This is a genomic window from Gordonia sihwensis (assembly GCF_029632925.1).
GTDB classification, from domain to species: domain Bacteria; phylum Actinomycetota; class Actinomycetes; order Mycobacteriales; family Mycobacteriaceae; genus Gordonia; species Gordonia sihwensis.
This window is the reverse complement of sequence record NZ_CP121248.1, coordinates 2282482-2397583: the sequence shown is the minus strand read 5'-3', so window position 1 is coordinate 2397583 and position 115102 is coordinate 2282482. Positions and strand designations below refer to the sequence as shown.

The 115102-nt window shown below is 68.9% G+C and carries 110 protein-coding genes and 1 riboswitch (2 of these 111 running past the window's edge); of the genes, 83 read left to right on the top strand and 27 right to left on the bottom strand.

Annotated features, from left to right (window positions below; all coding sequences use genetic code 11):
- The 4 genes from qcrB to ctaE all read right to left on the bottom strand — a co-directional run.
- Window positions 1-112, bottom strand: the start of a protein-coding gene (qcrB, locus tag P5P27_RS11485) for a cytochrome bc1 complex cytochrome b subunit (protein ID WP_278124052.1). Its footprint begins 1508 nt before the window's first position; only the first 112 of its 1620 coding nucleotides appear in the window; it begins with the start codon at window positions 110-112; its stop codon lies off the left edge, out of view.
- Window positions 109-1260 carry a cytochrome bc1 complex Rieske iron-sulfur subunit gene (qcrA, locus tag P5P27_RS11480; protein WP_006895287.1) on the bottom strand — a complete coding sequence of 384 codons (1152 nt, stop codon included), beginning with the start codon at window positions 1258-1260 and terminating at the stop codon, window positions 109-111. Before qcrA ends, qcrB begins: the two co-directional genes overlap by 4 nt.
- A complete protein-coding gene (gene qcrC, locus P5P27_RS11475) occupies window positions 1257-2159 on the bottom strand; it encodes a cytochrome bc1 complex diheme cytochrome c subunit (RefSeq protein WP_006895288.1) in 903 nt (300 codons plus the stop codon). The genes qcrA and qcrC overlap by 4 nt, the downstream gene beginning before the upstream one ends.
- An 81-nt stretch (window positions 2160-2240) precedes the next feature.
- Window positions 2241-2852: an aa3-type cytochrome oxidase subunit III gene (ctaE, locus tag P5P27_RS11470; RefSeq protein WP_039866941.1), complete on the bottom strand. Its 612-nt coding sequence runs from the start codon at window positions 2850-2852 to the stop codon at window positions 2241-2243.
- A gap of 170 nt (window positions 2853-3022) precedes the next feature.
- Between ctaE and P5P27_RS11465 the strand changes: the two genes are divergently transcribed.
- Both P5P27_RS11465 and trpD read left to right on the top strand, forming a co-directional pair.
- Window positions 3023-3487: a hypothetical protein gene (locus tag P5P27_RS11465; RefSeq protein WP_278124048.1), complete on the top strand. Its 465-nt coding sequence runs from the start codon at window positions 3023-3025 to the stop codon at window positions 3485-3487.
- Between the two features lie 55 nt (window positions 3488-3542).
- Window positions 3543-4631 carry an anthranilate phosphoribosyltransferase gene (trpD, locus tag P5P27_RS11460; protein WP_006895291.1) on the top strand — a complete coding sequence of 363 codons (1089 nt, stop codon included), beginning with the start codon at window positions 3543-3545 and terminating at the stop codon, window positions 4629-4631.
- 2 nt (window positions 4632-4633) lie between these two features.
- Here the strand turns inward: trpD and P5P27_RS11455 are convergent, their stop codons facing one another.
- From P5P27_RS11455 to P5P27_RS11445, 3 genes are read right to left on the bottom strand one after another with little or no spacing between them, the layout of a single operon-like run.
- Window positions 4634-5425: an AraC family transcriptional regulator gene (locus P5P27_RS11455; RefSeq protein ID WP_006895292.1), complete on the bottom strand. Its 792-nt coding sequence runs from the start codon at window positions 5423-5425 to the stop codon at window positions 4634-4636.
- Entirely contained in the window at window positions 5422-5700 is a 279-nt protein-coding gene (locus P5P27_RS11450; protein WP_006895293.1) for an Lrp/AsnC family transcriptional regulator, read from the bottom strand. Before P5P27_RS11450 ends, P5P27_RS11455 begins: the two co-directional genes overlap by 4 nt.
- A gap of 32 nt (window positions 5701-5732) precedes the next feature.
- Window positions 5733-7493: a DEDD exonuclease domain-containing protein gene (locus P5P27_RS11445; RefSeq protein ID WP_006895294.1), complete on the bottom strand. Its 1761-nt coding sequence runs from the start codon at window positions 7491-7493 to the stop codon at window positions 5733-5735.
- Between the two features lie 205 nt (window positions 7494-7698).
- Here P5P27_RS11445 and P5P27_RS11440 point away from each other — a divergent pair, with 205 nt between their 5' ends.
- The 5 genes from P5P27_RS11440 to P5P27_RS11420 all read left to right on the top strand — a co-directional run bounded on the left by P5P27_RS11440 (window position 7699) and on the right by P5P27_RS11420 (window position 12490).
- Window positions 7699-7935, top strand: a complete 237-nt coding sequence (locus tag P5P27_RS11440) for a hypothetical protein (protein WP_231650306.1) — start codon at window positions 7699-7701, stop codon at window positions 7933-7935.
- 110 nt (window positions 7936-8045) lie between these two features.
- A riboswitch (cyclic di-AMP (ydaO/yuaA leader) is annotated at window positions 8046-8245 on the top strand.
- An 18-nt stretch (window positions 8246-8263) separates the two neighbouring features.
- Window positions 8264-8839: a C40 family peptidase gene (locus P5P27_RS11435; RefSeq protein WP_006895296.1), complete on the top strand. Its 576-nt coding sequence runs from the start codon at window positions 8264-8266 to the stop codon at window positions 8837-8839.
- A gap of 88 nt (window positions 8840-8927) precedes the next feature.
- Window positions 8928-9974, top strand: a complete 1047-nt coding sequence (locus tag P5P27_RS11430) for a C40 family peptidase (protein ID WP_411815547.1) — start codon at window positions 8928-8930, stop codon at window positions 9972-9974.
- Between the two features lie 45 nt (window positions 9975-10019).
- Window positions 10020-11375, top strand: a complete 1356-nt coding sequence (locus P5P27_RS11425; RefSeq protein ID WP_231650305.1) for a peptidase MA family metallohydrolase — start codon at window positions 10020-10022, stop codon at window positions 11373-11375.
- Window positions 11372-12490 carry a glycosyltransferase family 4 protein gene (locus P5P27_RS11420; protein WP_278124042.1) on the top strand — a complete coding sequence of 373 codons (1119 nt, stop codon included), beginning with the start codon at window positions 11372-11374 and terminating at the stop codon, window positions 12488-12490. The genes P5P27_RS11425 and P5P27_RS11420 overlap by 4 nt, the downstream gene beginning before the upstream one ends.
- Before the next feature lie 129 nt (window positions 12491-12619).
- Here the strand turns inward: P5P27_RS11420 and P5P27_RS11415 are convergent, their stop codons facing one another.
- Window positions 12620-14422, bottom strand: coding sequence for an AMP-dependent synthetase/ligase (locus tag P5P27_RS11415; RefSeq protein ID WP_278124041.1), 1803 nt, complete (start codon window positions 14420-14422; stop codon window positions 12620-12622).
- Window positions 14423-14552: 130 nt separating this feature from the next.
- On the opposite strand from P5P27_RS11415, the gene P5P27_RS11410 reads away from it, so the two are divergent.
- The 6 genes from P5P27_RS11410 to P5P27_RS11385 all read left to right on the top strand — a co-directional run bounded on the left by P5P27_RS11410 (window position 14553) and on the right by P5P27_RS11385 (window position 19057).
- Window positions 14553-14963, top strand: coding sequence for a hypothetical protein (locus P5P27_RS11410; protein WP_006895301.1), 411 nt, complete (start codon window positions 14553-14555; stop codon window positions 14961-14963).
- A gap of 2 nt (window positions 14964-14965) precedes the next feature.
- Window positions 14966-15403, top strand: a complete 438-nt coding sequence (locus P5P27_RS11405) for an SRPBCC family protein (protein ID WP_006895302.1) — start codon at window positions 14966-14968, stop codon at window positions 15401-15403.
- A 20-nt stretch (window positions 15404-15423) separates the two neighbouring features.
- Entirely contained in the window at window positions 15424-16635 is a 1212-nt protein-coding gene (locus P5P27_RS11400) for an ArsA-related P-loop ATPase (protein WP_278127440.1), read from the top strand.
- A gap of 256 nt (window positions 16636-16891) precedes the next feature.
- Window positions 16892-17245 (top strand): hypothetical protein, encoded by a 354-nt coding sequence (locus P5P27_RS11395; RefSeq protein WP_006895304.1) that lies wholly within the window; start codon window positions 16892-16894, stop codon window positions 17243-17245.
- 1 nt (window position 17246) lies between these two features.
- Entirely contained in the window at window positions 17247-18251 is a 1005-nt protein-coding gene (locus P5P27_RS11390; protein WP_006895305.1) for an ROK family protein, read from the top strand.
- Between the two features lie 74 nt (window positions 18252-18325).
- Window positions 18326-19057, top strand: a complete 732-nt coding sequence (locus tag P5P27_RS11385; RefSeq protein WP_006895306.1) for a lysophospholipid acyltransferase family protein — start codon at window positions 18326-18328, stop codon at window positions 19055-19057.
- 38 nt (window positions 19058-19095) lie between these two features.
- Here P5P27_RS11385 and P5P27_RS11380 read toward each other — a convergent pair whose 3' ends face one another.
- Window positions 19096-20445 (bottom strand): glycosyltransferase 87 family protein, encoded by a 1350-nt coding sequence (locus tag P5P27_RS11380; RefSeq protein WP_006895307.1) that lies wholly within the window; start codon window positions 20443-20445, stop codon window positions 19096-19098.
- A 40-nt stretch (window positions 20446-20485) separates the two neighbouring features.
- Here P5P27_RS11380 and P5P27_RS11375 point away from each other — a divergent pair, with 40 nt between their 5' ends.
- Window positions 20486-20986: a polyadenylate-specific 3'-exoribonuclease AS gene (locus P5P27_RS11375; RefSeq protein ID WP_006895308.1), complete on the top strand. Its 501-nt coding sequence runs from the start codon at window positions 20486-20488 to the stop codon at window positions 20984-20986.
- A 70-nt stretch (window positions 20987-21056) separates the two neighbouring features.
- The gene (locus P5P27_RS11370) at window positions 21057-22451 is read left to right on the top strand and encodes a class II 3-deoxy-7-phosphoheptulonate synthase (protein ID WP_006895309.1); all 1395 of its coding nucleotides are present in this window, start codon (window positions 21057-21059) and stop codon (window positions 22449-22451) included.
- A 40-nt stretch (window positions 22452-22491) separates the two neighbouring features.
- Here P5P27_RS11370 and P5P27_RS11365 read toward each other — a convergent pair whose 3' ends face one another.
- Window positions 22492-23721: a protein kinase domain-containing protein gene (locus tag P5P27_RS11365; RefSeq protein ID WP_006895310.1), complete on the bottom strand. Its 1230-nt coding sequence runs from the start codon at window positions 23719-23721 to the stop codon at window positions 22492-22494.
- A gap of 70 nt (window positions 23722-23791) precedes the next feature.
- Between P5P27_RS11365 and P5P27_RS11360 the strand changes: the two genes are divergently transcribed.
- Window positions 23792-24157, top strand: a complete 366-nt coding sequence (locus P5P27_RS11360) for an Rv2175c family DNA-binding protein (RefSeq protein ID WP_006895311.1) — start codon at window positions 23792-23794, stop codon at window positions 24155-24157.
- Window positions 24158-24169: 12 nt separating this feature from the next.
- Here the strand turns inward: P5P27_RS11360 and P5P27_RS11355 are convergent, their stop codons facing one another.
- From P5P27_RS11355 to P5P27_RS11340, 4 genes are read right to left on the bottom strand one after another with little or no spacing between them, the layout of a single operon-like run.
- Window positions 24170-25081: a phytoene/squalene synthase family protein gene (locus P5P27_RS11355; RefSeq protein ID WP_278124032.1), complete on the bottom strand. Its 912-nt coding sequence runs from the start codon at window positions 25079-25081 to the stop codon at window positions 24170-24172.
- Window positions 25074-26555, bottom strand: coding sequence for an alpha-(1->6)-mannopyranosyltransferase A (locus P5P27_RS11350; protein WP_278124030.1), 1482 nt, complete (start codon window positions 26553-26555; stop codon window positions 25074-25076). The genes P5P27_RS11355 and P5P27_RS11350 overlap by 8 nt, the downstream gene beginning before the upstream one ends.
- A complete protein-coding gene (crtI, locus tag P5P27_RS11345; protein WP_278124028.1) occupies window positions 26552-28078 on the bottom strand; it encodes a phytoene desaturase family protein in 1527 nt (508 codons plus the stop codon). Before crtI ends, P5P27_RS11350 begins: the two co-directional genes overlap by 4 nt.
- A 5-nt stretch (window positions 28079-28083) precedes the next feature.
- Window positions 28084-29178: a polyprenyl synthetase family protein gene (locus P5P27_RS11340; RefSeq protein WP_278124027.1), complete on the bottom strand. Its 1095-nt coding sequence runs from the start codon at window positions 29176-29178 to the stop codon at window positions 28084-28086.
- A 114-nt stretch (window positions 29179-29292) separates the two neighbouring features.
- Here P5P27_RS11340 and P5P27_RS11335 point away from each other — a divergent pair, with 114 nt between their 5' ends.
- Window positions 29293-30276, top strand: a complete 984-nt coding sequence (locus P5P27_RS11335; RefSeq protein WP_062366767.1) for a methylenetetrahydrofolate reductase — start codon at window positions 29293-29295, stop codon at window positions 30274-30276.
- A 42-nt stretch (window positions 30277-30318) separates the two neighbouring features.
- Here the strand turns inward: P5P27_RS11335 and P5P27_RS11330 are convergent, their stop codons facing one another.
- Both P5P27_RS11330 and P5P27_RS11325 read right to left on the bottom strand, forming a co-directional pair.
- Window positions 30319-31137, bottom strand: coding sequence for an LppM family (lipo)protein (locus P5P27_RS11330; protein WP_174302278.1), 819 nt, complete (start codon window positions 31135-31137; stop codon window positions 30319-30321).
- Between the two features lie 78 nt (window positions 31138-31215).
- Window positions 31216-31884 carry a GNAT family N-acetyltransferase gene (locus P5P27_RS11325; protein ID WP_006895318.1) on the bottom strand — a complete coding sequence of 223 codons (669 nt, stop codon included), beginning with the start codon at window positions 31882-31884 and terminating at the stop codon, window positions 31216-31218.
- A 337-nt stretch (window positions 31885-32221) separates the two neighbouring features.
- On the opposite strand from P5P27_RS11325, the gene P5P27_RS11320 reads away from it, so the two are divergent.
- The 21 genes from P5P27_RS11320 (at window position 32222) to ileS (ending at window position 57773) form a co-directional block, all read left to right on the top strand.
- Window positions 32222-32755, top strand: coding sequence for an SAV_6107 family HEPN domain-containing protein (locus P5P27_RS11320; protein WP_006895319.1), 534 nt, complete (start codon window positions 32222-32224; stop codon window positions 32753-32755).
- A gap of 132 nt (window positions 32756-32887) precedes the next feature.
- A complete protein-coding gene (locus P5P27_RS11315; protein ID WP_006895320.1) occupies window positions 32888-33298 on the top strand; it encodes a DUF3040 domain-containing protein in 411 nt (136 codons plus the stop codon).
- Window positions 33299-33753: 455 nt separating this feature from the next.
- On the top strand, window positions 33754-34191 hold the full coding sequence (gene mraZ / locus P5P27_RS11310; RefSeq protein ID WP_006895321.1) for a division/cell wall cluster transcriptional repressor MraZ: 438 nt from the start codon (window positions 33754-33756) through the stop codon (window positions 34189-34191).
- Window positions 34192-34482: 291 nt separating this feature from the next.
- Window positions 34483-35469 carry a 16S rRNA (cytosine(1402)-N(4))-methyltransferase RsmH gene (gene rsmH, locus P5P27_RS11305; protein WP_085950738.1) on the top strand — a complete coding sequence of 329 codons (987 nt, stop codon included), beginning with the start codon at window positions 34483-34485 and terminating at the stop codon, window positions 35467-35469.
- Between the two features lie 5 nt (window positions 35470-35474).
- A complete protein-coding gene (ftsL, locus tag P5P27_RS11300) occupies window positions 35475-36287 on the top strand; it encodes a cell division protein FtsL (RefSeq protein ID WP_260868821.1) in 813 nt (270 codons plus the stop codon).
- A gap of 22 nt (window positions 36288-36309) precedes the next feature.
- Window positions 36310-38226 (top strand): peptidoglycan D,D-transpeptidase FtsI family protein, encoded by a 1917-nt coding sequence (locus P5P27_RS11295; RefSeq protein WP_222111688.1) that lies wholly within the window; start codon window positions 36310-36312, stop codon window positions 38224-38226.
- A 128-nt stretch (window positions 38227-38354) separates the two neighbouring features.
- A complete protein-coding gene (locus tag P5P27_RS11290; protein ID WP_222111689.1) occupies window positions 38355-40430 on the top strand; it encodes a UDP-N-acetylmuramoyl-L-alanyl-D-glutamate--2,6-diaminopimelate ligase in 2076 nt (691 codons plus the stop codon).
- A 64-nt stretch (window positions 40431-40494) separates the two neighbouring features.
- Window positions 40495-41586 carry a phospho-N-acetylmuramoyl-pentapeptide-transferase gene (gene mraY / locus P5P27_RS11285; RefSeq protein WP_006895326.1) on the top strand — a complete coding sequence of 364 codons (1092 nt, stop codon included), beginning with the start codon at window positions 40495-40497 and terminating at the stop codon, window positions 41584-41586.
- Between the two features lies 1 nt (window position 41587).
- On the top strand, window positions 41588-43084 hold the full coding sequence (gene murD, locus P5P27_RS11280) for a UDP-N-acetylmuramoyl-L-alanine--D-glutamate ligase (RefSeq protein ID WP_278124016.1): 1497 nt from the start codon (window positions 41588-41590) through the stop codon (window positions 43082-43084).
- On the top strand, window positions 43081-44877 hold the full coding sequence (gene ftsW / locus P5P27_RS11275) for a putative lipid II flippase FtsW (protein WP_222111691.1): 1797 nt from the start codon (window positions 43081-43083) through the stop codon (window positions 44875-44877). The genes murD and ftsW overlap by 4 nt, the downstream gene beginning before the upstream one ends.
- Window positions 44856-46046: an undecaprenyldiphospho-muramoylpentapeptide beta-N-acetylglucosaminyltransferase gene (murG, locus tag P5P27_RS11270; RefSeq protein ID WP_411815545.1), complete on the top strand. Its 1191-nt coding sequence runs from the start codon at window positions 44856-44858 to the stop codon at window positions 46044-46046. The genes ftsW and murG overlap by 22 nt, the downstream gene beginning before the upstream one ends.
- On the top strand, window positions 46043-47521 hold the full coding sequence (murC, locus tag P5P27_RS11265) for a UDP-N-acetylmuramate--L-alanine ligase (RefSeq protein WP_222111692.1): 1479 nt from the start codon (window positions 46043-46045) through the stop codon (window positions 47519-47521). Before murG ends, murC begins: the two co-directional genes overlap by 4 nt.
- Window positions 47518-48267: a cell division protein FtsQ/DivIB gene (locus P5P27_RS11260; RefSeq protein ID WP_278124011.1), complete on the top strand. Its 750-nt coding sequence runs from the start codon at window positions 47518-47520 to the stop codon at window positions 48265-48267. The genes murC and P5P27_RS11260 overlap by 4 nt, the downstream gene beginning before the upstream one ends.
- A 175-nt stretch (window positions 48268-48442) precedes the next feature.
- Window positions 48443-49606 carry a cell division protein FtsZ gene (gene ftsZ, locus P5P27_RS11255; RefSeq protein WP_006895332.1) on the top strand — a complete coding sequence of 388 codons (1164 nt, stop codon included), beginning with the start codon at window positions 48443-48445 and terminating at the stop codon, window positions 49604-49606.
- Window positions 49606-50343: a peptidoglycan editing factor PgeF gene (gene pgeF / locus P5P27_RS11250; protein ID WP_006895333.1), complete on the top strand. Its 738-nt coding sequence runs from the start codon at window positions 49606-49608 to the stop codon at window positions 50341-50343. Before ftsZ ends, pgeF begins: the two co-directional genes overlap by 1 nt.
- Complete coding sequence (locus P5P27_RS11245; RefSeq protein ID WP_278124007.1) at window positions 50340-51080, top strand: YggS family pyridoxal phosphate-dependent enzyme; 741 nt, start codon at window positions 50340-50342, stop codon at window positions 51078-51080. The genes pgeF and P5P27_RS11245 overlap by 4 nt, the downstream gene beginning before the upstream one ends.
- An 84-nt stretch (window positions 51081-51164) precedes the next feature.
- A complete protein-coding gene (locus P5P27_RS11240; protein ID WP_278124005.1) occupies window positions 51165-51947 on the top strand; it encodes a cell division protein SepF in 783 nt (260 codons plus the stop codon).
- Between the two features lie 87 nt (window positions 51948-52034).
- Entirely contained in the window at window positions 52035-52334 is a 300-nt protein-coding gene (locus P5P27_RS11235) for a YggT family protein (RefSeq protein WP_006895336.1), read from the top strand.
- Between the two features lie 327 nt (window positions 52335-52661).
- The gene (gene wag31 / locus P5P27_RS11230; RefSeq protein ID WP_006895337.1) at window positions 52662-53444 is read left to right on the top strand and encodes a DivIVA-like cell division protein Wag31; all 783 of its coding nucleotides are present in this window, start codon (window positions 52662-52664) and stop codon (window positions 53442-53444) included.
- Window positions 53445-53500: 56 nt separating this feature from the next.
- On the top strand, window positions 53501-54283 hold the full coding sequence (locus tag P5P27_RS11225; RefSeq protein ID WP_278124003.1) for a hypothetical protein: 783 nt from the start codon (window positions 53501-53503) through the stop codon (window positions 54281-54283).
- 301 nt (window positions 54284-54584) lie between these two features.
- Complete coding sequence (ileS, locus tag P5P27_RS11220) at window positions 54585-57773, top strand: isoleucine--tRNA ligase (RefSeq protein WP_278124001.1); 3189 nt, start codon at window positions 54585-54587, stop codon at window positions 57771-57773.
- 12 nt (window positions 57774-57785) lie between these two features.
- On the opposite strand, the gene P5P27_RS11215 is transcribed toward ileS, so the two are convergent.
- On the bottom strand, window positions 57786-58550 hold the full coding sequence (locus P5P27_RS11215) for an SGNH/GDSL hydrolase family protein (RefSeq protein ID WP_039866949.1): 765 nt from the start codon (window positions 58548-58550) through the stop codon (window positions 57786-57788).
- A gap of 44 nt (window positions 58551-58594) precedes the next feature.
- On the opposite strand from P5P27_RS11215, the gene P5P27_RS11210 reads away from it, so the two are divergent.
- Window positions 58595-58780 carry a hypothetical protein gene (locus tag P5P27_RS11210; protein WP_006895341.1) on the top strand — a complete coding sequence of 62 codons (186 nt, stop codon included), beginning with the start codon at window positions 58595-58597 and terminating at the stop codon, window positions 58778-58780.
- A gap of 58 nt (window positions 58781-58838) precedes the next feature.
- Window positions 58839-60188, top strand: coding sequence for a DNA polymerase IV (locus P5P27_RS11205; RefSeq protein WP_045537446.1), 1350 nt, complete (start codon window positions 58839-58841; stop codon window positions 60186-60188).
- A gap of 23 nt (window positions 60189-60211) precedes the next feature.
- Here the strand turns inward: P5P27_RS11205 and P5P27_RS11200 are convergent, their stop codons facing one another.
- The gene (locus P5P27_RS11200) at window positions 60212-61147 is read right to left on the bottom strand and encodes an asparaginase (RefSeq protein WP_006895343.1); all 936 of its coding nucleotides are present in this window, start codon (window positions 61145-61147) and stop codon (window positions 60212-60214) included.
- A gap of 196 nt (window positions 61148-61343) precedes the next feature.
- Here P5P27_RS11200 and P5P27_RS11195 point away from each other — a divergent pair, with 196 nt between their 5' ends.
- The gene (locus P5P27_RS11195) at window positions 61344-61925 is read left to right on the top strand and encodes a WKL family lipoprotein (RefSeq protein WP_006895344.1); all 582 of its coding nucleotides are present in this window, start codon (window positions 61344-61346) and stop codon (window positions 61923-61925) included.
- Window positions 61926-61978: 53 nt separating this feature from the next.
- On the opposite strand, the gene P5P27_RS11190 is transcribed toward P5P27_RS11195, so the two are convergent.
- Window positions 61979-62965, bottom strand: a complete 987-nt coding sequence (locus P5P27_RS11190; protein WP_278123998.1) for a hypothetical protein — start codon at window positions 62963-62965, stop codon at window positions 61979-61981.
- 83 nt (window positions 62966-63048) lie between these two features.
- Here P5P27_RS11190 and lspA point away from each other — a divergent pair, with 83 nt between their 5' ends.
- From lspA to P5P27_RS11120, 14 genes are all read left to right on the top strand, one after another.
- A complete protein-coding gene (lspA, locus tag P5P27_RS11185; RefSeq protein ID WP_278123996.1) occupies window positions 63049-63651 on the top strand; it encodes a signal peptidase II in 603 nt (200 codons plus the stop codon).
- Entirely contained in the window at window positions 63644-64570 is a 927-nt protein-coding gene (locus P5P27_RS11180) for an RluA family pseudouridine synthase (RefSeq protein ID WP_278123994.1), read from the top strand. Before lspA ends, P5P27_RS11180 begins: the two co-directional genes overlap by 8 nt.
- A gap of 138 nt (window positions 64571-64708) precedes the next feature.
- Window positions 64709-68245 carry a DNA polymerase III subunit alpha gene (gene dnaE / locus P5P27_RS11175; protein WP_006895348.1) on the top strand — a complete coding sequence of 1179 codons (3537 nt, stop codon included), beginning with the start codon at window positions 64709-64711 and terminating at the stop codon, window positions 68243-68245.
- 69 nt (window positions 68246-68314) lie between these two features.
- Window positions 68315-68596: a hypothetical protein gene (locus tag P5P27_RS11170; protein ID WP_039866952.1), complete on the top strand. Its 282-nt coding sequence runs from the start codon at window positions 68315-68317 to the stop codon at window positions 68594-68596.
- A complete protein-coding gene (gene ilvA / locus P5P27_RS11165; RefSeq protein ID WP_278123990.1) occupies window positions 68553-69935 on the top strand; it encodes a threonine ammonia-lyase IlvA in 1383 nt (460 codons plus the stop codon). Before P5P27_RS11170 ends, ilvA begins: the two co-directional genes overlap by 44 nt.
- A gap of 290 nt (window positions 69936-70225) precedes the next feature.
- Window positions 70226-71071 carry an MlaE family ABC transporter permease gene (locus tag P5P27_RS11160; protein WP_006895350.1) on the top strand — a complete coding sequence of 282 codons (846 nt, stop codon included), beginning with the start codon at window positions 70226-70228 and terminating at the stop codon, window positions 71069-71071.
- A 1-nt stretch (window position 71072) separates the two neighbouring features.
- A complete protein-coding gene (locus tag P5P27_RS11155; protein WP_006895351.1) occupies window positions 71073-71939 on the top strand; it encodes an ABC transporter permease in 867 nt (288 codons plus the stop codon).
- A 3-nt stretch (window positions 71940-71942) separates the two neighbouring features.
- Window positions 71943-73238, top strand: a complete 1296-nt coding sequence (locus P5P27_RS11150; RefSeq protein WP_006895352.1) for an MlaD family protein — start codon at window positions 71943-71945, stop codon at window positions 73236-73238.
- The gene (locus P5P27_RS11145; protein ID WP_045537429.1) at window positions 73235-74269 is read left to right on the top strand and encodes an MlaD family protein; all 1035 of its coding nucleotides are present in this window, start codon (window positions 73235-73237) and stop codon (window positions 74267-74269) included. Before P5P27_RS11150 ends, P5P27_RS11145 begins: the two co-directional genes overlap by 4 nt.
- Complete coding sequence (locus P5P27_RS11140; RefSeq protein ID WP_045537448.1) at window positions 74266-75258, top strand: MCE family protein; 993 nt, start codon at window positions 74266-74268, stop codon at window positions 75256-75258. The genes P5P27_RS11145 and P5P27_RS11140 overlap by 4 nt, the downstream gene beginning before the upstream one ends.
- Window positions 75252-76358, top strand: coding sequence for an MCE family protein (locus tag P5P27_RS11135; RefSeq protein ID WP_045537431.1), 1107 nt, complete (start codon window positions 75252-75254; stop codon window positions 76356-76358). Before P5P27_RS11140 ends, P5P27_RS11135 begins: the two co-directional genes overlap by 7 nt.
- Window positions 76355-77455, top strand: coding sequence for an MlaD family protein (locus P5P27_RS11130; RefSeq protein ID WP_045537433.1), 1101 nt, complete (start codon window positions 76355-76357; stop codon window positions 77453-77455). Before P5P27_RS11135 ends, P5P27_RS11130 begins: the two co-directional genes overlap by 4 nt.
- Window positions 77443-78612, top strand: a complete 1170-nt coding sequence (locus P5P27_RS11125) for an MlaD family protein (protein WP_045537435.1) — start codon at window positions 77443-77445, stop codon at window positions 78610-78612. Before P5P27_RS11130 ends, P5P27_RS11125 begins: the two co-directional genes overlap by 13 nt.
- Window positions 78613-78622: 10 nt before the next feature.
- Entirely contained in the window at window positions 78623-79360 is a 738-nt protein-coding gene (locus tag P5P27_RS11120; RefSeq protein WP_045537437.1) for a hypothetical protein, read from the top strand.
- Between the two features lie 27 nt (window positions 79361-79387).
- On the opposite strand, the gene treY is transcribed toward P5P27_RS11120, so the two are convergent.
- The 3 genes from treY to P5P27_RS11105 form a co-directional block, all read right to left on the bottom strand.
- On the bottom strand, window positions 79388-81706 hold the full coding sequence (treY, locus tag P5P27_RS11115) for a malto-oligosyltrehalose synthase (protein WP_045537438.1): 2319 nt from the start codon (window positions 81704-81706) through the stop codon (window positions 79388-79390).
- 42 nt (window positions 81707-81748) lie between these two features.
- The gene (locus P5P27_RS11110; RefSeq protein ID WP_045537440.1) at window positions 81749-83905 is read right to left on the bottom strand and encodes an acyltransferase family protein; all 2157 of its coding nucleotides are present in this window, start codon (window positions 83903-83905) and stop codon (window positions 81749-81751) included.
- Between the two features lie 115 nt (window positions 83906-84020).
- Window positions 84021-84587 carry a TetR family transcriptional regulator gene (locus tag P5P27_RS11105; protein ID WP_006895361.1) on the bottom strand — a complete coding sequence of 189 codons (567 nt, stop codon included), beginning with the start codon at window positions 84585-84587 and terminating at the stop codon, window positions 84021-84023.
- A gap of 127 nt (window positions 84588-84714) precedes the next feature.
- Between P5P27_RS11105 and P5P27_RS11100 the strand changes: the two genes are divergently transcribed.
- From P5P27_RS11100 to P5P27_RS11075, 6 genes are all read left to right on the top strand, one after another.
- On the top strand, window positions 84715-86037 hold the full coding sequence (locus P5P27_RS11100) for an adenosylmethionine--8-amino-7-oxononanoate transaminase (protein WP_278123981.1): 1323 nt from the start codon (window positions 84715-84717) through the stop codon (window positions 86035-86037).
- Entirely contained in the window at window positions 86034-87167 is a 1134-nt protein-coding gene (locus P5P27_RS11095; protein WP_278123979.1) for an 8-amino-7-oxononanoate synthase, read from the top strand. Before P5P27_RS11100 ends, P5P27_RS11095 begins: the two co-directional genes overlap by 4 nt.
- Window positions 87164-87862, top strand: a complete 699-nt coding sequence (gene bioD / locus P5P27_RS11090; RefSeq protein WP_222111699.1) for a dethiobiotin synthase — start codon at window positions 87164-87166, stop codon at window positions 87860-87862. The genes P5P27_RS11095 and bioD overlap by 4 nt, the downstream gene beginning before the upstream one ends.
- 107 nt (window positions 87863-87969) lie before the next feature.
- Window positions 87970-89007: a biotin synthase BioB gene (bioB, locus tag P5P27_RS11085; protein ID WP_045540277.1), complete on the top strand. Its 1038-nt coding sequence runs from the start codon at window positions 87970-87972 to the stop codon at window positions 89005-89007.
- A 68-nt stretch (window positions 89008-89075) separates the two neighbouring features.
- Window positions 89076-89315 carry a biotin synthase auxiliary protein BsaP gene (gene bsaP / locus P5P27_RS11080; protein WP_045540275.1) on the top strand — a complete coding sequence of 80 codons (240 nt, stop codon included), beginning with the start codon at window positions 89076-89078 and terminating at the stop codon, window positions 89313-89315.
- Window positions 89312-89938 (top strand): DUF2567 domain-containing protein, encoded by a 627-nt coding sequence (locus P5P27_RS11075; protein ID WP_045540273.1) that lies wholly within the window; start codon window positions 89312-89314, stop codon window positions 89936-89938. The genes bsaP and P5P27_RS11075 overlap by 4 nt, the downstream gene beginning before the upstream one ends.
- 26 nt (window positions 89939-89964) lie before the next feature.
- On the opposite strand, the gene P5P27_RS11070 is transcribed toward P5P27_RS11075, so the two are convergent.
- Window positions 89965-90645: an NUDIX hydrolase gene (locus tag P5P27_RS11070; RefSeq protein ID WP_045540271.1), complete on the bottom strand. Its 681-nt coding sequence runs from the start codon at window positions 90643-90645 to the stop codon at window positions 89965-89967.
- A 207-nt stretch (window positions 90646-90852) separates the two neighbouring features.
- On the opposite strand from P5P27_RS11070, the gene nadA reads away from it, so the two are divergent.
- Together nadA and nadC are read left to right on the top strand one after the other, a co-directional pair.
- Window positions 90853-91863 carry a quinolinate synthase NadA gene (nadA, locus tag P5P27_RS11065; RefSeq protein ID WP_278127439.1) on the top strand — a complete coding sequence of 337 codons (1011 nt, stop codon included), beginning with the start codon at window positions 90853-90855 and terminating at the stop codon, window positions 91861-91863.
- Between the two features lie 5 nt (window positions 91864-91868).
- The gene (gene nadC / locus P5P27_RS11060; RefSeq protein ID WP_006895371.1) at window positions 91869-92759 is read left to right on the top strand and encodes a carboxylating nicotinate-nucleotide diphosphorylase; all 891 of its coding nucleotides are present in this window, start codon (window positions 91869-91871) and stop codon (window positions 92757-92759) included.
- A 43-nt stretch (window positions 92760-92802) separates the two neighbouring features.
- On the opposite strand, the gene P5P27_RS11055 is transcribed toward nadC, so the two are convergent.
- Both P5P27_RS11055 and P5P27_RS11050 read right to left on the bottom strand, forming a co-directional pair.
- Complete coding sequence (locus tag P5P27_RS11055) at window positions 92803-94281, bottom strand: HNH endonuclease signature motif containing protein (RefSeq protein WP_278123974.1); 1479 nt, start codon at window positions 94279-94281, stop codon at window positions 92803-92805.
- Between the two features lie 136 nt (window positions 94282-94417).
- Window positions 94418-94843, bottom strand: coding sequence for a DUF1801 domain-containing protein (locus P5P27_RS11050; protein ID WP_278123972.1), 426 nt, complete (start codon window positions 94841-94843; stop codon window positions 94418-94420).
- A 13-nt stretch (window positions 94844-94856) separates the two neighbouring features.
- On the opposite strand from P5P27_RS11050, the gene P5P27_RS11045 reads away from it, so the two are divergent.
- The 20 genes from P5P27_RS11045 to P5P27_RS10950 all read left to right on the top strand — a co-directional run bounded on the left by P5P27_RS11045 (window position 94857) and on the right by P5P27_RS10950 (window position 112814).
- On the top strand, window positions 94857-95387 hold the full coding sequence (locus P5P27_RS11045) for a GNAT family N-acetyltransferase (protein ID WP_278123971.1): 531 nt from the start codon (window positions 94857-94859) through the stop codon (window positions 95385-95387).
- A 115-nt stretch (window positions 95388-95502) separates the two neighbouring features.
- The gene (hisD, locus tag P5P27_RS11040; protein ID WP_278123969.1) at window positions 95503-96825 is read left to right on the top strand and encodes a histidinol dehydrogenase; all 1323 of its coding nucleotides are present in this window, start codon (window positions 95503-95505) and stop codon (window positions 96823-96825) included.
- Window positions 96822-97943, top strand: a complete 1122-nt coding sequence (locus tag P5P27_RS11035) for a histidinol-phosphate transaminase (RefSeq protein WP_006895375.1) — start codon at window positions 96822-96824, stop codon at window positions 97941-97943. Before hisD ends, P5P27_RS11035 begins: the two co-directional genes overlap by 4 nt.
- 5 nt (window positions 97944-97948) lie before the next feature.
- On the top strand, window positions 97949-98593 hold the full coding sequence (gene hisB / locus P5P27_RS11030) for an imidazoleglycerol-phosphate dehydratase HisB (RefSeq protein WP_045538827.1): 645 nt from the start codon (window positions 97949-97951) through the stop codon (window positions 98591-98593).
- The gene (gene hisH, locus P5P27_RS11025; RefSeq protein WP_006895377.1) at window positions 98590-99231 is read left to right on the top strand and encodes an imidazole glycerol phosphate synthase subunit HisH; all 642 of its coding nucleotides are present in this window, start codon (window positions 98590-98592) and stop codon (window positions 99229-99231) included. Before hisB ends, hisH begins: the two co-directional genes overlap by 4 nt.
- Window positions 99232-99507 carry a hypothetical protein gene (locus tag P5P27_RS11020; RefSeq protein WP_006895378.1) on the top strand — a complete coding sequence of 92 codons (276 nt, stop codon included), beginning with the start codon at window positions 99232-99234 and terminating at the stop codon, window positions 99505-99507. It abuts the gene before it with no gap.
- 145 nt (window positions 99508-99652) lie between these two features.
- Entirely contained in the window at window positions 99653-100402 is a 750-nt protein-coding gene (priA, locus tag P5P27_RS11015) for a bifunctional 1-(5-phosphoribosyl)-5-((5-phosphoribosylamino)methylideneamino)imidazole-4-carboxamide isomerase/phosphoribosylanthranilate isomerase PriA (RefSeq protein ID WP_222111388.1), read from the top strand.
- Between the two features lie 7 nt (window positions 100403-100409).
- A complete protein-coding gene (locus tag P5P27_RS11010; RefSeq protein ID WP_278123967.1) occupies window positions 100410-101282 on the top strand; it encodes an inositol monophosphatase family protein in 873 nt (290 codons plus the stop codon).
- Window positions 101279-102052, top strand: a complete 774-nt coding sequence (hisF, locus tag P5P27_RS11005) for an imidazole glycerol phosphate synthase subunit HisF (protein WP_045538819.1) — start codon at window positions 101279-101281, stop codon at window positions 102050-102052. Before P5P27_RS11010 ends, hisF begins: the two co-directional genes overlap by 4 nt.
- A gap of 40 nt (window positions 102053-102092) precedes the next feature.
- Complete coding sequence (gene hisI / locus P5P27_RS11000; RefSeq protein ID WP_006895382.1) at window positions 102093-102473, top strand: phosphoribosyl-AMP cyclohydrolase; 381 nt, start codon at window positions 102093-102095, stop codon at window positions 102471-102473.
- 4 nt (window positions 102474-102477) lie between these two features.
- Window positions 102478-102657: a tautomerase family protein gene (locus P5P27_RS10995; RefSeq protein WP_006895384.1), complete on the top strand. Its 180-nt coding sequence runs from the start codon at window positions 102478-102480 to the stop codon at window positions 102655-102657.
- Window positions 102658-102665: 8 nt separating this feature from the next.
- Window positions 102666-104228, top strand: coding sequence for an anthranilate synthase component I (locus tag P5P27_RS10990; protein WP_278123961.1), 1563 nt, complete (start codon window positions 102666-102668; stop codon window positions 104226-104228).
- Window positions 104225-104956 carry a TIGR02234 family membrane protein gene (locus P5P27_RS10985; protein WP_006895387.1) on the top strand — a complete coding sequence of 244 codons (732 nt, stop codon included), beginning with the start codon at window positions 104225-104227 and terminating at the stop codon, window positions 104954-104956. The genes P5P27_RS10990 and P5P27_RS10985 overlap by 4 nt, the downstream gene beginning before the upstream one ends.
- A 116-nt stretch (window positions 104957-105072) precedes the next feature.
- Window positions 105073-105891, top strand: coding sequence for an indole-3-glycerol phosphate synthase TrpC (gene trpC / locus P5P27_RS10980; RefSeq protein WP_006895389.1), 819 nt, complete (start codon window positions 105073-105075; stop codon window positions 105889-105891).
- Window positions 105892-106029: 138 nt separating this feature from the next.
- Window positions 106030-107337 carry a tryptophan synthase subunit beta gene (gene trpB, locus P5P27_RS10975; RefSeq protein WP_260868701.1) on the top strand — a complete coding sequence of 436 codons (1308 nt, stop codon included), beginning with the start codon at window positions 106030-106032 and terminating at the stop codon, window positions 107335-107337.
- On the top strand, window positions 107334-108137 hold the full coding sequence (gene trpA, locus P5P27_RS10970) for a tryptophan synthase subunit alpha (RefSeq protein WP_278123957.1): 804 nt from the start codon (window positions 107334-107336) through the stop codon (window positions 108135-108137). The genes trpB and trpA overlap by 4 nt, the downstream gene beginning before the upstream one ends.
- Before the next feature lie 78 nt (window positions 108138-108215).
- Window positions 108216-109820 (top strand): prolipoprotein diacylglyceryl transferase, encoded by a 1605-nt coding sequence (lgt, locus tag P5P27_RS10965; protein WP_278123955.1) that lies wholly within the window; start codon window positions 108216-108218, stop codon window positions 109818-109820.
- Between the two features lie 68 nt (window positions 109821-109888).
- Window positions 109889-111322, top strand: a complete 1434-nt coding sequence (gene pyk, locus P5P27_RS10960; RefSeq protein WP_045538806.1) for a pyruvate kinase — start codon at window positions 109889-109891, stop codon at window positions 111320-111322.
- A 79-nt stretch (window positions 111323-111401) separates the two neighbouring features.
- A complete protein-coding gene (locus tag P5P27_RS10955; protein ID WP_045538805.1) occupies window positions 111402-112301 on the top strand; it encodes an acyl-CoA thioesterase in 900 nt (299 codons plus the stop codon).
- A 9-nt stretch (window positions 112302-112310) separates the two neighbouring features.
- Window positions 112311-112814, top strand: coding sequence for a hypothetical protein (locus P5P27_RS10950; RefSeq protein ID WP_045538804.1), 504 nt, complete (start codon window positions 112311-112313; stop codon window positions 112812-112814).
- Here the strand turns inward: P5P27_RS10950 and P5P27_RS10945 are convergent.
- Together P5P27_RS10945 and P5P27_RS10940 are read right to left on the bottom strand one after the other, a co-directional pair.
- Window positions 112736-113518 carry a copper homeostasis protein CutC gene (locus P5P27_RS10945; RefSeq protein WP_278123951.1) on the bottom strand — a complete coding sequence of 261 codons (783 nt, stop codon included), beginning with the start codon at window positions 113516-113518 and terminating at the stop codon, window positions 112736-112738. The genes P5P27_RS10950 and P5P27_RS10945 overlap by 79 nt on opposite strands.
- A 31-nt stretch (window positions 113519-113549) precedes the next feature.
- Window positions 113550-115102, bottom strand: the 3' portion of a protein-coding gene (locus P5P27_RS10940) for a CocE/NonD family hydrolase (protein WP_045536777.1). 496 nt of this gene lie beyond the right edge of the window; the window shows 1553 of its 2049 coding nt (coding positions 497-2049); the start codon falls outside the window, past its right edge — the gene reads right to left on this strand; the stop codon is at window positions 113550-113552.

The following is a 115102-nucleotide window of genomic DNA, read 5'->3' as shown; positions in this document are numbered from 1 at the left end:
ACGACCAGTGGGTGGGGAAGACCTTGTTGATCTGTCGACGCATACCGGCCGCGAGGTGGTACCGCGAGTCGACCTCTTCTGCCTGCGTGGCGAGGCGGTCAGCGATCGTCATGACTTACGCTCCCAGAATGCCGGTCCGACGGGCTCGATGAAGTCGCCGTTGGCGACCATGTAGCCCTGGTTGTTAACACTGATGGGCAGCTGCGCCAGCGCACGTGCGGCCGGTCCGAAGACCGCCTTGCCGTACTCGAGGGCGTTGAACTGCGACTGGTGGCACGGGCAGAGGATCCGGTTGGTCTGCTGCTCGTACAGCGAGGTCGGGCAACCCAGGTGACTGCAGACCTTCGTGTAGGCGTAGTAGTCGCCGTAGTTGAAGCTCTCCTGGCCCTTGCGCTTGATGACGCGCTCGGCGTCGGCCGGACGCAGGCGGATCAGCATGACGGGGTTGCGGACCGCGCGAAGACCCTCGAGCAGCTTGTGGCGGGACTCCTCGGTCTCGCCGTAGCCGTCGGAGACGCGCCACGGGAAGACGGTCTCCATGGCGCCGGCGTCGAGGTCCTCCGGTCGGACCAGGGCCACCTGGTACGGGTTGCCGGTGTCGCGGCGCAGGAAGACGGTCTCGCCCTTGGTCTCGTTGTAGATCGGCGACCAACCGGTGTGCCACAGGGGAGCGTCGTCGCCCTTGGCCCACGGGTTCTTGATGAAGCCGCCGATCGCGGCGACGCCGCCGGCCACCGACAGTGCGCCGAGGCCGAAGACCGCCGAACCGATGATCATCTTGCGGCGGGGGAGGGTGGAGGTCTCCAGCGTGTCGTCGAGTTCAGCGACGATGGTCTGCTTGTCTACCTCCGCCGAACCGCCGTCGTGACGATCCTGCACCGAGATCTCGGCCGGGATGAACCGCTTGGTCAGCTGAACGACGCCGAATCCGAACGACAGGATCGAGAGACCGAAGGTGACGCCGAGCAGAGGCGTGTACAGGGTGTAAGCCCAGTAGCCCGACTCGTCCGGCATGCGGAACTGCCATTCATTCCAGATGAACAGCGCGAAGCCGGCGATGGCGAAGAGGCCTGCCAGCACGAACCAGATCGCGACAGCGAACTCGGCGCGCTTCTCGGCCTTCGTGCCCGGCTCGGGGAAACGCTCGGCGCGGTGGATGATCTCCACTCCGTCGAGGTTGGTACCGAGACGGACCTTCTCGTCGCGAGACATTGCGGCGAGTTCGTCGTCGGACGGGACGTCCTTACTCGTGTCGCTCAATTTCGTGATCCAATCCACATTGCGCCGGCGACGACCGCCGTCACGCCGACAACCCACATGACGATGCCCTCAGAGACCGGACCGAAACCGCCCAGTCCGTAACCGCCGCTGGGGTTGGCGGTGTCCACGTAACGGACGTAGCCGATGATGTTCTTCTTCTCGTCCACCGACAGCTGACGGTTCGAGAACTTGGGCATGTTCTGCGGTCCGGTGAGCATCGCGGTGTAGAGCTGCTGCGGGTTGACGTCCGTCAGCGGGGGAGCGAACTTACCGCCCGAGAGAGCGCCGCCACGACCGGTGAAGTTGTGGCAGGAGGCGCAGTTGAGACGGAACAGCTCCGAACCGCGGCCGATGTCGGTGCCGCGCAGCGAGTCCATCGCGAGGACGGGGAAGCCGTCCTTGTACTTGATGTTGCCGTCGGCGTCCTTCTCGTACATGACCGACGGACCGCCGCCCATCGCCTGGATGTAGGCGCCGAGCTGGTCGATCTGAGCCTCAGTGAACTTGGCGGGCTTGCGCTGCGCCTGAGCCTCGTTGCGCGAGGCCGGCATGCGGCCGCTGGAGACCTGGAAGTACACCGCGGCGTCACCGACGCCGATGAGCGACGGACCGCGGTCCCGGACGCCCTCGAGGTTGGCGCCGTGGCAGGTGATGCAGGAGGTGTCGTACAGCTGCTTGCCTGCGGCGACGGAGCTCGCGCTCTTGTCGTCGGCGGTCGCGACCTGCGGCTTGGGCGAGATCAATGCGGCGATGATGCCGGTGGCGATCAGGCCCAGCAGAAGGAAGATGGTGCCGCTGGCTCGGCGACGGAGCTTGCGACGCCGCTTAGCGCGCGCGGCGTCGTTGTTGTCATCGGACGGGTCGCGGTCTTCCGGCGAACTCGGTGGAGATGATCTCATCTGTGACTCTCTACTAAGCGGTTTGGACTGAATGTATGTGAACCGGTCCGGCGGGCCGGCCGGTTCTTCGGCCGCCGGGGGCTACCGGATGAAGTAAATGACGACGAACAGCGCGATCCACACCACGTCGACGAAGTGCCAGTAGTACGAGACGACGATCGCAGCTGTCGCCTGCGCCGGAGTGAACTTCGACAGGCGTGTGCGGATGAGGAGGAAGACGAACGCGAGGAGACCGCCGATGACGTGCATGCCGTGGAAACCGGTCGCCATGTAGAAGACCGACCCGTATGCGCTCGACGAGAGCGTGGTGCCCTCGTTGATGAGCGAGTAGTACTCGTAGGCCTGGCCGCACACGAAGAAGGTGCCCATCAGCAGGGTCAGCGTGTACCAGCGACGAAGGCCGTACACGTCGCCGCGCTCGGCGGCGAAGACACCTGCCTGGCAGGTGAACGAACTGAGAATCAGAACCGTGGTCACCGGCACGGCGAGCCAGAGGTTCAGATGTGTCGGCGGCTGCGGCCAGCCGTCCGATGCATTGGCCCGAGCGACGAAATACATCGCGAAGAGGCCAGCGAAGAACATCAATTCGCTCGACAGCCACACGATGGTGCCGACGCTGACCATGTTCGGACGGTTCAGCGAGTGCACGCGTGAGGTGATGGCGGTTTCTGAGTTACCCACAGCGCTAGTCACAAGAGAAGTATGACGGTTCGTAGTAACCGTTGACCACCCGGGTCGGAAAATTGCTCGAAGTCGCCTGCTTTCCGCAGGTAGAGCCGATGACGACGAGTCTACCGGCGTGTCCTGAGACCAGGATGAGGGTTTACGGTGGACGCCATGACGATATGGCGTGAGGTGGCGTGATGGTCTCGTGGAAGCTGCCCTGGCGCAGTGACGCCGCGCGCGCACCCGAGCCCGTGGTGGGCGATCCGGATCTGCGGGTCGTCGTCTCCGGCACCGACGAGACGGTCGCGAGTTCGGTGGCATTGGCGCAGGCGGGGTTCGCCTCGACCGAGGCCGTGGTTCTGCGGCATGTGGTGCGACTGCCCGCCTCGGCGGTCAGCGGTGTCCTCGAGCGTGTCGGTGCGGACGGTTACGCGGTCGACGAGAGTCCGGTGGATGAGCGTGTGGCGGCTGCGGGGCCCGACACAGCGGACGACGCGCTGACGACCCTCGCGCTTGCTCGGGTGATGCCGGTGGATGCGGTGGCGCTCTCTCGGGAGCGGGCCCGCATCGCGAGCATGGTCTCGCGCGCGGAGGGGGCCGTCGTCGGTTGGGCGGTGCTGCGGCCGGCGGGTGCCGGGGAAGCCGGTGCGCCCGGTCGCTGAACTGCGGCGGATACTCCGCTGACGCGTCCGGGAGGCTGCCGTTAGGGTGGTTCGCGTGACTGCTGACGACGTGACTGCCGCCGAGAACGCTTACACCTGGCCGTATGTACTCGGCAAAGTGACCGATCGGGTCGATCTGACGGTGGACGAGGCGGCGTGGGCGATGCGCGAGATCATGTCCGACGCGGCGACCGGCGCACAGATCGCTGCGTTCGGTGTCGGCGTCAAAATGAAGGGCGCCTCGTCGTCGGAGTTGCGAGGGCTGTCGGAGGCGATGCTCGCGCTCGCGAACCGCATCGAGGTGTCGGGGGCGGCGGTCGACATCGTCGGGACCGGGGGCGACCGCTCCCACACCGTCAACATCTCCACGATGACATCGGTGGTCGTGGCCGCTCTGGGTGTTCCGGTGGTGAAGCACGGGAACCGTGCGGCCTCGTCGAAGAGCGGCGGAGCCGACGTGCTCGAGGCGCTCGGCGTGGCGATCACGCTGCCGCCAGCCGCGGTCCAGCAGTGCGTCGAGGAACTCGGTATCGGCTTCTGCTTCGCGCCGGTCTTTCATCCGGCCTTCCGCTTCACAGGACCGCCGCGCAGTCAGATCGGCATTCCGACGGTCTTCAACGTGCTCGGGCCGCTGACGAATCCGGCGTCGCCGGAAGCCGGACTCATCGGCTGCGCCTTCTCCGACCTCGCGCCGGTGCTGGCGCAGGCCTTCGCAGAGCGCGGCAACCGGGTGCTTCTGGTTCGAGGCGACGACGGTCTCGACGAGTTGACGACCACCACCACCTCCACCGTGTGGCAGATCATCGGCGGCCGTTCCCGCGAACTGACCCTCGATCCCCGAGATCTCGGAATCGATCTCGTCGAGCTGTCAGCCCTGCAGGGCGGAGACGCTTCGGTCAACGCGCAGATCGCCCGTGAGATGTTCGCCGGTGCCCGCGGTGCGGTGCGTGACGCGGTGGTCCTCAACGCCGCGGCCGCTGTGGTCGCCTTCGAACAGGACGAGATGTTCACTCAGGAGGAGTTCATCGCGGCGATGCGCGATGCTCTCGCGAGGGTCGAGGCCGTGATCGACTCGGGCGGGGCGGCGGACCTGCTGTCGCGCTGGGCGCAGGTCAGCAACCGCCTCGCCGCCGAGCACGGCTGATCTCACCCTCCCGCGCGGTAGCGGCTCGGGGTGAACCCGAGCACCGAGGCGAAGTCGCGTGTCATATGGGCGTGATCGGTGTAGCCGAGCTCGGCGGCGATCTCGGCGAGGGATTCGTCCGGCCGTGTCCGGACGCGGTGCGCCGCCTCCTGCAGTCGACGGCGGCGGATCAACGCCGCCGGTGACAGGCCGACGTACTTGGCGGTGAGGCGCTGCAGGGTCCGTTCGCTGATCCCGAAGAGTTCGGCCGATTGATCGACCCGGATCAGAGCGGGGTCGGACTCGAGCGCGGTCACCGCGCGGTTCGCGAGCAGCGCCTCGTCGGTGAGCGACGCGCGAGCCCGCAGCCACCGTCCCACCGTCTCGGCAGCGGCCGCGGGGTCGGGCGGGGAGCCCATTCCAGTGGTCATCTCAGTGCTCACCGCGGCGTGCAGGTCCGGTGCGGACACCACGGTGACGGTGTCGAGATGTTCGGCGGGACGGATGGGGAGTGCTCCTGCGGCCGCGGGCCGCAGGAGTGCTCCAACGGCCCATCCTGTTCCTGCCAGGTCCCGATGACTGATCCGGGTGGTCGCACCGGCCACCACGACGTGATCGTGCTGAACCACCAGATTCAGGGCGCCGAAGCCGATGACCTCCTGGCGGCTGACACGGCCGGTCGGCAGCTGCCAGCGGCAGATCCAGAACCACCGGACCAGGTCGGCCGTCGCGCCGATGGCGGGAAGTCGATGGAACTCGGGAAGCGACTCGGGGCGCAGGACGCCTCGGTCGGACGGGACATCGGGGCGCGTCACGCCTCGCCGATCGAGAACCCGCCCTCCACCTCGGCGCTGGCGTAACTGCGGAACGCGATGTGCGTGGCACTCGTGCGGACACCGGGAAGACGGTTGATGGCGCCGGTCACCACCGAGGCGATCTCCTCGTGATTGCGCACCCGGACCTTGGCGATCAGGTCCACGTCGCCGGCGCACGAGTACACCTCGGTGACGCCCGGGATCTCGGCGACGGCCTGGGCCGTCTCGGGGATCTGATGGATGTCGGCTCCGATGAGAACGATGGCGGTGATCATGGGCTCGACTCTAGTGGCTTGCCGCCAGGCCGTTAGCGACTCGTCGCCTCGCGCGCCGATCGCGCAATGCGTGCGAAGTCGCGCCAGCGCTCGGCCGCGCCGATCGGCAATGAGAGCTGGTCGCTCACGTCGACCAACCGCGTACCGGACTCGTACAGCCATCGCTCGATCAGCGCCGTCTCCTCGGCAGGCGCACCGGCGAGCGGTCCGCTGTCGTCGGCCGGGGGCAACACGGTCGTGGACGCGGCTCTGAGTCGTTCGACGACCGCCATCGGGGCCACGCCGCGAGCCGCGTGCGCGGAGCCGGCCAGGCGCCCGTATCTGACGACGCTCAGCTCCCAGCCGCCGGCACCGTCGGGCCGTGCGCCCACGACCTCCGGCCGCTGCGCCACCGCCGCGAGCCGCTGCGTCCGGGCGAGGGTCTCGATGGTCGCCGACAGCCGGTCGCGCGCCCGGGCCGCCGACTCGAACCGGCGCTGCTGGGCCAGGTACTCGACGCGTTCGCACAGAACCGCGAGAAGCGAGTCGGACCGTCCCGAGATCAGGTCGCGTACGGCCTCGACTCGGCAGAGGTAGTCCGGCAGCGTCTGCGGGCGGTCACTGGCGGCGCGGCACGTTCCCGGCAGCGTCGCGACGAGCGGATCCGGCAGTCGTCCCGCCTCCGTCGGCCCCTCACACCAGTGGTGACTCGCCTTCTTCAGGTCGGCGCCGCACGTCCGCAGCCCCGCCGCCCCGGAGAGGACGTCCGCCACCTCCAGCGCGACCGCCCGGCTCGTCACCGGCCCGAGCGATTCGGTCCCCGGCGTGCGCGACACCTTGAGGCGCGGGAAGCGCTCGGCGGTCAGGGTGATCCACCAGCCCCGCTGCGGATTGCGGGAGCGGCGATTGTAGGACGGCTTGTGGACTCCGAGGAGTCGCAGTTCGGCGACCCCGGCCTCCAGCGCATGAGCGCACTCGACGTGATCGACGCGGGTCGCGAGTGAGACCATCTCGGCGATCCGGGTGCGGGTGTCGCTTCCGTTGAAGTACCCGGAGACGCGACGGTGGAGGTCGACGGCGGTACCTATATATAGGACCTCCTCCGACGGACCGCGGAAGAGGTAGACGCCGGGCCGATGGGGGAGCCCGGACGCCATCGTGCGTTTGGCGCGCATCGCCGGCGTCGCCCGGGGCAGATACGTGGTCAGATCGCCCACCGTTCGCACCCCCTGGTCGCCGACGCGCTCCAGAAGTCGATGGAAGACGTCGACCGTGGCACGGGCGTCGTCCAGCGCACGGTGGGTCGGCCGGACCGAGACGTCGAACAGATCGGCCAGCGCGAAGAGTTTGACGCTCGGCGCCTCCTGCCTGCTCAGAATCCGTCGGGCCATCACCACAGTGCACAGGGACGCGGAGAACGGCCACGGCAGGCCCGCTCGGGCAGCGCTCCTCCGCAGGAACCCCATGTCGAAGCGGGCGTTGTGCGCCACCAGGACGCACCCGCGGGCGAACTCGACGAAGGACGGCAGCACCGCCTCGACGGCTGGCGCGTCGTAGAGCATGGCGGTGGTGATTCCGGTGAGGGCGACGATCTGCGGCGGGATCGCGCGCCCGGGGTCGACCAGCGTCGCGAACTCGCCGAGCACTTCGCCTCCGCGGATCTTGACCGCACCGATCTCGGTGATGCGGTCGTTCTCCGGACTGCCGCCCGTGGTCTCGAGGTCGACCACCACGAAGGTGGTCTCCCGCAATGGAGCGGAGGTGAACTCGTCGGCCTCGGGAAGGTCGGCGAACGACAGCTGTTCGACGGTCATGGCCGAACCGTACGGCGGGGCTCTGACAGCCCCGGCCCGACGCGCTTCGACGGACGGAGATGTCGTAGGGGCGTCGTAGTCTCCACCCGAGGTCGACGGCGACGAGACGTCTTCGGGTCGCGGACAACGTGATTGCCCGGTTTCGCCGTCTCCACCGAGATGATGAGAGGCAGATCACATGAAAATTGACTGTGCGCGGTGTCCGATGCGAGCGCGAGCCTGCGGCGACTGCATGATGCAGGTCTTCTTCGGTCCGCCCACCAGCGGTTATGGGGTCATGGAGAACCCTGACCCCGCCGGTGCCGAACTCGCCGACGCGATCGATGTGTTCGCTGACACAGAATTGATCTCCCCTGAGGTCGCGGGTGCGGCCAAACGGGGTGTCGTCGCAGGTGATGACACTTTCCGGGAGTCGTGGCCGGGTGGCCTCCGCGCCGTGTGAGCCGGTAGTGGACGGCACGCCTACGGCGGGCCAGTGGACATCGCTGTCAGGGTTTCGTAATCTTTCCGAGACCTTCCAGTCAGGGATGTCCCGGAGCAGTCCGGGTGCCCGGTGGGTCATCGCCTAATCGCCCTCACCAACGGGGGCGAACCGGGGAACCACTTCCTCCGTGCGACCGATGTGAATCGTGCGTGCGGATTGGGGTGAATCGCACAAGGATTGAAGCTTCGGGCTTCTTTCTGCCTGCGTAGGGTCCATCTCTTCCGGCCCGAACCCGACAGCTAACCCGGTCGGCGATAAGGGAGAACAACAAGGAGTACGTGTTTTCGTGGGCAAACATAGTTTGGAGCAGACCAGTGCCGGCCGTAAGGCCGCCAAGTCCGCAGTGCTCGCCGGCTCGATCGCCATCGGCGGATCGCTGGCGTTCGCCGCAGCTCCCGCACATGCCACTCCGGTGACCGTTCCGAACGTCGGCACCTTCGACGTTCCGGGACTGCCGCAGAACCTGGTGCCGAAGGCCCCGCAGGCCCCGAGCCTGGACATCGGCACCCCGCAGCAGGTGCGCGCCAAGAAGGCGCTGCGCTACGCGGAGTCCAAGATCGGCGCGCCGTACGTCTACGGTGCGGCCGGCCCCAACGCCTTCGACTGCTCGGGTCTGACCTCGTGGGCCTACAAGCAGGCCGGGAAGATCATCCCGCGTGACAGCTACGGTCAGCTCGGCGGCGGCACTCCCGTCGCATCGCTGGCACAGGCCCAGCCCGGCGACATCCTGATCTTCAACGGCGGCGGCCACGCAGGCATCTACGCCGGCAATGGAATCTTCGTCCACTCGTCCACCGAGGGCGTTCCGGTGAAGCGCGACAAGGTGAACGCGTGGAACCTGACGGGTATTCGCCGCTACTGAGCAGCGACTGCCGTTTGAACTTCGGTGAAGGGCGGGACGGCGTGAAGTGCGCCGGCCCGCCCTCACGGGTATGAAGGATCGAGTGCGAGTGGTGTTGAAGAGTCGAACGTCCCGGACGCTCAGACGGGCGGCCGCCTTCGGGCTGGCAGCCGTGTCCGCGTCGACGATCATGGTCGGGGCCCCCGTGTCAGCCGACCCGGCGCGCACCCCCGACCAACTGCTCTCGAAGTACCGCTCGCTCTCGGTGAACGCCGAGAAGACCTCCGAGGCGATGAACGCCGCGCAGGTCGAGTACGACAAGCAGCGCCGCATCGTCGCCGTCGAACGACGCAAGGCCGACAAGGCGGCCCATCAGCTCACCGCGATGCAGGGCCAGATGGACGCGGCCCAGAAGAAGGTGGACGCCCTCGCGCGCGTCAGCTACCGCGGCGCTCGCATCAACCGCCTCTATGCGATGCTGGTGAGCGATTCGCCCCAGAATCTCCTCGACAACATGTCGGGTCTGGAAGTGATGTCCCGCCAGTCGGCGGCCGACCTGCGGTCGGTGGTGAAGACCGCACGCGAGGCCAAGGCCGCCAAATCGGAGGCCGAGAAGACCGCCGCAGCCGCGACCCAGGCCATTGCCGCCTCGGAGAAGCAGCGCGGTGAACTGCAGGCCAAGCAGGCGAATCTGCAGATCGAAGCCGTTCAGATCCGCGCCATCTACCAGTCGATGACCGGCAAGCAGCTCGCCGCGCTGCGCGGGCCGAAGTACAACTTCGACCCCCGGGCCGTGCCGAAGGGGACCTCTCCGGAACTCGTGGCCGTCCAGGCCGCGATCTCGCGTACCGGTGATCCGTACGTCTGGGGCGCCACCGGGCCGAACCAGTTCGATTGCTCCGGCCTGATGCTGTGGGCCTATAAGCAGGCCGGACGTTCGATTCCGCGGACCAGCGAGGCCCAGCTCGCAGGCGGCACCCCGGTCGATCGCAACGACCTCGAGCCGGGAGATCTGATCATCTACTACCCGGATGCCACGCACGTCGGGATGTATGTGGGCGACGGTTACGTGGTGCACGCATCGACCTTCGGTGTGCCGGTCGCGGTGGTGCCGATCGACAAGGCCGGCCCGTACAACTCCGCGCGACGGTACTGAGTGCGCCCCCAGCGTGCCGCGATCGCGGCCACTGTCTTGGCGGCCGTGACTGCCGCGTCGCTCACCGCCTGTGGCTCCGATGCCGATCACCCATCGGCCACTTCGTCTCCGACGATCGCGACGACGCCGCTGAACCCGTTCGAACAGCAGCGCTACGACGGCGTCACCGCCCTGCTCGACCAACTGTCGTCGGCGCTGCGCAACGGCGACCGCAGAGGTCTGTCCGAACTCATCGATCCGGCCGCCACCGTCGAGTTCCGGCATCGGCTCGACGCCGTGGCTGCCGATTTCGCATCGGCGCCGGTGGGAAAGCCGCTCAAACTCAAGGAATTCCGCTATCGAGTGGCGCCCCAGACCGGCCCGGAGCACCTTCTCGAACCGGATTTCGAGGCGAAGCTCGAAGCGGCCGGCGCCTCCGACAGTTGGGTGACGCCCGTCGATCTCGACTACGCGCTGGGAGGCGCGTCGTCGCCTGGACTCGACGAACCGACGGTGACCCTCCACCAGAGCCTGACCTTCGCGCGATACGGCGACGACTGGAAAGTCGTCGGCGACGGTGGCCTGGCGCCCGACCCGTCGCAGGCCTCACGCGAGAATCCGAAGGCACCCGAGGTGGGACCGTGGGCGTTTCCGGGGCTGTCGGCGAACGACGTGCGCACCTCCGGGGGGACCTCGACGGTTCTGTGCTACCGGGGCGCGGAGAAGACCGCGGCTCAGGTCGCCGAAATCCTGCCCGCTGCGGTGGATGAGGTATCGAAGTTCTGGGGCGACGACTGGGTCCGGCGGATCGCGGTGATCTCCACCGCCGACGGCGCTCAGTTCTCCGGACTCACGAGGACCGTTCCGGTCGACACCTCAGCTGCCGCGGCCGCCACCGTGTACACCATGATCGATCGTCAGAATCAGCAGGTGGTGGGACAGCGGATCGTGCTCACGCCCGCCGCCCGTGCCCTGTCGAAGCCGGCGCTCGCCGTCGTGATCCGCCATGAGCTCACGCACGTCGCCTCGCGGCTCAACACCGCCGAGAACGCGCCGCTGTGGCTCACCGAGGGCGTTCCGGAGTACGTGGGCCGCAAGGGCACTTACCGGGACTTCGTCGACGCCGCACCGGAATTGGCCGCTGCCGTGGCCGCCGGCGACGTTCCGAAGGCGCTGCCCTCGGACGGGTCGTTCTCCGTCGACTCGGACGCGGCCCGGATCGCCTATCAGGAGGCGTGGTCGTTCGCGGCCTTCGTCGGCCAGAGGTTCGGCGAGGAGAAGCTCAAGAAGATGTACATCGGTGTCGGCAAGGGCGGAGACACCTCGACCACCGACGACGCGATGAAGGACGCGCTGGGTGCCGACAAGTCGACGGTGGTCGCCGACTGGCAGGCGTGGCTGCGCACCCAGGTGCGCCGGTGAGACGAACGCTGCTTGTCACCAACGACTTCCCGCCTCGGCCGGGCGGCATCCAGTCGTACCTGGAGAACCTGATCGCCTTCCTCCCGCCGGAGGACGTCATCGTCTACGCGCCGACGTGGCGGGGCTGCGAGGAGTACGACTGCGCGGCTCCGTACCGGATCGTCCGCCATCCCACGAGCCTGATGCTGCCGACTCCCGGAGTGCTGCGAAGGGCTGCGAATCTCGTGCGCGACAACGATGTTCACACAGTCTGGTTCGGCGCGGCGGCTCCGCTCGCGGTCCTCGGGCCCAAGCTCCGGAAGGCCGGGGCTCGGCGGATCGTCGCGAGCACACACGGTCACGAGGTCGGGTGGTCGATGCTGCCCGGCGCCCGCCAGGTACTCCGGTACATCGGCGACCACACCGACGCGATCACCTACGTCAGCCGCTACACCCGCGGCCGGTTCGCGGCGGCCTTCGGCCCGCGGGCATCGCTCGAGTACGTCTCCTGCGGAGTGGACGTCGGCCGGTTCGCGCCGGACTCCACGGCGCGGCGCGTGCTGCGGGAGCGCTACGGACTGGGCGACGCACCCACAGTGCTCTGCCTGTCGCGGCTCGTGCCGCGCAAGGGCCAGGACATGCTGATCAGGGCGTGGCCCGCGATCCGTGACGCAATTCCCGACGCGCGGCTGATGATCGTCGGCGGCGGTCCCTACGCCGATGCGCTGCACCGGCTCGCCGAGGAGAACGGCGTGATGGATTCGGTGACCTTCACCGGCGGCGTCCCCGCCGCGGAACTGCCGATGCACCACGCGATGGCCGACGTATTCGCCATGCCGACCCGCACCCGGGGCGGCGGCCTCGACGTGGAAGGCCTCGGCATCGTCTTTCTCGAGGCCTCGGCCAGCGGTGTGCCGGTGGTGGCGGGCGACTCGGGCGGGGCGCCCGAGACGGTGCGCGAGAGCCTGACGGGCACCGTCGTCGACGGCCGTGACCGGGCCGCCGTCGCCGGGGCGATCGTCGAGATCCTCTCCTCACCGCGGCTCGCTGCGGCGATGGGGGAGGCCGGACGCGAATGGGCAGTGGAGAACTGGCAGTGGAAGATGCAGGCCGCGCGCCTCATGCGGCTGCTGTGACGAGCGCCGTCCGGTCCGGCCGACCACGCCGCCCCACGCGCTTGAACTGACGATCCCCGCGAACCCGTCGGAACGGGTTCGCGGGGATCGTCATACCGCGTCTCGGTGCCCGCAGGCACGCACCGGCGGCTACTTGCGGTAGATCGCCGCGATCTCCTCGGCCCACTTGTCGGCCACCACGTTGCGCTTCACCTTCAGCGTGGGGGTCAGTTCGCCCGAGTCCTCGCTGAAGTCGGTCGGGAGGATGCGGAACTTCTTGATGGTCTCGGCGTGGGAGACGGTCTCGTTGGCGGCGTCGACGGCCTCCTGGACCTCGGCCAGCAGGTCGGGATCCTGCGCCAGATCGGCGACGCTGAGGTCGGCGGACTTGCCGTGGCGCTCCTTCCACGCCGGGAAGGCCTCGAGATCGATCGTGATGAGTGCGCCGATGAACGGTTTCTGATCGCCGACCACCACGGCCTGCGACACCAGTGCGCTCGCGCGGATGATGTCCTCCATCGGCGCGGGCGAGACGTTCTTGCCGCCGGCGGTGACGATGATCTCCTTCTTGCGGCCGGTGATGCTCAGGTAGCCGTCCTGGTCGAGGGCTCCGATGTCGCCGGTGTGGAACCAGCCGTCGGTGATCGCGGTAGCGGTGGCCTCGTCGTTGCGCCAATAGCCGGTGAAGACCACCTCGCCGGAGAGTAGGATCTCGCCGTCGTCGGCGATCCGGACGGCGTTGCCCGGGACGGGCCGGCCGACGGTGCCGACCTTCACCTGGCCGGGGGTGTTCACCGTGATCGCGGCGGTGGTCTCGGTGAGGCCGTAGCCCTCGTATACGGGGATGCCGACGCCGCTGAAGAAGTGTCCGAGGCGCGAACCGAGGGGTGCGCCGCCGGAGATCGCGAGTTCGCAGACCCCGCCGAGCGCGGCGCGCAGCTTGGCGTACACCAGCTTGTCGAACACCGCGTGCTTCGCGCGCAGCAGCAGGCCCACGTCACCGTTCTGGGCGGCCGTCGAATACTGCACGGCGACGTCGGCCGCGAGATCGAAGATCTTGCCCTTCCCGCCGTCGTGCGCACTCTGGCGTGCCGAGTTGAACACCTTCTCGAAGACGCGGGGGACCGACAGGATCAGCGACGGCTTGAAGACGGAGAAAGTCGGCAGCAGATTGGGGATGTCGCTGGTGTACCCGACCTCCATGCCCGCCTCGAGCGCGACCAGGTTGATCGCGCGGGCGAGTACGTGTGCCATCGGCAGGAACAGCAGCAGGCGCTTGCCGTCGCCGAGCAGAGCATTCAGCGGGGTCTCCATCACGCCGGCGATCTCGCCGAGCAGGTTGGAGTGGGTCAGCATGCAGCCCTTGGGGCGGCCCGTGGTCCCCGAGGTGTAGATGAGGGTGGCCGGACTGGAGGCCTTGAGCGTCCGACGACGCGCGTGGACCTCCTCGTCTGCCACGTCCTTGCCGCGCTCGGTGAGGAGTTCGACGACTCCCGGGCCGTCGGCGACGTCGATCTGGAACACCTGGACCGAGTCGTCCACCGATTCCACCGTGTCGATGACGGCGCGGTGCCCGGCGGTCTCGGCGATGATCGCCGTAGCGCCGGAATCGCGCATGATCCAATCGATCTGGGGACCGGAGGAGGAGTCGTAGACCGGGACGGTGATCGCGCCGGCCGACCAGATGGCGAAGTCCAGGAGAGTCCATTCCAGGCGCGTGGCCGAGACCAACGCGACGCGGTCGCCCGGTTCGATGCCCGAGGCGATCAATCCTTTGGCGATCGCCGTGACCTGTGCTCCGGCCTCGGCCGCGGTGACCGGGAGCCACTGCGAGCCGGACTGACGACGGAACACGGTCTTGCCGCTCTGCTTCTCGACGATGTCGAAGAGCACGTCGGACGCGTTCCGCTCCTCGGGGATCTGAAACTTCGCGGGCACGCGGCACTCGGCCATGTAATACACCTTCCGGAACGGAAATTTCTCAGAACGACCTGAATCTCTGAGTGATCTTAGACCCACTCGGAGTGCCGGTTACGCACGAGTCGGGTTTCACCCACGGGGCCGGGTGTGTGAAGCTAGGACGGTGACGAGCATTCAGGTTGCCGACGAGGTCTTCGTCGCTGCGGCGCCGTCGCTCGCCGGTGCGGTGGTGGGCGATCGGGCGCGCTGGCGGCAGTGGTGGCCGGACCTCCGGCTGACCGTGGTCGAGGACCGCGGAGACCAGGGCGTGCGGTGGACGGTGGCCGGACCGGTCGAGGGCACCATGGAGATCTGGTGCGAGCCGTGCATGGACGGTTTCATCCTGCACTACTACCTGCACGCCGAGCCGTCGCGCCCACTGCCGGACGGGGCGCGCGAGCGGATGGACGCGGTCGCAGAGCTGAACCGCCGCAGGCGCATCGCGGGCAAGGAGATGTCCTTCCATGTCAAGGCGCTGCTCGAGGGAGACCGCGAGGCCGGGGCGCCCGCGGCGTCTGCCGCCGCGGGGGCGTAGCGATGGCCGACCACACCGAGCAGTCGATCGTCATCAACGCCGACGTGGCGGACGTGATGGCAGTGATCGCCGACTTCGACAACTATCCGCAGTGGGTCACCGCGGCCCGCGAGGTGACCGTTCTGGAACGGGACGCGTGGGGACGGGGCGTTCGGGTGCGATTCGTCCTCGACGCGGGAGTCCTCGCCGACACCTACGAACTCCGATACACGTGGGACGAGGACGGCGACGGTGTCTGTTGGACGCTCGTCTCGAGTGAGCTGCAGCGCGCTCAGGAGGGCAGTTACCGTCTGGCGCAGCAGGTTCCGGGTTCGACCAAGGTGACCTACGCTCTCATGGTGGACCTTCACATCCCGATGATCAGCCAGTTGAAGCGACGCGCGGAGAAGGCGATCACCGAGGCCGCGCTCGGCGACCTGAAGAAGAGGGTCGAAGGCTGATCGATCTAGCGCCCATCGATCTGGTGCTCGGGCCGGGTGGCTCGGGCGTCTCCGTCGTCGCCGCGGCCGCGGCACTGCGGCACACCACGCACCCGCCCGCGGGCGTGCGGCTGGGCGCCGAGCGGGGCACACTGCTCGTCTCTCTCGACTCGCGGTCGTATCTGCCGGAACGTCTCGGCGTTCTTCGGCTCCCCGGGGAACCCGTCGCGGTGACCGCCGACGTCGACCTTCTGCAACTCGACCCGTTGTCCGTGCTGGAGCAGGCGTGGAGCGAGTTCACCGGTGCGCTCACGGCGGTGAGCTCGGGCAAGGCGCTGCTGCCGATAGTCGGTTCGGTGGCGTCGATCGCGCCGGGCGAGCTGTCGGCTCTGCCCGGCGTACAGGAGTTCCTGCTGCTCAGGCGGATTCGCGAAGCCGCGACCGCTGGACGGTGGCGACGCATAGTCGTAGACCTGTCCGGCTGCGGTGATCCGTTCGCCCTGTTGCGGTCGCCGACGGTGCTGTCCGCGGCACTCGAACGGCTGTGGCCGCGGCACGCGCGGCTCGCCGAGGCGGCGGAGAAGCCCGCGGTGGCGCAGTTGTCCGCGGCGGTGGAGGGCATCGACCGCGACTGCCAGGATCTGGCGGATCTGTTCACCGATCCGCACGGGGTGGCGGTCCACGTGGTTGTCGACGCGGGGGACCGCGGAGCGCGTGCGCTCGCAGACCAGATCGCGATCAGCGACCTGATGGCGCTGCCGTTGCGATCGGTGCTGGTCAATGAGGGCGCGGGCGGCGCGGCACAGGTCTGCGCGATCGATACCGCGCGGGCGGTGCTCGGCGGCGACGACACGGTGCAGGTGATGGCCGTGGCCGCCGCGCCGGAGGCGGTCGACCGGCTGTCCCGGATCCGCCGGGTGGTGGTCGATCTGCCGACACCGGGCGGGCGGCCGCGCGGGTCGGGCGCGCTGACCGTCGCGCACGTCTCCGGAGAGGGCCTGGACAGCGTCTTCGAACTGGCGTGGGACCAAGGGCTACCCGACCCCGACCGGCTGGCGCTGGGCAGGTCCGGCGACGATCTGCTGGTGACGGTGTCGGGTTTCCGCTTCCCGGTCCGGCTGCCCTCGGTGCTGCGGCGGTGCCTGGTGACGGGGGCCGACTGGCATGCGGGACGGCTGGTTCTGCGCTTCCGCCCGGACCCGGCCGTCTGGCCGCAGCGGCGCACCCGAACCACTCCGGACGGGGACGGTTGACCGGACGAACGATCCCGGCGACGGGCACGACGAGAAGCCGGTGAACGTACACTCGTCGTTGTGAGCGAGGGCATCGACCGGGTGGGATGTGCGGTCTGTCACCACTCCGGTGCCCGGCGCTGGGGATCGGCCGCCGCGCCCGGTAGCGTCAGGTGTTCGCGATGCGCACCCACGTGCCGTCCGACCCCCGCTTGCTGCCCGACCCCCGTTTGCCCGACCACCGATGTCGGCCCGACCACCGAGGACTCCACCCACGATGACCGACGACCACGACGCCACCGGTTCAGGAGCCGCCGACGCCGGCGACTCCGTGCAGGCGTTGCTGCTCGGTTTCGCGAATCAGATCGACCAGCTCGCCGGTCTGATCGCCGGCACATCCGGGCCGCGAGTCCCGGGTTCCGGGGTTGCGGGATCGGGCATTCCGGAGCTGCTCGGAGACGTCGGCACGATGGTCCGGGAACTCGGCGACCTGCTCGCCCGCATCCTCGCCGCACTGATCGCGGTGCTCGAGGCCGTCGCCGACATGCTGCGCTCGGATCGGTCCGAGCGCGCAGGCACGTCGTCGCGGTTCGAGACGATCTCGGTCAACGTCACGCCGATGGGCAGGTGACGTGACCGCGCGCGCAGGCGACGGGGCGTCGCCCGGTTCGGAACTGACCATCGGCATCGACATCGGCGGCACCAGCGTGAGAGCTTCGGTGGTGGACGCGCGCGGTCGCCAACTCGACACGCTTCGCACGGCGACCCCGCCGACCGCCGAGTCACTCGAGCACTGCCTGCACCGGCTCGTCACCGAACTGCGGGACCGGTGGGCGGTGGCAGCGGTGGGACTGGCGATCGCGGGTTTCCTGACACCCGATCGCCGGACGGTGCGCTTCTCCCCGCATCTGGCCTGGCGCGAGGCTCCGGTACCGGAGACGATGACGCGCAGGCTGGGGTTGCCGGTATTCGCCGAGCACGACGCCAATTCGGCCGCACTCGCCGAGCTGCACTTCGGTGCGGCGGCAGGTGGACACAACACGCTCGTCCTGTCCATCGGCACCGGGATCGGCGCGGGGATGATCATGGACGGGCGGCTCTATCGCGGCAGCTTCGGCGTGGCGCCGGAGTTCGGGCACCTCACCGTGGTTCCGGACGGCCGCCCGTGCAGTTGCGGCAAACGCGGTTGCTGGGAGCGCTACTGCAGCGGGACGGCACTGGTCGACACCGTGCTGGAACTGCTCGCCTCGCACGACTATCCGCGCAGCGTGCTGGCCGCCGAGTCGGAGGCGGACCCGGGCTCGCTCACGGGCAGGCGAGTGGCGGCGGCCGCGGCGGACGGCGACCCCGCGGCACTGGCCGCGTACGAGGACATGGCGCGCTGGCTCGGCTACGGTCTCGGCATGATCGCCGACGTCTTCGATCCGGATCTCATCGTCCTCGCCGGCGGCGTCGGTGCTGCGTCGAGTCTGTTCCTCGACGACGCGCGCGAGCACTATGCGGCGGCGGTCACCGGTAGCGGGCACCGCCGGCTGGCCCGGATCCGCGGTACCCAGCTCGGCGAGGCGGCGGGAACGATCGGTGCGGCCGAGGTGGCACGGCAGGGACTGGCGATGCAGGTGGCGGGCAGTCAGTAGAGTTTCTTCCGATGCGTTCGGGCGCCGGTGCGCCGGTGCAGGTCGGGAATCGAGCAGGAGGGGCAGCAACGTCCATGTGGTACTACCTTTTCAAATACATCTTCATGGGTCCGGCGCTCCGCTTGATGGGACGTCCGCGGATCGAGGGGCTGGAGAACATCCCCAAGGACGGTGCCGCGTTGATCGCGTCCAACCACATGGCGGTGGTCGACAGCTTCTACCTGCCGCTCATGGTGCCGCGGAGGATCTTCTTCCTCGCCAAGAGTGAGTACTTCACGGAGAAGGGCCTCAAGGGGCGCTTCAAGAAGTGGTTCTTCAGCACTTCGGGACAGATCCCGATCGACCGGTCCGGCGCCAGCGCGGCCGCGGACGCGCTTCTGGCGGGCAAGAAGGTGCTTGAGGACGGACGGCTGCTGTGCCTGTATCCGGAGGGCACCCGCTCGCCGGACGGCCGACTGTACAAGGGAAAGACCGGGCTCGCACGGATCGCTCTGGAGACGGGCACACCGGTGATCCCGATCGCGATGGTCGGGACCGATCGGATCAACCCGCCCGGCACGGTGCTGCCGCGGCCCACCCGCATCGTCGTCCGAGTGGGCGAACCGCTCGACTTCTCGCGGTACGAGGGCATGGCAGGCAACCGCTTCATCGAGCGCGCGGTCACCGACGAGATCATGTACGCGCTGATGCGTCTCGGCGGCCAGCAGTACGTCGACGTGTACGCCGCCAGCCTCAAGAACGCCGGCGGAGGCGCCAAGGCGGCGGCACCGACGGCGCCGGCCGCGAAACCGGGCGACGCGGCCTGATCCGATTCCGGACCCCATGACGGTGTCCGCGCCGGCCGTCAAGCGGCCGTGGCGGACACCGTCGTCGTCTCGGGGGCGCGGTACGGCAGCCGCCACAGTGCCACCAGGAGCGTCACGCCCCAGAGCGTGAAGGCGTTGCCGATCAGGTGCTGCCATGCAGCCCAGCCGTGCTCGATGGGCGGCAGGAGCTGGAAAGGCCCCACCGCGAAGATCACGACCCCGGTTCCGGCGAGGCCGAAGTACGTGGCACGGTAGCGGCGCTCATCGACCCGCCAGCCGATCGTCAGGCACAGGAGCAGCGCCGGGACGCACCAGACCCAGTGGTGGGCCCAGGTGGTCGGCGAGACGAGCAGTCCCCACACGGCCACGGCGCACGTGATCGCGAGGGCGTCGACGCGGCCGGTCATCGGTCCGCGCGCGAACGCCTCGGCGGGGCGTGCCGCCAGCACCGCCGCCAGCGCGAGGACCGTGGCCGCGACGCTGGACAGGATCCAGGCGACCTCCGCGGCGCTGCCCGCGTCACCGAACACGCGGAGCCACGCGGCGTTCAGATTCTGATTGATCCGCCCCTCGGGTTGGCCGATCCGGGCGGTGTGGAACAGGGTGTCGGTCCAATACGTGCGGGAGTCGGCCGGCATCCAGATCCAGCCGATCGCCGCCGCGCCGACGAACGCGGCCAGTCCGGTGGCGACGGCGCGGAACCGGCGAGCCACAAGGAACACGCCGAGGAAGACCAGCGGGGTGAGTTTGACCGCCGACGCGATGCCGATCAGGACACCCTGTGCGCGGCGGCCCCCGGCGCGGTGCAGGACGAAGACGTCGATCATGATCATCGCCATCAGCACCACGTTGATCTGACCGAATCCGAGGGTCATCCAGAACGGGTTGAACCAGATGGTCGCGACCGATGCAGCGATCGCGAGCCACCACCGGTTGCCGGGCGAGCCGATGTCGAGCACGGCGAGCGAGAGCTTGGTGACGTAGACCAGCAGCGCGGCGGTGACCAGTGAGATCCCGATGCTCGCGACGGCGAGCGGGATCGCACCCAACGGGGTGAACAGCAGCGCCGCGAACGGCGGGTACGTGAACGGCAGCCAGATGCCGTCGGCGGTGAAGGGCATCGAGCCGTCGGCGTACAGACTCAGGCCCTGATGCCAGATCTGGCCGCCGATGCGGTACACGTCCATGTCGAACCGGGTTCGGGTGCCGAAACTGGATGTGAAGGGCACGCCCAGGATCTGCAGGGCGGCCGAGAGTGCGAATGCGGCGACGATCGCCGCCCTCGCGGCTGGTCCGGGCGACCACCGGGTGAGCCGCTCGGCGAGCCGTTGACCCCGGAGCGCTCCGCCCTCGTCGCGGGGCTGCGTCTGACCGCTTGCAGTGGGCATGAAAGCCAGTATTCCTGTCCGGCATGGATAATCAGAAGTCGTGCGCTACTTCTACGACACCGAGTTCATCGAAGACGGAACCACCATCGAGCTGGTGTCGATCGGGGTGGTCGGCGAGGACGGCCGCGAGTTCTACGCCGTCTCGACCGAATTCGATCCGGCGCGGGCGGGTGACTGGGTACGCACCAACGTCCTCGACAAGCTGCCGTCCCCGGCCGACAAGGCGTGGCGGAGTCGCCGAGCGATCCGCGAGAGCCTCTACGAGTTCCTCACCGCCCCTGGCGACGGCGTCGAACTGTGGGCGTGGGTCGGCGCGTACGACCACGTGGTGGTGTGTCAGCTGTGGGGGTCGATGACCGAGCTGCCGCGGGAGATGCCGCGCTTCACCCGGGAACTCCGACAGCACTGGGAGGCCGCGGGCCGTCCGGAACTGCCTCCGGCTCCGCGCAACGCACACGATGCGCTCGCCGACGCGCGGCACAACCTCGTCAAGTGGCGCGCCATCGAAGCGGCCGTCGGCGGCGGCGCCGGCGTGAACTGACGGCCGAGAACCGATGGCACTGTCGGAGGTGACCGACGCGACGTCCGGTTCGTCACGATAGGCTGGAGCGGTGGTGAACTGGACCGTAGACGTGCCCATCGACGAGCTTCCCGAACTGCCGCCCCTGCCGGGACGTCTCGCCGAGCAATTCGACGACATGCTGGCGCGCCCGGCTCTGCAGCAGCCGAGCTGGCCCGAAGAGGAGGCGCACAAGATGCGCACCGTCCTCGAGAGCGTCCCGCCGATCTGCATGCCGTCCGAGGTGGAGGTGCTCGCCGACCAACTCGCCGAGGTGGCCCACGGTCGCGCGTTCATGCTCCAGGGCGGAGACTGCGCCGAGACCTTCGCGGCCAACACCGAGCCGCACATCAAGGGCAACATCCGCACCCTGCTTCAGATGGCCGTGGTGCTCACCTACGGCGCGAGCATGCCGGTGGTGAAGGTCGCCCGCATCGCGGGGCAGTACGCCAAGCCGCGTTCGTCCGACACCGACGCGCTCGGGCTGCTCTCGTACCGAGGCGACATGGTCAACGCGCTGGAGGCCGACGAGGCCGCGCGCGTGCACGATCCCTCGCGTCTGGTGCGCGCGTACGCGAACGCCGCCGCGGCGATGAACCTGGTGCGGTCGCTGACCGGGTCGGAGGCCCGCCTGGCGCACGTTCACAACTGGAACCGCGAGTTCGTCCGCACATCGCCGGCCGGTGCGCGGTACGAGGCGCTCGCCGCGGAGATCGATCGCGGGCTGCGATTCATGGACGCCTGCGGCGTCACCGACTCGAGCCTCGAGTCGGCGTCGATCTTCGCCTCGCACGAAGCTCTGGTGATGGACTACGAGCGCGCCATGCTGCGGCTCGCCGACAACCCGCGCGGCGGCGACGAGCAGACTCTGTACGACCTGTCGGCGCACTTCCTGTGGATCGGCGAACGCACCCGGCAGCTCGACGGCGCTCACATCGCGCTGGCCAAGCTGATCAGCAATCCGATCGGCGTCAAGATCGGCCCCACCACGACGCCCGAGCTGGCGGTCGAGTACGTGGAGGCACTCGACCCCGACAACCGTCCCGGCCGGCTGACGCTGGTGTCGCGGATGGGTAACGGCAAGGTCCGCGAGGTCCTGCCCGCGATCGTGCAGGCCGTCGAGGCGACCGGACACAAGGTGATCTGGCAGTGCGATCCGATGCACGGCAACACCCACACCGCGTCCACCGGTTTCAAGACCCGCCACTTCGACCGCGTGGTCGACGAGGTGCAGGGCTTCTTCGAGGTGCATCGCGCGCTGGGCAGTCACCCCGGGGGCATTCACATCGAGCTGACCGGTGAGGATGTGACCGAGTGCCTCGGTGGCGCACAGGACATCTCCGACCTCGATCTCGAAGGCCGCTACGAGACGGCGTGCGACCCGCGCCTCAACACCCAGCAGTCGCTGGAACTGGCCTTCCTCGTGGCGGAGATGCTGCGCGGCTGAGGGGAGCCTGCGCGGCTGAGGAGACCCGACGGCGCCCGGTTCAGGCGAGCGAGGCGCCCACGGCCCACCCCGCCGCTGCGAGCACGACGGCGACGATCGTGATGATCGTCAACCACACGGCCGCCAGTGCGCGTCCGCGCGATGTGGCCGCGGGATCGGCTTCGTCGATCACGTCGACCTGGTCGGAGTCCGGCTCCCAGTCGGCCCGGTCGGCCCACTCCGGCTCGTCGTCCGTCCAGCGTCGCTCGTCGGGTCCGTCCCAGGCGTCGTCGTCCCACCGATCAGACCGGGGGAGCGGCTCGGGATCGTATGCGGTGACCGGTCGCGGATCGGGCGCCTGCGCCGACACGGCCCGCACCGGGCGGGCGATGGCGGAGGTGACCCGCGCCGAGGCCCGGCTCGGAGCCGGGACGGTGAAGGCTGGCAGGTCGAGTTCATCGGCGGCGTCGAGCAACGCGTGCTGCATGGCGAATCCGTCGCGGAAGCGATCGGCGCGGTCACGCTCGGTGGCTCGCAGGACGATCTCGTCGATCTGCGGCGGGACGCCTTCGATCAGGTCGCCGGGGGCGGGGACGTCGTAGGTGAGCCGCTGATAGGCCAGCGCGAGCGGAGTGCTGCCGCTGAAGGGCTGCCGTCCGGTCAGTAGTTCGAACAGCATCACTCCGGCCGAGTACACGTCGCTGCGCGCGTCGACGTCGGTGGAGTTGACCTGCTCGGGGGACAGGTACGCGGCGGTCCCCAGAATCACGCTCGCCGACGTGACGCCGGCTTCGGCGACCGCGCGGACCAGACCGAAGTCGGCAACCTTGATGTCGCCGTTGTCGGAGACGAGGACGTTCTCGGGCTTCACGTCCCGGTGCACCAGGCCCGCGCGGTGCGCGGTGCCCAGGCCGCCGAGCATCGGGATCGCGACGGATGCCACCGCGTGCGGCGGCATCGGCCCGCGTTCGCGGAGCAGTTCGCGGACGCTGCCCCCGCGCACGAGCTCCATGACGAGGAAGGCGACCTCACCGTCGATGCTCTGGTCGTAGACCGCGACGAGGCCGGGGTGGCTCAGACCGGCGACGGCGCGGGCCTCGAACTCGAACCGGCGCAGGAACTGGGGGTCGCCCACGTAACGCGCATCCATCACCTTCACTGCGACGCGCCGACCCAGACGCAGGTCAGTTCCCACATACACAGAGGACATCCCGCCGCGAGCGATCGGCGCGTCGATCCGGTATCTGCGCTCCAGCACTCGGCCGATGAGCGGGTCGCCAGGGGTGGTCACGGTGTTCGAATCTACCCGCCGCGCCGACGACCTCGTATGCGCCGCGCAGGACACCGGTAGGCTTTGCCCCGTGGGTTCTCTTCCGCTTTCGATCGACATCCTTCCCGACGACGTTCCAGTTCTCGACCTGGACCAGGCCGCCAAGCGGCTGGGGGTCTCGTCCAACCGGCTCCGCACACTCATCCGCGACCACAACCTGCTCGCGGCCTCGCGCGGAGGGGTACCCGTGATTCCGGAGGCCTTCTTCGGGTCCGACGGCCTCGCGAAGCACTTCGAGGGGCTGGTCCGGATCCTGCTCGACGGCGGTTACACGCGCGACGAGGCGATGCGCTGGCTGTTCACCGAGCAGGACGACCTGGGGCTGCGCCCGGCCGATGCGCTGCACACTCATTCGGCGCGCGAGGTGATCCGGCGCGCACAAGCTCAGGCCTTCTGACGGCACAGCCGGTCAGCCGAGAGCCGGGCGGCCGGCCACGGCGGTGACGGCATGGCCGAGCCTGCGGTGGACCGGTACGACGGCCCGCGCGGCGAACACGTCGTGACCGCGGTCTTCGATGGCGGTGAGAATCGCGCTGTACGACCGCGCGGCCGCGCAGATCGCGGGGCGCGACCGTCGGGGCAGTGAGGCGATGGCGGGCAGCGTCCGCCGGTACTGGTCGCGATTGACGGCGATCAGATGCGCCGTCGCCCGCCGCATCCGGGGGCCGGCCGTTCCCGCGGCGGCGTCGTGACGCAGCTCCTGCTCGTCGACCCCGAAGGCGCCGAGGTGGTCGAGGGGCAGGTAGATCCGATTCCGGTTCAGATCTTCGCCGACGTCACGGAGGAAGTTCGTGAGCTGGAACGCTTCGCCCAGCAGGGCTGCACCCCGGGCGGTGTCCGGATCGGGAGCCGCGCCCAGGATCGGCAGCAGTTGCAGGCCGATCACCGCGGCCGAGCCGTAGGTGTACTCGGCCAGGGCGTCGAGCGTCGCGTAGCGGTTCCGGAACAGGGGGTCGCCGGGCAGGTCCATTCGCATCGATCGGCCGAACGCCTCGAAGGTGTCGGCAGGGATCGCGAACCGGTCGACCGACTCGGCGAGCGCAGCGAGCATGTCGGCCTCGTCCCGGCTCAGACCAGCCGGCACCGGCGCCCCCGCGAGTGCGGCGGCCAGGCCGTTCTCGAGGGCGTCGAGCCGCGCCGATCGCGGCTGCGACCCACACGCACCGTCGACGACGTCGTCGACGGTGCGTGCATAGCCGTACAACGCGAACACCGCGCGCCGGCCGTCCACCGGCAGCAGACGCGAGGCCAGGAAGTAGGTGCGGCCGGCCGCGCGCGTGAGCGACTCGGCGAGGCGGTACCCGCGGTCGGCGTCAGCCATGGATCAGCAGGGAACCGAGCCCCCGCAGTCTGAGCGGGTCGCGGCGGCGCAGCGAGACGGCCGCGAGAACGGCGAAGGCCAGCGCCATCAAAGTTTCGAGCGGCTTGTAGAACAGGATCGAGTCGTCCGGCTGGAAGACGATGAGATAGAAGGTGCTGACTCCGACGACCACCTGCCGCACCCACATCGGGAGGGTGAATGCGACGGCCAGGCAGGCGACCCACGTGTAGTACCAGGGCAGGGTCGACGGTTCGAGCAGTAGCAGAGCGAGCATCGCCCATGCCATGCCGGCCATCGCGGACCGCTCGTCGCGACGCGACCGCCACCAGAGGTACACGAGGATCAGCGCGAGTGCGACGCTGCCGATGGCCCGCGTCACCACCAGGACCGCCTGGAGGTTGAGCGTCGCGAAGGGAGCCGCGGCGTAGGTGACGATGTGCCCGATGAAGATCGGGACGGTGAACGGGTTGATGATCCGAGAGGCGTACGACAGGCCGTTCATCCATCCGAGGCCGAGGCCGAGGATCACCGTGAAGGCACCGAACACCGCGGCGGGGATCGCGCCCGTCGCGACGAAGATCGCGACACGGTCGCGCCAGGCGATGAGCGGAGTCGGTGCCGCGGGATCGGCCGCGCGCCGCTTGCGCAGGTGGTCGAGCCAGATCCACATGACGAACGGAATCGCGATTCCCGCGGTGACCTTCACCGAGATCGCCAGGCCCAGGACCGCGAGACCCGCGACGTGCCTGCCCTCCAGCGCCAGGGCCACGCCTGCGGCCAGGAAGCCCATCATCAGCAGTTCGAGGTGTGGGCCCCCGACCAGATGGATCAGCAGCATCGGGTTCACCAGGACCAGCCAGAGCCCGAGTCGCCGGCTCGCACCGAAGTGCGCGGCGATCCGGGGCACCGCCCACATCGTCAGGAGCAGTCCGGGCAGCAGGGCGACGCGGATGGCGAACACGCCGGCGAAGACGTTGTCGCCGGTGATCCCGACGATGCCGCGCAGCAGGAGCATGAACCCGGGACTGTAGGGCGAGGTCGTGGGAGCCCAGATCTGCGCCATCGAATCGACGATCGGTCCGGGACGGTGTGCGGGTCCGTCGGTGTAGGGATCGAATCCGTGCATCAGCACCGACGCCTGACCGAGGTAGGCGTACACGTCGCGGCTGAAGGTGGGTACCGCGAACATCAGCGGCGCGGTCCAGGCGCCGACGGTGGCCATCGTGGCGCGCAGGCTCATCCGCTCGGGGCTCCGGCCGATTCGCACCCAGGCGATCACCATCAGCGCGATCCCCGTCCAGAACGCGAAGCCGGACAGCGTCTTCCCGTGGCCGTACGTCATCGGCGCCAGGCCGAGATCGGCGAGCGTCGCGTCGTTGCGAGGAACGTCGGAGAGACCGTAGCTTCCCGCGACCACCAGCAGCACACCGAGGAACCCGAGACAGGCGTCGGGATAGCGCTTCAGGAGATTCACGACCGCCCCCCGTGTCCGTTCCGGCCACGCAGGTAGTCGTCGATCCGCGCCGCGGCGAGCCCGCCGGACACGAGCACGGGCGGGATGCCGACTCCGGGCACGGTCGCGCTGCCGCCCAGAGCCAGGTTCGGCACACCCCGCCAGCGGTTGGGCGTGCGCAGCGGGCCGGTCTGCGCGACGGTGTGAGCCGCGGAGAACGGCGTCCCCGCGGGCAGACCCGATCGCAGCCAGGTCAGCGGGTGGTCGATCCGGAGCACGGTCATCGAGGACAGACCCGGGTAGCCGCGGGACTCCAGGACGCCGAGGAACTCGGCGGTGTACGGCTCGGCGAGCACATCCCACGGCAGATCGGCCGAGACCAGATTCGGTGTCGGCGCGAGAACCGACACCGACTCGGATCCGTCAGCCACGAATGTCTCCGGATCGGTGGCCGCAGACCGGGTGATCAGGAACGATCCGTCGCCCATCAGTCGGCCCGGGCGAGCGGTGAGGTCGGCGAAGGTGTCGGTCCACGCGGCGCCGAAGTCGAGAGTGTGATGGCCGGACCGCCAGCCCGCCGTGGTCCCGGCCGGCAGCACGCCGTGCACCACCACGGCGCTCGGCGAGTAGCGCAGGGTCCGCAGGCGGCGCTCGTCGTGCAACAGTTCGGCGACCGCGTCGCGTTCGAGTGTCGCGACCACCGCGTCGGCGGCGAGCCGCTGGTCGCCGACGAGCACACCCGAGGCGGAGCCGTCGGTCCGGCGCAGAATCCGGTCGACGCGTGCTCCGTACTCGATCCGCACGCCGGCGTCGGCCAGTGCGCGCTCGAGGACCCGGCCGATGCGGCCCATGCCGCCCGCGGGAGCACAGAGGCCGCGGCCGATGTCCATATCCGCGATGATGGCGTAGATCGCCCGCGCGCGGTGGGGCGGAACGCCGGCGTAGAGCGCCTGGAAGGTGAACGCCCACTGAACCCTGGGGTCGGAGACGAAGCGACCCACGGCGGCGGTGAGGCTGCCGAGCGCGCCGAGCCGGACCAGGTTCGCGGCGGCGGCGCGCGTGCGCGGTCCGGTCAGGTCGGCCAGGCCGTCGTAGTTGCGGTCGATGAAGACGTCGAACTCGGCATCGTAGACGCGGCGCAGCCAGGTCAGCAGATCGCGAGTCCCGTCGGCGGCCTCGGTCCCGAACACCTGCTCGACGGCGGCGGGGATGGCCGCGGGCTCGCGCGGTATCGCCAGCGACGAGCCGTCGGCGTAGTTCATGACGTAACTCGGGTCCACCGGGCGCAGGGCCAGCCGCTCCAGGGCCTGCTCGCGGTCGACGCCGACGGCGGTGAGTGCGTCGACGATCAACTCGGGCATGGTGAGAACCGTTGCACCCGTGTCGAATCGGTGACCCGAGATGGTCTCGGTGCGCACCAGGCCGCCGGGGGAGTCGGTGGCCTCCAGGACGGTCACCTCGTGTCCGCGGGCGCGCAGGTGGGCCGCGGCGGTCAATCCCGACAGCCCCGCTCCGATGACGACGACGTGCGAATCAGCGGTCATGGCCGTCACCGCCGTCGATGGGTGATTCGGCGGGCCATCCAGGTCAGGTCGGCGCGCGCGGACTCTCCGGCATCCAGTCCGTCGATGCCGGCCAGGGCCGCGTCGAGGCGTTCGTCGATCTGTCTCTCGATCTCGGTGAGTGCGCCGGATTCGGTCAGGACGTCGCGCGCCGCGGTCAGCTCCGCCTCCGACAGCGAACGGCCGAGGCTCTCGCGCAGCAGATCTCGGCCGGCCGTCGACGCGCGCTGCAGACCCTCGGCCAGGAGTGCGGTGCGCTTGCCTTCGACGAGGTCGTCACCGGACGGCTTCCCTGTCTCCGCGGGGTCCCCGAAGACACCGAGGACGTCGTCGCGCAGTTGGAAGGCGACGCCGAGATCGAGCCCGATGCGATGCAGTGAGCGTGACAACTCGTCCTCGGCCCCGGACAGCGCCGCACCGAGCTGGAGCGGCCGGGCCACCGTGTACGCGGCCGTCTTGTACTCCATCACCCGGTACGCGGCAGTCACGGACTCGTCGCCGGACGACTCGTTGGTGATGTCGAGGAGCTGACCGCCGAGCACCTCGGTCCGCATCTGAGACCACAGAACGGCCACCGGCCGCGGCAGCGGATGCGGATCGGCGGGACCGCCGTCGGCGGGAGTGATGCCGTGCACGAGGTCGTCGGCCCAGGCCAGTGCCAGATCGCCCAGCAGGATGGCCGCCGAGACGCCGTAGTGCGCGGGATCGCCGGCGAACCCCCGGTCGCCGTGCAGGGCCTCGAACCGGCGGTGGACGGTCGGGCGGCCGCGCCGCGTGTCGGAGCGGTCGAGGATGTCGTCGTGGATGAGGGCGCAGGCCTGGATCAACTCGATCGCGGCGCCGACCCGCAACGCTGTCGACTCCCCGGGGCCGGTGTCGGCGGCCGCTTCGGGGCCGCATCGCCAGCCGGCGTAGACGAACAGCGGCCGCACCCGTTTGCCGCCCGACAGCACGAAGTCGGCGAGCACGTCGCCGGCCTCCGCGACCGCGGGGTAGATGTCGTCGAGCGCAGGCCGGCCGGAGTCGAAGAACGCCGTCAGGATCTCGTCGACCGCGGCGGGCACGTGCGCAATGTTGACCACGACTGGCAAGGTTACCGGTCCTCGTCGATAGCCCGGCCACGCGCCGCAGCGGCGGTGATCGCGGGCACAGCCGCGGTATCGGCGGCCGCGGGCCGCTCGCCGGGTGTCCGTATGATGACTGGGGTGACCGATCCGATCAGTACCGACTCCGACGTCCGCGCCCGCCCGGGGCAGTCGGTCGTGGAGCGTCTGGCCGACCCGCACTCCGGGCCGGTGCCGTTCTCCGTCGAGTTCTTCCCACCGCGCGACGCCGCCGAGGAGGCGCGACTGTGGCGTGCGGTCCGGATCTTCGAACGAATGAACCCGGCCTTCGTGTCGATGACCTACGGTGCGGGCGGATCGACCCGCGACCGGACCGTGCGCATCGCGGGCGAACTCGCGACCGAGACCACGCTGCTGACCGTCGCGCATCTGACCGCGGTCAACCACAGCGTCGACGAACTCCGCGGACTGGTGGGCGCGTACGCCGACAAGGGCATCGTCAACCTGCTCGCCCTGCGCGGTGATCCGCCCGGTGATCCGCTCGGTGAGTGGGTCAAGCACCCGGAAGGCGTGGCGTACGCCGAAGAACTGGTGCGCCTGATCGGAGAACTCGGCGACTTCCACGTGGGCGTCGCGTCGTTCCCCGAAGGTCACCACCGCGCGCCCAACCTCGCCGCCGACACCGGAAATCTGGTGCGGAAGCTGCGGGCGGGCGCGGAGTACTCGGTGACGCAGATGTTCTTCGACGTCGACGACTTCCTCCGCCTGCGCGACCGTATCGTCGCCGCCGATCCCGAGCAGGGCGCCAAGCCGCTGATCCCGGGGATGATGCCGATCACCTCGCTGGCCTCGGCGCGCAGGATGACCGAACTGTCCGGCAGCAAGATCCCCCCGGCGGTCGAGGAACGGCTCGCGAAGGCGGCGGGCGACGGACCGGAGGAGAATCGGGCCGACGTGCGTGCGGTCGGCATCGACCTGTGCACGGAGGCCTCGTTGCGGCTCATCTCCGAAGGGGTGCCGTGCCTGCACTTCTGCAGCCTCAACTTCGCGAAGGCGACCAGCGAGGTGCTCGAGCGCATCGGCATCGACACGCGCGGGGCACTGGCCGGCGTCTGAGACGTGCGGTCCGCCGGAGAGGGCGACCGCGCGCGGACGGCGTCAGTCGGCGCCGCGCCCGGATGTCTCGCGCTCGGGCTTCGGGGACTCCTCGTCGGACTGCGGCGCCTCGGGCTTGCGCTTCGGGCGTCCCGGACGGGGTGAGCGGTCCCGATTCTGGTAGGCCGCGTACACGACCATCGCGACGATGATCGCGCACAGCAGGAACATGAACCAGGTCCAACTGGGCACGGCGGCGGTCGCCGGATCCGCGTACTCCGAATCGGCCTGCAGGTCGACGTTCTGTCCCGGGGTGGGCGTCCAGACCACCGTGTCGTCGCCCGCCTGATGACCGTTGGTCGCGACCACCTCACCGCCGAACGTGATCGACAGGGAGAAGTACACGCTGCCGGGATCGGCGTCCGTCAGCGAGGCCGAGCCGCGGAAACGGACGATGTCGCCGCTGCGGGACGATTTGAGATGGACCGTCGCGGACGGGTCGGGGAGGGCGGCGGCGATGATGTCGCCGAGCTGGCTGAACTGACCCGCAGAGAGTCTGTCGAAGGTGAGCTCGGAACCGACCTTGCCGTCGGGCGACGGCGCGGCCTGTCCGCCGGGGCGCGAACTCTGCGTCGACGGGGCGGGTACGGCACTGCTCTCATCCGACTTCTCCGGGAAGTCGGTGGTCCAGACCTGGCCGCTGAGCGAGGCCGGGATGTCGAAGGACGGCTTCTGCGGATGCTGATCCGGTGACGTGGCGATGATGACCGTGCCGGAGAACTGGTCGCCGACCGTGGTCGACTTGGTGAGACAACCGGTGAGCACGGGGATCAGTGCCAACAGTCCGGCTAGGGCGAGCGCGGTGCGGCGGAACGAGGTCACCGACTCATCGTGCCAGAAGAGATGCGCCAACCTGCGCAGTGTCGTCATCGGTGCGTCGGACGGACCGCGGGCGGCCGGTCATCGCGGCGGGGGACCGGCGTCCGGAAGAGGGAGCGGGCGTCCGAGGAAGGCGAACGGCCGGGCGTCTCCGGCGAAGGTGAAGTGCCGCAGGACATCCTCGAAGCCGAGGCGGCGGTAGAGGCCCCAGGCGCGATTGGCCTCACCCTGGACTTCGGGCGTCGAGAGGAGGACCTTGCTCTCCGGTCTGCCCGAGAGCAGCGATGTCAGGAGCCGTTGGCCGACGCCGCGGCCCTGACCGGCCGGATGCACATGCAGTTCGGTGAGTTCGAAGTAGTCGCGCATGAACTCGCGCGCGTCGGCGGGCCGGGTTCCGGCCTGTAGCAGTCCCGAATACAGCTGGCGGTTCCACCACTGGTCCGGTGCACCGCGGTAGCCGTACGCCACCCCGACGAGGATCTCGCGATCCGAGAGCGCCAGCGGTGCGCGCACGCGCAGCCGGGAGTACGTGGGCCGGAGCGAGTCGAGCGCGGACAGCGTCGCGAACGCGCCGAAAGCCGACCACCCGGGGCGCGCGATGTGATCGCGCCACAGCGGCAACCGGTGGGCTTCGCTTCCGCGGGGGTAGTGCATGGCGGTGATGTAGGTGTGCACAGCGGGATCGAGCCACAGGTGTGCCAGATCGGCCGGGAGGGGCGCGACGCGGATCGGGGAGGCGTCCAGTGACATGCCCGTTCCCTTCGTCGTCGGCTCGATTCGTCTGCGGCTGCCAGACTCTGGGAGCGTAGCGGCACTTGCCCATCGGCGTTCACACCGGCTACGGTTGACGCCTGTCGAACTGATGTTCGTATCGGTTGGGCGGTCCAGTGGCCCGGCGATGGGGAAGACATCGCCGGGCCACCGATCATCGGTGACGGGGTCCGCTGTCGAAGTCTTCGCGGGAGTGCCGGCGCCGTGCGACGGCCGGCCGTCGGGCCCGTCGTCGCAACACCTTCTTTGTCGTACCCCTCTGTCATGGTGTCGTCACGAGCCCGACAGAGCCGGGCGCCGACACGGAGGAGTTGGGATGGAGCGGTCAGCAGAACGGTCCGGGCGGCAGTTCGCCGGGTTGCATCTCGCACCCGCCCCGTCGGTGTCCGGTGCACAAGCCGATCACGGAGTCGACCCGCACGTGGTGCACCGCAGCCGCGATCTCCTGGATCGGGCAGAGGACCTGTTCGAGCAGGCGGCGTCGGTGGACGACGACGGGGCCGAGCGATTCCGGCTGTTCTATCTCGCGGCGATCCGAGCCGCCGGCGCGGTGCTGGAGATCTACGAGCCCTCGGGCCGCGTCCGCCGACGCCGCGGTGCGGCGGACGCGTGGAGTCGGATCAAGGAGCGTGCTCCCCAGTGCCGGGAACTCGCCGACTATTTCGGCGAACTCTCGACCATGCGCTCGCACGTCGAGGCGGGGCTGGTGCGCGCCGTCGATTCCACGTTCTGCGCGCGCGTGGAGCGCCGTGCGGTCGCGTTCCTGGACGTGGCCGACGCGACGCTGCTGGCGTACGAGCAGGGGAAGCTCACCTCGAAGCGTCCGGCGGCGCGCGGAACCGTCGCTTGAGTGCGCGGGATGATCGGCGTGATTGTGAACGCATCGTCGGCCAATGGTGGTCGAAGGGCGCTCGGGCTCGTACTATTGACATAGAGAGGCGAGAAGACGAAATCCTCGCCACGATCCAGTAAGGGAGGAGCGGTGCCGCTTTCAGAGCACGAGCAGCGCATGCTCGATGAGATAGAGAGCGCTCTCTACGCCGAAGACCCGAAGTTCGCGTCGAGCGTCACCCGCCACAAGGTGCGCTTGCCGAACGCGCGTCGTCGGATCGTGGTCGCTCTCGGGTTCCTCGCTGGACTCGCATTGCTGGTCGGCGGAATGATGGTCGACGTCGAGGTCGGCGGACTGAAGATCCTCAGCTTCGTCGGATTCCTGCTGATGTTCGGGGCCGCGGTCTTCGGCCTGATGGCTGGCCGCGGGCGGATCTCGGGTCCCGACGGCGCCTCCTCGTCGAAGAAGTCCGGAAAGGCCGCGAGCGGTCACGGCTCGTTGAGCCGACGGATGGAGGATCGCTTCAACCGTCGCTTCGAGCGGGACGACCGCGATCTGTAGAACCGGCCGTCGGCACCGGCGGCTGACGGCCTGACGCGCCCTGCGTCGACAACGATCTCCCTGGCGGGGTCGCAACTTCCGAAAGGAAGATGCGGCCCCGTTTTTCGTATCTCGGGAACGTCTGTCTCCGGGGTGTCCCCACAGCGTCCCACCCCGTCTCCCCACAGCGTCCCACCTCGTCTCCCCACAACGCCCCACCTACCGCTCTTGGTTGGTCTCACCAGTCACTTCGTTACCTTTTGACCCCTTTCGTAACGACACTAGTGAGCTGCGACACGTCAATGATTGCTGAGAATCCAGTGAAGCTTAGGCACTCTGACCTGCGCATATAGTTGATGGTGGGGAAACGGTGGGGCCTGCGGGGTGGAATGTGGTGGAAAGTGGGGTAGTGTGGGCATTACTGGGCGAGGGGGATACCGGAACCGCCGAACCCGGAAGGGTGAGGAGGTGTCGACGTGGCTCGTTTCGTCGGCACCTACACGCCCAAGCTCGATGACAAGGGGCGACTGACGTTGCCCGCGAAGTTCCGCGACGCGCTGGCAGGAGGAGTCATGGTCACACGCAGCCAGGACCGCAGCCTGTCGGTGTACCGGGCAGAGGAGTTCGACGCGATCGCCGAGAAGGCGGTCACCGCGTCGCGCAACGACCCGGAGGCCCGCGCTTTTCTGCGGTACTTCTTCGCCGGCGCCGACGAGCAGCGGCTCGACGGGCAGGGCCGCGTCAACCTCTCGGCCGAGCATCGCGACTACGCGGGGCTCACCAAGGAGTGCGTCGTCATCGGCTCGTACGACCACCTGGAGATCTGGGACGCGCAGAGCTGGCGCGACTACCAGGCCCAGCACGAGGAGGCGTTCTCCAACGCGGGATCGTCCGCCCTCGACTCGATCCTGTAACGGGATCGCGTCGACACACGTGAATTGAACATTCGGAGATCACGACTGCTGCGGTGAGTCGAGGCCTCGGCCCGATCGACCCTGACGTACTTCCCCAACGCCAGGTGCGCTCGGGCGGGGACCCCGTCTCATCGCAGGCCCACACCGCCGCAGTTCCACGGCATCGATGCCGGTGGTCTCCGGAGCGTCGCAGGGGGCGACGCCCAGAAGTTATCGGCACGGTTCTCACGGCAGCAGGGAGGGAGCGGGGTGAACGCACCGCGGCAAGGCGAACACGGACACGTTCCGGTGATGGCTGATCGCATGTTCGCGCTGCTGGAACCGGCTCTCACCCGTCGGTCGCCCGACGGCGGTGGCGCGGTCCTGGTGGACGGCACGCTGGGCGCCGGCGGCCACACAGAGTACTTCCTCGAACGCCTGGCGGGCCTGCACGTCGTCGGCATCGACCGCGACACATCGGCGATCGGCATCGCCTCCGAGCGTCTGCATCGCTTCGGAGACCGCGTGGAGTTCCACCACAATCGTTACGACGAGATCGAGTCGGTGGTCGCCGCCACCGGACGCGACGAGGTCGACGGGGTGCTTCTCGACCTCGGGGTCTCGTCGATGCAGCTGGACCGGGCCGAACGCGGGTTCGCGTACGCCGTCGACGCACCGCTGGACATGCGGATGAATCCCGACGACGAGCTGACAGCGGCTGACGTCCTCAACACCTACGACCACGGCTCTCTCGCCCGAGTGCTCAGCGAGTACGGCGAGGAGCGGTTCGCGGGGAAGATCGCCTCGGCAGTGATCCGGGAACGCGCCAAGGAGCCGTTCACCACCAGCGGACGTCTCGTGGAGCTCCTGTACGCCACCATCCCGGCGGCGACCCGGCGGACCGGTGGCCATCCGGCCAAGCGGACCTTTCAAGCGCTCCGGATCGAGGTGAACCACGAACTCGACTCATTGCGCGGGGTGATCCCGGCGGCGCTCGAAGTACTCGCGGTCGGCGGCCGGCTCGCCGTGATGAGCTACCAGTCGCTCGAGGACCGAATTGTCAAGCGCGACTTCGCCCGTGCGGTGGAGAACACCACCCCGGCCGGCCTGCCGGTCGATCTGCCGGGGACCGCCCCGCGGTTCTCGCTCGTCACTCGCGGAGCCGAACAGGCAGACGCGGCCGAACGTGCGGCCAACCCGCGTTCGGCCCCTGTCCGGATCCGGGCCATCGAACGTATCGCACCGAACCACCCCGCGGGTCGCGGCGGCGGGACCGCAGACGGAAGGGGAGCACAGTGACGCTTGTGGACACTCGCACCGCCACCGGACCACGCGAGGGTTCCGACCGTCAGCGTCGACGGCGCACCGGCGCCGCGGCGAGCGAGCGTCCGTCGCGATCCAAGGCGGCCCAGCGGGCTCTCGATCGGCGCACTCGCCGTGAGCGCACCGGAGCCCGGCTGCCGATGACCGGGCGCCGCATCGCCGGAGTCCCGCTCGTGGTGCCGATCCTGGTCCTGGTGATGGGCGCCCTCGCGCTGACTCTGTTCCTGACAACCAAATCGGCGCAGGACTCGTACTCGATCGACGCGCTCCGCAAGGAGAACCAGGAGCTGCAGGCCCGTGCCGCCGAGTTGAAGGCGGCAGCCGACGCAGGCGACCAGGCGCCCGCGATCGCGCGGGCGGCCGCTCGCCAGGGGATGGTCCCGGCGTCGAACGCCGCCGAGATCATCGTCGGAGCAGACGGCAAGCCACGGCTCCGCGGCACTCCCACACCGGCGACCGGCAGCCCGCTTCCGGACCTGAACCCGGCGCCGGACCCCGTCGAGAAGATCGACAAGAACAAGGTCGACGATTCCGAGGGACTCGGTGGCGAACAATCGCAGAGTGCACCGCCGCGTACGGCGACCACTCCCGCTCCGGCGCCGTCGACGCCTGCGCCGAACCCGCGGCCGGCGCCGAACCCCCGCCCGTCCTCGGTCCCGACATCGCAGTCTCGGACGAATCCGGCACCCCAGACCTCGGTGCGCCCGGATGTCCGGAATCGGGTGAGTCGGCCCACCGATGTGGCGTCTCCGACGACCGCCACGCCGCCCGCCAATACCGCGCCCGCGCGTTGATGCGCGCGACAATCGGAAGATCATGACCCGCACCCGTACACCGCGCGCAGCCGAGGCGAGGGCGGGAGGCCGCCCGTCCGGCGCGTCGTCGAACGGCACCGGAACGCCTCCGCCCAAGCCTCCCCGTCCCTCCGAACGTTCCGGTTCGGGGCCGTCGGGGTTCGTCGTCCGCCAGCGGATCCTGACCGTGCTCGTCGCGGTGGTCGCTCTCGTGATCGCGGGCCGGATGCTGTACGTGCACGTGATCGCGGCCGACTCCATCTCGGCGCAGGCCTCGCAGCAACGATCGATCACCCAGGAACTGCCTGCGGTGCGGGGGAGCATCGTCGACCGCAACGGACGCCTGCTGGCACACACCGACGACGCACGGGCACTGACCTTTCAGCCGAAGGCCGTACGCAAGCAGATCGCCGAGGAACACAAGAAGGATTCGACCGTCCCGGACGTTGACGTGCGCCTCAAGCAGATCGCCGACGGCGTCTCGTCGGCCCTCGGCGGCAGCATCGCGTCCGACGATCTGCTGGCACAGATGAAGTCGGACAAGGACTTCGTCTACCTCGCCCGCCTGGTGTCGCTGGACGTCACGAAGAAGATCCAGGACGAGTTCCCCGAGGTCGGCGCCGAGCGGCAGAGCAACCGCCTGTATCCGGGCGGTTCACTCGCCGCCAACCTGGTCGGCGATGTGAACTTCGACGGCAACGGCCTGATCGGCCTCGAATCGTCGCTCGACTCCGTGCTCGCAGGCACCAACGGCACCGAGACCTTCGACCGCGGCCGCGACGGCGCGGTGATCCCCGGCAGCAAGCGCAACGTCCATCCGGCCGTCGACGGAGAGACCGTGCACCTCACGATCGACTCCGACCTCCAGTGGTTCGTGCAGAGCCAGGTGAACCTGGCGAAGGACAAGTCGGGCGCGCACAACGTCTCCGCCGTGGTGCTCGACTCGCACACCGGCGAAGTGCTGGCGATGGCCAACGACAGCACCTTCGACGCCTCGCGGCCGCTCTCGGAGCAGCAGAAGGCCGATCTCGGCAACCGGTCGGTGACCTCGCCCTTCGAGCCCGGGTCGGTGAACAAGATCGTGACCGCTTCCGCGGCCATCGAATACGGGGTCACCACCCCGGACGAGGTGCACCAGGTGCCGGGGTCGATTCGGATGTCGGGTATCACCGTCAACGACGCGTGGGTGCACGGCACCGCGCCCTACACCACCACCGGCATCTTCGGGAAGTCGTCCAACGTCGGCACACTGATGCTGGCGCAGAAGGTCGGTGAGCGGCGGTTCGCCGACATGCTCGACCGCTTCGGGCTCGGTCAGCGCACCGGAGTCGGCCTCCCCGGCGAGAGCCCCGGCGCGGTGCCCGCGCTGAGTCAGTGGTCGGGCGGCTCGTTCGCCAACCTGCCGATCGGTCAGGGTCTGTCGACCACGCTGCTGCAGATGACGTCGATGTATCAGGCGATCGCCAACGACGGGGTTCGGATCCAGCCGCGGATCATCGCTCCCGAGGACGAGGACGAGGCCGGCGTGAGCAAGCCGGAGTCGGTGCGGGTGGTCAGTCCGCAGACGGCCAAGACCGTTCGCGACATGTTCCGTGCCGTCATGCAGAAGGACCCGGAGGGTGTGCAGAACGGCACCGGCTACACCGGCGCCATCCCGGGCTACCAGACCTCGGGCAAGACCGGTACCGCACAGCAGGTCGACCCGTCCTGCAACTGCTACTCGCGGTCGAGCTACAACATCACCTTCGCGGGTATCGCGCCCGCCGACGCGCCGCGGTTCGTCATCGGCATCATGATGGACAATCCGGTGCGCAGCTCGGACGGCAGCGGCGGTCAGTCCGCGGCGCCGTTGTTCGGAACCATCGGTTCGTGGCTTCTGCGTCACGACCAGGTGCCGTTCTCCGCGCAGCCGGCTCCGCGCCTGCGCTTGGAGGCGTGAGGGCGCGCCGCATCGCACGGTAGATTCATTGCGTCATCACCGCGTGCGCTCCGGCGGACGAGGGGGAGACGTCGGCGAGACGAGTACGTCTCAACGGGACGAGAAGGTCAAGGCGGAGGTCTGAGGTAGTGGTGGAGCCGGGAGCCGGTGCGACGAACAGCAGTGGGCCGATCCGCCCGGAGCACCTCCGGCCGGTGGCCCTGAGCGCACTGGCGGACGAGTTCGGTCTGGTTCTCGACGGCGCCGACGCCGAGGTCACGGGCGCGACTTTGCGTGCGCAGGACGCGGGTGCCGGATACCTGTTCGCCGCGCTGCCCGGCGACCGCACCCACGGTGCTCGATACGCCGGCCAGGCGTCGACCGCCGGTGCCGTCGCGGTGCTCACCGATGCGGCGGGACTGGACCTGATTCGCGCCGCGCCCGGCCTGGAGTCGGTGCCGGTGCTGGTGCACGACCGCCCGCGGTCGGTGCTGGGGGAGGTCTCGGCGCGCATCTACGGCGACCCGTCGTCGAAGTTCACCCTCATCGGTATCACCGGGACGTCGGGCAAGACCACGACCGCCTACCTGACCGAGGCCGCGCTGCGGGCCGCGGGACGGGTGGTCGGACTGCTGGGGACCGTCGAGATCCGCGTGGACGGAACCGTGGTCCCGAGTTCGCTGACCACCCCGGAGGCCCCCGACCTCCAGCGGATGTTCGCCGTGATGCTCGAGCGCGGAGTCGACACCGTCGTCATGGAGGTCTCCAGCCACGCCCTCGAACTCGGCCGCGTGGACGGCTGCCGGTTCGCCGTCGGGGGCTTCACGAATCTCTCGCAGGACCACCTCGACTACCACCACACGATGGACGCCTACTTCGCGGCCAAGGCCCGGCTGTTCCGGGCGGATTCGTCGACCCGGGCGCAACGCGCCGTGGTCTGCGTCGACGATGCGTGGGGCGTGAAGATGGCCGCGGTCGCCGGTACGTCCGTGACCACCGTGTCGACCACCGGTGCGGCCGATTGGTCGGTGGTCGGATCGGTACGGACCGAGCCGGGGTCGCAGACGGTTCTGGCGGCCACGCCGGAGGGCTCGGAGGTGGAGCTGACGGTTCCCCTGCCGGGTGCGTACAACGTCGCGAACGCTCTCCTCGCGGTAGCGCTGAGTGCGGAGGCCGGAGTGAACGTGGGGACGGCGGTCACCGGTCTGGCCCGCGTGGCGGTGCCGGGCCGGCTCGAGAAGGTCGAGCGCGGACAGGATTTCCTGGCCGTGGTCGACTACGCGCACAAGCCGGCCGCGGTCGAGGCGGTTCTCGCGACCCTTGCGGCCCAGACGCCGGGACGGATCGCCGTCGTCCTCGGGGCGGGTGGCGATCGCGACACCGAGAAGCGGCCCCTGATGGGCGCGGCCGCGGCACGCGGCGCCGACCTGGTGATCGTCACCGACGACAATCCGCGGTCCGAGCGGCCCGAGGACATCCGGACGGCGGTGCTCGCGGGAGCGCGGGCGGTGGCGGACGCGCGCGGGGAGATCCGGGAGATCGGCGACCGGCGCGAGGCGATCGCCGCGGCGGTCGACTGGGCGCAGGCGGGCGACGTGGTGCTGGTCGCGGGTAAGGGCCATGAGAAGGGGCAGGAGATCGACGGCGTGAAATATCCGTTCGACGATCGCTCCGTGCTGGGCGAACTGCTCGACGCCCGCGTGGTCGATGACGCCGTCGACGCGCAGCCGGCGCTGCGGGTGCTGCTGGTGGACCCGCAGGCGGGCATCGACGAGGCACGCCGGGCGGTCCGTGAACTCGTGGCGCTGGCCGCCGACACCGGAGTCGGCAGTGCCCACCGAGGAGGGGAGTCGGCCCGCCGGACCTGGGTGATCGCCGGTGAGTTCGCCGATGCGGACGGACGCGACGAGAACGCGCGGTGCGTCGACCACGACGGCCTGGGCCGGCAGATCGTCCGGCTGGCCGTCGACCAGGTGATCGCCGTCGGCGAAGATCTCCGTACCGTACGGGCGCTGCATCAGGGCGCCGTGATGGAGGGGTCGTGGGGTGACGAGGCCGAGCTGGTGGCCTCGCCCGCCGCAGCCGTCGACCATCTGCGTACACGGCCCGCCGAGTCTCCGAAGCCCGGAGACCTGGTGCTGCTGGCCGGGGGAGAACTCGGCGAGACGCTGCTCGCGTACTGGCGTGAGGACGCCGGACTCCCGGTCGAGGTGCTCACCCGCTGACCTGCCGGAGCGGCGGCTCGCGCTAGATTCTTAGTTCACAGATTCCGACAAGTAAGGACATGCAGTGACCCAGATACTGATCGCGGGCGCGATCTCGCTGGCAGTGTCGATTCTGCTGACGCCCGTCCTGATCAAGGTCTTCTCCCGGCAGGGCTTCGGCCAGGAGATCCGGGTCGAGGGGCCGCAGAGCCACCAGTCCAAGCGGGGGACGCCGTCGATGGGCGGTGTCGCGATCGTCGCGGCGCTGTGGCTGGGCTACCTGGGGGCGCATCTGTTCGGGCTGCTCGACGACGGCGGCGGCCCCACCGCCTCGGGTCTGCTGGTGCTCGGCCTGGCGACCGCGCTGGCCGCCGTCGGATTCCTGGACGACTTCATCAAGATCTACAAATCGCGCAACCTCGGCCTGAACAAGACCGCCAAGTCGGTCGGTCAGATGATCGCGGCGGTCATCTTCGGCGTCCTGCTGCTGCAGTTCCCGAACGCCGAGGGCCAGACACCGGCCAGCGAGTACCTCTCGTACACGCGCGACATCAACGTGATCTCGCTGACCGCGGTGGGCTTCGTGCTGTTCTGCTGGCTGGTGGTCGCGGCATGGTCGAACGCCGTGAACTTCACCGACGGTCTCGACGGTCTGGCCGCGGGTTCGGCGGCGATGGTGATGGGTGCATACGTTCTGATCACGTTCTGGCAGTACCGCAACCCCTGCGCGCCGCTCCCGGCCAACGCCGAGAACGCCAGCGCCTGCTACGACGTGCGCGATCCGCTCGACCTCGCGATCGTCGCGGTGGCGGCGGGCGGCGCCTGCCTCGGCTTCCTCTGGTGGAACGCCGCGCCGGCGAAGATCTTCATGGGCGACACCGGTTCGCTCGCGCTCGGCGGTCTGGTGGCGGGTCTGTCGCTGACGACGCGCACCGAACTGCTCATGGTCGTCATCGGCGCGCTGTTCGTCGCCGAGATGGTCTCGGTGGTGGTGCAGATCGCCTTCTTCCGCACCACCGGCAAGCGGGTCTTCCGCATGGCGCCCTTCCATCACCATTTCGAGCTCGGCGGCTGGGCCGAGACCACGGTGATCATCCGGTTCTGGCTGCTCACGGCCATCTCCTGTGCGCTGGGACTGACCCTGTTCTACGGCGAGTTCATCTCGCATGCGGGCTGACATGGGGCTTTCGCTGGAACACACCCGCGTTCTGGTGGCCGGCGGTCGTGCCACCGGAGTGGCCGTCGTCGACCTGCTGCTGGAACTCGGTGCGAAGCCCGAGGTGATGGATCAGACGTTCGCGGACCCGCAGGCGGGCGCCGATTTCGTACGCCGGGGCGTGCCGGTGCACACGCCGGAGGAGTTCGTCGCCGACGACGGCACCGCGGGGTTGCCCGAGGGCATCGAGCTGATCGTCGTCTCACCCGGCTTCCGCCCGGACACGCCGCTGCTGGTGGCGGCCGCGGCAGCGGGTACGCCGGTGTGGGGTGATGTGGAACTCGCGTGGCGCGCCGATCGCGCCGGGTTGTTCGGACCCGCGCGCACCTGGCTGGTGATCACCGGAACCAACGGCAAGACCACCACGACGGGAATGATCGAGTCGATCGTCACGGCCGCCGGACAGAGCGGTCTGGCCTGCGGGAACATCGGTCTCACGGTGGCCGATGCGCTCCGCGCCGAGCCGCGCGCCGACGTCTTGTGCGTCGAGATCTCGTCGTTCCAACTGCACTGGGCGCCGTCGGTCCGGCCGGACGCCGGCGTGGTGCTGAACGTGGCGGACGATCACCTCGACTGGCACGGCTCACGCGAGGCGTACGCCGAGGCCAAGGCCGGAGCGCTGACCGGCCGGGTGGCCGTGGTCGGTGAGGACGATGCGGGCGCGGCGGCGCTGCCGGTCGGGCCCGACTCCCGGCGGGTCGGATTCACCCTCGGCGCACCGCGACCGGGAATGCTGGGCATCGTCGACGGCACGCTGGTCGACTGCGCCTTCGGGGACGGCACCCTCGCGATGATCCCCGCCGCCGATGTGCGGCCGGCAGGACCGTCGGGACTGTCGGACGCCCTCGCCGCGGCTGCGCTCGCTCGCGCCGTGGGAATCGATCCCGAGGCGGTGGCGCGCGGACTGCGGGCCTACCGGCCGGCCGCGCATCGCGGTCAGGTGGTCGCGCGCATCGACGGCGTCGCCTTCGTGGACGACTCGAAGGCCACGAATCCGCACGCTGCCCACGCTGCGGTGGTCGCACACGAGCGTGTCGTCCTGATCGCGGGCGGATTGCTCAAGGGCGCACCCGTCGACGACCTGATCGCCGGAACAGTGTCGCGGCTGGCCGGAGTCGTCGCGATCGGCCGGGATCGGCAGATCATTCTCGACGCGATTGCGCGACACGCCCCAGAAGTCCCAGCCGTCACAGTATTCACAGGGGACGATGGCTCTGTGATGACTCAGCGGACTGGTGAACGGGCACGTGCCGTCTCCGCGACCGGATCGTCGGACGCGGTGATGAGCCAGGCGGTCGGTGCCGCCTGGGAATTGGCGCAGGCGGACTCGCCAGGGGTGGACGCGGTGCTCCTCGCACCGGCGGCCGCCTCCCTGGACATGTTCGCCGGGTATCCGCAGCGCGGCGACTCGTTCGCCGCCGCCGCGACCGCCCTCGCCGATTCCCGCGCGAACCGATGAGTTCCGGCGACGAGAACACCGGCGTCGCGGAGGACGTCGAGGATTCGGCGCCGCGCTCCGCCGCCGATGGCGAGGACACCGCCGAGGCGCCCGGCGACACCTCCGACCGTCCCGACGCCCCCGAAAGCGCCGACGGAGAGTCGGAGGCGAGAGTCGCCGGCCGGTCGGCTCGGCGCCGGAATCGCCGGACCGCGTCCACTCGGAGCGCCCGGCGTGGCGGCACCGCGGACGCGGACCCGCTTCGCAGGCTTCGCCTGATGCGCGGATCGGATGTCAAAGCGGGTGCGGCGTTCCTCGCCGGGGGAGTCCGGAATCTGCTCGCGCGGCCGCTGACCTCGTTCCACCTGATCGTCTCGATCACCGTCATCCTCATCGCGCTCGGCCTGATGATGGTGCTCTCGGCGTCCGCTGTGGAGGGCTACGCGAAGGACGGCTCGGCCTACGGGATGTTCACCACGCAGGTGATGTTCGTGGCCCTGGGTCTGGTGCTGTTCTACATCGCGCTGCGGATGCCCGTGCGGACGCTGCAGAAGGCCTCCCTGCCCATTCTGCTGATCTCGATCGTCCTGCTGATCCTGGTGATGATCCCGGGCTTCGGCGTCGCCGGCGGCGGTGCGCGCCGCTGGCTCTCGTTCGGCGGGCTCACGCTGCAGCCGTCGGAACTGGCGAAGGCGGCGCTGTGCATGTGGGGAGCCGCGGTCCTCTCGACTCGCGATCCGCGCACGTCCACGGCCCGCGATCTGATCTTCCCGCTGATCCCGGTCGCCTTCGGCGTCGCCTTCCTGGTCATCATCGAGCCGAATCAGTCCACGACGATGATCCTGGGGATGATCGTCGCGACGCTGTTGTGGTTCGGCGGGCTGCCGGGGCGGTTCTTCGCCGCCTTCGGCGTGGTCTTCGCGGTGGCCGGCGTCGCGCTGGCCTTCGCCGAGTCGTACCGTGCCGCGCGCATCTTCAGCTTCCTCGGCCGTGACTCCGATCCGCTCGGCGCCGATTATCAGCCGAACCAGGCGAAGTTCGCGCTGGCCGACGGTGGACTGTTCGGCAAGGGGCTCGGCCAGAGCACCGCCAAATGGAACTATCTGCCCAATGCGCACAACGACTTCATCTTCGCGATCATCGGCGAGGAACTCGGACTGGTCGGCGGGATCATCGTCCTGGGGCTGTACCTGCTGCTCGGGTACGTCGGGATGCGGATCGCCCGCCGTTCGGTGGACCCGTTCCTGCGTCTGATGTCGGCGACGATCACCGTGCTCTTCCTGGTGCAGGCCTTCATCAACATCGGATACGTCGTCGGCATCCTGCCGGTCACCGGCATCCAGTTGCCGATCCTGTCGTACGGCGGTACCTCGGCACTGACGATGCTGGCGATGCTCGGTTTGCTGGCGAACGCCGCACGGCACGAACCGCAGGCGGTCGCGGCGCTGGCCGGGCCGGCGCCGAAGGGGTTGTCGCGGTTGCTCCGTCTCCCGCGGCCCGAAACGTACCGGGCTGCGGGCTCGTCGCCGCGGCGCCGGCCGACCGCCGCGCCCATCCGGCGACCGGCACCCGTCCGCGGTTCGTCCGGGACCGGCCGTCGCGAGGCGCCCCGCACATGGGCGGGCCGCCCGCGGACGCCCGAGGCATCCGGGCCGCGAATGCGACGCCGGTCGGGCGAATCGAGCTCGGGGGAGATCCACTATCCTCCTAGGGGTGCGCGACCGTCCCGGTCGTGGCAGGAGTCCAGGTCGCCGGCTCCGCGCGATCGTGCGCGGCGGACCGGCAGAGGCGGATGGGAGAACGGTCGCCGGTGAGCAAGCGGAAGCGGTCGCACGAGGGGGGATCGGCACTTTCGGTGGTGGTCGCAGGCGGTGGAACCGCAGGCCACATCGAGCCCGCGCTCGCGGTGGCCGACGCCGTGCGGGAACTGGAGCCGGACGCGCGGATCACGGCCCTCGGGACGAGTCGCGGTCTGGAGACCACGATCGTGCCCGCGCGCGGTTACGACCTGCGTCTGATCCCGCCGGTTCCCCTGCCTCGGAAGGTGGGCGTGGAACTGGCCAAGACTCCGTGGCGAGTGGCACATTCGGTGGCCGCCACGCGGAAGGTCTTCGCCGAGGTCGACGCCGATGTGGTGGTGGGCTTCGGCGGTTACGTCGCACTGCCCGCTTATCTCGCGGCGCGCAGTCGACTCCGCGGTGCCCGGCGGATCCCCGTGGTGCTCCACGAGGCGAACGCCAGCGCAGGTGTCGCGAACAAGGTGGGCGCCCGGCTCGCCGACCGCGTCCTCGCGGCAGTCCCCGACTGCGGGCTGGCCGGCGCCACGGTCGTCGGAATCCCGGTGCGCAGAGCGATCACCCGTCTCGACCGTGCTTCGGCCCGTGCCGAGGCGCGCCGATTCTTCGGTCTGGACCCGGAGGCGCCGACCCTGCTCGTCTTCGGCGGCTCGCAGGGGGCGCAGCGGCTCAACGAGGCGGTCGCGCCGGCCGCTACGGCGCTGGGCGCGGCCGGTATCGGTGTTCTCCACGCCTACGGCCCCAAGAACACGATCGACCCGGTCTCGCCGCCGGGCGCCCCGCCCTACGTCGGGGTCAGCTACCTCGACCGGATGGACCTCGCGTACGCGGCCGCCGACCTGGTGATGTGCCGGTCCGGAGCGATGACCGTCGCCGAGATCTCCGCCACCGGACTCCCGGCGGTGTACGTCCCGCTGCCGCACGGCAACGGCGAACAGCGACTCAACGCACTGCCCGCGGAACGGGCCGGGGGCGCCGTCATCGTCGACGACGCGGACGTGACGCCCGAGTGGGTCGAGCGAGAGATCCCCGCACTGCTGGGCGACACCGAACGCCTGCGCGCGATGAGTGCCGCCACCGCGGGGCTCGGCCACCGTGACGCCGCCGTCGAAGTGGCGACGGCGGCACTGGAACTGGCTGCCGCGCGGCGCGGCGACCGCGCGACGACGCAGGACGGACCCCGATGAGCGACCCGGCGATCGAGAACACGCTTCCGGCGCAGCTGCAGCGGGTGCACATGGTCGGCATCGGCGGCGCGGGCATGTCGGGCCTGGCCCGGATCCTGCTCGCTCGCGGCGGTCAGGTGTCCGGTTCGGACGCCAAGGATTCGCGCGGGGTGCTGGCGCTGCGGACCCGCGGCGCGCAGGTCCGGATCGGCCACGCACCCGACGCCCTCGATCTGCTCGACGGCGGTCCGACCGTCGTCGTCACCACCCGGGCCGCGGTGCCCGACGACAATCCGGAACTCGTCGAGGCACGCCGCCGCGGTATCCCGGTGCTCTACCGGCCCGAGGTGCTCGCCCTGCTGATGCGCGGACACCGGACCGTGTTGATCTCGGGCACCCATGGCAAGACCTCCACCACGTCGATGTCGGTGGTGGCACTGCAGCACTGCGGTGTCGATCCGTCGTTCGCCGTCGGCGGTGAGTTGAACGAGTCGGGCACCAACGCGCATCACGGCAGCGGCGAGGTCTTCGTCGCCGAGGCCGACGAGAGCGACGGCTCCCTGCTTCAATACGTGCCGGACATCGTCGTGGTCACCAACATCGAGGCCGACCATCTGGACTTCTTCGGTACCGAGGCGGCCTACGTGCAGGTCTTCGACGAATTCGTCGCACTGATCCGCCCCGGCGGAACGCTGGTTGTCTGTCTCGACGATCCGGGAGCCGCGGCGCTGGCGCAGCGATGCGTTGCGAGCTGCGCCGAGCGCGGGGTCGCGGTCTTGGGATACGGCAGTGCCGCGCGGATCACGGTGGAGGGTGTGCCGGTGGTCGCCGAACTCGTCGAGCTCGCGGCGCACGGGACCGGGGGGCTGGCCACGGTCCGACTCTCCGAGCCGCTGGTCGACACTCCGCGCGTACGGGAACTGGCCGTCACTCTGCCCGGCAGGCATATGGCGCTCAATGCGCTGGGAGCCCTGATCGCATGCGCACGGACGGGGCAGGACGTCGACACCGTGGCGGAGGGTATCGAGAGCTTCGGCGGGGTGCACCGGCGGTTCGAATCGCGGGGCCGTGCCGCCGACGTCGACGTGTACGACGACTACGCGCACCATCCGACCGAGGTCCGCGCCGTGCTCACCGCCGCCCGAGACGTCGTCGGCGCGCGGTCGGGGCGTGTGCTGGCCGTGTTCCAGCCGCATCTGTATTCGCGGACGGCGGAGTTCGCCGCCGAGTTCGCCGCGGCGCTGAGCTTGGCCGACGAGGTGATCGTGGCCGACGTCTACGGTGCCCGTGAACAGCCGCAGCCCGGGGTCACCGGCAGGCTGATCTCCGATGCGGTGACCGCTCCCGCGGTCTTCGTCCCGGATCTGTCGGAGATCGCGAACGCCGTGGCTCACCGTGCCCGGCGCGGCGATCTGGTGCTCACCATCGGCGCCGGCGACATCACCATGCAGGCTCCGGCCATTCTGGAAGCGCTGGAGAGGGCCGCGGCCGAATGAGCCGGCGGCGTACGGCGGAACCGGACCGGGCGCGGCGCACGCGTCCGGGCGCCGCCTCGTCGCCGCGGCGGTGGCCGCTCATCGGCTCGGTGATCGCCCTCGTCGTCGTGGTCGGCGGGCTGGTGGCGATCGCCTATTTCACGCCGTTGATGTCGGTGCGGTCGGTGGACGTGACCGGAGCGACCGCGATCGATGCGGGGGAGGTGCTGCGCACCGCGCAGGTGCCTGAGGGCTCACCGCTGCTGCAGGTCGACACGGCGGAGATCGCGAACCGGGTGTCCGCGCTGCCGGAGATCGAGTCGGTGAACGTCAGCCGGAAGTACCCCTCGACCCTGACGATCGCGGTCACCGAACGGACGCCGGTGGTGACCGTCGAGCAGTCCGGACGGATCGGCGTGATGGATCGCCTGGGCATGGTCTATCTCACCTTCGGGTCGGCCAAGGATCTGCCCAAGTCCCTGCAGGGGCTGCCCGCACTGCAGATGACCGACCCGTCCGCGGCCAATCCGACGACGCGGGCGGCGCTGACCGTGGTGCAGGATCTCCCGGACTGGCTGGCCTCTCGGGTCGTGGTCGTCGCGGCCGACTCGCCGTCGGACATCACGCTCCGTCTCAAGAGCGGCAAGAAGGCCGTGTGGGGAGACGCGGGGCGGACGGCCGACAAAGCCGAAGCCCTGCGGAGTCTGCTGATCGTCGACGGACAGCAGTACAACGTCTCGAGTCCCGAGTACGCGTCGGTCAGCTGAGTCGGCGTGTCCGCGGACGGGGCTCGGGAGGAAATCCGGCACTGATTTCGCGACACGCCGCGAGCCTCCTGGCACCACGGCGCCGCGATCAATACCGTCGTCTTCAACACCAGTACTTGACATAACTATAACCCTATGGTTGAGCTTTAGGGTTTGTTCGAAGTAGGAAGGCATCATGACGCCACCGCACAATTATCTGGCCGTCATCAAAGTCGTCGGCATCGGCGGCGGTGGCGTCAACGCTGTCAACCGCATGATCGAGCAGGGGCTCAAGGGTGTCGAGTTCATCGCCATCAACACCGACGCGCAGGCCCTGCTCATCTCTGATGCCGACGTGAAGCTGGACATCGGCCGCGAGTCGACCCGAGGCCTCGGCGCCGGCGCCAATCCGGATGTCGGCCGCATGGCCGCGGAGGACGCCAAGGACGAGATCGAGGAACTCCTCAAGGGCGCCGACATGGTCTTCGTGACCGCGGGCGAGGGCGGCGGCACCGGCACCGGCGGTGCGCCGGTGGTCGCATCGATCGCCCGCAAGCTCGGCGCGCTGACCGTCGGTGTCGTGACCCGCCCGTTCTCGTTCGAGGGCAAGCGACGTGGCAACCAGGCCGAGGCGGGCATCGCGGCGCTGCGCGAGTCGTGCGACACCCTCATTGTGATCCCCAACGACCGCCTGCTGCACCTGGGCGACGCGCAGGTGAGTCTGATGGACGCCTTCCGCAGTGCCGATGAGGTCCTCCTCAACGGCGTGCAGGGCATCACCGATCTCATCACCACGCCGGGCCTGATCAACGTCGACTTCGCGGATGTGAAGGGCGTGATGAGCGACGCGGGAAGTGCGCTGATGGGCATCGGGGCCTCGCGCGGCGAGGACCGGGCGCGCAAGGCGGCCGAGTCGGCGATCAACTCGCCGCTGCTCGAAGCGTCGATGGAGGGTGCACGCGGTGTGCTGATCTCGATCGCCGGCGGCAGCGACCTCGGTCTGTTCGAGATCAACGATGCGGCCTCGCAGGTGCAGGAAGCGGCACACGAGGACGCCAACATCATCTTCGGCACGGTCATCGACGACAACCTCGGCGACGAGGTTCGAGTGACGGTGATCGCCGCGGGCTTCGACGCCGGCGCACCGTCCAAGCGGCAGCAGGGCGCCCACGCCGCCACGGCGAGCAATGCCGGCGTCGCGCAGGCGCAGGCGGGGGAGACCGCCAAGCCCGATGCGAAGGACCCGCTGTTCGGCACCTCCCGGGAGCGCTCGGGCAACCCGTTCGGCGAGCCGACGCCCCGCCGCAACTCGGTGCGGCTCGACGACGATGACGTCGACGTTCCCGATTTCATGAAGTGATGGCGGCTGACGATTCCTTCGTCGTCCGGCGCGCGGTCACCACGCGCGCCGGCGGCGTCTCCGCGGCACCGTACGACTCGTTCAATCTCGGCGATCACGTGGGCGACGACCCCGCCGCGGTGGCGGCCAACCGGGAGCGGTTAGCCCGGGATCTCGGCGTGGAGCCCGCCCGGGTGGTGTGGATGGAGCAGCTGCACACGAGGAACGTGACCGTGGTCGACGGGCCGGTCGCCGAACCGGTGCCCGCTACCGACGGCCTGGTCACCGACCAGCGCGACCTGGTGCTCGCGGTGCTGACCGCGGACTGCGTTCCGGTGCTGCTGAGCGATGACGAGGCGGGGGTGATCGCCGCCGTGCACGCCGGTCGCGTCGGTGCCCGGATCGGTATCGTGCCGGAGGCATTGCGCGCGATGATCCGGCTGGGAGCGCGGCCGGAACGGATCGGGGCTTTCCTCGGCCCGGCCGCGAGCGGCGAACGGTATGAGGTGCCCGCGGCGATGCAGGCCGATGTGGAACGGCATCTGCCGGGCAGTTCGTGCCGAACCTCCACTGGGACGCCCGGGCTCGACCTGCGTGCGGGTATCCGGCGTCAACTGCTCGAGGCCGGTGTGTCGGCGGTGGCCGTCGACCCGCGCTGCACGATCAGCGACACGTCGCTGTTCAGCCATCGGCGCGGCGCGCCGACCGGCCGCCTGGCTTCAGTGATCTGGATGGACAGCGCCGGAGCGCGGCGGTGACCGACGAGCGGGATCCCCGCTCATCCGAGCTCGCCGACGGACTGGCAGCCACCGCGCGTCGCATCGCGGCCGCCGCGACCGCGGCCGGACGCGATCCGGCCGAGATCGGCCTGCTCGTCGTCACGAAGTACTTCCCGGCCGACGACGTGGTGCGGCTTCTGCGCCTGGGTGTGCGCGAGTTCGGCGAGTCCCGTGAGCCGGAGGCCGGGCGCAAGACAGCGGCGGTCCGTGCGCGGGTGGACGTCGATTTCGCCGTCGACATGATCGGACGGGTGCAGCGCAAGAAGGCAGGCGGTATCGCCCGCTGGGCACGCCGCGTGCATTCGGTGGACTCCCTCCCACTGATCGAGGCCTTCGACGGCGCATCGGCGCGCGCTCTGGAGGCGGGCGACCGGGACCGGACGCTGGGCCTGTTGCTGCAGGTGAGCCTCGACGGCGATCCGGAGCGCGGCGGTCTGGCCCCGGCGGAACTGGCTCCGGCCGCCGAACGGGTGCTCGCCTCGCCGGACACGCTCAGCCTGGACGGACTGATGGCCATAGCCCCGCTCGGAGCGGACCCCGACGAGGCCATGGAGCGGCTGGCCCGGATCCGCGCGGACTTCCTGCGACGGTTCCCGCACGCAGTCGAGCTGTCGGCGGGGATGTCCGGAGATCTCGAAGCGGCGATCGCGCACGGATCGACGTGTGTGCGTGTCGGAACCGCAATTATGGGGACGCGGCCGATAGTCTCGCTTTAGTCACACTGGTCACAACAGAACCACTAGCGATCAGGTGTAGCGCCCATCCACCCGCAATGACTTCACCGTTCAGGAAGGCTCGTAATGACGACGATGCAGAAGTTCAAGGCATATTTCGGCATGGTGCCCCCGAGCGAGTTCGAGGACGACTACCTGGCCGACCCCGAGGACCAGCCGGCCATGTCGGCACGTGAGCGTGCGTACATGGAGAAGTACCGCAGCAACGGGACCCGCGAGGACGCCTTCTACGGCGACGAGCAGTTCCGCGAGCGGGACTACCGGGGCGAATCCCGTTACCGCGAGGCCGACTACCGGGAGCCGGAGTACCGCGAACCGTTCGGAGAGGCCGAGCCGCGCTACCGCGAACCGGCCTACCGCGAGGCGGAGTTCGCCCGTTCGGCCGACGACCGCGCTTTCGCGGTACGCGCCGAGTCGGATCGCCCGTATGTGGGCGCCCGCCGCTCGCCCGACGTGGAGTCGGTCCGCAGGCTCGAGCCGCTGAATCGCTCGTCCAACGTCACGGTGCGCGGCGCCAACGCCGTCGCGCTCGACCCCCAGGTCGACAACGACCCGCTGTCGGAGAGTGCCATGAAGAAGATCTCGACGCTGCGGCCGGCCGACTACTCGGAGGCCCGCACGATCGGCGAACGGTTCCGCGACGGCAGCCCGGTCATCATGGATCTGGCGGATATGAGCAACGACGAGGCCAAGCGTCTGGTCGACTTCGCCGCCGGCCTCGTCTTCGCGCTTCGCGGTTCGTTCGACAAGGTCGCCACCAAGGTCTTCCTGCTCTCGCCCAACGGTGTGGACGTCAGCCCGGAGGAGCGTCGCCGCATCGCCGAGAGCGGCTTCTACAGTCAGTCCTGAGCCGCAGCTCGTCGTCGTCCGCCGCGCCGCCCCGGTCGTTTCCGGGGCGGCGCGGCGTTTTGCACGGTTATCAGGCACCCTTGAGGGGTGAGCACCTTCCTCTGGATCCTGTACTTCGTACTGTTCTGTTACGTTCTGCTGCTCCTCGGCCGCTTCGTCGTCGAGCTGGTGCAGTCCTTCGCGCGCCGGTGGCGTCCGTCCGGGCCCGGCGTGGTCGTCATCGAATTCGTCTTCACACTGACCGATCCGCCGGTGAAGTTGCTGCGGAGACTGATCCCGCCGCTGTCTCTGGGGCCGGTGCGGCTCGACCTCTCGCTGATGATCGTGCTGATCGTGTTGTCGATCCTGATGCGGGTGGTTCTGGGCTTCGCGATCCACACCACGTGACTTCCACGAATGTGATTAATCGAATAGTCGCTGGTGGTCGGTGTGCAACGCCAATTCTGCTGCCTCAGCGTGTCATTTACGAAGTCCACGGTGACCCGATGATTCGGCCTAGATTCGATTGCGAACGGGTCGCGGGCAGACAACACGCCTTGGTCCTGGTGTGACGAGATGACACGCTAGTTGCGTAGTGGTACTGGTATTAATAGAAACGCGATCAAGATTGGGGCAGTTCGTGTTCGCCTGTGCGGACCTACGTTCCGGCTGACCGTGCCAGAAGACGGCGTGTACGAAATCAACACGCGAAATGACCTAAGGGGAGAGGCAGAAATGCGGCTCACACCAGCTGATGTGCACAACGTCGCGTTCAGCAAACCGCCGATCGGCAAGCGCGGTTACAACGAGGACGAGGTCGATCAATTCCTCGACTTCGTGGAGGCTGAACTCGCACGGCTGATCGACGAGAACAACGACCTGAAGCAGCGCGTCGGCGAACTCGAGACCGAACTCGACGAGGCGCGTTCCGGTGCCCCGGATCGCACTCAGGCGTTCGCGGCCGTCGCGGAGCCTGCTCCCGCGCCCGCACCGGAGCCCGCCGCGGCGCCGGCTCCCGCCGCTGACGAAGAGGCCAGCATGCGTGCGGCACGTGTGCTGGCGCTGGCCCAGGACACCGCAGACCGAGTCACGGGCAGCGCCCGGAGCGAGGCCGAGAGCCTGATGGCCGACGCTCGCCAGCGCTCGGACGCGATGGTGGCCGAGGCGAAGTCGAACGCCGACGCCACGCTCGCCGACGCTCGCCAGCGCAGCGAGGCACTCCTCGCCGATGCACAGACCCGGGCCGAGACCCAGGTGCGCCAGGCGCAGGAACGCGCGGACTTCCTGCAGCGCGACGCGGAGCAGAAGCACACCGAGATCATGACGACCATCAACCAGCAGCGCACGGTGCTGGAAGGCCGCATCGAGCAGCTCAAGACGTTCGAGCGCGAGTACCGCACTCGACTCAAGACGTACTTGGAGTCGCAGCTCGAGGAACTCCAGCAGCGCGGCAGTGCCGCCCCGGTGGAGAACGGACAGGCGAGTTATGCCGCTGAGGGCGGATACTCGCAGAGCTGATCTGGGGCTGACACCGACGTGTACACGCACATCTTCCCCGAACCGACGAGGGTGACATGCTGAGCCTTGCGCTGGCCGCCACCCTCGTCGGTTTCGGCCTTCTGGTGGTCGCACTGGTGACCAGTAATCTCCCGCTCGCGATCGCCTGCGTGGCGGTCTGCGTCGTCGGCCTGATCCTTCTGGTCATCGACACACTGCGGGCCAACCGGCGCGGTGGCGCCGGCGCCGAGGACGAGCCCTTGTTCACGATCCGCGGGCGTGAATCCGCGGCGCGCGAGGAGCCCCTCGACGCCGAGGACGAGGGTCCGGCTCGTGAGCACGTGCCCGTCGACTCGGGCGATGTCGGCGGCGGCGAGTCGGCGGGTCTCGGTTCGATCGTCTCGGCCACACCCGAACCCGTCTCGGAAGTGCCCACCGATCCGGGCAACGGCGAACTGTCCGCTCTGTCGGGCGGATTCTCCGCTCCGCAGCCGGGTGCGGAGCGCGCTCCCGAGGGCGACGGAGACGTCAACGACTACCTCCGCTCGACGGGGTCGTTCCCCGTGCAGTCGGCGAGCGGGCCGCGCACGGGACCGCAGCCGGTTCCGCAGGGGCCTGCGCAGACTCCGCAGCAGCCGGCGCCGTCGGCAGCAGCGGAGAGCGGCGCACCGGAGACGAGTGCACCGCAGGCGGACGCGCTGCCGGAGACATATGTCGGGCGGCGGCGTCTGGCCGGCGATCCGACGGACGACATCGTGGTGCGGTCGTCGGACCCCGAGTTGCCGGCCATGCAGTTCGTCTGGGACGACACCGAGGACGATGGCGGGCGGTCACCGAAGAGCGACCCTTCCGACGACTGAGCCACCGCCCGAGCAGACCTCCCGGCCCGGTGCGGTCGGGCCCCGTGCAGTAGACTGATTGTTCGCAGCGACGACCCGGCAATCACCGGTGAGCTCCCGGAAGAACGGACCCGCTGGGTCTCAGTAGAACCGGGCGGGTGCGGCCCGACACAGCCGTCACGATGAGAGGCACGCCCCTCGGGCGTGCAAGCGGGGTGGTACCGCGCGCAGACCGTGAACTCAGGCGAGTCCACACAGTCGCGTCCCCGTGCCCACAGGGCCGACGAGAGCGTCGGCGAAGACCAGGCACGAGGAGCAGCGCGTGAGCGACACGACCCCCGAATCACAGCAGAGCACCACGGCGCGCGCCTACCCGATCGTCGATCTGACCGACGGAACCGGGCGGGGAGCGCCGTCGTTTCCCCAGGTCGAGGAGACCGTCCTGCAGTACTGGGCGGAGGACGACACCTTCAAGGCGTCGATCGCCAATCGCGAGGACGCACCGGAGTTCGTGTTCTACGACGGTCCGCCCTTCGCCAACGGACTTCCGCACTACGGCCACCTGCTCACCGGTTACGTCAAAGACGTGATCCCGCGGTACCAGACGATGCGCGGTAAGAAGGTCGACCGCCGATTCGGCTGGGACACCCACGGTCTGCCCGCCGAACTCGAGGCCGAGCGGCAACTCGGGATCACCGATAAATCGGAGATCGAGACGATGGGCGTCGACAAGTTCAACGAATACTGCCGCGACTCGGTTCTCCGCTACACGGGCGAGTGGCGCGACTACGTCACCCGGCAGGCCCGCTGGGTCGACTTCGAGAACGACTACAAGACGCTCGATCTGGACTTCATGGAGTCGGTCATGTGGGCCTTCAAGCGCCTGCACGACAAGGGCCTGGTGTACCAGGGATACCGCGTGCTCCCGTACTCCTGGTACGAGCAGACGCCGCTGAGCAACCAGGAGTCCAAGCTCGACGACGCCTACCGCATGCGCCAGGATCCGGCGGTCACCGTGACGATGCCGCTCTCCGCGCCGGGATCACCGCTCGACGGCGTCAACGCGCTGATCTGGACGACGACGCCGTGGACCCTTCCGTCGAACCTGGCGATCGCGGTACATCCCGAGACCGAGTACTCGCATGTGCGGACCGCCGACGGCGACGAGTACCTGCTGGCCTCGGCTCTTGTCGGTGCGTACGCGAAGGAACTCGGCGAACCGGAGACGGTCGGGGTGTACCTCGGCAAGGAACTGGCGGGGCTGAGTTACCGACCGCCGTTCGACTTCTTCCTCGGCCACCCCGCCTCGCACGTGGTGCTGCTGGCCGACTACGTCACCACCGACAGCGGCACCGGCGTCGTCCATCTCGCGCCGGCCTTCGGTGAGGAGGACATGGACGTCGCGACCGCCAACGGCATCGAGGTGGTGCAGCCGCTCGATCCGGGCGGCCGTTTCACCGATCTGGTGCCGCCGTACCAGGGCCAGATGGTCTTCGACGCCAACCCGAACATCATCAGAGATCTCAAGGCGGCGGGCCGCATCCTTCGGCACGAGACCATCGAGCACTCCTACCCGCACTCGTGGCGGTCGGGCCAGCCGCTGATCTACATGGCCGTGCCGTCGTGGTTCGTCGCCGTCACCGAGATCAAGGACCGGATGCTGGAGTTGAACCAGCAGATCACCTGGTCGCCGGCCCACATCCGGGACGGGCAGTTCGGCAAGTGGCTCGCCGGAGCCAAGGACTGGAACATCAGCCGCAACCGCTTCTGGGGAGCGCCGATCCCGGTATGGGTCTCCGACGATCCGGCGTACCCGCGGGTTGACGTCTACGGCAGTCTCGACGAGCTCGAGCGCGACTTCGGGGTGCGGCCGGAGAACCTGCACCGGCCCCACATCGACGAACTGACCCGGCCGAATCCCGACGATCCGACCGGGCGTTCGACGATGCGACGCGTGCCGGAGGTCCTGGACTGCTGGTTCGAGTCCGGGTCGATGCCGTACGCGCAGGTGCATTACCCGTTCGAGAACACCGAGTGGTTCGACGGCGGCGGCGATCAGCTGGCGCACAATCCGGGCGACTTCATCGTCGAGTACAACGGACAGACCCGCGGCTGGTTCTACAACCTGCACGTGCTGGCCACCGCCCTCTTCGACCGCCCCGCGTTCAAAACGGTGGCCGCACACGGCATCGTGCTCGGCGATGACGGTCAGAAGATGAGCAAGTCCAAGCGCAACTACCCCGACGTCAACGAGGTATTCGACCGCGACGGCTCCGATGCGATGCGCTGGTTCCTGATGGCCTCGCCGATCCTGCGCGGCGGCAACCTGGTGGTCACCGAGCGCGGCATCCGCGAGGGAGTGCGCCAGGCTCTGCTGCCGATGTGGAACGCATACAGCTTCCTGCAGCTGTACGCGGAGCGCCCGGCCACGTGGCGCACCGATTCGCAGCACGTCCTCGACCGCTACATCCTCGCCAAACTGGCCCAGACGCGCGACGAGATGACCGCGGCGCTCGACGTCTACGACATCGCCGGCGCCTGCGAGAGTTTCCGCGAGTTCTGCCAGTCGCTGACCAACTGGTACGTGCGGCGGTCGCGGGCCCGGTTCTGGGCGGGCCAGGACACCGACCCCGACGCCTTCGACACGCTGTACACGGTGCTGGAGGTGGCGGGCCGGCTCGCCGCACCGCTGCTTCCGCTGGCCACCGAGGCGATGTGGCGGGGATTGACCGGTGAACGGTCGGTGCACCTGACCGACTGGCCGGCCGAGGACGAGCTGCCCTCCGATACGGAACTGGTGGCGGCCATGGATCAGGTGCAGACCGTGTGCTCGGTCGCGTCGAGTGTCCGCAAGGCCAACAAGCTGCGCGTCCGTCTCCCGCTTCCGGCGCTGACCGTCGCCGCGCCCGCGGCCGAACGGATGGCGCCGTACACCGATCTGATCGCCGACGAGATGAACGTCAAGCAGGTCGTGCTCTCGACCGACGTCGACGCCGTCGGCCGCGTGGAGGTGGCCGTGAACGCACGAGCGGCCGGGCCGCGGATCGGCAAGGACGTCCAGCGCGCGATCAAGGCGGTGAAGTCGGGCGACTGGGAGTTCGGCACCGATCCGGAGACCGGCGAACAGACCGTCGTCGCCGACGGGATCGTCCTGAAGGGCGAGGAGTTCTCACGGAAGCTGGTCGCCGTCGCACCCGATTCGACCGCCGAGATGCCGGGCGGGGCGGGTCTGGTGGTCCTCGACACGGCGGTGACGCCCGCACTCGAAGCCGAGGGCTGGGCGAAGGACCGGGTCCGCGAACTGCAGGACGCGCGCCGCAACCTCGGGCTGGAGATCTCCGACCGCATCTCGGTGCGCCTGGCGGTGCCCGAGGAGCGGGTGGGGACCGCGAGGCGTCATTCGGACATGATCGCCGGCGAGGTGTTGGCGACCGCGTTCGACGTGACCTCGGACCGACCGGGGGCGATCGAACTCGGAGACGGCGTCACCGCCGACATCGAGAAGGCGTAGACGCCGCTCGGCTCACGCGCCGAGCGCGGTCATCTCCGGGAACCTGGGCGAGAGGTCGTCGCCGCTGGAGGTGCCGCGCAGGCGTCTGCCGATCCACGGCACGGCGAACTCCCTGATCCAACGCCGGTTCTCGGCGCGCCGGCGGGCGGGCGACAGGTCGGGGAGCGGGGCCTGCTCCAGCGGCCGGAGGCCGTGCTCGACGCCGAGCGCGTCGAGCACGGCGATCGCCATGCGCTGATGGCCCGCGGCCGACATGTGCAGCCGATCGAAGTCCCAGAGGCGGACGTCGCGGTAGTCGTCGATCCGCCAGAAGTCGACGATGGTGGCGCCGTGGCGGTCGGCGATCTCGCGGACGCCCTCGTTGTAGATCGCGAAGCGCCCGCGAAGGGCGCTGAAGAGGGGCCAGCCGCCCGGATCGTGCGCGGTGAACAGCACGAGTCGCGCACCGGACTCGGTCAGTCGCGCCACGGCGGCGTCGTACGTCGAGAGCAGGGCGTCGATGTCGACCTTGGGCCGGAGGATGTCGTTGCCGCCGGCGTAGAGGGTGATCAGATCCGGGTCGAGTGCGAGCGCCGGCTCCACCTGTTCGGCCACGATCGGCTCGAGCTTGCGACCGCGGATGGCGAGGTTGGCGTACTCGGCGCCGGGCTCGAGCCGCGCCAACTCGGCCGCCACCCGGTCCGCCCAGCCGCGGACTCCGTTCGGCCGCTGCGGGTCGTGGTCCCCGACTCCTTCGGTGAAGGAGTCGCCCAATGCTGCATATCGAAGGAAAGGCACGTCTGCCGAGAGTACGCCCGCGGGGCCGGCGATAGAATCGGGCCATGAGCGGCGACGATCTCGAGCGACTCCAGCGCTGGGAGGACAACGGCGCGCAGTGGGAGGTCGTGTCGCTGCGGCCGGACTCGGCGACCATCGCGCTGCTGCGCTGCGACGCGGGTGAAGAGGTCGACCGCTTCGTCACCACCGATCCCCGAGTGCTGGCCCTGTGCCGCCGTCCCCGTGACTGACTCCGCACCCGGCACCGCCGGCGGGGAGCGCAGCGCGCGCTGGGTGCTGCACATCGACATGGATGCCTTCTTCGCGTCGGTGGAGCAGCTCACGCGGCCGACCCTGGCCGGGCGTCCGGTGCTCGTCGGCGGCACCGGTGGCCGCGGCGTGGTGGCCGGAGCCAGCTACGAGTCGCGGACGTTCGGTGCCCGTTCGGCGATGCCGATGCATCAGGCGCGGCGGCTGGTCGGCGGCTCCGCGGTGGTGGTTCCGCCGCGCGGATCGGTGTACTCGGTGGTGAGCCGCCGCGTCTTCGGACTCGTGAGAACCTTCGTCCCGGTCATCGAGACGCTCTCGTTCGACGAGGCGTTCGGCGAACCGCAGGAGCTCGCGGGCGCCACCGCCGCCGACGCGCTCGACTTCGCCCACCGGCTGCGCGCCGCGATCCGGGAGGAGACGGGGCTGCCCGCTTCGGTGGGCTTCGGCTCGGGCAAACAGATCGCCAAGATCGCCTCCGGAATGGCCAAACCCGATGGGGCCAAGGTGATTCCGCCGTCCACGGAATTGGACTTCCTGCAAGCGCTGCCGGTGCGCAAGCTGTGGGGGATCGGCCCGGTGACCGGAGACCGACTGGCTCGGCTGGGAGTGGAGACCATCGGCGACCTGGCGGCGCTCTCGGATGTCGAGGTCGCCTCGGTCCTCGGCGCCACCGCGGGACCGTCGCTGCACCGGCTCGCGCGCGGGATCGACGATCGCCCGGTGACCGAGCGGGCGGAGGCGAAGCAGATCAGCGCCGAATCGACCTTCGCGGTCGACATCGTGCGCGCGGCCGAACTCCGGGCGGCCGTCTCGGGCGCGGCGTCGCATGCGCATCGACGGCTGCTGGCGGACGGCCGCGGCGCGCGGACCGTGGTGGTGAAGTTGCGCCGCTCCGACATGTCGATCCTGACCCGCTCGACCACTCTGCCCGCGCCGACGACCGACCTCGATGCGCTGACCGCGGCGGCGCACCGGGTGATGCTCGATCCCTTGGAGGTGGGGCCGATCCGCCTGGTCGGCGTCGGATACTCCGGGTTGTCGGACACTCACCAGGAGACGCTGTTTCCCGATCTCGGTGACCTCGGTGACTCCGCGTCGCCCTCCGGCACGGGGGCTGCGGCCACTGGTGCGCCCGGCGTCCCGGACGAGGACACCGCCGCCGAACCCGTCGTCGACTGGCCCACCGGTACCGACGTCTCGCATCCCGATCACGGCCACGGATGGGTGCAGGGCGGGGGTCACGGCTTCGTGACCGTCCGGTTCGAGACGCGCGCGACCGGTCCGGGCCGCGCGCAGACCTTCCGACTGCCCGAGCCGAGACTGACGCGGGCGGACCCGCTCGACAGCCTCGCCTGGGACGAGGTCGCCGAATCGGGGGATCCGGACTAGACAGTACAGCTGGGGCTGTGCGGTCAGGGGGACGACGCCGCGAAGAAGGCGGCGATCGCGTCGGCGTCGGCGCCGCGGGAGAGCAGGGCGATGAGGGCCATCCGCGCCTGCGGCGCCCGCAGCCACGGGGAGAAGATCGCGCCGGCCCGGACGAGATCGACGCCGCCGCCACCACCACCGTAGGTCGGCTCCACCGGGCCGTACGGGACCCGGGTCGACACGACCACCGCCACGTCGCGCTGCACCGCGAGATTCACCTCGGCGGTGATGTCGGGATGGGTGTTGCCAGAGCCGGTCGCCGACAGCACGATGCCCGCCGCCCGCTGGGCGACCGCCGACGCGATGGTGCCGGGTGAGACGCCGGGGTAGAGCGCGAGCAGGTCGACACGGGCCGGCCTGCCCTCGGGAAGAGTGTCCGAGACCAGCGGTCGCGGCAGGTCGGGATGGACGGTGTCGAATGCGGTGACCTCGGTGGTCGAGGTCTTGAACACGCCGCGCGCGCCGAGAACCCGGCCGCCGATCGCCACCAGCACACCGCGTCCGCGCGAGTCCGCGTCGGCCGCCAGCGCCACCGCGGCGGCGATGTTGGCCGGACCGTCGGAGAGCGGGTGATCGGCCGGGAACTGCGCGCCGGTGAACACCACCGGGCGGGGGTCGGCGGCGAAGACGTCCGCCAAGTAGGCGGTCTCCTCGAGAGTGTCGGTTCCATGCGTCACCACCACTCCGGCGACCGCGGGATCGGCGAAGGCCTCGGCGATCGCTGCGACGATTGCGAACTGGTCGCGGACGGTCATCGCCGACGAGTCCTTGGCCATCAGCTCGACGGGTGCGACCCGGACGTCGTCGGCGGTCGCCGGGACGAGGTCGGCCGCGTGCAGGACCGGCACGGCCCCGTCGTCGGTGGTCTGCGAGGCGGCGGTGCCGCCAGTGGTGATCATCACGACCTGACGTGTGCTCATGGTCTCGATTCTTGCATCCCGCGTCGATCGTGTCTGCAGCTCGCGGTGGGGCTGGCGAGACAGATGAGACCAAGCTGAGAAGTCACCCGATACCGGCCTGAGCGAGTGTGCGGATCGCGGGCTCTTTGGCATAGTGGTCTGAGTTCGGGTCTGGGAGGGCCCGCTGGAATCCGACCCCAATGTGAGGACTACTTCGGTGAACATTCGCAGAATCGTGACCGGTGCCGTGCTTGCCGGCGCCATCGCCGCGACCGCGGCGTGCGGCGGCAACGACAACTCCGACGCTCCGCCCGTGCCCAGTGCCACCACGTCCAGCGCCGCGGCCACGAGCAGTGCGGCCACCGGCACCGAGGCCGAGATGACGAACCCGAACAAGGTTCCCGGCGTCGCCGCACTCAACGACATGCTTCAGAAGGCGCTCGATCCGAATATCAAGCCGGCGGCCAAGACCGACCTGGTCGAGGGCTCCGAGGTGGACCCGAACCTCTTCACGCAGCTGGTGAAGGCCAAGAAGGAGAACCCGGACGTCACCTACGAGATCAAGAAGCCGATCCTGAAGGCCGGGCCCAACCGAGCCAAGGTGAAGGTCGAGGTGAAGCTGCCGAACAACCCGCCGACCAAGATCGACGCGTCGATCGTCTTCGACAACGGCCGCTGGAAGCTCTCCAAGGAGACCGTCTGCCCGCTGCTGAGCCAGACCGACGTGCAGTCGCCGCTGTGCGTGTCGCCGTCGAGCAAGGCCAAGAGCGCGACCTCGAGCAAGAAGGCCGCGGGCTGATTCCGGTCAGCCGCTGACCGGAGCACACCCATTCGCCCTCGCCAGGCGCGGAGTCATTCCGACTTCCGCCAGGCGAGGGTGAATTCGTTCTGCTGCAGGATGGGCCGGTTGGGGTCGTCGCCGGTCAGTTCGCGGCCGCCCTTCATCGTGAGGTCGCCCGAGACCGGCAGCAGCGAGCGGAGATCGACCGTCAACGAGCCCGAGCCGCTCATCGAGAACTTCGCGATGTGCAGCTTCGCGTCGGACCCCGGGATAGAGAAGACCGAGTCGACCGGTGTCTCGTCGACCCGCACGTCGAGTTTGAGGATGTCGCCTTCGCGAGCGGTCAGTGTCACGGTCATGGTCTGGGTGACCGTCGCGGCCGCGGACACCGTCCGCACCGACTGCCATCGGGCACCCGGGGCCACCGGGGTGGTCGGCACCGGCACCGCGTAGTCGAGCGCCCCGACGAGCGACTGCTCCAGCGCGCTGCGTGCGGGTGACTCGGACGATTCGTCTGGCTTGAGGCGCAGCCGGGTGGGCACCAGGCCCGGGGCGTACGAGATGCCGCCCGTGGATCCGTCGAGCGCGCCGAGCAGGCCGTCGAGAGCGGTGTCCTTGCTGGTGGGCGTTCCGATGGAGAACTCGAGACTGCTCGGATCGTCGCACACGGCGCGCGCGGTGATCGGAGTGACGAGTTGCTGCTCGGTCTTCTGCACCTGATTGGTGTTCTCCGTGCGCGAGGTCGGTGCCACGCTCGCCTCGAGCGACGAGGTCTCCAGCGTGACCCGCTGGGCGGCATCGGTCCTCGGCGAGACGGTGAGCGGCTGCGCCGGACCCTCGCCGGGGGAGAGGACGGTCACCTCGGCGTCGGGCACGGTGATCGACCGCGCGCCGTCGGACTTGCTGGCCGGCGTCGTGGCACACGGACCGTCGCCGGAGGCGTCGTTCGACGACGAACACGCCGCGGCGCCGGACGCCAGAACGACCGCCGCGGCGGCCATGCCGACGGCGCGGCGGGCAGTGGTGGAACGCGGGGAAACCGGAGACGAGACAGTCACCCGAGCCAGAGTAGTGCGGGCCGCGGGCCGTCCCGACGAGGCGGGGTGCGACGCCGCCGCGGCCGATGTGGAGAATTGAGGTCATGAACCAACCTGCGGCGCAGCGCGCCGGAGACCCGGCGCGCCGCCGCGGAGTCGGGCTGATCCCCGTTCTCATCGCGGTGGCGGTCGCCGCGTACCTGATCGACGTCCTCAGCAAGGTGCTGGTGGTTGCGAAGATGGAACCCGGTGAGACGGTGTCGGTGATCGGCGACTTCCTCACCTTTCACCTGGTCCGCAACAGCGGCGCGGCGTTCTCCATGGCCACCGGCTACACGTGGGTGCTGACCTTCGTCGCGCTGGCCGTCGTCGTGGTGATCGCGCGCTACGCCAAGCGGCTCGGTTCGCTGGGCTGGGTGATCGGCCTGGGCCTGGTGCTGGGCGGGGCGCTGGGCAATCTCACCGACCGGATGTTCCGCGATCCGGCGCCGCTGCGCGGCCATGTGGTCGACTTCATTCAGGTGGGCAGTTGGTGGCCCACCTTCAACATGGCCGATTCGGCGGTCGTCTGCGGTGCGGTTCTGTTGGTCGTGCTGACCCTGCTCGGTTACGACTACGACGGATCCCGCACCGGATGGGCGGCTCGGCACGGCAGTGAGAAGCACCCGGCGGAGTCGGGCGAGGACGAGGAGGAGCACGATGCGTGACTCGCGGGCGATGCCGGTCCCCGACGGTCTCCACGGGATGCGCGTGGACGCGGGCGTGGCGCGCGTGCTCGGTCTCTCGCGCACGGTGGTCGCGACGCTCGCCGACGCCGGCGACATCACCGTCGACGGCGTCCCGGTGGGCAAGTCCCACAAGCTGGCGGCCGGATCGTGGCTCGACGTGCTGCTTCCCGAGCCGGAGCAGCCGCTCACGGTGGAGCCGACACCGGTCGAAGACCTCGAGGTGCTCTACCACGACTCCGACATCATCGTCGTCGACAAGCCCGCGGGCGTCGCGGCGCATCCGTCGCTCGGCTGGTCGGGGCCGACCGTCATCGGAGCGCTGGCGGCGGCCGGCTTCCGCATCTCCACCTCGGGTGCGCACGAGCGCCAGGGCATCGTGCACCGCCTCGACGCGGGCACCTCGGGGGTGATGGTGGTGGCCGCGTCCGAACGCGCGTACACGCTGATGAAGCGGGCGTTCAAGGAACGCACCGTCGAGAAGCGGTACCACGCGCTGGTGCAGGGGCACCTCGATCCGCCGTCCGGGACGATCGACGCGCCGATCGGTCGACATCCCGGGTCCGATTGGCGTTTCGCCGTCACCGCGGGCGGTCGTGAATCCGTGACGCATTACGACACCCTGGAGATGTTCGCCTCGGCGTCGTTGCTCGACGTTCATCTGGAGACCGGACGCACGCACCAGATCCGTGTGCACTTCTCGGCGATGCACCATCCGTGCTGCGGCGACCCCACCTACGGCGCCGATCCCCGGCTCGCGGGCCGGCTGGGGCTCGAACGGCAGTGGCTGCACGCCCGGATGCTGGCCTTCGCGCACCCCGCCGACGGTCGTCGCGTGGAGTTCACCTCGGAGTACCCGGCCGATCTGCAGCACGCCCTGGACGTTCTCCGGGAGCCGTGAGACGAGGAGGTGATCGGCCCTCGCGCGGGGCCGCTCGTCTCATCCGTCACAGGTCCGCGTGCCACGGCGGAAGTGTCCGAGGTCTTCTCTACAGTGGAGTGGTCTCAAGTTGGTTCGATCGCCTCAAGGAGTCGCCGCGTGTCCGGGTCGTTCGTTCATCTTCACAATCACACCGAGTACTCGATGCTCGACGGTGCCGCGAAGATGTCCCCGTTGTTCGCCGAGGCCGAGCGCCTGGGCATGACGGCGATCGGGATGACCGACCACGGCAACATGTTCGGTGCGAGCGAGTTCTACAACACCGCGCGCAAGCACGGCATCAAGCCGATCATCGGCATCGAGGCGTACATCGCACCCGAGTCCCGTTTCAACACCAAGCGGATCCAGTGGGGCACGCGCGACCAGAAGTCCGACGACGTCTCCGGTTCGGGTGCGTACACGCATATGACGATGGTCGCCGAGAACGCCACCGGGCTGCGGAACCTCTTCAAACTGTCGTCGCTGGCGTCGATCGAGGGACAGCTCGGCAAGTGGGCGCGTATGGACGCCGAGATCATCGCCGAGCACGCCGAAGGGATCATCGCGACCACCGGCTGCCCGTCCGGTGAGGTGCAGACGCGGCTGCGGCTGGGCCACGAGGCCGAGGCGCTCGAGGCGGCGGGCAAGTGGCAGGAGATCTTCGGCAAGGAGAACTTCTACCTCGAGCTGATGGAGCACGGCCTCGAGATCGAGCAGCGGGTGCGGTCGGGGCTCCTCGACATCGGCCGCAAGCTCGGCATCAAGCCGCTGGTCACCAACGACTGTCACTACGTCACCCGCGATCACGCCAAGGCGCACGAGGCGCTGCTGTGCCTCCAGACGGGCAAGACGCTGTCGGACCCGACACGGTTCAAGTTCGACGGCGACGGCTACTACCTCAAGTCGGCGGAGGAGATGCGAGCGCTGTGGGACGACGTCGTCCCCGGCGGCTGCGATTCGACGCTCGAGATCGGCGAACGCGTGCAGTCGTACGAGGAGGTCTACGCGCACCACGACCGGATGCCGATCTTCCCGGTGCCGGACGGCTACACGCAGGAGACGTGGCTGGCGCGCGAGGTGATGGCCGGTCTGGACCGCCGGTTCGACGGCAATCCGCCCGCGGACTACATCTCGCGCGCCGAGTACGAACTGTCGGTCATCAACCAGATGGGTTTCCCGGCCTACTTCCTCGTCGTCGGCGACCTCATCCGGCACGCCCTGGAGGTCGGGATCCGCGTCGGGCCGGGACGAGGCAGCGCCGCGGGATCGCTGGTGGCCTACGCCCTCGGCATCACGAACATCGATCCCATTCCGCACGGTCTGCTGTTCGAGCGGTTCCTCAACCCCGAGCGCGTGTCGATGCCCGACATCGACATCGACTTCGACGACCGTCGCCGCGGTGAGATGATCACCTACGCCTCCCAGAAGTGGGGCCACGACAAAGTGGCTCAGGTCATCACCTTCGGCACGATCAAGACCAAGGCCGCGATCAAGGACTCGGCCCGCGTCCAATTCGGTCAGCCGGGCTTCGCGATCGCAGACCGGATCACCAAGGCGCTCCCGCCGCCGATCATGGCCAAGGACATCCCGGTCTGGGGCATCACCGATCCCGAGCACGAGCGGTACTCGGAGGCCACCGAGGTCCGCACGCTGATCGAGACCGATCCGGACGTCAAGCGGATCTACGACACCGCCCTCGGCCTGGAGGGGCTGGTCCGCAACGCGGGCGTGCACGCCTGCGCGGTGATCATGTCGAGCGAACCGCTCACCGACGCGATCCCGGTCTGGAAGCGCGCGCAGGACGGCGCCATCATCACCGGTTGGGACTATCCCTCGTGCGAGGCCATCGGTCTGCTCAAGATGGACTTCCTCGGGTTGCGCAACCTGACGGTCATCGGTGACGCGATCGAGAACATCAAGACCAACCGCGGCATCGACCTCGATCTCGACAAGCTGCCGCTCGAGGATCCGAAGACCTACGAGCTGCTGGCGCGGGGCGACACGCTCGGCGTCTTCCAGCTCGACGGCGCGGCCATGCGCGAACTGCTGAAGATGATGCAGCCCACCGGCTTCGAGGACATCGTCGCCGTGTTGGCGCTGTACCGCCCGGGACCGATGGGTGTGAACGCGCACACCGACTACGCCAAGCGGAAGAACGGTCTGCAGGACGTCAAGCCGATCCATCCCGAGTTGGAGGAGCCGCTCAAGGAGATCCTGGCGGAGACCTACGGCCTGATCGTCTACCAGGAGCAGATCATGCAGATCGCTCAGAAGGTGGCGGGCTACTCGCTCGGACAGGCCGACCTGCTCCGCCGCGCGATGGGAAAGAAGAAGAAGGAGATCCTCGACGAGGCCTACGACGGTTTCGCGGAGGGGATGAAGAACAACGGCTTCTCACAGGGTGCGATCACCGCGCTGTGGGACACGGTTCTGCCGTTCGCCGGCTACGCCTTCAACAAATCGCACGCCGCCGGCTACGGGCTGGTCTCGTTCTGGACCGCCTATCTCAAGGCCAACTACCCGGCCGAGTACATGGCGGGGCTGCTGACGTCGGTCGGCGACGACAAGGACAAGGCGGCGATCTACCTCGCGGACTGTCGCAAGATGGGCATCACGGTGCTGCCACCCGACGTCAACGAGTCGCGTGCCGACTTCGCCGCGGTGGGGGAGGACATCCGATTCGGTCTGGCCGCGATCCGCAACGTCGGGTCCGGAGTGGTCTCCTCGATCATCTCGGCGCGCGAGGAGAAGGGCACCTACACCAGCTTCTCGGACTACCTGGGCAAGATCGACGTGCAGGCGTGCAGCAAGAAGGTCACCGAGTCGCTGATCAAAGCCGGCGGTTTCGATTCGCTCGGTCACGACCGCAAGGGCCTGTTCCTCGTTCACTCCGAGGCGATCGACGCCGTGCTGTCGACCAAGAAGGCCGAAGCGGTCGGCCAGTTCGACCTCTTCGGCGGTGTCGGAGACGACGACGGCGGTGCCTCGGACGTGTTCGCGGTCAAGGTGCCGGAGGACGAGTGGGAGACCAAGCACAAGCTCGCTCTCGAACGAGACATGCTGGGCCTGTACGTGTCCGGTCACCCACTGGCAGGACTGGAGCACGCGATCGCGGCGCAGACCGACACCTCGATCACCGCGCTCCTCGAAGGGTCGGTGGCCGACGGCGCGCAGATCACCATCGGCGGCATCATCTCCTCGGTGACCCGACGGGTGAACAAGAAGGGCGAGCCGTGGGCGGCGGTCCAGCTCGAGGACATGGTGGGCGGCGTCGAGGTGTACTTCTTCCCGCGCGCGTACGTCGCGTACGGGATGGACCTGGTGCCCGACAACATCGTCCTGGTCAAGGCCCGTGTCAACAAGCGTGACGATTCGACGATGATCAGCGCCAACGACCTCGCGGTTCCGGACCTGTCAGCGGTCGGCACCACCAAGCCGCTGAATCTCACGCTGTCGGCCCGCGTCTGCACGCCCGACCGGGTCAGCGCGCTCAAACAGATCCTCGTGCGTCATCCGGGGACCTCCGACGTTCATGTGACGCTGGTCAGCGACCGGAAGCAGACGCAGTTGCGGTTGATGGACTCACTGCGCGTGGCGCCGTCGTCGGCCCTGATGGGGGATTTGAAGGCACTCCTGGGCCCGAGCTGTCTGACCTGAGCAGGGCAGGCACGAGACCGAGATTCGGTTCACCGAATCTCAACTCGTCGACTGAGCTACACTGTGGATATGACCACGCTGATCCGACAGGCACCTCAGCCCGCAACTGTGCATCGCGCCGTGCAGGTTCCGGTGTTCGGGGTGCCGTGGCCGCTGTACAAGCTGGCCGCTGTGGTCGCCGGCGTGGTCGTCGCCGCGCTCGTGTTCACCTTCACCGGCTCCGGGACGGCGTCGATGTGGGCCAGTGCAGTCGCGGTGATTACGGTGTGGTGGGGCGGCTATGTGCTGCTTCGTGAACGGTGGGACGATGGAGAGCGTGACTTCATCGCCGAACACCACTCCCGCCGCTGATTCGACCCTCACCCCGGCGAGTATTGAGGCTGCGGCACGTCGTCTGGACGGCGTCGTACGCCGGACACCGCTGGAGGACTGCCCCCGCCTGAGTGACGCCACCGGTGCGCGGGTGCACCTCAAGCGCGAGGATCTGCAGACCGTCCGCTCCTACAAGATCCGCGGCGCCTACAACGTCATGGCGCAGCTGAGCGCAGATGAACTGGCCGCAGGCGTCGTCGCGGCGAGCGCGGGCAATCACGCACAGGGCGTCGCGTTCGCGTGCGCCACCATGCAGGTCAAGGGCCGGATCTACGTACCGACGACCACTCCCAAGCAGAAGTGCGACCGGATTCTGTGGCATGGCCGAGGGTTCGTCGAGCTCATTCCGGTCGGTGAGACCTACGACGCCGCGGCGGCCGCGGCCCAGAGCGACGTGATCCGCACGGGCGCCACGTGGATCCATGCCTTCGACGACCCGCGCACGGCGGCCGGGCAGGGCACGATCGGCAAGGAGATCCTCGAGCAGCTCGGAGCCGATCCCGACGTCGTCGTGTTGCCGGTCGGCGGTGCGGGCTGCATGGCCGGAATCGTCACCTACCTGCGTGCGGCGTGCCCCGACGTCGCGATCGTCGGCGTGGAGCCGCACGGTGCCGTGTCGCTCGCGGCCGCGCTGGTCAACGGTGCACCGTACACGCTGCCGACCGTCGACTCCTTCGTCGACGGTGCGGCGGTGCAGCGCATCGGCGGCCTGGGGCACGGCGTGATGGCGGCCGCCGGGGCCCGGGTGGTGAACCACCCCGTGCTCGCCGACGTCACCTCGCACCCGCGGGTGCCGGTGATCGAAGCCTCGGAGATCGACCTCGCGCCGGGCAGCGTCACCATCACGAATGTGAGCGAGGGGGCGATCTGCTCGACGATGCTCGAGCTGTACCAGAACGAGGGGATCATCGCCGAGCCCGCGGGCGCGCTCGCGGCGACCGCGGTGCGCGAACTCGATCTTCCCGCCGGTGCCACCGTGGTCGCACTCGTCTCGGGCGGCAACAACGACGTCTCCCGCTACGGCGAGATCATCGAGCGGTCGTTGGTGCACCGCGGTCTCAAGCACTACTTCCTGGTGAACTTCCCGCAGGAGCCGGGCGCGCTGCGCCGCTTCCTCGACGACGTCCTCGGTCCCGACGACGACATCACTCTGTTCGAGTACGTCAAGCGGAACAACCGCGAGACCGGGGCGGCGTTGGTCGGCGTGGAACTCGGCGACCCGTCGGATCTGTCCGGGTTGCAGGACCGGATGAAGCGCTCCCGGCTGGACGTCGAACAGCTCGAGCCGGACACTCCGGCGTACCGCTACCTGACGTAGGCGGACCCAGCGCGACGGCGGTCGCTCCCGGCAACGGCGGGAGCGGCCGCCGTCGTCGTCTCGACCACCCGAGCACCCGGTTACCGGCGTCGTGGGAGGGTCACCTGCCTATTTCCTACATAGGTGAAGTTATGTGTGGCGCCTGGCACACTTTCCCGAAATCGCTGTGTATATTACGACCGAACACCCCCTCGGGGGTCGGGCCGGCGGGGGGGACGCGGCGACTGTCGACTCCCCACCGCACCCGCAGAGGCGAAGAGGGCGAAGGCAGGGGATTGAGCACAGACACGGTGGACGCGCACCCACGTGCTGCTGCGCGTCGTTGGTCCGACAGCGGCGCCCGCAAATGGTTCGACGAGCACATCAAGAAGTCCTTCGAGACCTTCGGCCGTCAGCTCGCGATGTTCGTCGAAGTGTTCAAGGTCCTCATCGAAGACATCGTCAAGAAGCGCTTCCCTTTCGGCGAGTTCATCCGGCAGTGCGCGTTCATGGCCTCCACGTCGGTCTTCCCGACGCTGCTCGTGGCGATCCCGATCGGCGTCATCGTCTCGATCCAGGTCTCGAACATCGCCGGCCAGATCGGCGCCACGTCGTTCTCCGGCGCCGCGACCGGCCTCGGCGTCATCCGGCAGGGCGCGCCGCTGGTGACTTCGCTGCTGCTGGCGGGTGCGGTCGGCTCGGCCATCGCTGCCGACCTCGGCTCGCGCACGATCCGCGAGGAGATCGACGCCATGCGGGTGATGGGAGTCAACCCGATCCAGCGTCTGATCTCGCCCCGGCTGCTCGCCACGATGGTGGTCTCGTTCCTGCTCTGCGGCTTCGTCTGCTTCGTCGGCTTCATCACCGGCTACCTGTTCAACGTCTACTTCCAGGGCGGGACGCCCGGCAGCTACACGGGGACGTTCGCTTCCTTCGCCGGCGTGCCCGATCTGTTGTTCGCCCTGGTGAAAGCCGTGATCTTCGGCGCCATCGTGGCGATCGTCGCCTGCGACCGCGGCCTCACCACCAGCGGCGGCCCGGCCGGTGTCGCGAACTCGGTGAATGCGGCGGTCGTCAACTCGGTGATCCTGCTGTTCACCGTCAACGTGGTGCTCACCCAGGTGTTCGCACTCGTCGTGCCGGCGAAGGTGGTGTGAGATGGCCGCGTCACGCTACGTACCGCCGCTGCTCAAACCGCTCGGCTGGCTGCGGAAGCTGTGGGAGGCGCCGCGCGACGGCATCGTCGCGATGGGGCACCTGATCACCTTCCTCGTGAAGTCGATCGGACTGGCGCCCATCACCTTCACGCACTACCGGAAAGAGGTCTGGCGACTGCTCTCCGACGTGGCGTGGGGCAACGGCGCGATCGTCGTCGGCGGCGGAACCGTCGGCGTCATGGTGATCCTCGGCGTGATGGGCGGCGCGACCGTCGGCATCGAGGGCTACACGGCGCTCAACCTGCTCGGCATGTCGCCGATCACCGGCGGACTCTCGGCGTTCGCGACCACCCGTGAGATCGCTCCGCTGCTGGCCGCGACGGCGTTCACCGCACAGTCGGGCTGCCGGTTCACGGCGCAGCTCGGGTCGATGCGGATCAGCGAGGAGATCGACGCGCTCGAATCGATCGCGATCCGGCCGCTGCCTTATCTGGTGACGACCCGGATGGCCGCGGCGGTCCTGTCGATCATCCCGCTGTACGCGATCTCGCTGGCCGCCAACTACATCGCCTGCCAGTTCATGTTCCAGATCCAGTCGGGACAGGGATCGGGCACCTACCTGCACTACTTCGACGAATTCATCCTGTCGCGCGATGTGGTCTTCTCGTTCCTCAAAGTCATAGTCTTCGTCCTGCTCACGACCTTCATCCAGTGCTACTACGGATACTTCGCGTCGGGCGGTCCGGAAGGCGTGGGCGTCGCGGCCGGGCATGCGATCCGGCTGTCGATCATCACGATCGTCTTCGCGAACCTGATCCTCACGCTGGTGTTCTGGGGCACCTCGGCCGGCATCAAGATATCGGGGTGACGGATGCGAATCGATACTGGTGGGCGCGATCCGTCGCTCAAGACGTACTTCCTGCGGGGGCTGGCGTTCCTCGCCGTGGCGGTGGTCGTGTTCGCACTGCTGCTGGCCCGGTACGAGGGCAAGTTCGACGACCGCACCGAGGTCACCGCGGAGCTGACCGACGTCGGCGACGGACTGGTTCCCGGCGCCGACGTCCGCTACAACGGCTTCATCGTGGGGTCGGTCGATTCGATCACCCTGGTCGGCAGCGGTGACAACCCGACGAAGGACGTCGCGTTGATCCTGAACCCGGACCAGGCGTCCGGCATCCCGGCGAACACCACCGCGCGCACCGTTCCGTCGAACCTCTTCGGCGTGAACTCGGTGGAGCTGATCGCGCCGGCGAATCCCGCCTCGGAGTCGATCAGCGGCGGCGACGTGGTGAAGGCCGACACCTCCGAGCCGACCATCCGGCTGCAGGACGCGCAGAACGAGCTCCGCTCGCTGCTGCGGAGTGTCCCGCCCGAAGATCTCGGCATGGTGCTCGGCACCATCGCCGACGCGCTGCAGGGCGGCGGCGCCACCTTCTCCACCTTCGTCGGTGTCCTCGACACCTACTGGAAGACCATCAACGCGCAGTTCCCGCCGGGCGCACCGTCCGGTTTCGAGAACTTCGACCGGGCGATCCGCGGTCTGGCGCAGTCGACCCCGCAACTGCTCGACGCGCTCGGCAAGTCGGTGGTTCCGGCGATGACGATCGCGCAGAACGCCGACCAGCTGACCGCACTGCTGTCGGCCGGCCAGGGGATGCTCGACCAAGTGCACACCCTCTTCGCCAAGAACGGCGACGGCGGCAAGCGGATCGTGCGTGATCTGAACACGATGCTCGGAGCGATCACACTGGAACCGAACTCACTGCCCGAGGCGCTGCAGCAGCTCTACGTCCTGGCGGGCAGGGTGCTCGGAGTCTTCACCGGCGTGAACGGCCACGTTCAGCTGAACCTCGGCGTCAGCTTCAGTGCGTTCGCGCAGTACACGCGCCAGAACTGCCCGGTGTACGACGGCGGCCCCTACGGGACGGCCCGTGGTCCGGGATGCGTCGGCCCCGGGACCGGCACGGGCCCGACCATGTCGGGACCGTTGACGGTGTACCCGCCGGGAATGAAGCGGGCCGCCGCCCAGAAGCCGGTCAGTGCTGTGACGACCGGAAAGGACGAGAAGACGCTCAAGGGCGCGCTCGGACGGAAGCCGACCTCGGCCGACAGCCTCATGCTCGGCCCGCTGGTCTCGGCCGTGACACCGCAGGAGGGAGGCCGGTGAGCGCCGCTAAATCGACCATCCGCAAGCCGCTGATCGGATTCACCCTGTTCGCGATCGTCGCGCTGGCGATGACGTATCTGATCTGGTCCACGCTCGAGCGCTCGGTGAGCGGGCCGACCAGCGGGTACACGACCACGTTCAACGACGCGTCCGGGCTCGCGGAGGGCGACGACGTCAGAATGGCGGGCGTGCGCGTCGGGCGCGTGGAGAGCATCGACCTCGACGACGGCAGGGCCCTCGTCAGGTTCGAGGTCCAGGACGATCAGAAGGTGTACGCGAACACCCGGGCCGCGATCCGTTACCAGAACCTGATCGGTCAGCGGTACCTGGCGCTGTCGCTGGACGGTCCGACACCCCAGGCTCAGCTGAGCGAGGGCTCGGCGCTGCGTCTGCCGGGCGAGGACTCGTTCGACGTCACCAAACTCCTCGCCGGATTCCAGCCGGTCTTCGACACGCTGACACCCGAACAGGTCAACACGCTGTCGGAGAGCCTGATCCAGGCCTTCCAGGGCGACGAGGTGTCACTCTCTCGCACGATCGCCGAGATCGGGCAGGTGGCGAGCGACATGGCCGACCGCGACCAGGTGCTCGGCGCGATCATCACGAACATGGGGGTGGTGATGCGCGAACTGGCCTCACAGGGCGACCAGGTGCAGACCCTGCTCGACAGCACCGGAAAGCTGATCGAGGGTCTCAACGGCAACTCTCAGCAGTTCGGCAAGGCGATCGATCAGCTCGGCCAGACCACCACCGGTTTCGCCCAGGTGTTCGCGCAGAACCGCGCGACCCTCAAGTCGGCCGGCACCGCCGCCGACGACGCCACCGGCAAACTGATCGCCAACGGCGCCAAGATGGACCGGCTCGCGGTCGAGCTGCCGATCTTCCTCGGACACTTCCCGAATGTGATGATGCAGGGCAACTACTTGAACATCTACGCGTGTGACCTCGACATCTCCATCGGCGACGTCCTGTTCCCGCCCGGCCTGATCAACAAGATCGGTGGCACCAACCACTCGGTGGTGTGCCGATGAAGAAGCGTCTCGCCCGGTCGTTCCACGGCAACCGTCGGCTGTGGTACGGGATCCTCGGTGTCGTCGTCATCGCGATCGTCCTGGTCGACGTGGTCGGGCTGAGTTCGGCCGGACTCGGTAAGCGGACTTACACCGCAGACTTCGAACAGGCGGGCGGAATCCGTCCCGGTGACAAAGTCCGCGTGGCGGGCATCGACGTCGGCGAAGTGTCGAAGACCGAACTGGCCGGAGACCACGTCGAGGTCGCCATGAAGGTCGACAGGGACGTCGAGGTCAAGGACGACGGCTCCGCCGAGATCAAGATGTCGACGCTGTTGGGGCAGCGGTACGTCGACATCGTGCTCGGGCAGAGCGACAAGGCGACGCCGAACGACCGGATCCAGCACACGTACGTGCCCTACGACCTTCAGCAGACCCTGGCCAAGGGCACTCCGGTGCTTGCGGGCATCGAACCGAATGACCTCACCAACAGCATCCGCACGCTGAGCACGCAGCTGGCGGGTGCGCCAGCGATCATGGGACCCACACTCGATGCGCTGACCCGGATGTCGAACGTGCTCAACAATCGGCACGATCAGATCAACCAGCTGCTCAAAGACACCGACGCGGTCACCAAGCAGGTCGTCGACAGTCAGTTCGCGCTGTCGATCATCGTCGGCCAGGGCGCCCAGCTGGCGAACAAGATAGTGGCTCGCGAACAACTCGTGACCCGGATGCTCGACGGCGTGGCCGCCCTCACCGATCAGGCGTCGGCGGTGGCCGCGGAGAACGGCGACCAGTTCGCCCCGGTGATGGCGAACCTCAATACGATCGCGAACGGACTCGAGAAGAACCGCGACAACCTGCGCAAGCTGCTTGACGTCCTGCCGGTCACCGCCCGGTTGACCACGAATCTCACCGGTGACGGGCCCTATGCGAACGGCTACCTGCCGTGGGGCCTGTTCCCCGACAACTGGCTCTGCGCGGCGCGGGTGGTGGACGGATGCTGAGGATGTCCCGGATCAAGAGCGCGATGGCCGCGGTGGCGCTGGTCGCGGTGACGGCGACGACCGTCAGCGGCTGCTCGCTGATGCCCGCCACCTGGACCGCGGCGCTGGGCCAGGCCAAGACCGTCACAGCCTATTTCGACGACGTGTCGGGAATCTTCACCGGCAACGACGTCGCGGTTCTCGGAATGCCGGTCGGTCGCATCACCTCCGTGGAGCCCCAGGGCACTCGGGTGAAGGTCACGATGACCGTCGACAACAGCGTCGACGTGCCCGCCGATGTGACGGCGGCGATCGTCAACACCTCGATCGTGACCACGCGGCACATCGAGCTGTCGCCCACCTACACCAAGGGACCCAAGCTCGGCGACGGCGACGTGATCCGCCACACCGAGGCGCCGGTGGAGATCGGCACGCTGTTCGATTCGATCGACAAGATCGTCAAGGCCATGTCGGGAGACCGGCCCGGCGAGGGGCCGATCGCCGACTTCGTCGACGTGACTTCGGGAATCGCCTCCGGCAACGGCGAGAAGCTGCGGCAGGCGCTCGACGCGCTCTCGAAGGCGGGCAAGCTCGGCGCGGACAACGGTGACGCATTGATGTCGATCATCAAGTCGCTGAGCACGCTCACCACCGCGCTCACCGACAACTATCCGAAGATGCAGCAGTTCTCGTCGTCGATGACGCAGGTCTCGGACATGCTGGGCGACCAGTCGGTCGGTCTCGTCGCGTCGCTGCACGACCTGAACAAGACCCTGCAGAACACCTCCGAGTTCCTCGCCGCCAACTCGGGTGCGATCAGCGGTGCGACCGGGCGGATGGCGTCGCTGGCGGCCAATCTGTCCGACTTCTCCCGCGAGGTGGTGGAGACGATCGATGTGGCGCCCCTGCTGTTCCAGAACCTCTCGAACTCGATCTCGGCCGAACAGGGTGCGTGGCGGACCTCGGTCTTCCTTGACAAGTCGCTGCTCGACAACCAGATGCTCAACAAGTTCTGCAATGCGATCAACCTGAACCAGAAGGGCTGCGACACCGGTCAGCTGAAGGACTTCGGCCCCGACCTGGGCATCTATTCCGGACTGTTGGAGCTGAGCAAGAAATGACCAGGATTCGCAAGGCCGGTCTCGCGGCGGTCTCACTCGTCACCACGGTCAGCCTCACCGCATGCGGCGCCGTCCCCGGCGTCACGGTGGAGCAGATCCCGCTGCCCGCCCCGGGCGGGATCAGCGACTCGATCACCGTCCACACCTCGTTCGAGAACGCACTCAACCTGCCGAACAAGGCCAAGGTCCGTCTCGGCGGCCTGGATGTGGGCGAGGTGGAGTCCATCGTCGCGAAGAACTACCGCGCCGAGGTCACGATGAAGGTGGCGAAGGACACCGAACTGCCGATCGGCACCGGAGCCGAACTGCGTCAGGCGACACCGCTCGGCGACGTCTTCGTCGCGCTGCAGCCGCCGGCGGACACCTCGAAGGGAATGGTGCGCGACGGCGGCACCCTGACCGGCCCCACTTCGGCGGCGGCGACGGTGGAGGACCTGCTCGTGAGCCTGACGGGGCTGGTCGACTCGGGTTCGGTGAGCTCCCTGCAGCGGATCTTCACCGAGCTCAGCACCGCCATCGGCGGCAATGCTCCCGAACTGCACGGCGCCATCGAGGGATTCACGACCGCGATCGACAAGTTCAACAAGAACTCGGCGGCGGTCGACCAATCGATGGCCGTCACAGCGCGGTGGTCGAAGGAACTGGCGAACGGCCGCAACCAGATCGCCGCCGCGATCAACAAGCTCCCCGCGGCGATCAACACGGTCAACGACCAACTCGGCATGATCCTGACGACCCTCGACAAGACGAACAAGGTGACCGCCGCGACCAACGATTTCCTGAACACCGAGCAGGCCGACTTCGGCGAGATGCTCGGCCACCTCAACACCACGCTGGTGGCGCTGGAGAATGCGGCGCCGATCTTCGGGCCGCTCGCCGACCGCATGGCCGAGCTGAACCCGAAGTGGGTCAAGTCGACGTCCGGAAGTGCGGCGGCGGTCTCGGCCAAGGTGTACTGGCTGACGCCGGGCGCCGGATTCGATTCGGCGTCGCGGTTGCCCGAAGGCGCGGACGTCACCAACGGCATGCACAGTCTGGAACAGACACTCGCCCGCATCATCGCTCGTCTCACCGGAACGAAGGGATGCTGCTCATGATGCGATGGCTGCGCAAACGCAAGATCATGATCGGCAACCTGGGGCTGGTCGTGGTGATGCTGGTGGGTCTGGCGTTCCTCGCCTTCAACAGTCTCAGTTGGCGTCCGTGGCAGAGCACGTATCAGGTCATGGTGCATTTCCCGGTCTCCGGCGGCCTGCAGGACACCAGCAAGGTGATGCTGCGCGGCGCCCAGATCGGCGAGGTCCGTTCCATTCAGGTCACACCCAAGAGCGTCGACGTGACTCTCGATCTGCGCGACGACTACAAGATCAACAAGGGAGCGACGTTCTCCGCACTCGGCCTGTCGGCAGCGGGCGAGCAGTACGTGAACATCACCCCGACCACCGACGACGGCCCGTACCTGCAGGACGGGGATGTGATCCAGGTGGGCCAGACGCACGTGACGGCGGCCTTCCCGGGGATGCTGCAGTCGACGCTCGACGTCATCAGCCAGATCGATGCGCCGAAACTCACCGCGACGCTCAAGGAACTCGAGATCGCACTCAACGACCGCGGGCCCAACCAGCTCAAGTCGGTCTTCAACTCCGGAGGCGTGATCTTCGCCGATCTGGCGAAGGTGCTGCCGGAGACCACCACCCTGATCAAGAACTCCGGAACGATCCTCAAGACCACGGCGCAGGTCCAGCCGGATCTCGGACGCCTCGCCGGCGGGCTCGACTCGCTCTTCGACGCGACGGTCGCGGCCGACAAGGAACTGCGGACGCTCCTGGGGAACGGACCGGGACAGTTCACGAGCCTCGCCGGATCGCTGGCGACGATCACCGATCCGCTCAGCGACGTTCTGACCCAGTTCCTCGACGTCGCGCGACAGGGTGCACTGCGCGCGCCGGCGCTGGCGACCCTGTTCCCCGCGATCCGGGACGGGTCCATTCAGGCACAGAAGATGTTCCACGACGGCGCCTGGTGGGCGCTGGCATCGGTGTATCCGCGGCCGTCGTGCAACTACCAGATCGCTCCGGTGCGTCCGACCAAGATCCTCGAACTCACCGTGCCGAAGAATCTGTACTGTGTGACCGAGGATCCGACCATGCAGGTCCGCGGGGCGGCGAACGCACCGCGACCGAAGGGCGACGACACGGCGGGTCCGCCTCCGGACTACGATCCGAACGCCCGCACGGTACCGCTCGACAAGTGATGAAGGATTTATGAGTTCAGACGACTCGAAAGACATCTCGGACGCCCGGCCCGACGACGCAGATGCCGACGACACCGCCGCTGCCATGGACGCCTCGGAGTCCGGCAATGCGGCCAAGCGCGCCGAGCGGAAGGCGGGCAGGGAGAAGGCCGACAGCGTCTCGGTGACGATCTCGATGCGCCGGGTGAAGCAGGCGATCGTCGGACTGCTCGTCGTCGCCGTGATCGCCGTGATCGCGGTCGGCGGATGGCAGTTGTACGAGAAGGACCAGAAACTCGCGGCGTTCGACGACAGCAAGGCCGCCGCGTCGAACTTCGTCGGCACGTACTTCCAGGCGATGAGCGGTCCCAATGCGGACGCCAAGTCGCTGCGCGACGCGGTGGGCCCGCTCAGCACCGGTGAGTTCAAGAAGCGACTGGACTCGGACGCGGTCGTCAGCACCGAGTTCATGAAGGAGAACAAGGTCGAGAACATCAAGACCACGGTGACCTCCTCGATGGTCGAGTCCTTCAGTGCCGATCAGGCGACGGTGGTCCTCGGTGTGGACGTGACGGGCACCAGCGCCATCAGCACCACCGGAGGCAAGAATGCGATCCTGCTCCAGCTGAACATGAAGAAGGTCGACGGCGACTGGCTGGTGAGCGCGATCGAGGCAGGTCCCGGAGTCACCGTCGGCTCTCAGCAGGCGCAGCAGCAGATCCCGACACCCGCCCCGACGCAGACGCCCGCGCCGGTCCCCGGCGGATAGCCACCCGGATAGCCGTCCCGCGGCGGCTCAATCCGCCGGTTCGAGGACGGCCAGCGGACCGTCGCCCAGGAGGACGTCCGCACCGACGGTTCCGGTGAACACCGCGCCGGTGACGGCATCGCGCCAGGTTCCGGCGGGCAGTTCCACCTGGGCGGCAGCTCTGGTCTCGGCGCCGGTGAACATCAGGGCCAGCCGAACCGCGTCGACGACCACCTGCGGTTCGCCGTCGCGGCCGCGCGCGAAGCTGACGATGTGCGAGGCGCAGACCCCGCGCGCGGGGACGTCGATGAAGTCGCCGCCCGGGGCGAAGGCACCCGGATGCCTGCGCCGGACCGCCAGAGCGGTCCGCACGGCCTGGAGCTTCGGATGGTCGAGGCGCTGACCGTAATCGACAGGCCGCCGGTTGTCGGGGTCGGTCAGCGAATGGTCCCACCACTCGGTGCCCTGGTACACGTCGCCGACACCGGGCAGCAGGAGCGACAGGGCCTTGCGCGAGATCGACTCGGCGCGGCCGGCGTCGGCGATGAGTGCGACGAACGCGGCGATCAGCTCCGCCGCGAATCCGTGCTGCAGACTCGTCAGCCACTGCTGAACGGCCGACTCGGCAGCGTCGTCCACGTCGGTCCACGACGACACGATGCCGTTCTCCCGCATGGACTTGCGCGCGAACTCCGCGAGTCGACGGGCCAGGTCGGCGTCCGGCCGGCCCTCGTCGGGCCACACGCCGACCACGTTCTGTAGGAGGAAGTAGCACATCACCGGGTCCGGCGGCGGTGCGATCCGCTGCAGCTCGTCGACCAGGATCCGCCACCGTTGGGGCGTCTGTGCGATCACCGCGATCCGGGCGCGGACGTCCTCGCTGCGTTTGGTGTCGTGCGTCGACAGTGCCGTCAGCGCCCGCGGCCAGCGGGCCGCGCGCTCGGTCATCCGCGCATGGAAGTCGTTGCGGTTCACGGCCGGGACCCGCGGATTGCATCCGAGTTCCTGCGTGGAGACCAGCCGTGCGGTGCGGTGGAACCCGATGTCCTCGGTGGCCTTGCCGTAGACGGCGACCGCGGCTTCGCCGAGTCGGGCGACCGCTTCCGGAGCGTAGTCCGGGTCGTGGAAGGCGTCACGGAGGACGTCGAACCCCGGTGACAGGATCGGATTGGCGTTCCGCAGCCGTTCGATGTCGGCCAACACCGTGCTTCGCAGCGAGGGGTAGTCGGGACGGGCGACCGACGCGGAGCAGATCATCAGGGCGGCGGCCTGCTGCACGAGGTGGGCGCGAACGTGCGGCGCACGCCGGCAGAGCAGATCGCCGACGCGCTGGAGTCGGTCGGGGAACAGGTCCACGAGCACGGTCTGGCGAAGTGCGCGCGCCAGAGCGCCGAGTTCGTCGCCGCCGCCCGGGACGCCGGAGACGGATTTGAAGGTCTCGTCGAGTTCCACCATCCCCGTCGGTGCGGTGAAGCGGGCTTCGATCAGCCGGAGCTGGTCGTATCCGGTGGTGCCGTCGACGGGGAGGGCGGGGTCGAGCCGCTCGCCGATCGCGAGCCCCTTCTCGATGTAGAGGAGCCGATGGTCGCCGAGATCGGCGCGCAGCCGCCGGAGGTAACCGGCGGGATCGCGCAACCCGTCCACGTGGTCGACGCGGACGCCGTCCACCAAGTCGTCGGCGATCAGTTCCCGGAGCCACGAGTGCGTCGCCTCGTAGACTTCCGGAACCTCCTGCCGCAGTGCGGCGAGCCCGTTGACGGCCAGGAACCGGCGGTAGCCGATGCGGCGGCTGTCGTGCCGGACGAGGCGGTACCGCTGGCGGGCGTGCACCGCGTGCGGGTCGTCGCCGGGTGATGCGGTCCCCGGGGCGGTGGGGACGGCGAGCGTGCCGAGGAGCAGCCGTCCGCGCTCGTCGAGTCGCAGATCGGCGAGGTCCTCGTCGCGGCCGAGGTAGGGCAGGTTGACGATCCCGCCTGCGGCCTCGGTGTCGAGATCGAAGTACTCGGCGTACCGGGAGTCGAGGCCGTTCACCAGCACGTCCGACCACCAGGGATTGTGATCGGGGTCCGCGATTCCGACGTGGTTGGGGACGATGTCGAGGATGACGCCGAGTCCGAGGGCCCGGGCGTGCTCGCGAAGCAGCCGGTAGCCGTCGGGCCCGCCGAGAACACCGGAGATCCGCCCTGGCGGGCACCAGTCGTAGCCGTGCCGCGATCCGGGCATCGCCTCCAGGACGGGGGAGAGGTAGAGGTGACTGACACCGAGTTCGCACAGATGAGGCAGGATCCCGGCCACCTCGGCGAACGTGAAGTCAGGCGTGAGCTGGATGCGATAGGTGGCCACCGGGTCGGCGGGGGTGCCGGCCATACCTGTCCTCCGATCGCCTGCACTGGCCCCGGAGGTGAGGCGTCAGTGGATCTCCGGGCCGGTCCACGGCAGTGCCGCGGAGAGCTGACGCGACAGTTCCCGGGTGAGGCTCCGGACGTAGGTCGCGCTCAAGTGGTGATAGTCCTTGTACACGATGATGTTACCGACCACGGCGGGGCAGAAGTCGGCGGTGCAGAGCCCGTCGGAGAGGTCGAGACGATGGAACAGCGGGTTGCGCGCGGCGTAGTCGGTCGCCGGATCGATCGGATGCAGTGCGCTGGTCCGCACCGTGCCGCACGAGCGCGCGGTGCCGCCTGCGGCGAGGCACTCGGGGGTGTTGATCGGCCCGCGGTCGTTGTGCGGCCACGGATCGTCGCGGATTCCGACGACGGGGATCCCGGCGCCGGTCAGTTCGTCGAAGATCCCGATGTACCCCTGCGGGACGTGATCGGCGGCGCCCGACGGGTCCGGCCGCGTCGAGTTCGTGAACACCGCGTCGGGGCGAGTCCGTTCGAGGTCGGCCATCACGTTGAGAATCCAGGTGCGGCACTCGGGATACGGCGTGCCCTCCAGCTTCGTCGGGTTCTCGTCGGACGTCAGCGGGCAGCCCATTTTGAGATAGGTGAGGACCTTGAATCCGTTGGCCTTGCCGATCGCGTCGAGGGCACCGATCCACATCTCGGCGTGCGAGCCGCCGGCGAGGGCGAGGGTCCTGGTGCCGTGCGGGTCGCCGTAGACGCCGATCGCGGGCTCGGTCGCGGCGAAGTCGCTCATGAATCCGTCCGGGCCGGTCTGCGGAAGGTCGTCGGCCACCGCGAGCGGCGTCGGCTGCGGGTCGAGTGCTGGAACGGGCGCGTTCTCGAGCAGGGCGCGGGCACCCGGATACAGGGCGGGGTCGAGGTTCGCGGTGTCGACGGTGACCGTCGCCATGTGACGGTCCCACGCCCGAATGGCTCCGGCAGTCCCGGCGGACATCGCGACCAGCATGACGGTCAGGATCGCGGCGTAGGTGATCCGCGGGTGCGCCGGCCACCGGATGTGCGCCATCGACGAGCGGCCGCCGCCGCGCAGCGGATCCTCCACGTACCGTTTCATCAGCCACGCTAGTCCCAGGGAGACGGCGAGGATGCCCGCGCCTTCGAGGACGTTCGCGTGCTGCGTTCCGCGCCAGGTGAGATAGAAGATCAGCAGCGGCCAGTGGATCAGATACAGCGAGTACGACAGTCCGCCGAGCCACACGGCGGGCCGGCTCGCGAGCATCCGGTTCGCGGCCGGCGCCGGGCGGTCGGAGGCCTGACCGGCCCAGATGACGAGGAGCGTGGCCCCCACCGGAACCCAGGCGAGCGCTCCCGGGTATTCGGCGACACCGTCGATCCACCAACCGCAGGTGGCGATCAACACCAGCGCTGCGACGGTGACCGCGCTGCGGATGCGGTCGGCGATGGGCCACCGCGGCATCCAGATCGCCAGGAGCCCGCCCACCAGCGGCTCCCACAGGCGCGAGCGCGTGTCGTAGTAGTTGAAGGGCTGATCGACGTGCAGCCGGTGCTGCGCCCAGACGAACGAGGCGACGGCGACGGCGGCGACGACGACCGCGAAGACACCGCGGATGACGCCTGCGCGGGTCAGCATCTCGTAGCGGCGGCCCGCCACCTTGATCAGTCCGGCGATGGCGAGCAGGACGATCAGGGCGCCGACGAAGAACTGGCCCTGCATGGACATGGACCAGAGGTGCTGCAGCGGGCTGTTCGCTGAGCTCGCGGCGAGGTAGTCCTGAGAGTTCTTCGCGAGGTAGTAGTTCTGGTAGTAGAGCGCGCTCGCGAAGGTCTCACGGCCGATGTTGAGCCAGCGGGTCTGTGCGATCACCAGGACTGTCAGGATCACGACCCCGATGAGCACCGTGTACAGCGCGGGCAGGAGTCGTTTGAGCAGACGCTGGAACCGCGGCCAGGGGTTGATCGTCTCCGCGAGCCCGAAGCTGACCGACTGGCTGTGAATGGTGTGCCGCAGGAGCGAGCCGATGAAGAAGTAGCCCGAGAGAGTGAGGAACACGTCGACGCCGCCGGAGACCCGGCCGAACCAGACGTGGAAGCATGCGACCAGGGCGATGGCGATGCCGCGGAGACCGTCGAGGTCTGAACGATAGGCGGGCACCGTCGGGGCCGTTGCCGTGGCAGGGCGATCGGTGGACGCGGGCACTGTCGTTGGTTTCTCTCTCCGGGCACGGGCCTCCCGGGCGGGTGGCCGCCTCAGTAATCTACGTGCCCGCCTGCGCCGGACGAAATCTCGGCCTGCGGCGGGTGCGGTGCGCGGGTCAGTGCGTCTGTGCGGCGCTGCGGGCCCGGGCGCCGTCGAGGATCACCTCGAGCGCGTCGTCGAACTCCGCGTCGAAGACCCGGCCGGACGGTCCGGTGACGCCGAGCCGCTCCATCTGTGTCCGGGTCTGCTCCTCGATCGTCAGACCGATGGTCAGCTGGCAGATGGCCGTCGCCAGACCCGACTGGGCCTGGCGGTCGAGGCCGCCGCGGGCGGCGATGTCGGCGATCACCGTCTCGATGCCGCGGTCGGCCAGTCCCGACGCCCAAGCCGAGGAGACCACCTCGGCGCTGTCCGGGACGGCGAGCAGCGCCTGGCGCATGTCCGTCGCCAACCGGTGCAGATCGGCGAGCCAGTCGATGTCCTCGGACGCCCCGGGAACGGTCGAGAGGATGTCTTCGGCGAGCGCGGCGAGCATCGACTGCTTGTTCGGGAAGTGCCAGTACAGCGCGTTCGGCCGGACGCCGAGATCTGATGCCAGCCGCCGCATCGTGAGATCGGCGAGGCTGTGCTCGGCGAGGATGGCCCGCGCCGCAGCGAGAATGTCCGATCTCGTGTTGCTCACACCGCCACCCTATCCTGACCTGCCCTGTACGTCGTACAGGCGTCTCCTGTACATCGTTCAGGACGTCCTGTACGGTGTCCAGGAATCGAGGAATCCGTGTGGGATGTGCAACGAACAGGAGGCCGGTATGGACCAGACCACCATCGCGCAGATCGATGCGAAGCACGTCTGGCACCCGTACGGCGGCTTCCCGTCCAGTACGCGGCCGCTGGTGGTGCGGGACTGCGCGGGCGTGCACATCCGGCTCGCCGACGGCACCGAACTGATCGACGGGATGAGCTCGTGGTGGTCGGCCGTTCACGGCTACCGTCACCCGCGACTCGACGCGGCGCTCGCCGAACAGGCCGGTCGTATGTCGCACGTGATGTTCGGCGGGCTCACACATGAGCCCGCGGCGAGACTGGCGCAGACGCTGGTGGGCCTGACTCCCGATCCGCTCCAGAAGGTCTTCTTCGCCGACTCCGGTTCGGTGTCGGTGGAGGTCGCGGTGAAGATGGCGGTGCAGTACTGGCGCAGTCGCGGGCGCAGCGAGAAGCACCGCCTGCTGACTTGGCGGGGCGGCTACCACGGCGACACCTTCGCGCCCATGAGCGTCTGCGATCCCGAGGGCGGCATGCACTCGATGTGGCGCGGAGTGATCGCCGAGCAGGTCTTCGTCCCCGCGCCCCCGGACGCGCGTGCGGGTGCGTCCGCCGACGAGGCCTACCTGACCATGTTCGACGCGCAACTCGAACTGCATCGCGATCGACTGGCCGCAGTGATCGTCGAACCGGTGGTCCAAGGTGCCGGCGGGATGCGGTTCCACTCGCCCTCGCTGATCGCGGGGCTGCGGCGACTGTGCGATCGCCACGACATCCTGCTGATCTGCGACGAGATCGCCACCGGCTTCGGCCGGACCGGAACACTCTTCGCGGTCGACGCCGCGGGCGTCAGCCCCGACATCATGTGCGTGGGGAAGGCGCTGACCGGCGGCTACCTGACGCTGGCTGCCACCCTCACCACCGATGAGATCGCCGCGACCATCAGCCGCGGCGAGGCGGGAGGTCTGGCGCACGGACCCACCTTCATGGCCAATCCGCTGGCTTGCGCGGTCGCCTGTGCGTCCCTGGAGGTGCTCGCCGAATCGGACTGGCGGACGCGGGTTCCGGAGATAGGCCGCCGGCTCAGCGCGGGACTGGCGTCGTTGACCGAGGCGGCAGGCGTCGCCGACGTACGCACACTGGGGGCGATCGCGGTGATCGAACTCGATCGCGAGGTCGACGTCGCTGCGGCCACCGACGCGGCGATCGCGTGCGGAGTGTGGGTGCGGCCGTTCCGAAACCTGATCTATGCCATGCCGCCGTACATCATCACCGATGCACAGATCGACGCGCTGACAGCAGGCATGACCGCGGCGGCGAAGGCGTCGGTGGAGGCGGTCGCACACGAGGACGAGGAGTTGGCATCATGAGCGCACCGTGGCTGGCGGACATCGCCGCGCGGACTCTGAACGCGGGACTGCACCGGGAACCCGTGGTGCGCCAGGCCGGAGCGACCGAGATCAACCTCGCGTCCAACGATTACCTCGGGCTGTCGAGCCATCCGGACGTGATCGCCGGGGCGCACGCCGCACTCGACCGGTGGGGTGCGGGCTCCACCGCCTCCCGTCTGGTCGCGGGGACAACGCAGGCGCACATCGACTTCGAGAACGACCTCGCTGAGTTCCTGGGTTTCGAAGCCGCCCTGGCCTTCTCGTCCGGGTATCTGGCCAATGTCGGCGCGATCACCGCGCTCGTGGGCAGGGGCGATCTCATCGTGAGCGACACCGGAGCGCACGCCTCGCTGATCGACGGATGCCGGCTGTCGCGGGCGCGCGTGGAAGTGGTTCCGCGCGGCGACGCCGACGCTGTGGAGCGGGTGCTGGCCGCACGGTCGGAGGAACGCGCGCTGGTCGTGACCGATTCGATCTACAGCATCGACGGCCGGATCGCTCCGCTCCGCGAGTACTACGATGCGGCGACTCGGCACGGCGCGATCATGCTCGCCGACGAGGCGCACGCCCTCGGCGTGCGCGGCCCCGGCGGGCGGGGAGTGGCGGCCGAACAGGGACTGTCCGGCGCTCCCGGTCTGGTGATCACGACGGTCGGGTCGAAGTCGCTCGGTGCACAGGGCGGCATCGTCCTCGGCACGCATCTGCTCCGCGAGCATCTCATCGACCATGCCCGGACCTTCATCTTCGACACCGGTCTCAACCCGGCCGCCGTCGGGGCGGCACATGCGGCGCTGCGCATTCTGCGCGGCGATCCGCAGATGCCCGATCGGCTCCGCGCCGGAGTGCGCCGCCTCGCCGCCGCCTGCGGTGGCGAGATCCCCGACGCCGCAGTGGTGTCGCTGATCGTGGGCGACCCGGTGGCCGCGGTCGACGCCGCCTCGCTGTGCCGGGAGCAGGGCGTCTTCGTCGGATGCTTTCGACCGCCGTCGGTGCCCGAGGGCACTTCGCGGTTGCGCCTGACCGTCCGCGCCGACCTCGATGACGCCGACCTCGACTACGTGGCCTCGGTCGTGACCGGCGCGCTGCGCCGGGTGGTGGAGGCCGCATGACCGCGCGGATCATGGTCGTCACCGGCACGTCGACGGATGTCGGCAAGACGGTCGCGGTCGCCGCGCTGGCGGCCGCCGCCCAGGCCGCCGGACTCCGCGTCGGCGTGTGCAAGGCCGCGCAGACGGGGGTCGCGCCCGGCGAACCGGGCGACCTCGACGAGGTGCGCCGCCTCGCCGGAGAGATCCCGGTGCGCGAGCCGGCACGGTATCCCGAGCCGCTGGCCCCCGAGACCGCCGCTGCGCGGGCCGGGATGGAGCCGGTGACACTCGATGCGATCGCCTCGGCGACCGAGGAACTCGCCGCCGTCACCGATCTGGTGCTGGTGGAAGGTGCGGGCGGCGTGCTGGTGCGGCTCGGGCCGGACTTGACCGTGCTCGACGTCGCCCGGCGACTCGGCGCGGAGATGCTGGTGGTCGCGGACCCGGGGCTCGGAACGCTCAACCACACCGAACTCACCGCGCGGGCGATCGCCGCAGCCGGGGTGACACTGCGCGGTCTGGTGATCGGTTCCTGGCCGGACGAACCGGATCTCGCGATGCGGTGCAACCTCGCCGATCTTCCACGGCTGACGGGAGCGCCGATCGTCGCGACCGTCCCCGCAGGGGTCGGGCGGTCGCCGGCCGACGACTTCCGCGTCGCCGCACCGACGTGGGTCGACGCCTCGCTGTTCCGCGTGGACGCGACCTGTTCATGACGCCGAGAACGTGCCGCACAGCGCCGGCCGAGGGAGATACGCCCTCACCCGGTGCGTCACCGGCACGTTCCTAGAACTTCACACCCATTCACGAAGGAGATCTCCCCATGACCACGACCGCCGACACCTCAGCCCCGGCAGCCGCGGACACCGCCGACATCCTCGCCGTCGCGCGCGAGCAGGTCCTGGAGCGCGGCGAGGGACTGAGTCAGGACCAGGTCCTGCGCGTCCTGCAGCTCGACGACGACCGCCTCACCGAACTGTTGCAGCTCGCACACGATGTGCGGCTGCGGTGGTGCGGTCCCGAGGTGGAAGTGGAGGGCATCATCTCGCTCAAGACCGGCGGCTGCCCGGAGGACTGCCACTTCTGCAGTCAGTCGGGACTGTTCGCCTCTCCGGTCCGCAGCGCCTGGATCGACATCCCGTCGCTCGTGGAGGCGGCCAAGCAGACGGCCAAGACCGGAGCGACGGAGTTCTGCATCGTCGCCGCCGTGCGTGGACCGGACAAGCGACTGATGACTCAGGTCGCCGCGGGCATCGAGGCCATCCGCAACGAGGTCGACATCCAGATCGCCTGCAGCCTGGGCATGCTCACGCAGGAGCAGGTCGACGAGCTCGCAGCGATGGGTGTCCACCGTTACAACCACAATCTGGAGACCGCGCGCAGCCACTTCCCGAAGGTCGTCACCACGCACACGTGGGAAGAGCGCTGGGGCACCCTGAGGATGGTGCGTGAGGCGGGCATGGAGGTCTGCTGCGGCGGCATCCTCGGCATGGGGGAGACACTCGAGCAGCGCGCGGAGTTCGCCGCCGATCTCGCGGCGCTCGAGCCCGACGAGGTGCCGCTGAACTTCCTGAACCCGCGCCCGGGCACGCCCTTCGGCGACCTGGAGGTACTGCCGGCCTCGGAGGCGCTGAAGTCGGTGGCCGCGTTCCGGCTCGCGCTGCCCCGCACCATCCTGCGGTTCGCGGGCGGCCGCGAGATCACCCTCGGCGATCTCGGAGCCAAGCAGGGCATCCTCGGCGGCATCAACGCCGTCATCGTGGGTAACTACCTGACCACTCTCGGCCGGCCCGCGGAGGACGATCTCGATCTGCTCGACGACCTGAGCATGCCCATCAAAGCCCTCAATGACACGCTGTGACTCGCGCCGGTAGCCTCGAAGGTCGTGGCCCGTCCGCCGCGGCCATCAGATTCCAGGAGGCGTCGACCATGACGAGCGTGATCCCCGGTCCGCTGCAGCAGCCGCTGCGCTTCGGCGTGTACACCGGTATCGAGCTCGAACTGCAGGCCGCGGACGAGGTCCCCACAGCGGCGCGACTCGGCCTGGAGCCGCCGCGCTTCTGCGGCCAGTGCGGCCGCCGGATGGTGGTGCAGGTGCGGCCGGACGGTTGGGATGCACGGTGCTCCAGGCACGGAACGGTCGACTCCTCGGAGATGGGACAGCGATGAACGCGCGCCGGGTGGTCGCGGTCGTACTCGCGCTGTTCGCCGCGGCGGTGGCGGTCGGAGGACTGTGGGTGCTGTTGGCACCCGCCCCCGACGTCGTCGTCGAGCACGGCGGGCAGATGCGTTTCGCGACCGAGGCCGACCCGGCGAAGCTCTTCGACGGGGTGGCGATCTTCTCCTTCCTCTGCCTCGGACTGGGTGTGCTGATCGGACTCGCCACCTGGTTCGGGCTGCGCACGTCGAGGGGTATCGGCGGATTCGCGTTCGTGGTGCTGATGTCCATCGCCACGTCGGCGCTCGCGCTGAACCTGGCCGACCGTTTCGGCCGGATGTCGCACGGCGAGATCGAGCGGTCCGTACCGGGTTCCTACTCCGGGACGGTGAACCTCTGGCTCGACGGCGATGTCGGTCCGGCCTGGGTGCTGCTGCTGTGTGCGCCGACGGCCGGCGCGCTGGTCTATCTCGTATGCGTCCTCTCGAGCGCGCACGCCGATCTCGGCGTGGGCGACCTGCCTGCAGACGAGTTCGGTGAGATGCGTGAGCCCTTGCCGATCGGTGCGGTCGGATTATCCGACGGCGGCGAGGTCGTGCCGCCCTCGCAACCGGGAGACCCGAGCGGACGCTGAGGCGAGACGTGGGGAAGTGCGGTCCGTCACATGGGTGGGCGCAGCGCGGCGAATTCGTCGGTCACCCTGATCCGAGCGTCCGCGAACTCATACAGCGCGGGCGGACGGCCACCCGTCCGGCCGGTGTGGCCGACGGTTCCCGTCGCCACGACCACTCCGCGGCGTGAGAGGACCCGCAGCAGATTCGTCGAGTCGACCGGGTAGCCCAGCGCCGCTCCATAGATCTCGGAGAGTTCGGACATCGGGAACTGGCTCGGCGCCAGAGCGAACGCGATGTTGGTGTACGAGAGCTTGCCCGCCAGACGATGCCGTGCGAGGTCGATGACGTCGCGGTGGTCGTAGGCCAGTTCCGGCAACTCGTCGACGGCGAACCATGCGGCATCGGCGACGGTCTCGGCGGGGATATCGCTCGGCACCAGCGCCAGGAAAGTCGATGCGACGGTTCGCTGTTCGGGCACGCGGTCCGGGTCGGAGAACACCGACAGCTGTTCGAGGTGGGCCACCCGAGTGAGCCCGGCGCGGGCACCGAGCCATCTCAGCGCGGCCGCCCCCAGCGTCTCGCGCTCAACGATCGGTCCGCCGGGCAACGCCCATCCGGCCTGCTCGCACCGATGCAGCAGCACATGCAGCGCCGGGACGTCGACGTCGGTTTCGCGCACCTGGAAGACAGCGGTGAGCACCTCGACGCGCACGGTGGTTTCGGCCATGCGATCCAGATTAGGAGACGGTCGCCGCCGAACGCTGTCACGACCGGGCGGGAATGCGTCGTCGATCACAGGTGTTACGATGACGAGGTGTTTTCGATCTATGGTCGAAAACCTCTGGCGCACAGCCCGCGCTCGAGACCACGCGATGGGAGAGCAGTCGTCATGACTACTGGAACCGTGATCACCCGGACCGAGACCGAACTCGGCATGCCCGACCCCCGCCACGGTATTCCGCCCGCCTACGGCGGCGTGGAGCCGACGGCCGAGTGGGCCGAGGAGATCAAGCGGCTGGCGAAGGCGCGCAACGCCTCGATCCTGGCTCACAATTACCAGCTGCCCGAGATTCAGGACATCGCCGACCATGTCGGCGATTCGCTCGCACTGTCGAGGATCGCCGCGGAGACCGATGCGGACGAGATCATCTTCTGCGGTGTGCACTTCATGGCCGAGACCGCCAAGATCCTGAGTCCCGAGAAGCGGGTACTGATCCCGGACGAGCGAGCGGGCTGCTCGCTCGCCGATTCGATCACCGCGGACGACCTGCGTGCTTGGAAGGCTGAGTTCCCGGACGCGGTCGTCGTCTCGTACGTCAACACCACCGCTGAGGTGAAGGGACTGACGGACATCTGCTGCACCTCGTCGAACGCGGTGGACGTGGTCGCGTCGATCGATCCGGACAAGGACGTGCTGTTCCTGCCGGACCAGTTCCTCGGTGCCCACGTGAAGCGTGAGACGGGGCGCGACAACATTCACATCTGGGCGGGCGAGTGCCACGTGCACGCCGGCATCAACGGCGATGAACTCACCGAACAGACCGAGAGTCACCCCGGCGCCGACCTGTTCATTCATCCCGAGTGCGGGTGCGCCACGTCGGCGCTCTATCTGTCGGGCGAGGGCATCGTGCCGCAGGAGCGCGTCAAGATCCTCTCCACCGGCGGCATGATCGACGCCGCGCGAGCCACTCACGCCAAGCAGGTGCTGGTGGCGACCGAGGTCGGCATGCTGCACCAGCTGCGTCGTGCGGCGCCGGAGATCGACTTCCAGCCGGTCAACGATCGTGCAGCCTGCCCGTACATGAAGATGATCACCCCGGCGGCGCTGCTGCGATGCCTCACCGAGGGCAAGGACGAAGTCCACGTCGCTCCGGATGTGGCCGCCCGTGCACGGCGCTCGGTGGAGAGGATGATCGCGATCGGCAATCCCGGTAGCGGAGAATAGGCGGAGTGAACTCCTTCATCGGTCAGCAACAGGCAACCGGCGATCTGGATCTCGTCGTCGACGAGGAACTCATCGCTCTGATCCGCACGGCACTCCTGGAGGATCTTCGATACGGTCCCGACATCACCACGCTGGCGACCGTGCCACCGGAGACGGTCGCGGACGCGAAGATCGTCTCCCGCCAGCCCGGCGTGCTCGCCGGCCTGCCGGTGGTCCGGGCCGTGTTCGACGAGGTGATCGGGAGCGATAACTACGTAGTCACCGAGCAACTCGACGATGGCTCGCGCGTCGAACCCGGGTCGGTCGCTCTCGCGCTGCGTGCCCCGGCGACCTCGTTGCTGACCGCGGAGCGTACCGCCCTCAACCTGCTGTGCCATCTGTCCGGCATCGCCACGGCGACGGCTGCGTGGGTCGACGCCGTGGACGGCACGCGTGCACAGATCCGGGATTCGCGGAAGACGCTGCCCGGTATGCGCGCGCTGCAGAAGTATGCGGTCCGGGCGGGCGGCGGAGTGAACCATCGGATGGGTCTCGGTGATGCCGCGCTCATCAAAGACAATCACGTGGTCGCCGCGGGCGGTGTCGCGCAGGCGCTCGAAGCGGTCCGCGCTGCGGCGCCGGATGTCCCGGTGGAGGTGGAGGTCGATTCGCTGGAGCAGCTCGACGAGGTCCTCGAGCTCGCGCCCCAGCTGGTTCTGCTCGACAACTTCGAGCCGTGGCAGACGCAGATGGCGGTGCAGCGCCGAGACACGCGGTCGCCCGAGACGAAGCTCGAATCATCAGGCGGACTGGCATTGGACTCGGCGATGGACTACGCGAGAACCGGTGTGGACTACCTCGCCGTCGGGGCATTGACCCACTCGGTCACGGTCCTCGACTTCGGCTTGGATATGTGAACGACGGTGTTCGCGCACTCCTGTGCCCGGCCGGTGTGTCCGGTCAGGCGGCCAGGAGGGTGTCGAGGTAGTTCTCGATGCGAGATTCGCTGGGTTCGGGCGGTGGCTGGGGTTGGTGGTCCGGTAACAGTTCGGCGTGGTGGATCTGGTTGATCCGCCACCCGGGCGGTCTTGTCCCGCCGCGGCTGGTGTTGGGGGTGGGTCGCCAGGCGACTCTGCCGGCGTGGGGTCCGTCGATCAGGATCGTGGTCTGCCATTGGCCGGGGCGGGGGCCGACGGAGCGGTTGTGGCGCCCGCATGCGGCGCCGAGGTGGTCGATGTCGGTGGGTCCGCCGTCGGCCCAGTCCGGGAAATGATGGGCCTGCGTCCGGGAGAACGGGGCGTCGCAGCCGGGGGCGGTGCAGCCGCGGTCGCGGGCGAAGAGCATCAACCGCTGCGCCCGCGACGCCAGCCGGCGTCCTCGTCCGAGGTAGAGGGCTTGTCCGGTGTGGGCGGAGAAGACGGCCAGGTGCGGGGTTGAGGTGGCGGCGACTTCGATCAACTCCGCCACCGGCAGCCGGGTCCCGGTCGCGGTCAACGCGATCCCGGCCTGCTCGGCCAACTCGTGGTCGGTGACGGTGATGACCAGATCACCCGACCGCCGACCACCCCCAACACCAGTGCGGGAGGCGCGCAGCAGCGCATGCAGACCGTCGTGGGTGCGCTGCCCCGGCGTGCGAGTATCGCGCTCCACCGCGGCCGCCAGAGCGGCCGGGTCGGCCGATTCGACGGTCCCTGACGGGGAGTCGGGGTCGTCGGGGTTGTTCATTCCCGGCGCGGCCCACGACGGCAGTGCGGCTTCCATTTCCGCGCGCAGGGCCGGGGTGAGGTAGCCGCGGACTTTGCTCATCAGCCGCAGATCCTGGGGCAGGATCGTGAAGCCGCGCAGGCGTTTGCGGTCGCGTTCGTCGGTGACGGTCCCGTCCGGATCCAGATGCGCGAGCAGTCGGATGCCGGCGGTGCGGACACCGGCCGGACTCAACTCACGCGCGACCCACGCCAACTGCACCTCGGCGCGTGCCCGGGTCTGCGCGTCGACCGCGGTGGGGATCTTGTCCATGATGGCGTCGATTTCGCGGACGTGGTCGGCACCGATCGCACCCTCGCCCACCGCGACCGCGGTCGCCGGCAGTACCGGCGGGCGGGTTTGGCCTTGCAGGTCGGTGAACCGTCCGATCCCGGCGGCGCTGACGCGTCGGCGGCGGGCGGCACCGTCACCGAGCCGCAACCCCTGCGCCAAATACTGATGCACCGACAAATACCCGGCTTTGCGATACACGGCCCGGTCGGAGACCTCCACCAACACCGCGGCGTCGACACCGTCGAGACGACGATGCGTACGCTCGAGCGTCTCGACCGTCTGCAACAGGGTGTCTTCGGGGACCGCGGACAGTGGCAGGGACGCGAACTTGGTCGCCGCAGCCTCCAACAGGCGGGCGAGGGCGGCCGGGTCGTCCGGCAGCAGCACTTCTGACGTGTCCATCGAACCCACCCCCTTTCGACCTGCACAGTGTCTGAGAACACTTCTGGTGTGTTTCTATGTCCGAATCATACGGCCGACCTCCGACAAGAACAGTGAGAGAAGCCGCAGACCTGTCGGGGCAGCCCGTAGACGAGCGCTATCGGGTCGAACAGTCGTCGGCGTCCACGCTCTGGTTCGCGTGCCACCCGCGGGCGACCAACTCGCGCAATACCTCGGTATCGACGGCGTCGACACGCTTCACGTACAGACAGCCCTTGCCGGTGCTGTGCGGCCCCAATCGTGCGAGCAGATCGGAATTCGATCCGTCATAGGTGACGCCGTAGATCGTCAGCGCCTGTCGCCGGGCCGCGAGACCGACCGCGAAAGTCTCGTGCGACCGTCCGTCCGCGGTCTGATAGCGGTGGCGGCCGAAACCGACCATCGACCCCCACATCACCGGCTCGGTACCGGTCACCTCCCGAAACAGGCGGACCACGAGCCGGGCGTCGTCCCGCCGCCGCTGGTCCGTGACAGCAGCGAGATACGCATCCACCGAGTCGTCACCGGGGGCCGTCTTCGTCATGGGTCGAGCCTAGATGTCCGTACGTTCGGGCATCATCGGTGGAATGACGCCGACCGTGTACGCCTCGACCGCCTCCGAACTGGACCCGATCACGTTCTACGGTCTGCTGCGACTGCGCGAGGAGGTCTTCGTCGTCGAACAGGACTGCGCCTACCACGAGTTGGACGGCCGGGATGTGGAGCCCACCACTCTCCACCTCTGGTGCGCGGACCCCGCGGACGGAAGTCCGGTCGCCACTGTGCGCGTGCTGCTGGACCGACTTCCCGACGGCGAGACCCGGCACCGGATCGGCCGGGCCTGCGTGCGGCCCGAACTCCGAGGCACCGGGCTGATGCGGGCCCTCCTGGATCGGGCCGTCGCCTACATCGCCGACCGCCCGAGTGTTCTCGACGCTCAGGCCCACCTCGCGGGCCTGTATTCACGGTGGGGATACGTCCCCGACGGACCGGAGTTCGTCGAGGACGGGATTCCGCACGTGCCGATGCAGCGCGACCCCGCGCGGCGGCCGGGCCCGACGAGAAGTTCGACCGCCGAACGGGCCTGAATCGCATGCGGAGTGTTCAGTCGCCTTCGGCTCCGAGGCCGGTGCGCAAACGGTTTGCATCGACCGCATATCCTGGACAGTGCCCTCAAGTCCTCGAAAGCGGAGTGGAGAACACATGCTCACCCGAACCGACCTGCGAGGCAGCACCCCGACGCTGAGCCAACTGCGTCGTGCGCTGCCGCGCGGCGGAACCGACGTCAACGCCGTGCTGCCCACGGTCACTCCTGTCGTCGAAGCGGTCGCTGAGCATGGTGCCACCGCGGCCCTCGACTACACCGAGAAGTTCGACAGGGTCCGCCCGGCGTCAGTTCGCGTCCCGGCGGAGGTGATCGCCAAGGCGCGGGCCGACCTCGACGGCGCGGTCGCCGATGCCCTGGAGGAGTCGATCCGTCGCGCTCGCCTGGTGCACGCAGACCAGCGACGCCAGACCTCGGTCACCCAGGTAGTGCCCGGCGGATCCGTCGCTGAGAAGTGGATCCCGGTGCGCCGCGTGGGTCTGTACGTTCCCGGAGGCAACGCCGTCTATCCGTCCAGCGTGATCATGAACGTGGTCCCGGCTCAGGAGGCGGGTGTCGGCTCACTCGTCGTCGCGTCTCCCGCCCAGGCCGACTTCGGCGGATGGCCGCACCCGACCATCCTCGCCGCGTGCGCCCTGCTCGGGGTCGACGAGGTGTGGGCCGTCGGCGGTGCGCAGGGCATCGCGCTTCTGGCCTACGGCGGTGACGACACCGACGGCCGCGTCCTGGACCCGGTCGATCTCATCACCGGTCCCGGCAACATCTACGTCACCGCGGCCAAGCGCCTCGTGCGCGGCGTGGTCGGCATCGACTCCGAGGCCGGTCCCACCGAGATCGCGATTCTGGCCGACGACTCCGCCGATCCCGCGGTCGTCGCCTCCGATCTCATCAGCCAGGCCGAGCACGACGTCCTCGCAGCGGCGGTGCTCGTCACCGACAGCGAGGCGCTCGCCGATGCGGTCGACGAGGCCGTGGAACTCGCGGCGACGGCCACGAAGCACTCCGAGCGCGTCAAGACCGCGCTGGCCGGTCCGCAGTCCGGGGTGGTCCTGGTGGACGACGTCGACGCCGGGCTGGCTGTCGTCGACGCGTACGCGGCCGAGCACCTGGAGATCCAGACGCGTGACGCGCAGGCCGTGGCCGACAGAGTGACCAGCGCCGGCGCGATCTTCGTCGGTACCTATTCGCCGGTGAGCCTCGGTGATTACAGCGCGGGCTCCAACCACGTTCTGCCGACGTCCGGCTCGGCCAAGTACGCCTCCGGCCTGTCGGTGCAGACGTTCCTGCGCGGAGTGCATGTGATCGACTACGACCGCGACGCGCTCGCGGAGATCGCCGACCGCGTCGTGACGCTGGCGAACGCCGAAGACCTTCCCGCGCACGGCGAGGCGGTCCAGGCCAGGTTCGGGGGAGCACGGTGACCGGTCCGGGCCGGTCCGTCGGTCTCGCCGACCTCCCGTTGCGCGACTCGCTGCGCGGGAAGTCGCCGTACGGAGCACCGCAGCTTCAGGTTCCGGTGGTGCTGAACACCAACGAGAATCCGCACCCGCCGAGCCGTGCGCTGATCGACGACGTCGCGAAGGCGGTCGCGGCTGCGGCCGAGGATCTGCACCGATACCCGGATCGGGATGCGGTGGGTCTGCGTTCGGACCTCGCCGCGTACCTCAGCGCGGCCACGGGCGTGGAACTGTCGGTCGACAACGTGTGGGCGGCCAACGGCTCCAACGAGATCCTCCAGCAGATCCTGCAGGCCTTCGGTGGGCCCGGGCGCACGGCGATGGGCTTCGTGCCGTCGTACTCGATGCACCCGATCATCGCCGACGGCACGCAGACGCAGTGGGTCCCCGCCCATCGCGCGGACGACTTCTCTCTGGACGTGGAGCAGGCCGTCGCAGCGATCGCCGAGCACCGGCCCGACATCGTCTTCGTGACCTCGCCGAACAATCCGACCGGCGGGAGCGTCGCGATCGCCGATCTGCGGCGTCTCCTCGACGCGGCCCCCGGCATAGTGATCGTCGACGAGGCCTACGGCGAGTTCTCGTCGCAGCCGAGCGCGGTCTCGCTGATCGACGAGTTCGGCAGCAAGCTGATCGTGTCGCGGACCATGAGCAAGGCGTTCGCCTTCGCGGGAGGCCGGCTCGGCTATCTGGCCGCGGCGCCGGCCATGATCGAGGCGCTGCTTCTGGTGCGCTTGCCGTACCACCTGTCGGTGCTGACGCAGGCCGCCGCGCGGGCGGCCCTGCAGCACTCGTCGGAAACGCTCGGTGCGGTCGCCGCGATCGCCGCCGAACGCGACCGCGTGGCCGCCGCGCTCACGGGTATGGGATACGCGGTGACGCCGTCGGATGCGAACTTCATCCTCTTCGGCGAGTTCGCGGACGCTCCCGCCACCTGGCAGCGCTACCTCGACCGCGGTGTCCTGATCAGGGATGTCGGCATCCCCGGGCACCTGCGTGCGACCATTGGACTACCAGCCGAGAACGACGCCTTCCTGGCCGTCAGCGCGGAACTGGCCGATACCGACCGAAAGCAGCAGTAGCAGCAGTGACAACAGCGCAGCACGAACCCCGGATCGCCCGCGTCGAGCGCACCACGCGCGAGTCGTCGATCACCGTCGAGATCAATCTCGACGGCACCGGCAGGACCGACATCGACACCTCGGTGCCGTTCTTCGACCACATGCTCACCGCGTTCGGTGCGCACGGCAGCTTCGACCTCACCGTGCACGCGAAGGGCGATATCGAGATCGAGGCGCATCACACGGTGGAGGACACCTGCATCGTGCTGGGACAGGCCATCGGGCAGGCTCTCGGCGACAAGAAGGGCATCCGCCGGTTCGGCGACGCCTGGATCCCGATGGATGAGACGCTCGCCCAGGCCGTCGTGGACGTCTCGGGCCGACCGTACTGCGTGCACACCGGCGAACCCGATCACATGCTGACCGCCGTGATCGGCGGCTATTCCGGCGGCGACAAGCCGGTCGTGTCGTACGCGACCGTCCTCAACCGTCATGCGTTCGAATCGATCGCGCTCAACGCCCGCATCGCCCTGCACGTCCGCGTGCTGTACGGCCGCGACCAGCACCACATCACCGAGGCCGAGTTCAAGGCCGTCGCGCGAGCACTGCGCGAGGCCGTCGAACCGGATCCGCGGACCTCGGGCATCCCGTCGACGAAGGGCGCCCTGTGAGTTCACCGCGCGTTGCGCTCCTCGACTACGGTTCGGGCAACCTGCGCTCGGCGCAGCGAGCGCTGGAGCGAGCCGGAGCGCAGGTCGAGATCACGTCCGACTTCGAGACCGCGATCGGTGCCGACGGACTGGTGGTGCCCGGCGTCGGTGCGTTCGCAGCCTGCATGGCCGGGTTGAAGGCGGTCCGGGGCGATCGGATCATCGGACGCCGGCTGGCGGGCGGGCGGCCGGTGCTCGGAATCTGCGTGGGGATGCAGATCCTGTTCAGTCACGGCGTCGAGTTCGGCGTCGACACGCAGGGCTGCGGCGAGTGGCCGGGTTCGGTGACCAGACTGCCGGCGGAGGTGCTTCCGCACATGGGCTGGAACACCGTCGACGCACCGGACGACTCGGTGCTCTTCGACGGCATCGACGACGACGCACGCTTCTACTTCGTTCACTCCTACGCCGCGCAGACGTGGGAGATGGATTCGGCGGGTTCGCCGATTCAGACGCCGAAACTCACCTGGTCCGAGCACGGTGGACGGTTCCTGTCCGCGGTCGAGAACGGTCCGCTCTCGGCCACGCAGTTCCATCCCGAGAAGTCCGGTGACGTCGGCGCCGAGCTGCTGCGGAATTGGATCGGGGGGATCGCGTAAGTGAAAGAGACAAGCGAAGCGGCACAGCAGTTCTCGTTCGCGAGACTGGTGTTCTATTCGCTCGGTGCGGGCGTGCTGGTGCTCGCGGTGATGCTGCCGATCGTGCTGTCGCTGGCGCGACCGTACCCGACCGCCGCGCTGTGCGTCGCCCTCGCCGCCATCGTGCTGATGGTGGTCGCGATCGCCCTCGTCTCGCGCCGGATGCTGGCCGGCGTGCAGCGGGAGATCGATGCCCGCCGGGCGGAATTGGAACGCAGGCGAACACAGGAGAAGTGACCGGCTCCGGCGGCACCGGACGGTGGACGCTCGCGCCCGGACACCCGCGACACGGCGCCTCCACAGCACCCCCCACAAACATGTCGACCCCGCGACACGACAACGTGCGGCCAGCACCGTACACACCGAAAGCGAAACTGAACTGATGGGCATCCTCGAACTCCTCCCGGCCGTCGACGTGGTCGACGGTCAGGCGGTTCGCCTGGTCAAGGGCGAGGCCGGATCGGAGACCTCCTACGGCTCACCGCGCGACGCTGCGCTGGCCTGGCAGCGGGACGGCGCCCAGTGGCTGCATCTCGTCGATCTCGACGCGGCGTTCGGCCGCGGCGACAACCGTGAGCTGCTCGCCCAGGTGGCCGCCGAAGTGGACGTGAAGGTGGAGCTGTCCGGCGGCATCCGCGACGACGCCTCGCTCGCCGCCGCGCTGGCGACCGGATGCACGCGGGTCAATCTCGGCACCGCCGCCATCGAGAACCCCGCCTGGTGCGCACGCGCGATCGCCGAGTACGGAGACAAGATCGCCGTGGGACTCGACGTGACGCGCAACGGCTCCTCGTACACGGTGCGCGGCCGCGGCTGGGTCACCGAGGGCGGCGACCTGTGGGAGACCCTGGAGCGCCTGAACAACGACGGTTGCGCGCGGTACGTCGTCACCGACGTCAGCAAGGACGGCACGCTGAGCGGACCCAATCTGGAACTGCTGGAACAGGTGGCCCGCGCCACCGACTCGCCCGTCGTGGCCTCGGGCGGCATCTCGCAGATCGACGACCTGCTCGCGATCGCCGAGCTGACCGCACTGGGCGTGGAGGGCGCCATCGTCGGCAAGGCCCTGTACGCGGGCCGATTCACACTGCGCGAGGCGCTCGACGCCGTCGCGGGTGCCGGGAGCCGGTGAACCGGCCGTGACCGATGCCGTCGACGCGCGCGACTACCCGCAGCTGCTGGCTGCCGGGGAGTCGGTGCTCGACGAGGTCACCGGGCTGTTCGTCGAAGGGCTGGGCTCGCCGGGCACGCACGCGAAGGGCCGCGGCGACTTCGCCACCGACGTCGATCTCGCGCTGGAGCGCAGCATCGCCGAGAAGCTCGAGCGACGGACGGGCATCGAGGTCCACGGCGAGGAGTTCGGCGGCCCGGCCCCCGACGACGGCGCGATGTGGATTCTCGATCCGATCGACGGGACCTTCAACTATTCGGTGGGGATGCCGATCGCCGCGATGCTGCTGGCGCTCGCCGTCGACGGTGTGCCGGTGCTCGGGCTCACCCGACTCCCGCTGGTCGGCCAGCGCTTCGCCGGTCATATCGGCGGTCCGCTGATCATCGACGGGGAGGCGGCCGAGCCCGTGCCCGACAGCCCGCTGGAATCGGCCGTCATCGGCTTCGGGTCGTTCAACGCGCGAGCGCGCGGCGAGGTCCCGGGCGCCGCGCGCGCTGAGTTGCAGCGCCGCCTCAGCTACCGTGCCGGCCGGCTGCGGATGACCGGCTCCACCGGCACCGACATCGCGTATGCGGCGGCCGGCGTGTTCGGCGGCGCGGTGTCGTTCAGCGCGAAGGCGTGGGACAACGCGGCCGGCGCGGCGCTGATGCGCGCCGCGGGAGGCGTCGTGACCGACCTCGCGGGCGACCCGTGGACCGTCCAGTCCACGTCACTCGTCGCGGGCAATCGCCTGCTTCATGGACAATTGCTCGAGGTGATCGGCGAGGCGATGCCGGATCAGTTCGCCGACCGGGACCTCGGCAGTCGAGAACGAACCAACAGCAAGGAGACTCACCCGTGAGCGTGGCAGTCCGCGTCATCCCGTGTCTGGACGTCGACGACGGGCGAGTGGTGAAGGGCGTCAATTTCGAGAATCTGCGTGATGCCGGGGACCCGGTGGAACTCGCGGAGCGCTACGACGCCGAGGGCGCTGACGAGTTGACCTTCCTCGACGTCACGGCGTCCAGTGCGGGCCGCGGCACCATGCTCGACGTGGTGCGGCGCACCGCCGACGCGATCTTCATCCCGCTGACCGTCGGCGGCGGCATCCGCACCGTCGACGACGTCGACACCATGCTGCGTGCGGGCGCCGACAAGGTGAGCGTCAACACGGCCGCCATCGCACGGCCCGACGTGCTGAGCGAGATGAGCCGGAGGTTCGGTTCTCAGTGCATCGTGCTGTCGGTGGACGCGCGGACGGTGCCCGAGGGCGGCGAGGCGACGCCGTCTGGTTGGGAGGTCACCACTCACGGCGGTCGCCGGGGCACCGGCATCGACGCCGTCGAATGGGCTCGCCGCGGGCAGGAACTCGGCGTCGGTGAGATCCTGCTGAACTCGATGGACGCCGACGGCACCAAGGCCGGATTCGATATCGCGATGATCCGGGCCGTGCGCGACGCGGTCACCATCCCCATCATCGCCAGCGGCGGTGCGGGCAAGGTCGCCGACTTCGCACCGGCTGTCGAAGCCGGCGCGGACGCCGTTCTGGCCGCTTCGGTGTTCCATTTCGGCGACATGACGATCGGCGAAGTCAAGGACGCGATGCGCGCCGAGCACATCGTGGTGCGCTGAGACCGTCACCGGCCGCACACGTTCGAGAAGAGGGAGAATCATGGCGCTGCCCGCAGAGCTCGCAGCCACGTTGAAGCGAAACGACGACGGTCTGTTCGCCGCGATCGCGCAGGAACGGTCCACCGGCATCGTCTTGATGATGGCCTGGATGGACGACGAAGCCCTGGAGCGGACGCTCGCGACCCGCAAGGCCACCTACTACTCGCGGTCCCGCGGGGAGTACTGGGTCAAGGGCGAGACCAGCGGGCACACCCAGTACGTCCACGACATCCGGATCGACTGCGACGGCGACACCCTGCTGCTGACCGTCGACCAGACGGGTGCGGCCTGCCATACCGGCAACCACAGTTGTTTCGACACCGAGCCGCTGGAGTTCGGGGTGCCTGCCGAACCCGCGCGAACCGACGACCAGGAACGGTGACGCGATGCCGCTGATTCAGATATCCCAGACGCCGGGTCTCTCCGACCGCGTGAAGCGCGAGACGATCGCCGCGGTCACCGAGGCGTACGCCAAAGCGACGGGCAAGAATCCCGACTCGGTGTGGGTGACGATCACCGAAGTGCCGCGCCAGCACTGGGGCGTCGGCGGAGAGCCGCTGGGGTGACGGGCACGATGAGCACCGCAGACAACTCCGCGAGCACGACCCCGCTCGCCACCTTCCTCGATCTGGCGCGCGACCACCGAGTGGTCCCGGTGACCCGCAAGGTCCTCGCCGACTCCGAGACACCGCTGTCGGCGTTCCGGAAGCTGGCAGCCGAGCCGGGGGCCGGCGGCGGTCTCCGCGAAGGCACCTTCCTGCTCGAATCCGCGCCGAACGGCGCCTCGTGGTCGCGCTGGTCGTTCATCGGCGCGGGCACCCGTTCGGCCCTGACCGTCGCCGACGGGCAGGCGCACTGGTGGGGCGACGTCCCCGCGGGAGCTCCGGTGGGCGGCGATCCGGTTGCGGCGCTCGACGAGTCGTTGCGGCTGCTGCAGACCGATCCGCTCGACGGGATGCCGCCGCTGACCGGCGGCTTCGTCGGCTTCATGGCCTACGACTTCGTGCGCCGCCTGGAGCGGCTTCCGGAACAGACGGTCGACGACCTGCGGCTCCCCGACATGTTCTGGCTGCTGGTGGCCGATCTCGCCGCCTTCGACCACCACGAGGGCACGATCACCCTGATCGCGAACGCCGTGAACTGGGACGGCAGCGACGAGCGCGCCGAAGAGGCCTACCACGACGCCGTCGCGCGGCTGGATGCGATGACCCGGGCGCTGGCCGCCCCGGCTCCCTCCACCGTCTCGACCTTCGACAGGCCCGCGCCCGACTACCGCTCGCAGCGCACGCTGGACGACTACCGCGAGATCGTCGAGGGTCTGGTCGGACAGATCGAGGCGGGTGAGGCGTTCCAGGTGGTGCCGTCGATGCGCTTCGAGATCGACACCGACGCCGATCCGCTCGACGTGTACCGCGTCCTGCGCGCGTCGAATCCGAGCCCGTACATGTACCTGCTTCGGATGCCGGGCGTCGACCGGGAGCCGTTCACGATCGTCGGATCCTCGCCCGAGGCACTGGTCACCGTCACCGATCGGGTGGCCACCACACACCCGATCGCGGGCACGCGCTGGCGCGGTGCCACCGAGGCGGAGGACCAGTTGCTCGCGAAGGGCCTGCTCGAGGACGAGAAGGAGAACTCCGAGCATCTGATGCTGGTCGACCTGGGCCGCAACGATCTGGGCCGGGTATGCGAGCCGGGCACCGTCCGCGTCACGGACTACCGCCGAGTGGAGCGCTACAGCCACGTGATGCACCTGGTGTCCACGGTCTCCGGAACTCTTCGCGACGACAAGCAGGCGCTCGATGCGGTGACCGCCTGCTTCCCGGCGGGAACCCTCACCGGGGCGCCGAAGGTCCGGGCGATGGAATTGATCGAGGCCAACGAGATCACCCGCCGCGGACTGTACGGGGGCGTCGTCGGATATCTCGATTTCGCAGGCAACGCCGACACCGCGATCGCGATCCGGACGGCACTGATGTCCGGCCGCACCGCCTACGTCCAGGCCGGCGGCGGAGTCGTCGCCGACAGCGACGCCGAGTACGAGTTCAACGAGGCGCGCAACAAGGCGTCGGCGGTGCTCGCCGCAGTAGCCGCCGCCGGCACCATGCGCCCGGTGGCGGGGGAGGAGACCCCATGAGCAATCCGCAGACCCCCGAGCAGCAGACCCCCGAGGAGCCGGCCACGGCTGCGCGGCCCGTCAACCGGCGGTGGCAGGCGATCGCCTCGGTGCTGATCCTGCTGGCCGCACTCGGCCTCTGGGCTGCGTCCCGGATGCAGTGGGCCACGATCCTCGTGGCACCGGATCTGGGACCGGCCCGCGAGTTCACGGTGCACGGCTCGGACTGGAGTCCATGGCTCACACCGGTGGCGATCGCGATGGCCGCCGCCGTCATCGCGCAGTTCGCGTTGCGCGGCTGGGCCCTGCGCATCGTCGCGATCCTGGTGGCGATCGGCGGCGGCGTCGCCGTCATTCCGGCCATCTCCCTGCTCACCGAGGGCGAGGACAATCTCTACATCGTGCAGATGGTCGACGTCCCGGCGCGAGCCGTGGTGGACGGCATTCCCACCGAGTCCACCCCCGGATACCTGGTGATCGCCTCGGCGATCTGTGCGGTGCTCGGCGCGGTAGCGATGGCCCGAACGGCCAACCAGGGCGGGATGTCGTCGAAGTACTCGGCGCCCGCCGCCCGCCGCGACGAACTCGAACGGCAGATCTTCACCGAGCGCGAGCGGGCCGCGGCAGCGGGCGAACCAGCCGCTCCCGCGCCCAACGAGCGATTGCTGTGGGACTCGCTCGACGAGGGGATCGATCCCACCGACGACCCGGCGGATCACTCCGCCGACGACGCCGGTCCCACCCGCTGAGGGCCGGGGGTCGAGGGCCTGTTCGCGACGTGGATCACGGGTGAAGCGACCCCAGCCTCCCGGTCTCCCGCGGTGGTGCTTACTCTTGATGCACGCAGTGAAAGGGGCCGATAGTCGTGAGCAACCAGTCAGTGCTCGATTCGATCATCGAGGGAGTCAAGGCTGACGTCGCCGCGCGCGAATCGGTCCTCGATCTCGCCGCAGTCAAGAAGGCCGCGGCAGCGGCGCCGGCGCCGCGAGATGCGATGGCGGCGCTGAGTCAGACCGATATCGCGGTCATCGCCGAAGTGAAGCGGTCGAGTCCCTCCAAGGGCCGGCTCGCGAACATCCCCGACCCGGCCGATCTGGCGAAGGCGTACGAGGACGGCGGCGCTCGCATCGTCAGCGTCCTCACCGAGGAACGCCGCTTCGGCGGGTCGCTCGCCGACCTCGACGCGGTGCGTGCGGCGATCGACATCCCGATCCTCCGCAAGGACTTCATCGTCGGGCCGTATCAGATCCACGAGGCGCGCGCACACGGAGCGGACGTCATCCTGCTGATCGTCGCCGCCTTGGAGCAGCAGGTCCTCGCCTCGCTTCTCGACCGCACGGAGTCGCTGGGCATGACGGCCCTCGTCGAGGTGCACACCGAGGAGGAGGCCGACCGCGCGCTGGAGGCCGGGGCCAAGGTCGTCGGAGTCAACGCCCGCAACCTGAAGACTCTGGAAGTGGACCGCGACTGCTTCGCGCGCATCGCCCCCGGGCTGCCGTCGAGCACCATCAAGGTGGCCGAGTCCGGCGTGCGCGGGCCCGCGGACCTGCTGGCTTACGCAGGGGCCGGCGCTGACGCGATCCTGGTCGGCGAAGGCGTCGTGACCAGTGGCGATCCGCGGCTCGCGGTGGCCGACCTGGTGACGGCGGGCTCGCACCCGTCGTGCCCCAAACCGTCGCGCTGACGGCCGGCGAACAGCACTGACGACCCCGTCCCCGCTGTTCTCGGCGGGGCTCGGGGCGAGCGGTAAATCCAGTTGCCGCCGGGATCGAACGATGAGGATACTGAAGACGTGACAGACAATCCCGAAGCCGCCCAGCGCATGTCGACTGGCACGGCGTTCCCCAAGGCCAGCGACGGCGTCTCCGACGTCCACCCGATCGGCCCCGACGATCGAGGCCACTGGGGCGACTTCGGCGGACGCCACGTCCCCGAGGCGCTGATGGCGGTGATCGAGGAGGTCACCGCGACCTACGAGAAGCTGCGCGTCGACACCGACTTCCTCAACGAACTCGACCGGCTGCAACGCGACTACACCGGTCGTCCGTCACCGCTGTACGAGGCCGAGCGGCTGCGTGAGGACGCGGGCGGCGCACGTCTGTTCCTCAAGCGGGAGGATCTGAACCACACCGGCTCGCACAAGATCAACAACGTCCTCGGCCAGGCGCTCCTGGCGAAGAAGATGGGCAAGACCCGCGTCATCGCCGAGACCGGCGCCGGCCAGCACGGAGTGGCGACAGCGACGGCCTGCGCCCTGCTCGGCCTGGAATGCCTGGTCTACATGGGACGCGTCGACACCGAGCGGCAGGGACTCAACGTCGCCCGCATGCGTCTTCTCGGCGCCACCGTGGTCGCCGTCGAGACCGGTTCGGCGACGCTGAAGGACGCGATCAACGAGGCGTTGCGCGACTGGGTGACCAATGCCGACACCACGTACTACTGCTTCGGCACGGCCGCCGGCCCGCATCCGTTCCCGATGATCGTCCGCGACCTCCAGCGGATCATCGGCCTGGAGTCGCGGGTGCAGATCCTTGAGAAGATCGGGCGCCTGCCCGACGCGGTCACCGCCTGCGTCGGCGGTGGATCGAACGCGATCGGCATGTTCCATCCGTTCATCGACGACGAGGGCGTCCGCATGGTCGGATTCGAGGCCGGCGGCGACGGCGTCGAGACCGGACGGCACGCCGCGACCTTCGCGGGCGGATCTCCCGGCGCCTTCCAGGGCGCCTACTCGTACCTCCTGCAGGACGAGGACGGGCAGACCATCGAGTCCCACTCCATCTCGGCGGGACTCGACTACCCCGGCGTCGGGCCGGAGCACGCGCATCTGCAGCAGATCGGACGGGCCGAGTACCGGCCGATCAACGACGATGAGGCCATGGAGGCGCTCGCACTGCTCTCGCGCAAAGAGGGCATCATCCCGGCCATCGAGTCTGCCCACGCCGTCGCCGGTGCTCTCCGCCTCGGCCGGGAACTCGGTGAAGGCGCGGTCATCATCGTGAGCCTCTCGGGCCGCGGCGACAAGGACGTGGAGACAGCGGCCCGCTGGTTCGATCTCTTCGAGAAGCCGCCGTCGGAGACCGAGTACGCCGCCCGCCTCGCCGCAGCCGCAAAGGAGAACGCTCGATGAGCAAGCCTGCCCCCGACTCCCGGCTGGGAGCCACGTTCGCGGCGTGCAAGGCGGACAACCGTCCGGCGCTGATCGGCTACACGCCGGTCGGCTACCCGACCGTGGCCGACTCGTTGACGACGTTGCGGACCATGGTCGAGGCCGGATGCGACATCGTGGAGATCGGCATTCCGTACTCCGACCCGGTCATGGACGGCCCGACCGTCGCGCAGGCGGCACAGATGGCACTGGAGAACGGCTGCCGTGTCCGCGACGTCTTCGCCGCCGCCGAGGCCGTCGCCTCGGCCGGCGCACAGCCCGTGGTCATGACTTACTGGAACCTGGTCCTCAAGTACGGCGTCGACGCCTTCGCCCGCGATCTCGCCGCTGCGGGCGGTGTCGGACTGATCACGCCGAACCTCATCCCCGACGAGGGGGCCGAATGGCACGCGGCGTCGGACGCACACGATCTCGACCGGATCTACCTGGTGGCGCCGTCGTCCACTCCCGAGCGTCTGGCGATGACGCTCGACAACTGCCGCGGCTTCGTCTACGCGGCCTCGACCATGGGCGTCACCGGCGCACGCGACACGGTCTCCAATGCGGCGCCCGAACTGTGCGCGCGGGTCCGCGAGTACTCCGACATCCCGATCGGTGTCGGACTCGGCGTCCGCGACGGCGATCAGGCAGCGGAGATCGGGGCCTACGCCGACGGCGTGATCGTCGGCTCGGCGATCGTCGCGGCCGTGGAGAAGGGCCAGGACGCCGTCGCCGCAGTGGTGTCGGATCTGGCCGCGGGCGTCCGCCGCGCCCGAAGCTGACCGACTCGGAGCGCGTCCACGGGCGTCGAGCCCAGGCGGTCACAGACGGTGAGACGGTTGCACGATACTGTGGCACCCGTGACTGACGGAACCGTCCTCGCTTACATTCCGAGCCCGCCGCAGGGGGTGTGGTACCTCGGCCCCGTACCGATCCGCGCTTACGCCCTGTTCATCATCGTCGGCATCGTCGTCGCGGTCTGGTGGGGCAGTCGCCGCTGGCGGGCCCGCGGCGGTCAGCCCGGTGAGGTGGTCGACGTCGCACTGTGGGCGGTGCCCTTCGGGCTGATCGGCGGCCGGCTGTATCACGTGCTCACCGACTGGAGCACGTATTTCGGCGCCGGAGGCAAAGGCCTCGGTGCCGTCTTCCGCATCTGGGACGGCGGCCTCGGCATCTGGGGCGCGGTCGCGCTCGGCGCTGTCGGTGCATGGCTCGGAGCCCGGACCATGGGTATCAGGCTTCCACCGTTCGGGGACGCGATCGCGCCGGCGATCCTGCTGGCGCAGGCCATCGGCCGACTCGGCAACTACTTCAACCAGGAGCTGTTCGGTCGGCCCACCACCGTGCCGTGGGGCCTGGAGATCTACGACCGCTCCGACTCCAGCGGAGTGATCTCGTACAAGCTGATCGACGGCGTCTCCACCGGGAACGTGTACGCGGTGGTGCACCCGACCTTCCTGTACGAACTCCTGTGGAATGTCTTCTTCGTGGTCGTGCTGGTGCTCGTCGACCGGCGGTTCCGCATCGGGCACGGCCGACTCTTCGCGCTGTACGTCGCGGGCTACTGCGTCGGCCGGTTCGTCGTCGAGCTGATGCGCGACGACTACGCCACGCACATCTTCGGCGTCCGCGTGAACGTCTTCACCGCGGCGATCGTGTTCCTGTGCGCGGCCCTCTACTTCGTCATGGCGCCCAAGGGCCGCGAGCAGGGTCTGTCGATGTACTGGCCGCGCAAGGCGGAGGAACTCGCGGCCGAGGGCGCCGTCGGATACGTGCCGCCCGAGATGGACGACGAGGCGGCCGAGGCGGCCGACGAGGATCGGGCGGTCTACGACGGCGAGACGCTCCATGACGAGGCCGTCGACGACGAGACGCTCTATGACGATCAGGCGGTCTACGAGAACGAGGTGGTCGACGAGGGCCCGGCGGACTATGACGCCGAGGCCGGGACTCACGACGAGGCCGCATCGGAGGTTCCGGAGGCCGCTGAACCGGAGTTCGAGGTGGCGGCCACCTCCGACGCTCTCTTCGCTCCGGAGGCGGACTCCGCGGAGGCTGCTGTCGGCGCGGACGAGACCGATGAGACCGAGACCGATGCCGCCGAGACCGATGCCGCCGGGTCCCAGCCGGAGGGCACGGTGGTCCCGGGCGTCGAACCGTCGATCGCCGAATCGACTGTGGAGCAGGGGTACACGATCGTTCCCGCGGACGACGAGGAGCTCTCGGGCATCACGATCATCGAGCAGAATCCGGGCGGTTCGGCGGGGTCCATCGAGATCCGCCGCAGTGACGACGCACCCGAGCCCGACGCACCCGAGGCCCGCGGGGTCACTGAGGCCCCCGAGGCGCCCGAAGAGGTCGATCAGACCGCCGATGACACAGCCGACGAGACCGTCGAGACCGACGGGGAACGACCGGCCGAAGGCGACGAACGGAGCGGTCCCGACACCTCGAAGGACAAGTGAGTCGGTCGTCACCGGTGTCCGGCTGAGACCGAGGCGACACGCTGTGGCGCGACCGCTAGCCTTAAGGGGTGACTCGTCGAACAAAAATCGTCTGTACCCTCGGCCCCGCCACCAATACCCTCGAACGCATCACCGAACTCGTCGAGTGCGGCATGGATGTCGCCCGACTGAACTTCAGCCACGGCGCGCACGCCGACCACCGCAGCGTCTACGACAACGTTCGCGGAGCGAGCCTCGCCACCGGTAAGCCCGTCGGCATCCTGGCGGATCTGCAGGGCCCCAAGATCCGGCTCGGCAAGTTCGCCGACAACGGCCGGCCCAACGGCGCCGTGGACTGGAACGACGGCGAGCAGGTGCGGATCACCGTCGACGACGTGATCGGCGACCACGATCGGGTGTCGACCACGTACTCCCAGCTCGCCCAGGACGCCGAGCCGGGAGACCGTCTGCTGGTGGACGACGGGAAGGTCGGCCTGGTGGTCGACCGGGTCGACGGGAACGACGTCGTGTGCACCGTCACCGAGGGCGGCACCGTCAGTAACAACAAGGGCCTGTCGATGCCGGGCATGAAGATCTCGGTGCCCGCCCTGTCGGAGAAGGACATCGCCGATCTGGAGTTCGCCCTGGAACTCGGCGTCGACCTGATCGCCCTGTCCTTCGTGCGCAGCCCCGCTGACATCGAGTTGGTGCGCGAGGTCATGGACCGCGTCGGCCGTCGCGTTCCAGTGGTCGCCAAGCTGGAGAAGCCCGAAGCCATCGAGAACCTCGAGGCCGTGGTGCTGGCGTTCGACGCGATCATGGTCGCCCGCGGCGACCTGGGCGTCGAGATGCCGCTGGAGGAGGTGCCTCTGGTGCAGAAGCGGGCCATCCAGATGGCGCGTGAGAACGCGAAGCCGGTGATCGTCGCGACGCAGATGCTCGACTCGATGATCGAGAACTCCCGGCCCACGCGTGCCGAGGCCTCGGATGTGGCCAATGCCGTGCTGGACGGCGCGGACGCCGTGATGCTCTCCGGCGAGACCTCGGTCGGCAAGTACCCCTTCGAGACGGTGCGCACCATGAGCCGCATCGTGTCGGCGGTCGAAGGCGGCACGCGCGACGTCCCGCCGCTCAAGCACGTCCCGCGCACCCGCCGCGGCATCGTGACCTACGCGGCTCGCGACATCGCGGAGCGACTCAACGCCACCGCCATCATCGCTTTCACCGAGTCGGGTGACACCGTCCGCCGGGTGGCGCGACTGCACTCGCGGGTTCCGCTGATCGCGTTCACCGCGACCGAGGCCACGCACAATCAGATGGCGGTCAGCTGGGGCGTCGACTCGTACCTCGTGCCGCGGATGCAGCACACCGACGACATGATCGACCAGGTCGACGACGTCCTCACCGAGAACGGGCGGCTCAAGAAGGGCGACACGGTCGTCATCATCGCCGGAGCTCCGGCTTCGGTGATCGGGTCGACCAACTTCGTCCACGTCCATCGCATCGGCGAGCAGGACCACTGATCCGCGACCAGCGGTGCGGCGCCGCCCGTCGAGTCGACGGGGCGGCGGGCGGCCCGCATTGCTGGCATAGGGTTGTGGCATGACCAACCCGAACACCGACGCTGCGGCGACGACGTCCGCCGATCTGGCCGAGCTGCTCGAACTCCTCGATCTGGAGCGCGTCGACGACGACCTGTTCATCGGGCAGCACGGCGATCAAGTGATGGCCCGCACCTTCGGCGGGCAGTTGCTCGGGCAGGGCGTGGTGGCGGCCGGCCGGACCCTGGTGAAGGGTGCGCCGCCGGTCCACGCACTGCATGCGCACTTCATCCGCGGTGGCGACGTCACCGAGCCGATCGAGTATCACGTCGACCGTTACCGCGACGGACGGGCCTTCGCGAACCGGCAGGTGACTGCCAAGCAGGGTGACGAGGTGGTCTTCACGATGCTGGTGGCCTTCCAGGACAACTCCGCGGGTCTCGAGCACGCCGTGGAGATCCCCGAAGTGCCGTATCCGGAGGAGTTGCCGCCGCTCGACGAGCATTTCAAGGGGTACGAAGAGACCATCGAGGCGTTCGTGAACGCACTGCACCCGGTGGACATCCGGTTCGCCAACGATCCGGCCTGGGTGATGAAGGGGACCGGCGAGAAGCTGACCCACAACCGCGCCTGGATGAAGGCCGACGGTGTGCTGCCGGACGATCCGCTCATGCATGTCGCGACGATGGCGTACTCGTCGGACACCACGGTCCTCGACTCGATCATCACCACCCACGGACTGTCGTGGGGACACGACCGGCTGTTCGCGGCGACCGTCAACCATTCGATGTGGTTCCATCACGACTTCCGGTTCGACGAGTGGATGCTGTACGCGACGGAGTCCCCGGTCGCGGCCGGCTCGCGCGGGCTGGGCTCGGGCCGATTCTTCAAGCGCGACGGCACGCTCGCGACCTCTGTGGTGCAGGAGGCGCTCATCAAGTACTTCCCGCCGCGCGACTGAGGCCCGAGAATGACCGAGAGCATCCCGAATCCGGAGCCCGCCCTTCCGTCCGGCGGGCAGGCTCCGTCCGAATTGCGCTTCTTCCTGCCGCCGGGCCCGCCGCTGTCGCCCAAACGGTGGCAGCGCCGATGGAAGATCGGCATCCGCGTGGGCAGCGCCGTCGCCGCAGTGGTGCTGATCGCCTTCGCCGCACTCGCCATCGGCTCGGGCGTGGTGTCGAGTTCGCGCTACACCGCCACCGGTGCCGTCGAGGTGGACTGCACCACGCGGAACATGCCGCGGCTCCCCGCCGTGGGCTTCGGCTCCCTCGTGCAGATCTTCGATGCTCAGTCGGGCGAACGCTACGGCCAGTCGACGCTCGACCGATTCCGCGCACTCCCGAGCGGTATCTGCCTTGCCGGATTCGAGATCCGCGACGTCCGGGTCGCCTCGCTCTACACGGTCGAGATCGGGAGGCTGTACCGCACTCTCGTGTCGGAGGAGGCACTCAAGGACGGTGCGCTGCTCTCGTAGCCGCTCGCACCAGACCGGCGTCGGTCATCTCCAGATCCGACGCGGCACCTCCACCCGGGCCGGCGACGCCCCGATCCCGCACCGAGCGTTTCGCGGACAGGTGCACCGCGTGCACGCCGGTGCCCCGGATGGCAGGGATGGCCTCCGCCGTGACGCCCCCCGCCCGCCATCACTTCGACACCGGTGTCGGCGGCCACGAGCGCACGCAGCACATCGAGTCCGTCGCCGGCGCGAGCAGCACCTCCCGAGGTGAGGACGCGATCGACGCCGAGACCGGCGAGCACGGTGAGGGCGGCGATCGGATCGGCGGCGGCGTCGATGGCGCGGTGGAAAGTCACGTCGATGCGCCGGCCGGCCCGCTGCTCGGCGTCACGCGCCGCCGCGAGGAGTCGTCCGGTCGCGCCGGCGTCGACCGTCCCGTCGGCGTGCAGCGCGCCGATCACGACGCCTCGCGCACCGAGCCGGACGGCGAGCCGGACGGCTGCGGCCACGTCGGCCGCGAGGACATCGACTTCGGCGTCCGAGTAGACGAATCCTCCCGGCCGGGTGCGGATCAGGGCGTGCACGTCGATCCCGACCGCACACACCGCGTCGAGAAGTCCCGCGGACGGCGTCAGTCCGCCGGTGACTCCCAGCGCCGTGCACAGTTCGACGCGATCGGCGCCGTTCGCCCGTGCCGTCGCGGCGCCCTCGGCATCCTGCACCGCGATCTCCACTGCCGGCCGCACGGCGAGCTCAGCCGAGGGGACGCGAGAGCGGGACGTTGACCCAGCTGGGCTTCGCCGGATCGATCTCGATGTACTGCGGCCGCAGCTGCGACGACCACAGACCCGGGCCGAGCGGCAGCGACTTCGGGAAGTTGAGCGAGTAGAGGTCCACCCGCAGTCGATCTCCGGGCTTCAGCGCGGCCTGCGTCGCCGACATCGGGATGTCGACGTCGAGGATCTGGCCCGGCCGGACCTTGGCGTAGTGGTCGAGCGAGAGGTACAGGACCGGGTCGGTGAGGTCTCCGTTCGGTGCGTATCCGCTTCGGCTCGGGTCCACCGCGCGCAACGACACCATCAGCTGTCCCATGGACACCACGCGTGACCGGCCGTCGGGGGAGACGACGTTGAGCGTCGCGTGCCAGTAGCCGTCGGGCGCGTTCAGCCGTTGCCGCAGATGGACGACGGGGGTGCCGCTGATCCGGGTCAGAGCGGTCGCGGGCCGGCCGGTGAAGGTCTGCGCCGCCGTCTCCGAGAGCCGGGTGTCGTTGCCGCAGAAGTCGAACAGTGCGGTCACGCCGGCGGTCGACTGAGCGGAGTCGCGGTCGCAGAGTGTCGAGAGTCCGGGCTTGACCTCGCGCGTGGCGCGCTTCGCGGGCCTGCTCGCACTGAGTGACCCGTCGCCTGCGACCGGTGTGTTCACCGAATGCGACGGTGTGCCGCGCAGGTATTGGCGCTGGTACGTGTGTCCGGGCAGCGGGAACGACGGGCCCTGCAGGAACCCGCCGTTCGGTTCCGACGCCAAGGTGGCCTGGGGGTACCGGTCGATGCCGTTGTCGATGCCCTTGAGCCACTTGTCGTACCAGGCTCGCGCGAGGACGTCGAGGCGCGGTGGGTATCCGGGCCGGCCGAAGTTCGAACTCGACGTCACGTGGTAGCCGTCGTCCATGATGAGCTTCTTCTTCGCATCCGGCAGTTGCGAGAGGCCCCGGAGCATCCGGGATTCGGAGTTGGTGAACAGGTCGTTCCACCCGCCGATCGTGAAGGAGGGCGTCGTGATCGCGCCGACATCCGTGTACAGCGAGTCGCGCCGAGCTGTACCGGCCGTCATCATGCTGCGCGTCTGGGGGCTGAAGCCGTTGACGTCACGCGTCACGAGCGCGTCGATCAGCAGGTCGAAGTACGTCAGCGGGTCCTTGACGCGGTCGGCGAGCCACTTCCAGTCGAAGGTTCCGTTCAGCATCGAGGCGATGTTGGGAATCATCTTGGTCCCGTTCACGATCGCCAGCCAGAAGCTCAGGAATCCGACGCCCAGACCGCCGCCGGGCGCGATGATGTCACGCACCAGATCCGCACCGGGGACGACGGGGAAGATCGCGCCCAGCTTGCCCGGCGCGTCGGCGGCGGCCTGCAACTGGTTGATCCCCGAGTACGAGACCCCGGCCATGCCGGTCTTCCCGTTCGACCATCGCTGCTTGGACGCCCAGTCCAGCACCTCGACGGTGTCGCGGCGCTCGCGATCGCCGAAGACCTGCCAGGTGCCCTGCGAGAAGCCGGTGCCGCGCACGTCTACGACGAGCATGT

Excerpts from the sequence above, each read along its gene's own strand:
- ftsW (WP_222111691.1), top strand. The coding sequence starts at position 43,081 with ATGAGTTCCGGCGACGAGAACACCGGCGTCGCGGAGGACGTCGAGGAT.
- P5P27_RS11335 (WP_062366767.1), top strand. The coding sequence starts at position 29,293 with ATGACTGGGGTGACCGATCCGATCAGTACCGACTCCGACGTCCGCGCC.
- wag31 (WP_006895337.1), top strand. The coding sequence starts at position 52,662 with ATGCGGCTCACACCAGCTGATGTGCACAACGTCGCGTTCAGCAAACCG.
- P5P27_RS11295 (WP_222111688.1), top strand. The coding sequence starts at position 36,310 with ATGACCCGCACCCGTACACCGCGCGCAGCCGAGGCGAGGGCGGGAGGC.
- P5P27_RS11210 (WP_006895341.1), top strand. The coding sequence starts at position 58,595 with ATGAGCGGCGACGATCTCGAGCGACTCCAGCGCTGGGAGGACAACGGC.
- P5P27_RS11075 (WP_045540273.1), top strand. The coding sequence starts at position 89,312 with ATGAACGCGCGCCGGGTGGTCGCGGTCGTACTCGCGCTGTTCGCCGCG.
- P5P27_RS11130 (WP_045537433.1), top strand. The coding sequence starts at position 76,355 with ATGACCAGGATTCGCAAGGCCGGTCTCGCGGCGGTCTCACTCGTCACC.
- P5P27_RS11405 (WP_006895302.1), top strand. The coding sequence starts at position 14,966 with ATGGCCGACCACACCGAGCAGTCGATCGTCATCAACGCCGACGTGGCG.
- murC (WP_222111692.1), top strand. The coding sequence starts at position 46,043 with ATGAGCGACCCGGCGATCGAGAACACGCTTCCGGCGCAGCTGCAGCGG.
- P5P27_RS11395 (WP_006895304.1), top strand. The coding sequence starts at position 16,892 with ATGACCGACGACCACGACGCCACCGGTTCAGGAGCCGCCGACGCCGGC.
- P5P27_RS10950 (WP_045538804.1), top strand. The coding sequence starts at position 112,311 with ATGACCGAGAGCATCCCGAATCCGGAGCCCGCCCTTCCGTCCGGCGGG.
- P5P27_RS11200 (WP_006895343.1), bottom strand. The coding sequence starts at position 61,147 with ATGAGCACACGTCAGGTCGTGATGATCACCACTGGCGGCACCGCCGCC.
- P5P27_RS11260 (WP_278124011.1), top strand. The coding sequence starts at position 47,518 with ATGAGCCGGCGGCGTACGGCGGAACCGGACCGGGCGCGGCGCACGCGT.
- pgeF (WP_006895333.1), top strand. The coding sequence starts at position 49,606 with ATGGCGGCTGACGATTCCTTCGTCGTCCGGCGCGCGGTCACCACGCGC.
- P5P27_RS11055 (WP_278123974.1), bottom strand. The coding sequence starts at position 94,281 with ATGGACACGTCAGAAGTGCTGCTGCCGGACGACCCGGCCGCCCTCGCC.
- P5P27_RS11140 (WP_045537448.1), top strand. The coding sequence starts at position 74,266 with ATGAAGAAGCGTCTCGCCCGGTCGTTCCACGGCAACCGTCGGCTGTGG.
- murG (WP_411815545.1), top strand. The coding sequence starts at position 44,856 with ATGGGAGAACGGTCGCCGGTGAGCAAGCGGAAGCGGTCGCACGAGGGG.
- P5P27_RS11095 (WP_278123979.1), top strand. The coding sequence starts at position 86,034 with ATGAGCGCACCGTGGCTGGCGGACATCGCCGCGCGGACTCTGAACGCG.
- treY (WP_045537438.1), bottom strand. The coding sequence starts at position 81,706 with ATGGCCGGCACCCCCGCCGACCCGGTGGCCACCTATCGCATCCAGCTC.
- P5P27_RS11465 (WP_278124048.1), top strand. The coding sequence starts at position 3,023 with ATGGTCTCGTGGAAGCTGCCCTGGCGCAGTGACGCCGCGCGCGCACCC.
- P5P27_RS11180 (WP_278123994.1), top strand. The coding sequence starts at position 63,644 with ATGCGTGACTCGCGGGCGATGCCGGTCCCCGACGGTCTCCACGGGATG.
- P5P27_RS11385 (WP_006895306.1), top strand. The coding sequence starts at position 18,326 with ATGTGGTACTACCTTTTCAAATACATCTTCATGGGTCCGGCGCTCCGC.
- trpA (WP_278123957.1), top strand. The coding sequence starts at position 107,334 with ATGAGCAAGCCTGCCCCCGACTCCCGGCTGGGAGCCACGTTCGCGGCG.
- P5P27_RS11325 (WP_006895318.1), bottom strand. The coding sequence starts at position 31,884 with ATGTCACTGGACGCCTCCCCGATCCGCGTCGCGCCCCTCCCGGCCGAT.
- P5P27_RS11415 (WP_278124041.1), bottom strand. The coding sequence starts at position 14,422 with ATGGCCGAGTGCCGCGTGCCCGCGAAGTTTCAGATCCCCGAGGAGCGG.
- P5P27_RS11050 (WP_278123972.1), bottom strand. The coding sequence starts at position 94,843 with ATGACGAAGACGGCCCCCGGTGACGACTCGGTGGATGCGTATCTCGCT.
- P5P27_RS11450 (WP_006895293.1), bottom strand. The coding sequence starts at position 5,700 with ATGATCACCGCCATCGTTCTCATCGGAGCCGACATCCATCAGATCCCC.
- P5P27_RS11135 (WP_045537431.1), top strand. The coding sequence starts at position 75,252 with ATGCTGAGGATGTCCCGGATCAAGAGCGCGATGGCCGCGGTGGCGCTG.
- P5P27_RS11045 (WP_278123971.1), top strand. The coding sequence starts at position 94,857 with ATGTCCGTACGTTCGGGCATCATCGGTGGAATGACGCCGACCGTGTAC.
- bioB (WP_045540277.1), top strand. The coding sequence starts at position 87,970 with ATGACCACGACCGCCGACACCTCAGCCCCGGCAGCCGCGGACACCGCC.
- lspA (WP_278123996.1), top strand. The coding sequence starts at position 63,049 with ATGAACCAACCTGCGGCGCAGCGCGCCGGAGACCCGGCGCGCCGCCGC.
- ftsZ (WP_006895332.1), top strand. The coding sequence starts at position 48,443 with ATGACGCCACCGCACAATTATCTGGCCGTCATCAAAGTCGTCGGCATC.
- P5P27_RS11100 (WP_278123981.1), top strand. The coding sequence starts at position 84,715 with ATGGACCAGACCACCATCGCGCAGATCGATGCGAAGCACGTCTGGCAC.
- priA (WP_222111388.1), top strand. The coding sequence starts at position 99,653 with ATGGGCATCCTCGAACTCCTCCCGGCCGTCGACGTGGTCGACGGTCAG.
- P5P27_RS11205 (WP_045537446.1), top strand. The coding sequence starts at position 58,839 with ATGGATGCCTTCTTCGCGTCGGTGGAGCAGCTCACGCGGCCGACCCTG.
- P5P27_RS11120 (WP_045537437.1), top strand. The coding sequence starts at position 78,623 with ATGAGTTCAGACGACTCGAAAGACATCTCGGACGCCCGGCCCGACGAC.
- P5P27_RS11320 (WP_006895319.1), top strand. The coding sequence starts at position 32,222 with ATGGAGCGGTCAGCAGAACGGTCCGGGCGGCAGTTCGCCGGGTTGCAT.
- P5P27_RS11170 (WP_039866952.1), top strand. The coding sequence starts at position 68,315 with ATGACCACGCTGATCCGACAGGCACCTCAGCCCGCAACTGTGCATCGC.
- P5P27_RS11155 (WP_006895351.1), top strand. The coding sequence starts at position 71,073 with ATGGCCGCGTCACGCTACGTACCGCCGCTGCTCAAACCGCTCGGCTGG.
- P5P27_RS10995 (WP_006895384.1), top strand. The coding sequence starts at position 102,478 with ATGCCGCTGATTCAGATATCCCAGACGCCGGGTCTCTCCGACCGCGTG.
- rsmH (WP_085950738.1), top strand. The coding sequence starts at position 34,483 with ATGGCTGATCGCATGTTCGCGCTGCTGGAACCGGCTCTCACCCGTCGG.
- P5P27_RS11355 (WP_278124032.1), bottom strand. The coding sequence starts at position 25,081 with ATGGCTGACGCCGACCGCGGGTACCGCCTCGCCGAGTCGCTCACGCGC.
- crtI (WP_278124028.1), bottom strand. The coding sequence starts at position 28,078 with ATGACCGCTGATTCGCACGTCGTCGTCATCGGAGCGGGGCTGTCGGGA.
- P5P27_RS11380 (WP_006895307.1), bottom strand. The coding sequence starts at position 20,445 with ATGCCCACTGCAAGCGGTCAGACGCAGCCCCGCGACGAGGGCGGAGCG.
- nadA (WP_278127439.1), top strand. The coding sequence starts at position 90,853 with ATGCCCGACCCCCGCCACGGTATTCCGCCCGCCTACGGCGGCGTGGAG.
- P5P27_RS10990 (WP_278123961.1), top strand. The coding sequence starts at position 102,666 with ATGAGCACCGCAGACAACTCCGCGAGCACGACCCCGCTCGCCACCTTC.
- trpB (WP_260868701.1), top strand. The coding sequence starts at position 106,030 with ATGTCGACTGGCACGGCGTTCCCCAAGGCCAGCGACGGCGTCTCCGAC.
- hisD (WP_278123969.1), top strand. The coding sequence starts at position 95,503 with ATGCTCACCCGAACCGACCTGCGAGGCAGCACCCCGACGCTGAGCCAA.
- P5P27_RS11445 (WP_006895294.1), bottom strand. The coding sequence starts at position 7,493 with ATGACCGTCGAACAGCTGTCGTTCGCCGACCTTCCCGAGGCCGACGAG.
- P5P27_RS11240 (WP_278124005.1), top strand. The coding sequence starts at position 51,165 with ATGACGACGATGCAGAAGTTCAAGGCATATTTCGGCATGGTGCCCCCG.
- P5P27_RS11440 (WP_231650306.1), top strand. The coding sequence starts at position 7,699 with ATGCGAGCGCGAGCCTGCGGCGACTGCATGATGCAGGTCTTCTTCGGT.
- bioD (WP_222111699.1), top strand. The coding sequence starts at position 87,164 with ATGACCGCGCGGATCATGGTCGTCACCGGCACGTCGACGGATGTCGGC.
- P5P27_RS10985 (WP_006895387.1), top strand. The coding sequence starts at position 104,225 with ATGAGCAATCCGCAGACCCCCGAGCAGCAGACCCCCGAGGAGCCGGCC.
- P5P27_RS10955 (WP_045538805.1), top strand. The coding sequence starts at position 111,402 with ATGACCAACCCGAACACCGACGCTGCGGCGACGACGTCCGCCGATCTG.
- ilvA (WP_278123990.1), top strand. The coding sequence starts at position 68,553 with ATGGAGAGCGTGACTTCATCGCCGAACACCACTCCCGCCGCTGATTCG.
- qcrC (WP_006895288.1), bottom strand. The coding sequence starts at position 2,159 with ATGAGATCATCTCCACCGAGTTCGCCGGAAGACCGCGACCCGTCCGAT.
- P5P27_RS11070 (WP_045540271.1), bottom strand. The coding sequence starts at position 90,645 with ATGGCCGAAACCACCGTGCGCGTCGAGGTGCTCACCGCTGTCTTCCAG.
- P5P27_RS11125 (WP_045537435.1), top strand. The coding sequence starts at position 77,443 with ATGCTGCTCATGATGCGATGGCTGCGCAAACGCAAGATCATGATCGGC.
- P5P27_RS11225 (WP_278124003.1), top strand. The coding sequence starts at position 53,501 with ATGCTGAGCCTTGCGCTGGCCGCCACCCTCGTCGGTTTCGGCCTTCTG.
- P5P27_RS11150 (WP_006895352.1), top strand. The coding sequence starts at position 71,943 with ATGCGAATCGATACTGGTGGGCGCGATCCGTCGCTCAAGACGTACTTC.
- hisI (WP_006895382.1), top strand. The coding sequence starts at position 102,093 with ATGGCGCTGCCCGCAGAGCTCGCAGCCACGTTGAAGCGAAACGACGAC.
- murD (WP_278124016.1), top strand. The coding sequence starts at position 41,588 with ATGGGGCTTTCGCTGGAACACACCCGCGTTCTGGTGGCCGGCGGTCGT.
- bsaP (WP_045540275.1), top strand. The coding sequence starts at position 89,076 with ATGACGAGCGTGATCCCCGGTCCGCTGCAGCAGCCGCTGCGCTTCGGC.